Below are 115,343 nucleotides of genomic sequence, written 5' to 3'. Positions count from 1 at the left end.
ATGCCGGATGGCTCGTTGCAGTACGTGTCGCAGTACCTCGCGCCACGTACCTACGGCGTGCAGCTCGGCGTCTGGTTCTGATGAGCAGGGCGGCTCCCCATGATGTTCATGCCGCCCATGATTTGCCGTTCTGCAGGCGACGCTTCGGAAGGCGTCGTCGTCCCTCCCTTTGAATGGCATTTTGGCCGGGTCCACGTGGGGTGGCCCGGCGTTTCTTTCACGCCTTCGTTTGCGACAAAGCGCGGGGAGACTTCATGGCTCGTCTGAAGAAAGTGTTGATCGTCGGCGGCGGCACGGCGGGCTGGCTCGCCGCATGCTATCTCGCCAAGGCGGTGAATGCGGTCGATCCGCAAAGTGTGCAGGTGCATCTGGTGGAGTCGCCGGACATCGGCCTGCTGGGGGTGGGGGAGGCAACCTTTCCATCGATCCGCGGCACGCTCGCTGCCATCGGCCTCGACGAACGTCGCTTCCTGGTCGGCGCGACGGCGACTTACAAGCAGGGTATCCACTACCGTCATTGGGTTCGCCCGCCAGGCGCACCGGGTGCCGATCATTTCTTCCACCCCTTCAATGCACCGAGCCAGCGCCCCGGTGGGCCGGAACTGCTGCCGTACTGGCTGCTGGGCGCGGCGCCGGAAGGCATGCCATTCGCCGACGCGGTGTCGATGCAGACCGCGCTGGTCGATCGTTCGCGTGCACCTAAGCGATTCAATGACCCGGATTATCAGGGGCCGATGAACCACGCGTTCCATTTCGATGCGGCGTGCTTCGCTCGCCTACTCGCCGAACACGGACAGGAAACCCTGGGTGTGAAACGCCACGTAGCGACGGTGGAGCGCACCGAGTTGGACGAGCACGGCGCCATCGCGCGTGTGGTGACCAAGGAACTGGGCGAGCTTACCGCCGACCTGTACGTGGACTGCACTGGCTTGCGCGGCATGTTGATCGGCAACGTCATGCAATCACCGTTCCGCGGCCGCGCCGACGTGCTATTTGCCGACCGGGCCGTGGCCATGCAGGTGCCTTATGAGAAGGCCGATACGCCGATCCCGTCCTACACCATTTCCACCGCGCAGGAAGCGGGTTGGATCTGGGATATTGGGCTGCAAAAGCGCCGCGGTGTGGGTTATGTCTACTCGTCGCGACATACGTCCGATGAGCGTGCGGAAGAAGTCTTCCGGGGCTACCTTGGTGCTGCCGCCGAAGGCCTCAAGGCCATGCACATCAAGTTCGAAACGGGTTATCGACCCGAGCATTGGCGCAAGAACTGCGTGGCCGTGGGGCTCGCGGGTGGTTTCGTCGAACCGCTGGAATCCACCGGCATAGCACTGATCGAGTTGGCGACGTATCTGCTTACGCACTTGCTTCCCAACGATACGGACGAAATGGAGCGTGCCGCGCGGCATTTCAACGAGATGATGGTGGCGCGCTATGACCGCATCATCGACTTCATCAAAATGCACTACTGCCTGAGCCAGCGTCGCGACTCGTCCTTCTGGATCGACAATGCCGAGGCCACAAGCATCCCGCTCACCCTTCAGGACAAACTGGCGCAGTGGAAACATCGTCCACCGCATCGGCTCGATTTCGTCAGCGACCTCGAAATGTTCCTGGTGTCGAGCTGGCAATACGTGTTGTACGGCATGGAATTCAAGACGGACTTCAGTGCCATGCGCAGCGCGTATCCACGTGTGGATGAAGCGCGGCAGGAGTTTCGCAACATCCAGCTTGCCGCGTCGCAAGCGCTGCATGATCTACCCGATCATCGGTCATTGGTCGAGCGGATGTGCCGTGAGTATCGGGAGCGCGCAGGGATGGATAGCGCCTTGGCTTGAACCTCCGATTTGCACGGCGTGCCAACGCTGAAGCATCTAGCCGCCGCGCCCGCGGACACGGGGTGTCCGCGCAGTGACCGCCTTCACGACGGGCGGCGTTTGAACACCGCGCGGTGCTCGAACACCATGCTGAGCACAGCCCAGAGGCCGCCGAACAGAATTCCGCCGAGGATCGTCGACACAAGCATGGAGTCGTAGAAGAACCGGTGCGCGGTCACGGCAACCCAGATCGACGGTAGAAGCGCGGCCGCGGTCCACGGCCATGGTGGGCCATATCCGATCTCCGCATGGCAGCTGTGGCAGGCCTTATGGCCCCTGCGCACTTCGAGGGTGCAGTGAGGGCAGATGATGTAGTCAGGGGACAAGAAGGCCACCGTGGGGCGAAAAGGCCACCACCGTATGCGTGGAACAGTATTCGTTCCATCGGATCAATCTGAAATGGCGGCCGTTCGGGCTAACCACGTCACCGAGTGGCGCTCGTCTTACTCTCGTCCATCCGATGCCTTCTGAATCACCTGAGCGACCGCTTTGGCGACCGTCGCAGGCTGATCGAGTTGAATGTCGTGCGACGTATTGGCAACGGTCACGCGACTGCTTCGCGTCGATGTGGCTGCGATGGCGGACTGGGTCTTCTCTTTGGCCAGCTCCAGCGATGGGCGAACGTCGGCGGGCGCTTCTGCATAAGTGCCTGAGGCCGACAACACGATCATGGGCAGCGTACCGAGCGATGGCGTGGAGGTTACCTGCTGACTGAATACGGTGAGGTTGTCGTGCAACTCCGACGACAACGTTTGCCAGAACGCCGGCTTGCGTTTGTAGGCCGCGATGGCCGCGTTCACTTCCGCGCTGGCTTGGGCGTTGCCCGCGGCAACGCAGCTTTTCAACGCGGGCGGTGGCGATGCCAATTCATTCTTTTCGGCAGCGTCCCTGCACTGGTCGATGAACGCAAAGCGATGTGTGGTCATGGCGTCTTCTTCCTTTGCCCATGCCGGCGCGTACGCTGCCACGTTTTGCGCGGGAGGATCGATCAGCACGACACCGGCTACATCGCCGGCGTAAGTGGCGGCATAGCGCCGTACGATGTTGGTGCCCAGCGAATGCCCAACCAGGACCAACGGTGTCTTGAGCCCGGCTTTATGGATCAGGGCGTGCAGGTCGGAGATGTCGGCGGCCAGGTCACGTGGCATGGGGCCAAGGTCACTGAAGCCGTAACCGGCGCGGTCATATGAGCAGACCCGATAGTGCGCGGCGAGCAATGGCTGCAGGCGAAACCATGTGGTGGTGTCGGCATGCGAACCCGACTCCAGCAGCACGGTGGGCGAACCATCGCCCTCGCAACGAAGGTTGAGCCTGCGATGGGGCGCGATCTCCACCGGTGTTCCCGCGTGGGCATAACTGTCGGGAATGCTCTGCGGGAGGGGGACGTCAGCGCCTTCCGCGTGGGCAACGAACCCCCCTACGGATAGCGGCAGCAAAAAGGCGAACAGGCGACGGCTTGCTTTCACGACCTTCCCCTTGAGGCGCCGCAGCCCGGCGAGCTGCATGGCGTGCCTGGAAGTGGACTACCTGGGGGCGCGAAAGTTCGATGATACGTAGGGCGAGACGGCTACGCCGCCGATCATCAGGACCGGCGGCGCACCGAAACGAACGTCAATGCTCAGCGATAGTTGCGCACGTCGTTGATCGCATGGTCGACGGCGGCTTCTGCCTGGTCGACGTGCATCAGCGAGCGGTGCTTCAGCTCGCGAGTCATCGGATCATCTTCCTCGCGATTGAGGTCGTTATGCACCTTGGCCAGCAGATCCGCGGCCTGGTGCAGTCGACCCGGCTGGTCCATCGGCAAGTCCACCTGCGGATGGTCGTTGAGATCCTTGCCGTCGTCGTAGGCAGCGTGCTTGATCTCGCCGATAGCGCGGTCGATCTCGGTGATCGCGATGTCTTCCTGGCTGCTTACGGCGGCGTCGCCGGGACGATGCGAAATCATCCAGCGCGCTGTGCGTAGGTCGGACAGCGCATGCAAGTACGCCGGATGCCGTCCGGGCATATCGGCGTGGGCGGACAACGGCAACAGCACGGCGATACCGGCAGTCAGGATCATGCGTTTAAACAGCAACTTCATGCGGCCCCCTTGGGTGTGAAAGTGGCCGCATTATTCAGTGCTGTTGCTTGCGCATGCCTTGCATGGAAATCGTGTATTTAGCGGGCAGTCGGCGACGGCGGGAGCGGCTCATGGTGTCACTGCGACGCCGGCTGAACCGAAGGTGCGGATGGTTTCCTCAATAGCGAAGTCCGCCGCATTGGTTGACGTATTTGCATGGTAGCTATCCCAGTCGCGCTCCATGGCGCGAAGTAGTTCTCGCCGCGGCGTGTCACCTTCGTCATGGGCAGGTACGGCGCTTGCGGCGCCATAGCTTGTGGCAAGCTTGGATGCGATGAGCAGGCACAGCGCCTCCTCGATGTCGTACGCGGTGCCGCCGCGTGTAGAAATCAGCGCGATGGCGTGGTTCGCGTCCTTGCGCGTCTTCCAGTCGTTACCGTGTCCACTCATCATCATGTGCGTGCCTTCATAGCCGACCACGGCAGGAAGGCTGGCGTCCTTTGTTGTCGCAAACATGATCGGCGGGTTCTGCATGTTCGTTCCAAGTGGGCCTAGCGCGATCAGGGCGACTTTCACCGAAGGGTATGGAAAGCGCATGCGGGTAAGTGTTTCAAGTCGCGCGACAGGACGGCTGCTGGCTTCCTCCGCCCTCCATGTGGCGATGGTGGCTTGCTCCTTCGGTTCCACATGCTGTTGCCAGTAAGCCATGAAAGCCGGGAAATGCCGCTCGCCCTGCTTCAGCGCGTCGATCAGCACGGCACTGTCATCGTAGGTGTACGCGAGCTTGTACAGGTCGGCGTAGCTGCGTACATCCGACGCCATCGCATAGGCCGGCAGGAACGCTCCCGTATTGAGTTCCTTGACGTCGTCCATTGGCACCGAGGCGCGCAGGTCGGGAAAGGCGGCGCTGTCCCGATGCAACAGGTAGGTCAGGAAGTCGGCGTAGGGCGATGCCTCTAATTCCAGTTTGCCGCCGCTATCACCGGCGTGCGGCGCCGGCGACATCGCCATGGATGTGCACGACAGCAGGCATGCAGCCATGAGCATTCCACGCAGCAATACCTCTTTGCTCGTTTCCATGTCGCCCTCCCAGGTTGTGCAGACCTAACGGCAATCCCTATAGCCAAACACTCACCGTCGATCGGACCGACGAGTCTGGCCGAGCCATACGCGAGCGCGAGAGGCGCTGCGCAGCAGACGTGTTTGATTGCAGGCGACGTGATGACAGGGGACGTCGTCGCCATGCCAGCGCATCAAAACGCACCGGTCGGGCGATGGCAAGGGGGAGAAATCGGCCAGCCACGGGCCTTTGATTAGCCGCGCGTAAGCGCCCCTTGCTCGGGGCGCTTGCCACAGGTCAAGCGTAGCGGTCTGCCAACGCGTCCGTTGCATTCACCAACACGTCCACGATGGCCGGATCGGGGGCGCTATGTCCGGCCAGCACGATGTGGAACGCCGCTTCCGGCCACGCCGTGGCTAGGTCGTAGGCGTTCTTCACCGGGCAGATGACGTCGTAGCGGCCGTGCACAATGGTTGCCGGAATGCGCCGGATGCGGTCCACGTCGCGCAGCAGTTGATCAGGCTCCAGGAACACCTGATGGCGGAAGTAGTGTGCTTCGGTACGTGCGACGCTCACTGCTGCGTGTGGATTCTCGAAGATGCCCGGTTCATTCGGATCGTGGACCAGCGTCGTGCTGCCACCTTCCCAGTTGCTCCACGCCATCGCGGCGGCCACACGCACGGACTCGTCGTCGCTGTCGAGACGGCGCCAATAGGCTTCGACCATGTCGTCGCGTTCGTTCTCGGGAATGTGGGCGACGTAGTGCGACCAACGCTCAGGGAAGATCCAGCGCGCACCGCCATCGAGCTCGTTGAACCAGCGCAGCTCGCCGGGGCGGCCAAGGAAGATGCCGCGCAGCACGAGCCCGAGCACGCGCTCTGGGTGCGCCTGCGCGTAGGCCAGCGCGAGCGTAGAGCCCCACGAGCCGCCGAAGACCACCCAGCGCTCAATGCCCAGGTGCTCGCGGATCGTTTCGATGTCCCCGACGAGATGCCCGGTGGTGTTATTGCGCAGCTCCGCATGCGGCGTCGAGCGACCCGCGCCGCGCTGATCGAACAGCACGATGCGATAGCGTGCGGGATCGAAGAAGCGGCGGTGATACGGGGACACGCCCGAACCGGGGCCGCCGTGCAGAAACACCACCGGTAGGCCATGCGGGTTGCCGCATTCCTCGATGTGCAGCTCGTGGATGTCATCCACGCGCAGGCGCTGGGTGCGATAGGGCTCGATCTCGGGGTATAGCTCGCGCATGGTGCTGCTCCGTCGGCGTACCGTCGAAGCATAGCCACCCCGTAGTGCTTGAGGAAACCGTGACCTACGGGGGAGTGGGCATGGCAGCTTGTCCGGCGACGCCGGCCATCCCGTTCAGGAGGGCCGGCGCTCCGTGCGGCAAACCACGCCCATGCCGCGGGCGTCAGAGTTTGTAGTTGACGCCGAACATCACCGTACGTCCCCAGGTGTTGTAGTCGAGCGGTCGGCCGATCTGCGTGTTGTCGGGCAGGTTGGAGATCTGCTCGGTCTTGTACGGCGAGTTGGTGAGGTTGTAGATCTGCAGCAGCACCGACAGGCCGTTCCATTGGCCCTGGGTGAAGGCGTAGCCGGCCTGGAAATCGGTCTGCTTGTCGGCCAGCACCTTGTTGTAGCCCAACTGGTCGAACAGCGCGACGGCCTCGCCGGTGAACGAGGAACGGTAGCGCTCCGTGATGCGGAACGACCAGCCGTACTTCTCGTAGTACAGCGTGAGGTTGGCGATCTTGCGCGACAAGCCGGGCAGGGTGGACGGCGCGCCCGGAATCGACGACACCGCGCTCACCGGAACGGTGCTGTTGATCAGCGTGAAGTTGCCCTGCATGCCGAAGCCGTCCAGCGCGCGCGCAACCATGCCGCCCTCCAGTGCGCCGGACAGTTCCAGACCCTGCATCTTGCCGCCGGTGCCGTTCTCCGGTGTGGTGAACGAGCCGTAGTTGCTGGTGGGCTTCAGCGTGGGCGTGTCGTTGGTGTAGTTGGAGAAGTCGTAATCAAGGACGGTCTTGTTATAGATGTAGTTCAACAGGTTCTTGTTGAACACCGCGGCAGCCACATAGCTGGACTTGCCGAAGTACTTCTCCCACGACAGGTCGGTGCCCACAGCCACGTACGGCTTGAGGTTCGGGTTGCCGCCGCTGCCCGACCACAGCACCTGTCCCGCGCCAGGGCCGCTGCTGACTTCGCCCACGCTGGCGGAAGAGGCCACCTTCTCATCGTCGATGCGTCCGCGCGCCATGGTCTTGGCCAGGCCGAAGCGCAGGTACTGGCGGTCGCCGATCTGCGCGATCAGATTCAGGCTGGGCAGCACATTGTTGTAGGTTGTGCCGCCCGTGAGCGTACCTACCAGCGCGTCGCCGTTGGTCTGGTACGCCTGCGACGACTGGTCGGTGTGCACAAACTGCACGCCCATGTTGCCGGTGATCGGCACATTGCCCGCCATCGTGTCGAGGTTGAACTTCACGTAGCCGACCGGGACTTTCTCCTCGACCGTATAGTTGCGGCTCCAGTCGGACTGCCCATTGCGCTCGGTGAGATAGAACTGGCTGGCCAGCGCGCCGAGCACGTTGTAGTTGAGGATGGGGCCGATGCCGCCGTAGTCGATGGACGTGGGGCTGTACAGGAATCCCGAGTCGACTGGCACGCCCATGCCAGGGTGATAGTTGCCCGAATCCGAGCCGTTGCCGTTGCCGTTGAGCCAAGCGTAGTAGACATTGGCCGACTTGGTCTTCGTGCGGTCCGAATAGTTCACGCCCACATCGACGGTGCTGAAGATCCAGCCCACCGGATGGGACACTTGCAGACGTATCGCCTTGATCTTGTCGTCCTGGTGATCGAACTCCTCACGGCCGTTGTAGCCATAGCTGTCCGGATCGGTGAACACGATGGCGGAGGGATCAGCGAGATTCACGCCGGTACGGAAGTTCGGGAAGCCGTAGTTGGCTGGAGTGGCGAACTGCACGTTGGTGGTGCCATGGTGTTCGATGCCAGAGAACAGATAGGCATCGCGCAGATCTTTCTTCGCGCTGGAATAGGACAGGTCAGCCATAGCCTCCCAGCCGTTGCCGAAGCTGAACTGGTTGTTCCAGCCCACCGAGAACAGCTTGTCCTTTTCCTTGGTGTATTCGTTCTGCAGAATCGGCCGGATATTGTCGATGGTGCCGGTGGTGACGATGGGATACGGCGAAGCGGGCACTGTGCCCACGTTGCTGTACACAGCCGGGCCTGCACTGTCGTAAGGTCCGCTCGCCCACTGTACGCCGTTGGTGTACTTCTTCTCGTCGAAGGTGGAGTAGTACATGTCGAGCGTGGAGTGGTAGACATCATTCGGTGCCCATTCCACGACGGCCATCAGGCCGTTGCGCAACTGGTTTTCGGATTGCGCGCGCAGCTGCATGCCTTGCTGTGAAAGCACACCATTCGGCATGCCTAGCGTATGTGGCCCGCCCCATGCGCCTTCGATGCTGCCGGGGCCGTTATCCGGGCTCCACCACCACGCTTGGTACTGCTTCTCCTGGATGGGCGAATCGAGCTGGGCAAAACCCACCGCCACGCCCAGCGTGTGGTCGAGGAACTGATCCACGTACGAGAAACTGGCGCGGTGGCCTAGCGTACCCGTGTCTGTGCCAGGGTTCTGCTTGCCGTTGGTGGTGTATTCGCCGCGCAGGTTCGCGACGATGGCGCGGTTGGGCAGATCCAGCGGCTTGAGCGTGTGCAGATCCATCGTGCCGGAAAGGCCCTGGCCGATCAGGCTGGCATCGGGCGTCTTGTAGACGACGGCGCCGCTGATGAGTTCGGCGGGGTACTGGTCGAACTCGACGCCGCGGTTCTCGCCGATGGTGGCCTGTTCGCGTCCATTGAGCGTGGTGCCGCCGAAATCGGGCGAAAGACCGCGAATGGAAATCTGGTCTGCGCGACCATCGACGCGTTGCGTCGCCAGGCCGGGCAGGCGGGCAAGGCTCTCGGCGATGCTTGCGTCCGGCAGTTTGCCGATGTCTTCAGCAGAGATGGCCTCGACGATATTGGTCGCCTTTTCCTTGGTCTTGATCGAATTCTCGATGCTGCCCGCGATGCCGGTCACGACAATCGCATCGAGATTGGCCGCCCGGTCTTCGGATTTCGGCGCGGGCTTCTCCTCCGGCGTTGTCTGCTTGGTGTTCGCGGGCGCGGCCTGTGTTTTCGGCGGCGTGGCGGTTGTCTGGTCCTGTGTTTGCTGAGCCTGCACTTGTTGGGCGTGGGCCGGCTGGAAGCCGGTCGTTGCGAGTAGTGCGGCAGTGCAGGCTATGGCGAGCGGGCGCTTGGCCCAGGCGGTGGAACGTACGACAAGATCCCTTGAGCGGCGACAATCCATTCTCTTCCCCGAGTCGTTGTATGTCCTGGCTGTGTCCCCCGACACAGTGCGACGCGGATCCCACGGCACGGCTTCAATCTCTTGCGAAAAAAAAGGCCGCACAGCAGGTTTCTGCGTGCGGCCAGAGCATGGTCGAGAGAACTTGCCGCGTCATCATGCGACGCAGCAACTTGCCGATATCGTTTAAAGAGGCGGCGGTTTCCGTTCAGCGTGATGAGGAAAACGTCATTTTTAATGTGACGCTGACGTGCATCCCCCGATGATTGGCGCGGCATTCGGGCCGGCCGTCATGTCGTAGAGATCGCCGTTGTTGCCCTTGGTCCACCACACATAAGGGCCGGCGACGTACCGGACGCCCGACGCGGCGAGCGTATCGACGAACAGCATCGCGTTGCCCTTCACTGTGAGCATGGCGAAGCTCTGTCCGCCCCTGGCGGTTGTAGTAGGTGACCTTGAGCGATTGGCCGCCGTGGCACTGGTAATCGCGCACCAGGGTGTTGTCGACGGGGATGGGCGGTAGATGTGTCGTGTCGGCCATCGCCACTGTGCCAGCCAGCAAAGCCATGGCTGTGCATGCGATGCGCCCGCTGTAGTGGATGGCGTTCATGGCTCACTTCACCTCGTCGTAGACGTATTCGTGCTGGTCGTCGCGCAACACCAGCTTGCGGTTGTCCCCGCTGCCCGACACCACGAACTCAAAACCATCCGAACCCGGTGAAATGGTGACAAACGAGACGGAGCCGTCGTCGTTCTTGCGCGAAGCGACCTCGCTATGCCACGCGCCGAAATTGAATTCCAGGTTCTTGCCGCTGCGGTCCACCTGGATGCTGCCCACGGCGGGGTTGCGATAGTTGTCGGCCAGCTTTGCCACCTCGGCGGGATCGGCAGGCACGGTGAGGCGTTTTCGCTCGGCGGCGATCTGCGCCTTCAGGCGTTTCACGCCGGCATCGATATCACCCTGTGCCAGCGGCTTGCCGTCAAACAGCACTTCGAGCAGACGACGCTGGAACGGGCCGCGGATGAAGACGCCAGCGTCGGCGTTGGTCAGGATCACGGCGCCCACACCCTGCTCGGGCAACCACATCATGTCGGAATGGAAGCCGGTCAGGTCACCGCCGTGATGCACCACCGGCACGCCCCAGGTGTGATCCACCATCAAGCCCATGCCATAGGTGGCCGTGGTGCCTAGCGCGACGTTGGCCTTGCGTCGTTCAAGTAGCGATTGCCTGGACACGTAACGTTGGCCGTCGGGCAGCAGGCCGTCGTCCAGTTCCATCTGTACATAGCGCAGCATGTCGCTCACTGCGCTCCATGCTGCGCCAGCGGGGCGTGCCGCACGAACAGAATCGTTGATGCCCATGCCGGCAATCGCGGTATGGCCGTCCACATCCAGGCCGTGAGGCGTGGCGTGGTTGCCAAGCAATGCGCGGTCGTAGTCGAACGTGGTGATCTTCATGCCCAACGGATCGAACACCTGCTTCTGCATGGCGAGGTCGTAGGCCGCGCCGAGCTCCATATTCGGATACAGCGCGTGGGCGCCGATATAGCCGGCCGCCGCCGCCATCAGGTTCGAGTACTGGAACAGTTCGCCGAACTTGCTGGTGGGTTGCATGCCCGACAGCGCCTTCATCACCGTCTCTGGCGTGGCATCGCGGCTGTTAAGCAGCCACTCCATGTCCTGCCTCGGCATGCCGGTGCAGGCGCAGATCAGGTGACGCATCAACACTTGCTTGGTGGTCGCGGCGTCGCCCAGCCGGAACGACGGCATCACGTCCACGACCGGCGTGTTCCAGGTGAACTTCTTCTGGTCCACCTCGCGCGCCAGCATCAACGTGGTCAGCGCCTTGGTGTTCGACGCGATCATGAACAGCGTATCGGCATCGACCGGCGTGGGCTTGTTGATCTCCCGCACACCGAGACCGCCGGCAAACACCACCTTGCCATGATCGATCAGGCCGATGGCCACGCCCGGTACGTCGTACGCCTTGCGAGCACCATCCACGAAGGCCTTGAGCGTCTCCACGCGCGCGGCATCGAGCGGATGCGCTTTCTTGCCGGCGAAACTCTCGCGTTTGTAACCCTTGGGCAGCAGGCGGTCGGAGATGGCACGTAGCTGCGAGGCGCGCTTCTCGGCCACCGCATTGGCCATGTCGTAGATCAGCACCGTGTACTGATCGCCATGTCGATAGGCAATGACGGTGACGCCGCGCTTATCGTTAGCGGAGGTCTCGTAGTTGTAGACGCGGACCTGGTCCCAGTCGTCACGCGGTGCGACGTCGGTGGCGACTTGCAGCGGCCAGGTCTTGGCCGGTGCGTAGGCTTTCCATGCCTGGGTGACGGCGTCATCGGGCGTGGTGGCCTTTACATCGACCAGCACGGCTTGCGAGCCGGCTTCAGGCGGAGCCAACGTGACCTTGTTGCCAGCAGCGTGCATGGTCCAGTCGGCGGGTTGCACGAACTGCGTACCCGCGGATGTCGTTCTGGGCGTATCCGCCTTGGTGGCCGTATCGGCGGCTGGTGCGGCGGGAATGGTCAGCGACGTGGAGGCCAGCGCAAACATCCCGACAAATGCAACGCAACGCATCAACATGGAGGTACCTCGCCGTAAGGGAGACGCTCTGTTGTCACGCGGAAACATAGCCCCGCGTGACGGGGTCGATGACACGGGTGGTGGCGGAAGTCTACACAGGTTGCCCGGCGACGCCAGTGCGCTTGGGCGGCGGGGCAAGCGAACGCTGACATAGGTCACGGCTATGACCATGGCGTCCATACATTCGGTTTCGTGCAGTGCATCCCGCTCATGTGCTTGACGGTGGTCGGCGGTTGTTTTTCCATGCACGGTACCGTTTGGCTATCTTCGCTTGTTCGCGGAAAATTCAACCATGAACACGACTGCTTCCTTACCCATACCCGACTTCCTCGGCCAATTGGCGGCATCCGTTACCCGGGCGCGCACCCTGGAGGAACTGGTGCGTCCCTTGCTTGAGCTGTTGCAGACCGTGACCGGGCTGGAGTCCACCTACCTCACCACCATCGACACCGATGGCGGCTACCAGTACATCCTGTTCTCGCGCAACACCAGTCGCCTGCAGATTCCCGAGGGCCTAGCGGTGCCGTGGGAAGGCACGCTGTGCAAGCGGGCGTTGGAAGAGGGACGCCCCTATACCGACGATGTCGCCAACTGCTGGCCGGATTCTGGTCCCGCGCGGGAGTTGGGCATTGCGACCTATGCGAGTACGCCGGTGCGACTGGACGACGGCACCCTCTACGGCACCCTTTGTGCTGCCAGCGGCGAGCGCAAGCCGCTGGAGGATGGCGCTGATCAGGTGCTGCAGATGTTTTCGCGGCTGATCGGCCAGCAGATCGAGCGTGAACGCATGTTGCAGGCGTTGCAGCATGCCAACGACACGCTGGCGGTGAGTGCGTTGACGGATGCCACCACCGGTTTGCCCAACCGGCGCGCCTTGATGGAAGAGTTGCGGCGCCGTCTCGTGGCGCATGGCCCGGCGGGACGCGCGCTAGTCGTGGCCTTTGTCGATCTGGATCAGTTCAAGGCCATCAACGACATCTACGGGCACGACGCCGGTGATCGATTCCTTTCGGCCATCGGTGGACGCATGCAGGGTACGGTGCGCTCTGGCGACTTCGTCGCGCGCTTGGGCGGCGACGAGTTTGTGGTGCTTTCCAGTCCTGCACATGACGAAGCGCTTGCCGTCGCTGATGCCTTGCGCAAACGCTTGCAGGAGGCGACCACGGGGCGCTTCCATCTTGGTGCGCTGTCGTTGGACTACGCGGGGCCAAGCATTGGCAGCATCGTGTCGCTGTCGGGCGACGCGGAACCCGAAGCGCTGATCGCGCAGGCCGACGCCGCCATGTACGAGGTCAAACGCGAGCGCAAGCAGTCGCAACCGCCGCGCTGAGTCGCGCTCAGTTCAGCGCTGCAGCGCGTAGCCCTTCACCGCGCACCCGGCCCGGGCACATGCCGCTCACGCGTTTGTACAGGCGACGGAACGCCGCCTCGCTGCTATAGCCCAACTGTTGCGCAATGCCGGCCACGGATTGTTGCCGATCGCGCAGCATCTGCTCCGCCACGCTGACCCGCCATTGCGTGAGGTACTGCACAGGCGGCAGCTTCATCAATTGCGTGAAGCGCTCGGCAAAGGCAGAGCGCGACATGCAGGCCAGTGCAGCCATGGATTGCATCGTCCAAGCTTTGCCCGGGTGATCGTGCACCGCCTGCAACACGCGTGCGATACGCGGATCGGCGAGCGAGGCGAACAGGCCTTGACGCTCGCCGTTGGTGCGTGAGTAATCGCAGATGGCGAGCGTGAACAGCGCGTCGGCCAATTTATTGAGGAGCACGTGGCGACCAGCGCAATCGGCGTGCACTACCTCCGCCATGGTCGCGGCCAGTTGGCGGAAGGGTGCGCTGGCGTGTGACGCGTGAATCACCATGCACGACGGCAATGCGTGATTCAGAGGGTGCTGGGAGGCGCCAGTGAAGCGAAACTCGCCGCAGATAAGGCTGGTATGCGGAATATCCTGTCCGCGCGCCTCCGCCAGGCGATGCGGTGTGCCATGCGGAAAGATCACCAGATCGCCCGCTTCCAGTGCCACGGTTTCATCGAGTTCATCGCACTCCACCGTGCAGGCGCCGGTGCCCACCAGATGGAATAACCCGCAGTCGATCCGGGGCGCGTCGGCAAACCAGGTGCCGCAGCGGTGAAGTTCGGCCACTACCTGCACCTGCAGCATCGACCGGTTGAGCAGCGATTCCAGCGCGGGTTCGACAAGCCTCGGGCGTGGCCCCGGCGGTAATGACAGGTTCGGTTCGATGTACATGGGCTTCCCTCCGGCGAATGTCTCCCTAGACACTTCGCTGTGGGACGAGCCACGGTTACACCGTTGCCGTCAGGTCGTGTGGATACGCCCAATGAGGCCCTCGTCCAGCCAGCGTCCGAGCACGGTGGCCATGCGGGGCAGCGCGGCACTTGGGCCGTGGCGCTCGGCCTCACGCTCACATAGTTGCCCGAAGCACTCGCCATTCAGGGCGCCTTGGAGGGCGGGGAGTTCATCGGCTGCCACCACTCGGTAACGTACGTCCAGCGTCGGACGCCAGATGAGCAAGTGGCGTGTCCGCGTGAGCCGCCGCCGAGCGGGGCGCGACGATCCCCGATCGGCCGCGCGGCGGAACGCATCGACGTTGCACGTTGTGTGCAGCAACTGCGCGTGCGGCAGTAGTTGCAGCCGCATGGTCGCCCACGCGTCGGGGGATACGTTCGCGAGCTCCGTCGCGTCAACGGTAGCGTGGTCTGTCGCGTCGAATGCTACGGAGATAGCCCAGTCCAACCGGGCGGCCTCCGCCAGCGCGGGATGGTCGCGCCAGGGCTGCGTGGCAGCAAGGAAGGTCGCCAGTCCTTCTCCATGCCAGCGGATGTTGAAGTGCTTGGAGGGCTGCGCGGCGACGTAGTCGTCCAGCAAAGTCGCAAAGCGGTGGCCCGCGAGCAGCGACAAGCCTGGAAACTCCGTCGCCAGTGCCTCGCGCAGGCGAATGCAATAGCCGTGTTGGTAAATAGCCAGCCGGCTGGCCTCATCAGCCATTGCATCGCCGCGCAACAGGGCCAGATTCGGCGTCGCCGGCGAACGCAAGGCTTCGGCGAGCTGCAACTGCATGGCGCGAAGGTCGCTCACGCGGCCTCCTGCAGCAGCGCATTGGCGAGGGCGCGGGCGTGGTCCAGTTCCGCGCGCAGTTCAGCAAGCGGGGGAATATGGTCGTCACGCTCGATCATGGTGGATACATGGCCGAAGCGGCGAACGGCTTCCACATAGAGATCCCACACGGCATCGACGACGGGAGCGTCGTGCGTATCGATCAGCAGGTTGCCGCCCTGTTCGTGACCGGCGAGATGGAACTGCTGCACGCGCGCGGCCGGCAGGCCATCGAGGTAATCCAGCGGGGAAAAGCCATGATTGTGTGCGCTCACGTGCACATTGTTGATATCGAGCAGGATCAGGCAGTCAGCCCGTTCGGCGACCGCTGCCAGGAACTCCCATTCGGTTAGCTGCGACTGCGCGAAGCGGATATAGCTCGATACGTTTTCCAGCAGGATGCGGCGACCGAGCCGATCCTGCACGCGTCGCACGCGATCCACCACGTGGACCAGTGCTTCCTCGGTATATGGCAGCGGCATCAGGTCGTGCAGGTTCACGCCGTTCACGCCGGTCCAGCACAGATGATCGGAGATCCATGCGGGTTGTACGTGGCGAGCTAGTGCAGCGAGCTGGTCGAGATACGCCATGTCGAGCGGATCGGTGCCGCCGATGGACAGCGACACGCCATGCATCACCAGTGGAAAACGCTCACGAAAACGTTCCAGCCAGCGCAGCGGACGGCCGCCCGGTACCAGGTAGTTCTCGGAGACGATCTCCAGCCATTCCACATGGCCCGGTTCGTCGAGCAGCGCTTCATAGTGATCGACGCGCAGACCCAGGCCGAAGCCGAGATACGGTAAATCGCGAGAGGGTTGCTTGATGGTTTTCATGGCAAGGGATGGCGGGGCTTCCACACGGCGCGAAAGCCCCGCCTGCGGGTCTTACGCCTGCTTGACCGCAGCCTGGGCCGCGTCGCAATCGGACTGGCTCTTCTGCATGGTGAAGCCCTGGCCCTTGCACGCGTTCTGGCCCTTGCAGGCATTGGTGGCTTGCTTGCAGGCACCGTGGCCCTTACAGGACGACGAGTTCACGCACTTCACGCTGGCGGTGTCAGCAGCATTGCTGCCGGCGGTCTTCTCGGCTGCGGAGGCGGACATCGTGGAGGCGGCGAACAGGCCGGCAACCATCATCGCCATGGCGGCACCGTTGAGCTTGTTGGTCTTCATGGAAAACTCCTGTCAGGTGGTGATGGCCGCCACGTGGCGGCACAGGTAACGAACGTCGGGACAGACACGGGGGTGCGGCCGGTATCGACGTGTCCATTCTCGGCAGGCAAAGGCAGCACGGCTGTCCCCGTGCGTCCCCGATTTGTGCCCGATCGTCCGGCGATGCCGCACCTCGCTACAGACCGGACGGCGGGCAAGAAAGGGCGGACGAACAGACATGGCGGTGGGAGGACGGGGCTTACATCATCCCTGCACCTTTCCTCCACGGACATGCCGTCATGCGTCAGTTCATTGCCGACAAGGCATCGCGATTGCTCGACCAACTCCATCGTGTCGAGTGGGTCGGGCCGCTGGTGGTACGCCTAGTGTTTGGCTATTTCTGGCTGGAGACCGGCATCGCCAAGGTGCACAACCTCGACGGCTTTACCCAGCGCTTCGTCGGCTGGGGCGTTCCGTTCCCCGCGTTCAGCGCCGGGTTGTCGGCATGGACGGAACTGGTCGGCGGCCTGCTGATCATGCTCGGCCTGTTCACGCGGCTGGTGTGCATTCCCATGCTGATCAACATGGCGGTGGCGGTGACTCTGGTCGTGTCGGCCAACCTCATGAGTTTCGACGATTACGTGGAAGCGGACGAGATCGTCTACAGCCTGATCTTCTTCTGGCTACTCATCAGCGGCCCGGGTAAGGCCAGTCTCGACACATGGGTGGCGCGGGTGCTGGGCATCCGCACGGCGTCGGGAAACGCCTCGATACCTCGCCTCTCCCTGTACACCGCAGCCGATTGATCGTCATACGCAGGAGTCGCCTTGTCATGAAAACAAACACGCTACGTTTGAGCTTTGCTGCACTTGGGTGGTTGCTGGTGGGTTCTGCCGCCGCTGCAGAAGTGCCGTTCAATCAGGCGCAATATGCGCAGGCCGTGGCCACCGGCAAGCCGGTGGTCGTCTATCTGCATGCCGACTGGTGCCCCACCTGCCGTGCGCAGCAGCCCATCGTCGATCGCCTCTCGAAAGAGGCAAGCCTGAAGGACGTGACCATCTTCGTCGCTGATTTCGACAAGGAAACGGCGCTGGAGAAATCCCTCAAGGTGTCGCAGCAATCCACCTTTGTGGTGTTCAAGCAGGGTCGCGAAGTGGCCCGCTCAACCGGCCAGACCTCGGAAACCGCCATTCGCGCCGTGCTGGAGCAAGCCCTCTGATGGACTTCGGTGTCGGCACCTATGCGCTGGGTTTCCTCGCTGGCATGGCTACGTTGCTCTCGCCGTGCGTGTTGCCCATTCTTCCCATCCTGATTGCGTCGGCGTTGTCGCGGCACTGGTGGGGCGGGGCCATGCTCGCGCTGGGGTTGGCGCTGTCGTTCGCATTCACGGGCACGTTCATTGCCACGGTGGGCGCCTCCATCGGGCTCGATGCCGGCACCCTGCGCATCGTCGCTGCATCACTGATGCTGTTGTTCGGCGCGGTGATGTTGTTGCCGCCGTTGCAGCGCGCTTTTGCGCGTTTCACGGCGCAGTTGGGCAACAAGGGTCAGCAGGCGCTGGGTTCGGTACGTGGCGAAGGTGGCTTCAGTCAGTTCCTGATCGGCCTGTTGCTGGGACTGGTTTGGAGCCCTTGCGTGGGGCCGACGCTGGGCGCCGCGACCACGCTGGCGGCTCAAGGCCGGAATCTGACGCAGATCGCCCTGCTGATGCTCGTGTTCGGCCTGGGCGCAGGGCTGCCGTTATTGGTGCTGAGCACCGTGTCTGGTGCGGCCGTGACGCGCATGCGCGGTGCGTTGATGTCGATCGGCGGTGTGGCCAAGTCGGTGTTGGGCGCGTGCTTCGTGCTGATCGGCGTGATGGTGCTTACCGGCCTCGACCGCCGCTTTGAAGCCTTGGTGCTCTCCATCAGCCCGGACTGGCTGACACGGTTGACGACGTCGCTGTAAGAGTCTCTGGGTAGAGCCAGCTTCGTGCTTATTTGATCGAGCTGAGTAGCGCGGAAAGCCCAAGCCACAACAATTGCATGCCGATGCAGAACGTGACGAGCGCAAACAAGCGCATCACGATCTTGGTGCCGGCCGTGCCCAACCAGCGTTCCAGCGATCCGGCAAAACGCATGCACACGTAGATGCTGGCGCTAAGCACCATGAGTGCCGCGACTACGCCCAGGAAATGTCCCGATGCAAGGCCTGTGCTTGGCGAACTGGTGCCCAGTGCAATCGCCACCGAAATGGAGCCGGGGCCCACCATCAGCGGCAGCGTCAACGGATAGAACGCCTTGGCGTCCAGTGATGCACCCGGGCTGGGCTTCTTGATGTCCTGCGTTTTTTCGTTGCTGTCGTCGTCGTCGGGCTTCTGCAACAGGTTCCAACCCGCCACCGCGATGATCAAGCCGCCGGCGACCCGCAGCACCGGAATGGAGATGCCGAAGAAGGTCAGCACGTAGGCGCCCATCAGCAGCGACACGAGCAGGATGGCGAAGCTATTGACGGTGATACGCCACGCGAGGTTCGTGCGTTCTGCGGGCGTGCTGTGGGGAATCATGCTCAGCACGATAAAGGCCGAGCCGATGGGATTGATGATGGGGAACAGGCCCGTGATGAGCAGCAGGGCGGTCTGGATGAAGTCCTTCAGCATGGTTCGCTGCTCCCGGGTATCTGGCGGCGATGGATGGGTGGTGCGCGTACATCGCAGCACGGACGGCTTGCCCGGGCAAGGTTATACCGGGCGGCAGCAACGTAGCACGGAGTGTGCGAGGTGACGCTGGTTCAAACGGCCGTCGGGGCGTCATCCTCCACCGCGAAATGGTGAAGGATGCCACCAAGGCTGCGTAGGTCCTGGCTATTGTGGCGCGCTACGCGATGCAGCGGCCCTGCCGAGCCGCCACGCAGGAAGCCCAGCCAGGCGGCCGGCGCTTCGGAACCTGGCAGGTCGTCTTCCCGCACCACCTGTAACAGTTGCCGTTCGGCGGTGGCGAGGCGGCAGTTTTCCCAGGCAGCACGCCAGCGCCGCCGTACCGGGTGCAACAGATCGATATGCGCCAGGCCCTCCAGCGGGCAGGCGCGCTGAAGCAACCGGAAACGTGTCTTGAGCAGCGGCGTGTCGTACGACTTGCCGTTGTAACTGACTAGTACCGCATCCGGGTGCAGCCATGATGCGAAGCAGTCGAGCATGGCCGCTTCGCCGGCCAGCGTGGTGATCAGTAGCTGGCGTTCGCGAAAAGCGCCTTCGTGCCAGTCGCCCACGCCGATCATGAAAGCACGCGTGCCCGTGCCGCCGGCCAGGCCGGTGGTTTCGGTGTCGAACAGGAACAGGCGTTCGGGCGCAATCACGTCATCGACTCGGGCGAAGCCGGCATGGAACGTGGGTGGCGTCGGCGGCCATGCACTACGCGTTTCGCATAGCTGCAAGCCGGGTGCGATCGTTTCGCCCGGCAGCGACGCCGGATCCGTAACCACGCTGCGCCGTGGTTTGCCTTGCGCCCGCTGGCGAATGCCGAGCAACTGGCGGATGTTGTCGGGCAGCGCGGGTCGCGGCTGTGCCGGTACCGGTGTGGGCGCGGGTGGCGTTACACCTGCCTGGCGGCGCAGCCCGCGCAGTTTGTCGGCCAGCGCGCTCATAGCGCGACGACCAGGTCGAGCACACGCGTGGCTAGCGATTTCAACGAGCGTTCGTTCTGCTCGTCCACGGCTAGCACCGGTCCGACGCAGGCGGGGCAGCCGGCGCGGCAGTCGCAGCGATGCACCAGCTCGCGCGCAAGGCGTACGAGATCTTCGCGTCGCTCGAACAGCGGTGCGCTCAGGCCGACGCCGCCGGGGAAGGCATCGTAGAGATAGAGCGTGGGGATGAAGGGCCCCAGCGTCGACGGCTCGCCTTCACCAAAGCCGGAGCGGATCTGCGCACGGCCATTCGCATCGGGCGTGGCGAACTAGGCACCGTCGCCACTGCCCACGGCCTTCTGCAGGTCGCGTGCCTCGGCCATCACCGCGACCGTCGCCACAATGTGCAGCGCATGCGCTGCCGCGAGGAAACCGTCCAGCGCCTCCTGCCGGTGGTCGAAGGCCTGTTCCAGCGCACGTTGCGGTAACTGCCACCACACGGCGGTGGTGTGCAATTCCAGATCGGGAAGATTCACCGGGCCGTAGCCGATGTTCTCGTGCGTGTAGTAACGGATCTTCTTGTAGCCCGCCACACGACGCGCGACGTGCACCTCGCCATGGTGCGCGCTGCCTGCGCCCGCCGGCGAACCGTCGAAGGCTTCCAGTACTTTGAGCTTGGTGTAGTCGATGGCGTCGGTGTAGTAGTCGACGTGGGTGCGCGTGACGAAGGCCTTGCGGCCGCTCCAGTCAAGCCGATCCACCTGATACGGCACGGACTGGATCATGTGGATGGCACCCTCATACAGCGTCAGCGAGGCCGCGCTGAAATCCACCTCCGCCACGATGGTCTGGCGGCCGTTGGTGCGATCCACCACGACGAAGTTGCCATCCGCCACCGAGCGCAGCGACACGGCGTTAGCGGGGTAGCTGTCGGCGATCCACTCGAAGCGTTCGCCTTCCTGATGCAGCACGCCTTCTTCCGTGAGCACCTGTAGCCATGGCGTAGCGTCCTGCGGGCCAAACAGTTCGCCGTCCTTGAAGGGCAGCTCAAAGGCGGCGCAGCGGATATGGTCCAGCAGGATCAGCGGCTGGTCGGCCGCGATGCGCGCATGTTCCGGCGTCGCACCCTGAAAGAATTCCGGGTGGCGCACCAGGTACTGGTCCAGCGGATCGCTGCTGGCGACCAGCACGCCCAGCGATGCCTGCTGGCGGCGGCCCGCGCGGCCAAAGCGTTGCCAGGTTGCCGCCACGCTGCCGGGATAGCCGTTGAGCACCACCACGTCGAGTGCGCCGATATCCACGCCCAGTTCCAAAGCGGATGTGCTGACGATGCCGTCCACCTGTCCCGCGCGCATCTCACGTTCCGCCGCGCGCCGCTCGGTCGGCAGGTAGCCGCCGCGATACGCGCGGATGCGCGGCGGCTTGCGTGGATCGTTGTCGAATACGTCTTTCAGGTACTTGGTGAGCACTTCCACCATCAGGCGCGACTGCGCGAATACCAGGGTCTTCAGCCCTGCGCGGATCGCAGTGCGCGCGATGCGGTTGGACTGTGAGCGCGCCGATGCGCGTAGCCCCAAGTCCGGGTTCACCACCGGCGGATTCCACAGCAGCACGTGCTTCTCGCCCACCGGCGCGCCACTTTCGGTAATCGCGGTGACCGGCTGTTCGATCAGGGCGCTCGCATGTTCCGCAGGATTGCCAATGGTGGCCGAGCACAGGATGAACTGCGGCGACACGCCATAGAACGCACAAACGCGCTGCAAGCGGCGCAGCACATTGGCCACGTGCGAGCCGAACACGCCGCGATAGGTGTGTACCTCGTCGATCACCACATAACGCAGGTTTTCGAAGAACTGCGCCCACTTGGTGTGGTGCGGCAGGATGGCCTGATGCAGCATGTCCGGATTGCTCACCACGATATCGCCGTGCAGGCGGATCGCCTGCCGCGCATCGCCGGGCGTGTCGCCGTCAAAGGTGAACGCCTTCACGCCCAGCTCGCCGGCCTGATTGAGTTCCAGCAGCTCCGCCACCTGGTCCTGCGCCAACGCCTTGGTCGGAAACAGAAACAATGCCTTGGCGCGCTGACGTATCGCCGCGCTGATCACCGGCAGGGTGTAGCACAGCGATTTGCCCGAGGCCGTAGGTGTAGCAATCACCACGTGCTCGCCGGCAGCGGCGGCATCCCACGCCTGCGCCTGGTGTGCGTAAAGCTGGCTGATGCCACGCGAACGCAGCGCTTGCGCCAAGGCCGGGGGCATATCACCGGGCAGGGCAGCGAATTGCCCTTCGCGCCCGGGCAACACGAACGAGCCGGTGATGCGGTCGCCATAACGCTTCACCAGCCGCCGCGCCAGTTGATCACCGCCCGATACAGGCGCCGCCAGCGCGCCATCACCGCGCACCGCGCGTTGGGCCAAGGGGTTGGGCAAGGCGTTCATCGGTGCGCTCCGTCCGGGGACGGCATTGCACCTGTGGCGCGTCTCAATCCTTGAGACTTCAGGGATCGAGCGTCTCCCGTTGGGCTCTTGGGTACCAGCCGGCAACGGTGAGGCAACCCTATCCGATAAGCATTGCCACGAAGACAGTCAGGAAGGTAGCGCCGATCGCTCCGCAAATACCGGTGGTCGCCACTACGAATACCTTATGGTGAGCCCATCGGTGATACGCGGAGCGGGCGAGCAGCATCAGCACGATATAGCAGAGCGGCATCTGCAGAAGTTGTGCGTAACCGGACTGACCCTCGAAATCGGAGACGCCTTCGATATGCTTGGTGAGAACGAAGGACGCTACAGCGGATAACGGTATGCCGCTGATGAAACAGCAAATGGTGTACGCGGTTCTCCACGGGTTCTTCTTCGTACTGGGTTCATTGGTCATGGTGTTTCGGTGTCTCTATGAGCGCCTCGCGGGCGGGTAGGTCGGCCCCATGCGCAGGGTGCCGGTGGGCGCGTTGGTTTGTCCGGCTGGTGCATAGACCTGGTTGGCTGTGCCCTGGATCATACCCATGGCGGCTGGGAGCAGCAGCCAGACGAACAGCCAACCTGTGGAGGCTATGGGACAGGCCTCAAACGCGCCTTGAGTGGCTATGCTCCATGCGTGGGGCGGGGCTCATTGGGGCACTGGCGAAGGCCCGCACCCGGAGGCACTTAAGTGTTTTCTAAGCTCGGTGCCGGATAATCCCAGCGTATCCGCCGTAGGGTGGAAGGAGTGTCGGGCGAGTGCATATTCTTCTGGTCGAAGACGACGCGCAGCTGGGATCAGCGATCCAGCGCGCACTGGAACGGCTGAGCTACACGGTGTCGTGGCTGCGCGATGGCCGTTCGGCGCTGGTTGCCATGCGTGATCGCACCGCCGATCTGGTGTTGCTGGATCTGGGGCTGCCTGGGCGTGATGGCATCGAGGTGCTGGTGGAGGCGCGACGCGCCCACGTGGAAACGCCGGTGCTGGTGATGACGGCGCGTGACGACTTGTCCGCTCGCGTGGATGGGCTCGACGCGGGTGCGGACGATTACCTGACCAAGCCGTTTCACGTCGAAGAACTCGCGGCGCGCATCCGCTCGCTGACGCGGCGCATGCGCGGCCTGTCGGTCAACCGCATCGACGTGGGTGCGCTGAGCCTGGATGTGGGCACGTCGGAAGTGAGTTTTCGTGGCGACGTGGTGGAGCTCACGCGCCGCGAGTTTGCGCTGTTGCAGGCTTTGATGGAAAACGCCGGCAAGCTGGTGCGCCGCGAAAGCCTGGAGAACTCGCTCTACGGGCTGGATCACGTGGTGGGCAACAATGCGCTGGAAGTGCTGGTGCATTCGCTGCGCCGCAAGCTGAGCTTCGAGACGATCCGCAACGTGCGCGGCTTTGGCTACATGATTCCGCAGGACCCCAAGTGAGTCGATCCAGTCTGCGTTCCCGGCTTCGCTGGCTGATCCTTGGCGTCATCGCGCTGGTCTTTGTGCCGCTGGGTATCTACAGCATGCGGCGCACCATCAACGAGGTGAACGAGCTGTCGGACGGACGGCTCGCGCAATCGGCGCGCACGCTGCAGACGCTGGTCGACGACATCGGCCTGCCCGCTTTGCAGCGGCATACCGTCGAGTCGGGCGTAGTGGTGCCGATCACGGCCAAGTCCACGCAGGAACTGGTGTTGCACGGCCATACCTACGAATCGGAAGTCGGCTTTCAGATGTTCGACCACAGTGGGCGAACGCTGATGGCCACCGGGAATCTCACCATGTTGCCGCCGCCGGATGCGGCGCACCCCGGCTTCCAGAATGTGCGCCTGGGCCGTTATCGCTGGCGGCTATTCACGCTGCCACCCACACGGGATGGCGTGGTCGTGCGCGCAGCCGAGCGTTACGACAGCCGTCGCGACATCTCCATGGCCTTGTGGGTCGAACATGCGTTGGCGCCGCTGATCGCGCTGCCGGTGCTGGCGCTGTTGGTGGGCTGGGCGGTGCGGCGTGGTCTACGGCCGCTGGATGCGCTGGCGGAGAAGTTGTCTGCACGCAAACCCGGCAGCCGCGACACGCTCGATGTGGTCGAGGCGCCTCGCGAACTGGAGCCGGTGCTGGATGCGCTCAACAGCCAGTTCACCCTGCTGGAGGAGGCATTGGAGCGCGAGCGCCGCTTCAGTGCGGACGTGGCGCATGAACTGCGTACGCCGATCGCCTCCACCATGATCAACCTGGAGAACGCCGAGGCCAGCCGCGATACGCGGGAGGCGGATGTGGCCCTGTCGGGTGCGCGCCAAAGCCTTGCCGCATTGGCGCGTCGTGTCGAACAACTGTTGTCGCTGGCGCGGTTGGAAGCCAGCTCGCGTACGGACCAGCACGTGGATGTCGACCTGCTGGCGGTATCGCGCACGGTCATCGAGGAACTGGCGCCGCTCATTGGCGACACGGACGTGGAGCTGGATGTGGCGCTGGCGGATGGGTCGCTGATGGTGCGCGGGAACGAAGTGGCGCTGGCCGCCATGCTGCGCAACCTGCTGGACAACGCGCTGCGCCACGTGCCGGCCGGCGGATTGGTCAAGCTGACCGTCCAGCGTGAGCAGGGCGAGGCGGTGATCGATGTGATCGACAACGGCGAGGGCATCCCGCCCGAGCGCCGCGCGGCGGTATTCGCACGCTTCCATCGCGAGGCCAGCAGCCGTGGTGACGGCTACGGCCTGGGCCTTTCCATCGTCCAGCGCGCCGCGCAGATGCATGACGCCTCCATCGAGCTGCTGGATTCGCCGTTTGGGCGTGGCCTGCGCGTGTCCGTACGCCTTCCGCTGAGCCGGATCTGAAACCCGTAACGGCTGACACGTTTCTTTACAAAGAGAACGCTAAGAGATTTTCGGTAGGGTATGGCATCCCCATACCTTGTACGGACCGTCGGTGTTCCTTTCGTTTGCCAAGCCTCATGTCGATGGGTTCTTGCGGCCGTGCAAGGCCGCAGCCGTGCTGTTGGCCGCGTGCATCGCCGGCTGCGCCACCTATCAGGCCAAGCCACTGCCGGAACAGGCCTCGTCCGCCGCCTCGCTGTCACAACTGCAGGGCTATGACCCGGCCGTGTCGCCGCTGGATATGGCGGCGGTCGAGCGCCTGGTGCTGTTGAACAATCCGGATCTGCGCAGCCAGCATGCGCGTCGGCAGGCGGCGCAAGAACAGCGTAAGCAAGACGGCGTGCTGCCCAACCCCGTGGTGGGCGGCAATGTGGGTTATCTGCTCTCCGGTGTGGGCGATGCCACCGCGTGGACGGCATCGATCAGCCAGGACATCACCTCGCTCATTACCTTGCGCCCCCGCCGCGAAGCAGCCCAGGCGGCCGCCGACGAAGTGGATGCCGGCCTGCTGTGGGAACAGTGGCAGGTCGTGGGCAAGGCGCGCCTGCTGGTGATCGATCTGGTTGAAGGCGAACGGCAGATCGCTCTGCAGCAGCAAGCGCTGGATGCGCTGGCGCAACGTGAGTCGCGCATCGTCAGCGCAGTGAGCGCGGGCAACATGGAGCGCGTGGCGGTGGCGTCCGATCTCGCCGCCGCGGCCGATGCACGCACCGCGCTGAACGATCTGCAGCGGCGCCAGTTGGATCTGCATCAGCAGCTCAACGCGCTGTTGGGGCTCAAGCCCGACGTGGTCGTGCCGCTGGCGCAGACCTTGCCGCCGCCCAGCGTCGATGCCGGCTCCATCCACGAGCAGTTTGCCGATGTGAGCCGACGCCGGCCGGATCTGGTGGCGCTGCAACTGGGCTATCGCGCGCAGGAGGCGACCTTGCGTGCCGCCGTGCTCGCGCAGTTTCCTGCATTGGCCATCGGCTACGACGCCTCGCAGGACAACAGCAAGGTACGCAACGGCGGCCCGGCGGTGAGCTTCACGCTACCGTTGTTCGACCACAACCAGCACAACGTGGCCATCGCCAAGGCCACGCGCGAGCAACTGCAGGTGGAATACACCGTGCGCCTCGCCACCTCGCGTGACGAAGTGGATGCGCTGCTGGCGCACTACGCGCAACTCGATGTGCAGCGGCAGGCACTGGTGCCCGCCACCGACGATGCCGTGCGCGCTTCCGCGCAGGCAGGTCATGCCGCGCAGGCAGGCCTGTTGGACCTGCGCAACGTGACCGATCTCCATGTTGCTGCGCTCAATCGGCAGCTGGCGCAACTGTCGACCGAGCAAGCCATGCTCGAACAGCAGACTGCGCTGGAACTGTTGGTGGGACGCGGTATGCCGACTGCTCTTGAACAGGATGTAATGGCTCCATGACCCATCGACTGCCATGGATCGCTTCAGCGCTGGCCGCCAGCGTTTTGATGACGTGTTCGCTGACCGCCTGCTCCGGCGCGGAAGCCCCCGACGATGCGGCCGTGAGTGCCGCTGTCGTCACCGTGCCACTGAAGCAGGGCAGCGTGCCCGATACCGTACCCGCCTACGGTACGGCAGGCCCCGCCGCGGACGCGGCGCAAGTGGTAAGTGTGCAGGCGGCCGGTCGCGTGCTGCGTTGGAACGTCACTGCCGGTACATCGGTGAAGCATGGCCAAGCGCTGGCCACGTTCGCGTTGGCGCCGGCATCGGTGGCGGCCTATCAGCAAGCGGTCACGGCGCAGCAACTGGCCGAGACGCAGCGTGCACACACCGCGCAACTGTTCGCGCAACAACTGGCCACGCGCGACCAGCTCGATCAGGCGGAGAAAGCGCTGCACGATGCGCAGTCCGCGCTGGATGCGCTGGTGCAGCAGCAGGGTCGCAACCCGACCGTGGATGTGACGGCGCCCTTCGATGGCACGGTAGCGACCGTCGACGCGCAGCAAGGCGACAACCTGCAGCCGGGCGCGCCGCTGCTCACGGTGCAACGCGGCGATGGCCTGGTGGTCACGGCAGGCGTCGAGCGTAATGCGATGGGGCGCGTGCAGATCGGCGCCAAGGCCGAGCTGGTGCCCATCGATGGTGGTGAGTCGATGCACGGCACCGTGCGTCGCGTGGCAAGCACGCTCAATCCGCATACACACCAGTTGGATGTGGAGATCGTGCCCGACGGCGCACTGATCAGTGGCGAAGGGTTCCGCGCCGACATCGTGGTGGGCCAGTGGCAGGGCTGGCTGTTGCCGCGCGATGCGGTGCAGGGTGATGAAGAGGATCGCCACGTATTCCAGGTGGCGAATGGCAAGGCCAAGAGCGTGCCGGTGAAGGTGCTGGGCGATGCAGGCGACGTGACGGTGGCCAGCGGCGCGCTCGACGCACACCTGCCACTGGTGACGGAAGGCGCCACGCAACTCGATGACGGCATGGTGGTGCACGCGCCGTCGGAGAAAGCGAAGCCATGAGCCTGCCGACGTTGCTGGCGCGGCACGCGCGTGCCATCGTCATCGTGGCTTTCGCGCTGGCCATCGCGGGCTTGGCGAGTTCGTTCACGCTGCCGGTGGGCTTGTTTCCGCAGGTGTCGTTTCCGCGGGTGGTGGTGGATCTCGACGCGGGCGATCGCCCGGCCGACCAGACCGCGCTGTTACTGACGCGACCGGTCGAGGAAGCGATTCGTACCGTGCCCGGCGTTGCGGGCCTGCGTTCGGAAACCACGCGCGGGTCGGCGCAAATCTCGGTGGACTTCGGCTGGGGCCGCGACATGATCGCGTCCACGTTGCAGGTCGATTCGGCCATCGCGCGTGTGCTGCCAAGCCTGCCGGCCGGCGCGACGTACAACGTGCGCCGGATGGACCCGACGGTCTATCCGATCATTTCGTATGCGCTGCAGTCCGACACGCTGTCGCCGGTGGCGCTGCGCGATCTGGCGCAGTATCAGATCGTGCCGTTGCTGGCCTCGGTGCTTGGCCTTGCGCGCGTCGACGTGCAGGGCGGCGAAACCGCCGAAGTGGAAGTGGAGGCCGATCCGCGCAAGCTGGCGCAGTACGGCCTGAGCCTGGACGACCTCGCCACGGCGGTGAATGGTGCGAACCAGCTCGAAGCGGTCGGACGCCTACAGGACCGCAACCAGCTCTATCTCGTGGTAGCCGACCATTCGCTGCAGCGGCTCGACGCCATTCGCAACATCATCGTGAAGAACGATGCGCATGGCTGGGTGCGCTTGTCGGACGTGGCTACCATCCGCGATGGCTACGTGCCGCAGTGGGTGAAGGTGAGCGAAGACGGCAAGCCCGCCGTGCTGTTCAACGTCTACGAACAGCCGGACGGCAACGCCGTGCAGATCGCAGGGCAGGTGCGCGACAAGCTCGCGGCTTTCCGCTTACCCAAGGGCGTGAAGCTCACGCCGTGGTACGACCAGAGCGAGCTGGTGGTGGAGTCCGCGCACAGTGTGCGTGACGCGGTGCTGATCGGCCTGTTGCTCGCGGCGGCAGTGTTGCTGCTGTTCCTGCGCAACCTGCGCGTTACGCTGATTGCAATGCTGGTGGTGCCGGTGACGCTAGCGGTCACCGCGTTGCTGCTGCAGATATTCGGCATGAGCTTCAACATCATGACGCTGGGCGGCATCGCGGCGGCGGTGGGGCTGGTGATCGACGACGTGATCGTGATGGTGGAGCACGTCGCTCGTCGCGCCGGTGCGGCCGATGGCGGTGGCGAGGCGGCGGTGCTGCCTGCGGCGCGTGAGTTCCTTGCACCGCTGACCGGTTCGAGTCTCGCTACGCTGATCGTGTTCGTGCCACTGGGCCTGCTCAGTGGCGTCACGGGTGCGTTCTCCAAGGCGTTGTCGGTCACCATGGCGTGTGCGCTGGTGGTGTCGTGGCTGGTCAGCGCTTTCGTGGTGCCGCCGTTGCTGCGGCGCTGGGTGGATTTTCGCCGATGGCACGATCCGGGGCTGGCTCACGAGAGTTGGCTGGCACGTTCGCATGCGCGCTTGTATGACGCCTTCGCGCGTCGTCCCGCATGGTTGTTGGCGATGGTTATTCCGCTGCTGGTGCTGGGCGGTGTGGCGTACACGCACGTGGCCACCGGCTTTATGCCGTCGGTGGACGAAAGCGGCTTCGTGATGGACTACTACACCAAGCCGGGCACGTCGCTGCCGGAAACGGCGCGACAGGTGGGGCAGGTGGAGTCGATCCTGCGTTCCATGCCGGAGGTGGATACGTTCTCCCGTCGTCTAGGCACCGGCCTGGGCGGCGACCTTGGCCAGTCCTATCACGGCGATTTCTTTGTGCGCCTGAAGCCGGGACACAAGCGCGCCACCGAGGAAGTGATGAGCGACGTGCGCGAGCACGTCGAGCACGAAGTGCCGGGTGTCGAGGTGGAATTGGCCCAGTTGATGGAAGACCTTATCGGCGACCTCACGGCGGTGCCGCAGCCTATCGAGATCAAGCTGTATTCGGCGGATCCGAAGACGCTGGTGCCGCAGGCGCAGCGTGTCGCCAAGGCCATCGCTGATATTCCGGGCGTGGTAGAGATCAAGGACGGTGTGCAGTTGGCCGGTGATGCGCTGAATGTGCAGATCGATCCGGATAAGGCGACGCTCGAAGGCATGACCGTGGCGACCGTGACACTGGCGATCAACAATGCGCTGACCGGCGTGGTGGCGACGCAGTTGCCTCAGGAGACCAAGAGCGTGGGCGTGCGCATTCGCATGCCCGATGCGATGCAATGGCGCTTGCCGCAACTGCTCGCGCTGCCGGTGCGCGCTCCGGATGGGCACGTGTTTCCGCTGAGCCGCGTGGCGAGCATCGTGACCGAGAACGGTCAGCCGCAGATCTCGCGAGAGAACCTGCAGCAAATGGTCGCGGTGACCGCGCGCATCGACGGACGTGGCATGGGTGCGGCCGTGGCGGACGTGAAGAAGCTGCTGGCGCAGCCGGGTGTGCTCGACGCCGACACGCGCTACGAACTCGGCGGCCTTTACCAGCAACAGCAGATCGCCTTCCTCGGCTTGGGCAAGGTGTTCCTGATGGCGCTGGTGGCTGAGTTTGTGCTGCTTTTGTTTCTGTATGGCCGGCCCGGTCTGGCGCTGGTGGTGATGGGCTGCTCGCTGTTCTCCGCCACGGCGGTGTTCATTGCACTGTGGCTGTGCGGTGTGGACCTCAACATCACCGCGATGATGGGCATGACCATGATCATCGGCATGGGCACGGAGATGGCGATCTTCTATGTGTCCGAGTACGTCACGCTGGCGCAAGGCATGCCGCCGTTGCAGGCCTTGCGCATGGCCAGCCGCGACCGCCTGCGCCCCATCACCATGACCACGCTGGCGGCCATTCTTACGCTGTTGCCGCTGGCGCTCGCCTGGGGACAGGGCTCGGGTATCCAGCAGCCGTTGGCTATCGCGATCATTGCCGGACTGACCTTGCAGTATCCGTTGGTGCTGCTGGTGATGCCCACGCTGATTGGCCTGGCGATGGGCCACGGGCGACACGGTGATGACGGTACGGCTGTAGCAACGTGACACCCGTCGCGGGGCTATTTTGACCCGGCGCAAATTTGAGGAGGCTCTAAGACAACTGTAAGCAAGCGTTGCGCAAGATGCCGCCATGGATTCACTTGCTCATGGCTTGCGGCGGCTGCCTCCCGCCTTCTGGTTGCTGTTGCTGCTGCCGTTACTGGCAGTGCTGCCGCCTGTTCCGATCGATGAAACGCGTTACCTGAGCATCGCGTGGGAAATGCGGCAGACCGGGCAATGGGTCACGTTGCATCTCAATGGCGTGCCGTACTTCGACAAGCCGCCGCTGCTGTTCTGGCTTTTGAACGCGATCTGGAGTGTGCTGGTTCCGACGCTTTGGTCCGCGCGGGTTCTGCTGTTGGTTTGTGGCATGGGCTGCGTGGTGCTGTGTGGGCGCGTGGAGCGGCAGCTCGCGCCGGAGGCTTCCGGCGTGGCGAGCTGGCTGATGCTCGGCTTGATGTTCTTCGTCCTGTACACGGGCGTGGTGATGTTCGACGTGCTGCTGTGCCTGTGCGTGCTGCTGGGCTTCGTGGCGATTGCACGCTATGTCCGTACGGGAGACCGCAAGGCGCTGTTGCTGCTGTTCGTGGCCAGTGTGCTTGGCGTGCTGACCAAAGGGCCGGTCATGCTCCTGCATCTGGCCGGTCCCATGCTGTTGGCGCCGTGGTGGTCCGAGCGCCGGCCGCGCGTATCCTGGCGCTCCGTGGTGGTCATGCTGCTGGTGGCCGTGCTGGGTGGCATGCCTGCGCTGGCGTGGGCATGGGCGGCGGTGCACCACCTGAACCCTGCGGACGCGCAGGAACTGTTGCTACATCAGACTGCGGGACGCGTGGTGCAGAGCTTTGCGCACAACCGGCCGTTCTGGTGGTATCTGCCATGGGCCCCCGTACTGTTGCTGCCGTGGCCGCTGCTGTTGCGATGGCGCCGTGTTCCTGCGGTAGCGCGCGCATGGCGCGAATCGCAAACGGCCCGCCTCGGCTTGTGCGCGACGGTGCCCGCACTGGTGGCGTTCTGCCTGGTGAGCGGCAAGCAACTGCATTATCTGCTGCCGGTGCTGCCCGGCGCGGCGATCCTGCTGAGCGCGTGGCTACGCCATGACGCTGCGCTGCTGGCGGTGAAGCGACTGTGGTGGCTGGTGGCGGTGATCGTGGTGGTGTTCGTGTGGGCTGTGCTCAGACCGGCGCCGCTCGACGACGCGTCGCTAAGTCACGGTAGGGCGATCTGGCTGTATGCCTTGTCGGCGGGTCTGCTGGTGATCGCCATGGTGTGGCTGTGGTTGGGACGTAATGTCGACTCAGCGGCACGCGCTGCACAGGCGACGCTGTTCCTTGCCTTGGCGATGCTGCCGCTGGTGCGTTTGCAGTTACTCGACGCGCTCGACGTGCGCCCACTGGCGGCACTTGAGCACGAGCTGCGCACGCAGGGCGTGCCCATGGTGCGCACGACCAACGAACCGGGCTTGCTGACGTTCCTCGCGCGTATGCCGGCACCGTTGCCCGTGGCTGACGATCCGGTAGCCTGGTGTGTGGAGCATCCGAATGGCGTGGTGTTGGCTTATTCCGGGCGAGGCAGGCCTCCGGAGGAGGCGCTCACGAGCGCCAGGCTTGCCAATGGTTGGGTGGCATTGGTGTCGGCGCGTGCCGTGATCAACCGGCCGAAGTCGATCGATCGGTTTGGTGATCCGTCCAGCGAGTAAGAGCTACTAACAAAACAGCTTCAGGGCCGATGGGCGCCATAGGCGTGATTCGCCACATCGCCGATCGCGTCAGGCGCCTCGGTCGGATCGGCCGACGTCGCCGGCACGATAAAGTCGCCGAGTTGCCCATACACCACGCGATTACGGCCATCGCGCTTCGCCTCGAACAGTGCGCTTTCTGCGTCGATCATTAGCTGGCGAAGTTCGTAGCCACTCCGTTCGGTCGACGCCACGCCGAAGCTTGCGGTGATGATCACGTGGCGGGTTTCACCCCACAGCGGTGTGGCGGCGATGGCCTGGCGGATACGCTCCGCGCGTTCGCGGGCCTGTGAGGCGCTGCAGCCGGGCATGTAGATGGCGAACTCCTCGCCGCCAAGGCGTCCGAAGATATCGTGGCGGCGCAGATGGTGCTGGCATGCAGCGACGGCGCGCTTGAGCACCAGGTCGCCAATGACGTGGCCGTGCGTGTCGTTCACGTCCTTGAAGTGGTCCAGATCCAGCAGGACCAGGCAGGCGTCGCGGGTGGATTTGGCGGCGACGCGCAGGGCGATCTCCGCTTCGTCGACAAAATGTTGGCGGCTGTGCACGCCCGTAAGGCTGTCGCGCGTGGCCAAACGCTTGAAACGCAGTTGCGAGCGCTTGGTGCGCCATAGCCAGAAAGCGATGGAGGCCACGACGGTCAGCAGCAGGGCGATGTACAGCCGGCTGGTTTCCATGTCCTTGCGGTCGAGTCGGCGCTGAAGCTGCAGGATCTGGTTCTGCTTGTTGAGCGCGTCGACTTGCATCTTGTTCGCCAGCAGTTGTTGCCTGACTGTTTGATAGGCGATGGCGCGGGCCGAGACGTCGTTGAGGTAGCCCTTGTCGGCTTCCATGTACTTCTCGTGGTACTCCAGCGCACCCTGCGGGTTACCCTGCCGGTTCTCCACGTTGTAGAGCACTTTGTACGCCGTGCTGCGCGTCTCGGCGAACTCGTTGGGAACGGCGTCGGCAAGTGCGGCGTTGGCATACTTGCGTGCTTGCGTCACGTCCCCTTGCTCCCAGTAGGCCTGGGCGAGCAAGGTGTCGAAGTCCGCGAGCAGCGCAGGATAGTGGTACGACTTCACTTCGCCGTAGTGGGCAAGGAGCAGCGTGACGGCATCGTCGGCATGGCCCTGCTTGATCGCATAGTCGGCGCGCTCGCTACGCAGGCCATCGGCGAAAAGCTCCTGCTTGCTGTCGTGGCAAACGTCGATGGCGCGGTCGAAATCGGCGTCGGTGCCTTTGATCTTGCCGCTGTGATACAGCGCCTTGATCTTGAAGACGAGGCCCTGGCATGTGTGCCCGGCCAAAGCCGTGTCGTCGAGGATCTGCTGCGCGTAACCGATGGCCAGATCGTACTGGCCCGCGAAGGTCAGGAACTGCGCGGCTTCGCCCAGGGCCTGATAGCGGGCCTCGGGGTCTTTTACGGTTGGCAACTGGTCAATCAGCACGCTCAGTCGCGTGAAGGCATCCTCATAGTGCCGGCCGATGCCGAGGATATTGACCAGCGTGGCCGTGGCGCGTACCTGCAGGGTCGGGTCGCCCGACAGGTTGACGATTTCGGTGAGCTGCGGCCGGGCTTGGTCGTAGCGGCCCTGGAAAGCTACCTGCCAGGCATCCAGATAGCGCAGCCGCCATTGCTCGGATGACGACAATTCGGCGCTGCGCTGGTCGAGTTCGCTCAGCAGCTTGAGAAAGGCATCGTGGTCGGAAGTCTTGATGCGATCGGCCCGGTCCAGCATGGGCGCCGGGTCTTCTGCGGTGGCAGGCACGGCCGCGCGGGCCGCACCCACGGATGATCCCAGCAACAGGCATGCCGCCAGGAAAAGGTTCCGGCCAAGGGCGCCGGTACGAGGCATCGTCAGGTCAGCGCGAGGTCGTGGGGAGCGATAGCAGAGGGAGGTTTGGCGTTTTTGCTCGGCGTCTTCTTTTCTTCGCCGCCCTCATCCTCTTCCTTCTCTTCCTCTTCTTCTTCCTCGCCCTCCTTGCGTGGCACGGTCTGTAAGCAGAACAGCGGTGCCTTATCCAGCAACGCGTACAGATCCTCGACATTCCTGGCCAGAATCGCTTCGCAGGCCGATGCCTCGACCCGGGCATCGGCCAGGGCAATGCTCAATTCGTCACGGCTCGCTTGGCGCAGATGCGCGTCGGTGCCCAGTTTTTCCAGAAATTCGATGATGTTCGACATGTGCGTCCCCCCCGGGTGGTGATAGTACGGTGACAGCGTGTAGGTGTCTCTCCCCGGAATTAGGCGTCTCTCACGAGGCCTCCCGCTACATCGCGAAGAAGATGCTAGCGCGCTCCCTCGACGAGGGCCGGCGGGACGGCAGGATCCGCGAAGGATGTCGGCGATCCTGAGATGGATGCGACAACGCTCGGATATCCGGATGAAAGGTCCCCCTGTGTCGCTGCGACAAGGCCGCCGCTGGATTTCCGATCATAGCCTTGTTTTTTGCGTCATATGTGCACGCCGGAGTTCTGATGAAAGGCACTGCGGAGAACGGCCAACGGCGCGTGGAAAGCTCAGTTGGCATGGTCGGCGGCACCGAGGAAAGGGAGCACCTCAGCGAGAAAGGCCTCCGTGTGTTCGCTATGCAGTCGGTGTCCAACCCCCAATGATCGGGCGGTTGCCTGGGGTAGCCGGGCGGCCAGTAGCGGCAGGCGTTTCGTGACGAGGCCATCGTCGTGGCCCGCCAGCAGCAGGCAAGGCGTTTGCAAAGTGGCGAGACGACTCCACCAATCGGGCATAGGTACACGCAGTTCCGGCAGCACAGAGCGTGTCGCACGCAGATCGAAGCGTCGCAAGAAAACGAGGCGCAGCAGGCGACCCAGGCCCACGAGCTGCAGCGAGCGTCGCCATGCTGGCCCCGGTTGTGCCGAGGCAATGGCGGCCGCATCGGCGGCATCCTGCGGTGGCACGGGCGTTGCCTCCACTACCACTCGCCGGATGCGCTCCGGCTGGTGTGTCGCCAGCTTGAGCGCGAGATGGCCTCCCAGCGAATGGCCGACCAGGCTCAGCTGTGACAGGTTCAGCGCGTCGAGCAAGGCGATCAGGTCCTGCTCGAAATCCATGAGCGCATAGGTGGACGTCCGCTCACTGCGCCCATGGCCGCGCAGGTCGGGTGCGATGACCCGGAAGCCTGCGTGGGCCAGCGCAGAGGCCGTGTCCTTCCAACTATCGGACTGGCTGGCAAAAGCATGGATCAGCATGATCGGCGCGCCATCCTCGCGACCGCAGGTGCGGTAAGCGATGCGATGGCCGCGCACTTTCAGGAATCGATACGTGGACAGGCGGCTTTCCATAGCATCACATCGGGCAGAGCGAATGCGGCCATGGTGCATGGCCTTCACGGTGTGAAACAGCGGGAAAGACGTCACTGGTTTGCACAGCAGGCGAATAGCTATGATCGGGCGATTGCCACCGAATCGGCACGATGACGTCGGCCGTGCCATAGAAAAATCCAGACGCGATGGGAGCTGGACATGCGATTCATGCGCTTTGAGCAGCACGATCGGGTTGGCCTGGCCGTCGATGCGGGTGATGGCTGGCGTGGGCGTTTCATTGATGAGGATGGCATCCCGGCCGATGTCAGCGCCATCGCAGCGAGCGAAGAGCGTGCGCGGCTGGCGCTGGTCGAACGCCTGCGTGAAGGCTTTGCCGTCGATACGAACCAGGTGCGTTACCTGCCGCCGAGCGCGAACCCGGGCAAGATCATCTGCCTGGGGCTCAACTATCGCGATCATGCGCGGGAATTCGACTCACCGCCGCCCGCCTACCCCACGTTGTTCGCTCGCTTTGTATCGAGCCTTATCGGGCATGGCCAGCCGCTAGTCCGTCCGCGTGTGTCGGACAAATTCGATTACGAGGGCGAGCTGGTGCTGATCCTCGGTCGTGGCGGCAAGCACATTGCCCAGGAAGACGCGCTCGATCACGTATTCGGTTACAGCGTCTTCAACGACGGATCGATCCGCGACTACCAACTGCGTACGTCGCAATGGACCGTCGGCAAGAACTTCGACGGCACCGGCGCGTTCGGCCCGTGGGTAGTGACGGCCGACGAACTGCCGCCCGGCGCCACCGGCCTGACACTGGAAACGCGCCTCAATGGCGAAGTGATGCAGCACGCGTCCACCAGCGACATGATCTTTGGCGTTGCACAGACCATTGCCATCATCAGCGAAGGCATGACGCTTGATGCCGGCGATGTGATCGTCATGGGGACGCCATCGGGCGTGGGCTACGGGCGCAAGCCGCCGGTCTACATGAAGCCCGGCGACGTTTGTGAGGTGTCCATCGAGCGCATCGCCACCTTACGTAACGCAGTAGTGCAAGAGGCGTGAGAAAGGCGGGCGCGTCCGCGCCCACCGGTGATGGTCACTTCTTCGTAGGCTTCTTGGTGGGCTTGCCATGCTTGGGGGGCGTAGTGGGCGAGCTGCCGCCACCCGTGGTCTTCAGTTGGGTCAGCGCATCGAGCAGCGTCTGGCCCTTGGGAGTGCCCAGGCCCGTGCATGCGTCCCAGCCCTTGGCGGCTGCGAACTTGCCGTTGTTGCCCTGCGTGATGTCGCGGAAAGCCGCGGTACCGATGGCGTAGAACGCTTCATGCGGATCGCCTACGTTCTGCCCCAGTTGCTGGTTGAAGCGCGCAATCAGCGCGGCCCACAACGGTGCGACGGCACTGGTGCCACCAATCACCTGGCTCTGTCCATCCACCAGTACCTGGTAGCCGGTGTTCGGATCGGCATCACCGGCGACATCGGGCACACCACGGCCCACGAAGCCGTTGGCGCCTGCAGGCACGTTGGACGATTGTTGCCATGTGGGCAACGCGAAACTCGCGCTGACGCCGCCGCCCGTGGCGCCTTCGTTGCTGGCCAGATCGTTCCACACCGTTTCGCTGGTGATGCTGGTGCCACTGGCGGCCAGCGAGGTGCCGCCGCAAGCCAGCGCGTAAGGGCTGGACGCAGGGAAATCCACGTGCGGCTGGTTATCGCTCTCGCCATCAGTGAAGCCACTGTCACCGCACGCCACCGTGATGGTGACACCGAGCGCAGCGGCATCCTGCAGTGCGCTCTGCATCGCGCTCAGCGATGAAGCGGACCAGCCGTCTTCCGGGCCGCCCCAGCTGATCGACATGACTGACGGGTGATTGGTGGTGTCGTGCGCCGCCTGCGAGATGGCTTCGTAGAAACCCTGGTCGGTATTCGGTGCGAAATACACTGCGATGTTGGCGCCCGGTGCGAGCGCGCCGATCACTTCCACGTCGAGCATCACTTCACCATCGGCATCACCACCGGGCTGGCTGGTGCCGCCCTGCACGGATACCACCGTCACCGTGGGCGCCTTCACGCCCAGCGATTGCATGTACTGCGTGAAGTCGCTCTGCGTAAAACCGCCGCCGAGTTCGATCACTGCCACCGTTTGGCCCGTGCCATCGACGCTCGCCGGAAACTGGTAGAGCGAGCCCAGTTGCGGTGGCGTATACGTCGTGGCCGGCTTGGCGGAGGGGCGGCGAAAATGCGGGCGTGCGATCGGCCGCGCGTCCAGGCCGAGCACGGCGATGACGGATGACGAGATCGTGCCGGGGAGAGACGGCGGAAGATGGCAACCGATCAATTCGGGGCCGCCGTCCGGCATCTGGTAACGGCCCAGTTGCACGCCAAACGCCTGCTGCAATTGCTGTGGCGTACCACGCAGATGCATCACGCGGCGATTGAGTGCGGAGCTTGTCTCGGTCAGGCCATGTTCGCTTGCGAACTTACGGATGATTTCCGCGTCCGCCGGGTCCGCGCCCCATTGGGTGCCGAAATCCTCACGGCGCAGCGCAGGCTTATGCGGCCACGCCGCGGGCGAAGGGTGTTGACCACCGCGGTGCCGCATGACGATGGTGACGTCCATGGGTTCCGTTCCTTCGTGCGGTCCCAGGTACGTGGCCTCGTTGGCGAGCGGCCAGTGATGACGGCGGGCGGTGGTCGTGCTCATGGTCGAACTCCTTGGTGACAGGCTGGCTGAGACTGCACTTTCAAATGTTGCAGCGGGGTGTTCGTGGCGCGGGGCATTCATGCATGGTGCGGTTTTGCCGTCTCACCGTCCGCGTCAACCTGCCTCCACGGCGTGCTGTCGCGAAAGCGCTAAAATGGGCAAATGTCTTGCCCGAGAGTTCGCCCATGAGCTACCCCGCCGTTCGCATGCGCCGCATGCGCCGCGATGCTTTCTCCCGCGCGCTGATGCGCGAGAACACCTTGCTTCCCACCGACCTGATCATGGTCGCCTTCATCATCGAAGGCGAAGGCCAGCGCGAGCCGGTGCCGTCCATGCCGGGCGTGGATCGCGTGTCCATCGATGAGTTGCTAAAGCTGGCGGGCGAGTGCGTGCGTCTGGGCATTCCCGCGCTGGCGCTGTTCCCTTCGCCGGGTGCATCGGTGAAGAGCGAGGATGCACGTGAGGCGTGGAATCCTGACGCCCTGATGCAGCGCGCGACGCGCGCGCTCAAGGCGAAGTACCCGGATCTCGGCCTAATCGGTGACGTAGCGCTGGACCCGTACACCACCCACGGGCAGGACGGCCTGATCGACGAGCACGGCTACGTGATGAACGAGCCCACCATCGAAGCGCTGATCAAGATGTCGCTGGCGCAGGCGGAAGCGGGCATGGATTTCGTGGCCCCGTCCGACATGATGGACGGACGCATTGGCGCCATCCGCGATGCGCTGGAAGACGCCGGTTACATCCATACACGCATCCTTGCCTATTCGGCCAAGTACGCCTCGGCGTTCTATGGCCCGTTCCGCGACGCCGTGGGTTCCGCTGGCAACCTGGGCAAGGGCAACAAGCACACCTACCAGATGGATGTGGGCAACAGCGACGAAGCGCTGCGCGAGATCGAGCTGGACATCCACGAAGGCGCTGATGCGGTGATGGTGAAGCCGGGTATGCCTTATCTCGATGTGCTGCGTCGGGTGAAGGACGCGTTTGGCATGCCGACGTTTGTGTATCAGGTGAGTGGCGAGTACGCGATGTTGAAGGCGGCTGCGCAGAATGGCTGGCTGGACGAGAAGGCGGTGGTGTTGGAGTCGCTGACGGCGTTCAAGCGGGCGGGGGCGGATGCGATTTTGACGTATTTTGCGGTGGATGCGGCGCGGTGGTTGCGGGGCGAGTGATGCCGCTTTTTGCTTTTTTCTCCCTCTCTCCTTCGGGGGAGAGGGTTGGGGTGAGGGGTCAATCTAGCCTCATCGTTTCGATGGAACCGTCATAGCGGCGTGCGCAGCTTCTGTATCGCTTGGTTGTCGCGTTATGGCGATCTGGCTCGCCTGCCGCGGGCTTCCGAACCGCTGCCGCGGTCCGGGTCACTTTCTCTTGCTTGCCCAAGAGAAAGTAACCAAAGAGAAGGGCACCCCCACTTGGCGCTGGCCGGTGAAGCCGGCCAGTTCGTGAGGGGCGGCCGGGCTTTTCGACAGGGCTTCCTGCCCTGGCGAAAAGGGATCGGCATCCATGCCGATCCCCCTGCGGGCCTGATCGTCCACCCCTCACCGCCGCACAAGGGGGCCCGGTAGATCAAGAGCAGCGAGCTCACGGCTCGTGCAGCAATGCTGCACGTCGCGTCGATGCGGAGAGGAATTAAAAGGGGCTTCGCTACGCTTCCGCACCGGCAAGAAAAACTCGATGCGTAACGGCATGGCTTTTCTCTTCTGCTTTGGCCTTGTGCCTTAGAGCAGGAGCAACGCACCTGTCGCGATGCGATGTGCCGCGAAGCGGCACGAGCCATCAGCTTTGTGCTTTTGATTTACCGGGTCCCCGTATGAGACGGCGGGCGGGTGGAGAGAAGGCCCGTAGGGGAATCGGCATGGATGCCGATTCCTTTTCGCCGGGGCAGGAGCCCCGTCGAAAAGCCCGGAACCCGACCGCGTACCTGGAGGGCGAAGCCCGGAAGGCGCCTCATCCGGGGGGCCCTTTCTTTGGGTTACTTTTCTTTGGGCAAGCAAAGAAAAGTGACTCGGCCTCCGGTAGGAGGTCGAAAGCCCGCGGCAGGCGAGCCAGGTCGCCGTAGCGCGACAACCGAGCGATACAGAAACTGGATGACCAGCCATTCGGCTGTTGAAAAGCGCTTCCGGCCCTTGCCCCTTTTGTGGGGTGCGCCGGGATGACGGCAAAGATGAAACGTCGAGCCGAGCACCCACCCCTCACCCCAACCCTCTCCCCAAAGGGGCGAGGGAGCAGAACGGAAGCCTCCTGCGCCCCGACACGAAAAAAGACAGCCCCCTCATGCACTCCGATAAACCCCCAAATCCGCCTGTACCCCCAACCCGTGCATAAACACCGCCGGATCAAACCGCTCCTTCGCATAGCGCGCGTGCATCACCGCCTTCGCCGCTGACATATGCGACTCGTCGATCCACTCCACCACCGTCATCACATTGAACTCGCCACCAAGGTCCGGTTGAGTAAGCACCAGGTTCTGGCGGCAGCCCGGCAATTGGTCGAGCGCGCGTTGGGTCAGGTGGAGGCGTTCGAGGAAGGCGTTCCATGCGGCGACGGGGACGTTGAAACGGTCGATGCGGTAGACCGGCCTGCGATCGAAGGCGAGGGCGTGGCTCATGAGTGCTCATTCCGAGTGAAGTGCGTGTCACTCTAAGACCTCAACCAAAGTTGAGGTCAAGAGGTATCGGATGAGTCAGGTTCCCCAGCATGGCCTGCCAATGACGCTGAGCGTGGGCGAGGTGGCGCGTCGCAGTGGTGTGGCGGTGTCGACGCTGCATTTCTACGAGACGAAGGGGCTGATCCGCAGCGAGCGGACGGTAGGCAATCAGCGGCGCTATGCGCGTGCCGTGCTGCGTCGAGTCTCGTTTATTCGCGTGGCGCAGCGTGTCGGGATCTCGCTGGCGGATATCGCCTCGGCCCTCGCCACGTTGCCGGTCACAGCGGCGCCGGGGAGGGAAGATTGGGCGCGGCTCTCCGCTGCGTGGCGGGCGGAGCTGGACGAGCGCATCGCGCAGTTGAAGAAACTGCGCGACACGCTGGATGACTGCATCGGTTGCGGATGTCTGTCGATCGACCGCTGTCGTTTGCGCAATCCGAACGACAAGCTTGGTGATGATGGTGCCGGCCCGCAGCGACTGCTGGTGAAGAAATAGCGCGGCAGGCGCGAGTTACATCATTTCAGGCGTACTGCGCGACACCATTGCCGAACGACCAGTTTTCTTTGCCGGTTTCCAGCAGATTGATGAACACGTCCTGGGGCCTCAGTCCTGGCTCTTTGCTGAGCAATTCAGCCGTGCGCTGGTAGAAGGCTTTTTTCTGTTCGATGGTGCGCGTGTTGTTGCAGGCGATCTGGATGATTACCAGGTCGTCAGTGCGTGGCACGTCCAGATAGTTCGGGTCGTAGTCGAACTCTTCCGTGTCATGCTGATGCACCAGGATGAAGCGGTCGTTCTGAGGCACGTTGAATGCCTCGACCATGGCGCGATAGACGCTGTTGCGGATGGCGGCGATGTGTTGCGCGCTTTTGCCGCGGCGAAGTGAGATGCGTACGAGGGGCATGGGGACTCTCCAGCGAAGGCTCAGGGTTGGGAGACGTGGCCGACCTCGTACCACTGGCCGGCGGATAAGGCGGGGCGCGGTTCGTCCCACAGGCGGAAGCTCACGCGCGTCCACGTAGTGGGTTCGAAGGCGCTGACGGCGCCGAGTGCGCCGCGCTCGATGTCGCGTTGAAGCTGTGCGCGATGTTCCTCGCGTAAGACGTCGAGCGCGCTGTGCGGCGCTATGGCATGTATCTCGCGTGACGCAAAGCGCGCATGCCGCGCTTCGGGTGACAGATAGGCGTCCCACACCGGCCACACGCGAATGGAGGGCCAGCCGAAGGCTTTCACCATATTGGCAAAGCCGTCACTGCCCAGGAAGCGCTGCATGGCGGCGCTGTCCTTCCATACGTAGAACGGCGCATACAGGTTTTCGCTGGACGACGGCCCGCGCTCCGCATACAGGTAGCTCTTCAAGAGCAGGCCGTCGAAGTGATCCAGCATGTGGCCTTTGTCGGCGATGCGCTGGCGGATGATGGCCATGTCGTAGTCGGCTGGCAGGGTGAAGCTGTACTGCATGGCGATCATGCGCGTGCCTCCTCATCCTTCAGTTCTCGCAGCCGTGCCACCGCCGATGCGGCGACGGGCCAGCCGGCATAGAAGGCCAGATGGGTCGTGAGCGCGACGAGTTCGTCATGGCGGATGCCGTTGTCGCGCGCACGCCGCAAGTGGAACGGCAACTGTTCGGTGCGACCCAGTGCGATCAGCGCGGCGACGGTGGCAAGGCTGCGGTCGCGCGACGCCAGCGAGGGATCGCTCCATACCTCGCCGAACAGCACGCGATCGGTGAGGTCGGCAAAAGCCGGCGAGACATCGCCAAAACTTCGCTGGCCGTAGTCGGGCTGGGTGTCCATGGAAAGCCTCCTCATGCTTGACGAGGACTAGCCTAAGGCGGAGAGTATTATCCCGAAAATCGGAAAATATTGGATTGATAGTCCATTAAAGCAGGACGATTGCCATGCGGCGCATCACCTTCGATCTCGACGTACTGCGTACCTTTGTCACCGGTGTGGAAGCGGGCAGCTTCGCCAAAGCGGCGGAGCGCCTGAATCGCTCTACCTCGGCAGTGAGCGCGCAGCTGAAGAAGCTGGAGGAGCAGGCCGGCATGCCGGTGCTGCGCAAGTCCGGCCGTGGCATGGCGTTGACCGAGGCCGGTGAAACCATGCTGGCTTACGCCCGCCGGCTGCTGGAGCTCAACGACGAGGCCGCCGCGGCGCTGCATGGGGCGGATCTCGAAGGTTGGGTACGGCTCGGCCTGCCGGAGGACTTCGGCGAAAGCCTGCTCACCGAGGTGCTGGGCCGCTTCGCGCGCTCGCATCCGCGCGTGCGGGTGGAGGTGCGTATCGCGCGCAACACCGAATTGCTCGATCGTGTCGGTTCCGGTCGCCTTGATCTGGCACTGGCCTGGGATGGTGGCGTGTCGACGCCGCATGAGGAACATATGGGCAGCATGCCGCTGCGCTGGATCGGTGGTGCGGACGGCGCACCCGCATGGCCTCGCGATGACGACGAACCACTCCCGCTGGTGATGCTCGAGGCGCCGTGCATCATGCGCACCGCCGCAACCACCGCCTTGGACCGGGCCAATATTCCCTGGCGTATTGCCTTCACCAGCGCCAGCCTCGCGGGAACCTGGGCCGCAGTGGCCGCAGGACTTGGTGTGTCGTTGCGAACATCCTACGGATTGCCACCAAGCGTGCGCGCGCTGTTGCCGCGTGAGACCGCGTTGCCGCCGTTGGGCGAACTGGGACTGCGCCTGCATCGTGCGGATGCCGAGTCGTCACCGGCGGTGGACCGTCTCGCGGCGATCCTCACTCAGCAATGGCAGGAACTGCCTCTGGCAGCCTGATTCGCGACATGCATCGCTGATATCGCTGATCGGGGGCGGTTTACACAGTAGCGCCGTGGAATAATGCGAATCCCCCGAATGGAGCGTGCGAGTGGATAGCCACCATTTCCTGGAAACGGCGCTGGTTTTCCTGGTGGCCACGGTCATCGCGGTGCCGTTGACCAAGCGCTTCCGGTTGGGCTCCGTGCTCGGCTATCTGCTGGCGGGCATCGTGATCGGCCCGCAGGAGCTGGGGCTGATATCCGATACCTCGGGTGTGGCGACGATCTCTGAGTTCGGCGTGGTGCTGATGCTGTTCGTGATCGGCCTGGAGTTGTCGCCGCAACGCCTGTGGGTCATGCGTCGGCAAGTATTCGGCACGGGCCTCTTGCAGGTGCTGGCGACTAGCCTGGTTATTGGTGCGGCCGCCTACTACCTGTTCGGCTTCACGGTGAACGCAGCAGCGATCGTCGGCGGCAGCCTGGCGTTGTCATCGACGGCGTTCGGTTTGCAGATCCTCGCCGAGCGCAAAGAGGCTGGCACGGCCTATGGACGCCAGGCCTTCGCCATCCTGCTGTTCCAGGATCTCGCCGCCATTCCGTTGATCGCCGCGGTGCCCTTGCTGGCGAGTGCATCGAGCAAGCATGGCTTCGATCCGTACGCGGTACTGCGCACCGCCGCGGGCATTGTGGCGGTGATGGTCGGCGGCCGCTATCTGTTGCGCCCGGTGTTCCGTTTCGTGGCCAGAGCGGACAGCGTGGAAGTGTCCACGGCGACCGCACTGCTGGTGGTGATGGGCACGGCGTGGCTGATGGAGCAAGTCGGCGTGTCCGCGACGCTGGGTGCGTTTCTCGCTGGCGTGCTGCTGGCGGACTCGGAGTACCGGCACGAGCTGGAATCGCACCTCGAGCCGTTCAAGGGTCTGCTGCTCGGTCTGTTCTTCATCAGCGTGGGCATGTCGATGGACCTGACCCTGCTGATCGAGCGGCCGGGGCTGATTGCTTTGCTGGTGGTGGGGCTATTGCTGCTCAAGGGCGCCTTGTTGTGGCCATTGGGTCGCATCGTTGGCGGGTTGGGCAATCGCGATGCAATGCGCCTCGCCGTGCTGCTTGCCTGTGGTGGCGAATTCGCGTTCGTGGTGCTCAAGCTTGCGCGTGAGCAGAGCCTCATTACCGACAGGCAGCATGGCCTTCAGGTGCTTGCCATCACCTTGTCGATGGCGCTCACGCCGTTGATGGTGGCGGGGCTTGGGCGCGTGCTGAAGAAGTCCGAGACCAAGAAGCAAAAGCGCGAGTTCGACACCATCGTGACCGATTCGCCGCGCGTGATCATCGCCGGCTACGGCCGTATGGGGCAGATCGTGGCGCGCATGCTGCGCGCGCAGGGCATCCCATTCGTGGCGCTCGATCATTCGGTGGAGCAGATCGATCTGGTGCAGCGCTTCGGCAAGTGGAGCGAGCTTTTTTATGGCGACCCAGCACGTCCGGAACTGCTGCGTGCGGCACAGGCGGACAAGGCCGATGTGTTTGTGCTGGCCGTGGATGATCCGGAAGCCAGCCTGCGTACGGCACGTGTGGTGCGGCGCATGTACCCCGGTCTGAAGATCATTGCCCGCGCACGCAATCGCCAGCACGTGTGGCGTCTGATGGATCTCGGTGTGGAAATGCCGGTGCGCGAGACGCTGTACTCCAGCCTCAAGATGACACGCCAGACGCTGGAAGCGCTGGGCATATCACCGGAAACGGCGGCCGATCAGGTCGAGCGCTTCCGCCGCCAGGACGCCGAACTGCTCAAGCGCCAATACCTGGTTTACGACGACGATGCGCGCATCGTGCAGACCACCCGCGATGCGCTGACCGACCTGGAGCAGTTGTTCCAGGCCGACGCCTCACCCGAGGCCAAGCGCGAGCGTGAAGAGCCCACGGACGCGAAGCCCAACGACGAAGACGTAACGCGCTGAGTTCTTGCGGGTACCGGCGAGCGCGATTTCCTGCGCCCCGGAACGGCATAGGCGGCGTGGCAACTTACGTTCATCCGCAACTCATTTCGCCGCGAATGAGGAAAGATGGCGCCGCCAGAGGGTCGTGCCGCCGGGGGGCGGGCCACCTGACGGATCGGGTTTTCCCGACGTCTATTCGACTTTGCATGAGCCAGCGCGCGGCACGCCATCCCGTCGTTATCCGTTTTGGACGATTGGGCGACACCATCTTGTTGCAACCGCTGTTGCACAAGCTCAGGCATCGCTATGGCGGTGCCTGCCGCCTGGTGTCGCTGGGCGACTGTTCGCGCGTGCTGTACGAGGGCAACGAGGACGTTGCCGAAGTGCGCCATTTCGATAGCCAGTACGGCGCCCTGTGGCTCAATCCGCAGCGCCTGCGTACGGCGCTGTCGCTGCGCGAGCTACGTGAGTCGCCGTTCTACATTTGCGAACCTGATGTGCGCACGCGCACCAAGGTGCGCCCCATGCTGGCGCTGGCGGGCATTCCGGCCGAGCACTGCGTGTTTATCGAAGACACGCCGCTGTACGAGGCCGAGCACTGGGTGGATTGGTTGATGCGTTTCGCCGACGAAACGCCGCTGGCGTTCCGCGATGCGCTCTGTCCGGACCGCGCATGGCCTTGCGCGCCGCACCTGGAGCCGACCGCTGCGGAGTTGGACGAGGCAGGGCAATGGCTCGCCCATCACGATATGTATGGGCGCCCGCTGGTGCTGCTGCAGCCGTCGAACAAGCGCACCATGCGCTGGAATGGCGTGCGCAAGCGCGAGGACGACGACAAGTCTTGGCCGGTGGAGCGTTGGGCCGCGCTTTGCACGGCGATCCTCGACCATATGCCTGAGGCGCGCGTGGTGTTGTGCGGCTCGGCGGCGGAGGCGGCCTATCTCGCCACCATCGGCAAGGCGGCGGGACACGCCAACGTCATCACGCCGCGCGAGGGCCTGCCCTTGGGCCAGTTGCGCGCGCTGCTGCATATTGCCCACAGCATGGTGTCGGTCGACACGGGGCCGGCGCATTTGGCGGCCGCCGTGGGTTGTCCGTTGGTCGTGCTGTTCGGCAATCGCTGGCCGTCGATGTGGACGCCGCGTAGCGCTACCGGCAGCGCAGTGCATGCCATCGGTGGCCTGCCGGACGTGCCGCGTATCGATCACATCGGGCTGGATGAAGTGGCGCAGGCGTGGCGCCAGTTGCCGCCCCGTCCCGCTCCCATGGCTCGTCGCCCACCGCAGCAAGCGCTGCGGGCTTAGAGCCCTGGGACGTTAGTCCGAGGGCTGAGCGGGCTGTCGCAACATCTGCCGTACGCTGGGAATGCTTCCCGTGCTTCGCGCGGCCAGTTCGTGGGCGATGTCGATATAGCCGATCGCGCGTGCCACATCTGCGGCGGTGCGTCCGAAGGCATCTTCGGCTTGGCGATCCGCGCCGCGTGCCAGCAACACGCGAGCCGGTGCGAGCAGCGCGTGCATCGCGCACGCATGCAATGCGGTGACGCCGCGCTGGTCGGCGTGTTCGAGCACTGCGCCGGCATCCAGCAGCACCGGCACCAGCGCACCGATGTGGGTGGGGTCGCATTCACTACCCGGGCGCAGGTGCGCACCCAGCAGGAGCAGCAGCGGTGTCTTGCCTTCCTTGTCGGCGAGGCTGACGTTGGCGTCGCGCTTGAGCAGGGCATCGAACAGGCGTCGTGCACGCAGGCTGTCGTTGTGATCGAAGCCGTACTGCGCGGCGGCATGCAGCGCACCGTGTCCGCGCGCATCGACCGCATTCACGTCGGCACCGCCGTCGAGCAGTTGCTCGGCGATTTCGGGATAACCCATGGCGGCGGCGATCATCAGTGCGGTGGCGTCGCCGGGCAGGCGCTGGTCGATGGCGGCGTTGTTCTGCAGCAACAGGGCGACGAGCGATTCGCGGCGTGCGCTCACGGCGGCGGCCAGCGGCGTCATGCCATTGGTGGCGGCGAGCGCGGCATCGGCGCCCTTGTCCAGCAACAGCGCAGCGACCTCGCGCTGGCCCGCACCGCAGGCATGCAGCAGTGCGGTGGCGCCCTGGCGATCCTGCGTGTCGACGGCAAAGCCGAGCTCCAGCATGCGTTCCACCGCGGCGAGCGCGCCGGTTTTGGCGGCAGACGGCAAGTCTTCGGCGCGCAGCGGACGTGAGGGCCGTGCCCAGTCGCCCCAGTTCAGCCAGCGCTCGACGGCTTCATGCTCCAGCGAGAGGCCGAGCGGCGTCTCGCCATTGACGTCAATAGCTTCCGGGTCAGCGCCATGCGCAACCAATGAACGCACCAGCGGCAGTGCGCGTTCGCCATGTTCCAGGGCAGCGAACAACGGCGTGCGGCCGCTGATGTCGCGCGTGTTCGGGTCGCAGCCGCGAGTCAGCAGCGCTTGCAGCAGCGTTGCGTGACCGTACGTGGCGGCCAGGTGTACCGGCGTGCGCTCGCGTGCATCGGCGCCGAACGGGTCGGCACCACGATCGAGCATCACCAGCGGCAGCGCCGCACCTTGTGCGCTGTCTTCCAGCTTCAGCAAGGCCTGCGCCAGAAGACCGGTGCCGGCTGGCGTTGCGCCGGCGTGTAGCAGGTCATCGACGGCTTCGGTGGCGGCCGGCAGTAGCTGCAGCAGAGCGTCGAACAGGCGGCGACCCAGCGGCGGCAGGGATGGCTCCACGCCTTCTACGGTTTCGGCGTCGTCGACCAACTGGGGCTGCAGTCGCGCTTCGGGATCGAGCGCGTGGTCCAGCAGCCAGCGGCGTCCGGCGCTCTGTCCCGGTCCGGCCAGATCCAGGTATAGCTGGGCCAGATGCGATTGCGGCCAGTCGCGCACACGATGGGTAAAGGTGGACACCACAGCCCAGTGGCCGAAGCGCAGCGCATCGAGCAGATGGGCGGGTGTGTCCGCGCCTTCAGGCATGGCATCCATGCTGAGGCTGGCGGGCAGCGGGGTTTCCGGATCGAGCAGCGCGACCAGATCCCAACGACCAGCGGCGGCAGCGTAGTCGAGCGCGCTGCGGCCATTGCTGCCGGGGGTCTTGGGCTCTGCACCGAGCGAGAGCAGGGCGCGCACCACTTCCGCGTGGGCCTGCGGCGACTGGCAGGCCAGGGTGAGCGCATCGCGGCCATGGCTGTCGCGCGCACGGGCATCCGGTTGTGCTTCGGCCAGCAGCTTCACGATGCCGACGGCACCGGCGCGAGCGGCTTCCATCAGTGCTGTGCTGCCGTGGCGATCGGTGAGATTCACGTCTGCACCGGCCGCACGCAGCGCGCGGGCAATCTGTTCATGGCCTTCGGCCGCGGCGGCCATCAGCGCGCTACGGTGACGTGCATCCACGGCGTTGATAGCGGCGCGATGCTTGAGCAACAACTTCACGCCTTCCACGTCGTCGTCCGGCACGCCGGCGGCGGCGACCAGGGCGGGTTCGCCGTCGGCAGGCGTGGGTTTGGCGCTGCGCTCAAGCAGGAATTTCGCCACCGACCAGTTGGCCGCGCGGCAGGCAACGGCCAATGGGCTCAGGCCAGTCTTGTTGAGCGCGTTGATCGATGCACCTGCATCCAGCAGCATCGCCGCCACGATGGGTTCACCACTGAGCACCGCGCCGTGCAGCGGGGTATTGCCCTCGGCATCGGTGGCGAGGGCGCTGGCGCCGTTAGCCAACAGGGTCATCACCGCTTCGGCGCGGCCGTGCCAGCTGTCGCGGGTGGCGGCGAGTAGCGGCGAGAGACCACCGCTGGCGCGATTCACGTCCGCGCCCTTGGCGATCAGCGCGCGTAGCAGGCGCGTGTCGGGCAGCAGGGCAGCGAGCATCAGCACCGGACGCTGGTCGCGGTCACCTTGCACAGGCGAGGTGTTCGGATCGGCGCCGGCTTCTACCAGCGCGAGCGCGCGCTCGATGTCGCCATCGCGCGTGGCGGCCAGCAGGGCGTGTGCTTGCTCAGGCGTGCCGGCGGTGCGCTCCTGTTCGCTGAGCTGGGGTGCCGGCTTGGGTGCGGGGGCCGCTGCGGGCGCATCGACCAGGCCGCCAGCGGGCTGCCGCAGTGGGCGGCGGCTCTCACACAACAGTGCACGCAGTGTGCGGTTAGCGATGATCAGACAGCCCAGTGGCATCAGTACCACGCCGTAGAGCACCAAGGCCGCCGTGCGCAGTTCGGAAGGCAGCACGCCATAGAGGCCAGTCAGTGCAATGGCGACGAAGGCCAGCACCAGCAGCGACAGCGCGGCGGGCAGAAAGTGAGTGAAGAAGCGCTCTTCGCGCGACAGGTGGCGTCCGAACGCGAGGCTGCGTGCGGTGGCGGTGAAGATCCACGAGCCATCACTCTGCGCCGGATAGGCGTCATCCCACACGTAAACCAGGCCGAAGGCCGGCCATACGCGCCACAACGCGCCCAGCGCGATCACCAGCGCACCAGCCAGCAGCAGCGCCGCGCTTAGGCTGGGCGACTGGTTGAGCTTGAGCATCGGCCACGCCACCAGCAGGAACACCAGCACCACGTAACTGGTGAACATCACCAGATGGGCGGCGCCTCGGCGTAGCACGGTGCGGCCAAAACGCGGTTCCGGATCAAAGCCGATCGCATGGCACACCGCCGCCATGGTCAGCGCATTGGCGGCCAGCAGCGGTATCAGCGCGAGCGGATGGGCGCCCAGCGCCGCGATGGCGGTGACGACCAGTCCGGGAATGAACCAGGCAAGGGCTTGTAGAAACGGAGGCGAGCGACGCGTTTTTGAATAGGCCATGGGCGCGGAGTATAGGAATCGTGACAGTGCCAGACGGTAATCCCGTGTTAACGGCGCCAGATGCGATCAACTTCAGTGATCGTGTTCAGTGATCGCGCTGCGGATCGTGCGGCGCACTCTTGTAAGCGAGATGGTTGGCCGTCGCCAGCGCTTCGTTGGGTGGTAGCTGCAGATGCCAGCCCTGCTCCTGGATGTGCTGGAGCACTTCCCTGGCATCCTGCTGAGGCAGCTTGCGCTCGCCGGACAGTTCAACCTCAAGCACAAAGCGCAGGTCGCCGAGCATCAGGGACAGCGACTCGGGGATGCATTCGAAGTCGTCGCGGCGACCAAGCCATAAATAGGTATCGGGCTTGCGCTGGCTGGCGTAGACAAAACAGTGCATGGCGGCACCCGTCGGCAATAGATGAAGAGGGGCGCACCCGCAGGCGCGGTCTGTAAGCCTAACAGCCCCGTCTAGCCACGTCCCCTCCTTTCACTGTTACATCCAGTTTCCACCATACGTTTGCGTTTGCGAGACAGGGGATGGCGGCATCTTCGTTAATCGCCCACGAACGGTGGATATGAAGCGCCAATTCGTCGGGAACTTTGCTGCGACCGCACTTGCAAGCCCTGCGATGAGCCGGCAAAGTTCCGGCCAGGGGTCTCAAACGCGCGTATGAAAATCAGGCGACGACGTCAAGCCCCCGCTACTACCCGAAGCCAGATCAACGATAAGCAGGAGCATTGCTGATGCAGATGTCATTCCGTCAACTTTCACGTGCGGGCCGTCCGCTTACGCTCGCTGCGCTGAGCCTGGCGATCCTTGGGTCGCTTGCTGCGCCGCAGCGCGCCCACGCCAGTGCGTTCCAGCTGCACGAAGACAGCGCGGCCGCCATGGGCCGTGCCTACGCCGGTTCCGCTACCGCGGGTGGCGACGCCTCGGTCGTGGCCAACAACCCGGCTGCGATGAGCGACCTGAAGGGCACCTACTTCCAGGCCGACGTTACCGCCATCAACTTTGGCACCTCTTTCAGCGGCACCGCGCACGACGCGCTGGGTCGCCCGATCAACGGCAACGGTGGCGGCGATGCCGGCACCACCATGCCGGTCCCGGCCTTCTTCTTCGCCACCCAGCTTGGCGACAAGTGGCACGTGGGTGCGGCCTTTACGGTGCCGTTCGGCTTCCAGACCGAGTACGACAACAACTGGATCGGCCGCTACAACGCCATCAAGTCCAAGTTCGAATCGCTCGACGGCACCCTGTCGGTGTCCTATGACGTGAGCGACAACTTCGCCATCGGCGTGAGCGGCATCGCGCAGAAGACCTCGGCAGAGCTGACCTCGGCCATCAACTACAACGCCGTTGGCCTGGGCCTGGTGAATCAGGCAGTGCAGGGCGGCGCGATTCCGCCGGCCACCGGTGCTGCGCTTGCTCAGCAGGTCAACACCATCGTGCCGCCGGGTTCGGACGGCATCGCCCGCATCAAGGGTGACGACTGGGCCTACGGCTACCAGATCGGCATGCTGTGGAAGATCACGCCGAACGACAAGTTCGCGCTCGACTACCGCTCCAAGATCTCGCATCGCCTGGAAGGCACCGCCAATTTCACCGTGCCCTCCAACGTGCAGGCACTGCTGAGCAACCCGACCGTGGCAGCTCTGCTGGCCGGTGCGGGCGGCACGCCGTTCACCCACACCGAAGGCACCGCGCCGTTCACCACGCCGGCCGTGGCGACCGCCAGCTATTGGCACCAGGAAGAGAAGTTCGGCCTGGGCGCCGACGTGGCCTGGACCAAGTGGGATTCCTTCAAGGACCTCAACGTGTACTACGCCAACCCGGCGCAGCCCACCACGTCTGAAGCGTTCAACTGGAAGAACAGCTGGTACATCGCGATCGGTGGCGAGTACTACGCCAACGACAAGCTGACCCTGCGCGCCGGTCTCGCCCTCGACACCACGCCGACCCAGACGTCCACTCGCGATCCGCGCGTGCCCGATGGTACCCGTCAGCTCGTGTCCTTCGGCGCCGGCTACAAGATCAACGAGAAGTTCGTGATCAACGCGTCGTATGCGCATATCTTCGTCAACAGCGCGCGTATCAATGCCGCCAGCTCCACCGGCGACGTGATCACTGGCAGCTCGGACGACTACGGCAACCTGCTCAGCCTGTCGGCTCAGTACAAGTTCTAATCGCGGACTCTCGCGAAACGAACCGATACAAAAAAACCTCCCCGCGTGAGCGGGGAGGTTTTTTTATGGGTTAGCCCTGTGATGCGATGACAGCGTTCTTTGCACGGAGCGCGTCGGGCCGTGCTTAGCCCACGCGCATCAGCAGCTTCAGCATCCGCTTGAACTGCGCACCATACGGTGGATTGAGCATGCCGGTGCCATTGAGCCGCGCTTGGCGGAACACGGGCTTCATGTGCGAGAACGTGCGAAAGCCCGCTTCGCCATGATAACCGCCGATACCCGAGGGGCCGACGCCGCCGAAGGGTAGGCCGTGTTGGGCGATGTGATACAGCGTGTCGTTCACGGTGACACCACCGGCGTGCGTGCGCGCAAGCACATGGTCGATGGTCGAGCGGCTTTCCTCGAACAGATACAGCGCAAGCGGTTGCGGATGAGCAGCGACGTAGCTGACCGCATCATCCACCGAGTCGTACGGCATCACGGGCAGTAACGGGCCGAAGATCTCGTCCTGCATGACGGCCATGGTGTCGTTCACCTCGGTCAACATGACCGGCGCGAACAAGCGCTTGGCAGAGATGTCGTGGGCATCACTCATCGGTTCGATGCGCGCGCCGGCCTTGACGGCACCGTCGCGCAAGGTGCTGAGCCGCTCGTACTGCCGATCGGAAACGATGGAGGCGTATTGCTGTTGCAGCCCGAGGTTGGGATAGAGCTTGCCGACCGTTTTACGCACGGCGGCCACGAAATCGCCCATGCGTTCGCGCGGCACCAGCACGTAGTCGGGGGCGATGCAGGTCTGTCCTGCGTTCACCAGCTTGCCGAACACAATGCGTTCCACCGCATGCTCAAAGCGTGCGCCGGGGCCGATGATGGCTGGCGACTTGCCGCCCAATTCGAGCGTCACCGGAGTGAGGTTGCTGGCTGCCGCGCGCATCACGTGATGGCCGACGGCGGTGGAACCGGTGAACAGCAGATGGTCAAACGGAAGCGCGGAGAAGGCCTGGGCGACATCGGCGTCACCCGTGACCACGACCACTTCATCCGCCCCGAAATAGCGAGCAACCTGCTCGGCGAAGAGCGCCGAGAAGCGTGGCGTGTACTCGCTCATCTTCAGCATCACGCGGTTACCCGCGGTGAGTGCGTCGATCAACGGGCCCACGGCAAGGAAGATCGGGTAGTTCCACGGCACGATGATGCCTACGATGCCGCGTGGTTGCGGCATCAACGTGGTGCGCGCCGGCAGGAACACCAGGTTGGCGAGCTTGCCCCGCGCGCGCATCCAGCGCCGGCCGTTCTTCAGCGAATGACGGAGATTGGAGAGGCTGGGGTAGAGCTCCAGCAGCTCGGTCTCTTCCTTCGGCCGGTGGCCGAAGTCATCGTTGATGGCTTGCGCGAACGCATCCCGCTGCTCGTTGAGCATTCGCTCCAGCGTGCGCAGGCGCGTTGCGCGGACGTCCCACGGCGGCATGGGGTCGCGCGCCTGGGCTTCACGCAGGCGCAGGAGGATCGAGTGCAACGAGGGCTGGGGTTTTTCCATGGTCAGAACTTCGCGCGTAGTTCCAGGCCCCACATGCGGGGCGGAGTGATGGTGGCGAACGGCGTGCCGAACACGGATGCACTGATGTTGTTCACGCCGGTCACGTAACGCTTGTTGAAGACATTGGTGCCGTACAACGCCACGCCCCAGCGGTCACCCGGCGCGTGCCAATCAATGCGGGCATCCGTGCGCTGTTCGCTGCTGCCGATCTTGAAGTTCGGGCTCACGTTGCACTGGCCCTGAAACTGCGAGTCGGCATTGCAGCGCGTCGCACCACGATAGGCCTGTGACAGGTCGAATTCCAGGTCGCCATTGGCAATGCCGTGCACAGTGTAGGACAGCGAGAGCGCGCCGGAGAAGTATGGAGCACCCGTCGGTTGGCCGGTGAGATCCGTGCCATCCGGCGCGACGGCCTTGCGATAGGTGGAGTCGATGTAGGCACCCATGAAATTGGCGCGGAAGCCGTCGATGGGTTGCCACTGCGCTTCAAGCTCCAGGCCCTTCGCCTCTTGGTCGCTGCTGTTCACCACGTAGATCGGCAGGCCGGTAGCGGGGCTGTTCGGGTCCAGCGCCAGCGACTGCATGTTGTTGTAGCGGTAGTAGTACACCGAGGCGTTGAGCAGCAGGTTCTGGTCCGGGAACAGGCTCTTGATGCCGCCCTCGTAGTTGATCACCTTCTCCGGCTGGAACGTCGAGCCTACCTGCACGCTGTTGTAGCCGCCGGCCTTGTAGCCCTTGGTAATGGAGAAGTAGCCCATCACGTCCGGCGTGAACTTGTAGCTGGCGACCACGCGTGGGCTCCAGTTGTTCCAGGTGTTGCTGGCGTAGACGGGCATGCCGACCGCGCTGGTGAAGATCACATTGTTGCTGAAAGCGGCCAACGCAGCCTGCGCTTGCGGCGGCAGCATCTGCACGATGCCCAGCCCTTCCAGGCCGGCGATGGTGGCGTCGAGCTGCGGCGCGCTACGCGGCATGTTGTACCAGCTGAATTCCTTCTCATCGCGCGTGTAGCGCAAGCCGGTGGTGACGTCGAACTTGTCGCTGACGTGCCAGATCACGTCGCCGAACGCGGCGTACGCCTTGAAGTTGCCGTCGTTGCTGATGGATTCCTTCCACGGGTCGCCCAGTAGCGTGAACGGCAAGCCGAACGAGGCCAGTGCGTTGCTGATGTCGGTGAGCGGCGTGCCCACGCCCAGCACGTTCTGCGCGAGTGTGTCGAGGCTGTTGGTGTTGATATCGGTTTCGCTGGTCTGGCGTGCCTGTTCCTGGTAGTAGCTCGCGCCAGCGACCCAGTCCATCAGGTCGTTGTTGCCCGACAGCTTGAACTCCTGATACCAGCTGTTGTTGTGCTCGATGTTGGCGGTGGCGAGATAGGTGACGACATGATTGGTGCCGTCATAGTCACCCTTGTTGTAGGTGTCGAAGCCGCGCCACGCCGTGGTGGAGACGAAATCACCCCAGCTGAAGGAGTGGTCGATCTGCAGTGTCCCGCCGTCGAAGCGACGTGACTCGCGCGCGCCGATGGTGTCGTTGTAGAGAGGCGCGTGCAGCGGGTTGAGATAGGTGCTGGGATCGGGCGGGAACGGCGCGCGTTCGTTGGTGTCGTTGGAAAGCGGTATCAGGCCGATCGCGGGTGCGGGCGGCTGGTCGAGCTTCTCATGGTCCCACGACAGCAGTACGCGCGTGTTGTCGGTGACGTTCCAGCGGAACACCGCGCGCGTGCCCCACTCGTTGTCCTCGCCATAGCGCTTACCGGTGGCGGCGTCCTTGATCCAGCCGTCGCTCTGGTTGTCCAGCACGCTCAGGCGCAGCGCCATGTCCTTGTTGATGGGTATGTTCACCAACGCATCGGCGTACTTGCGGCCATTGTTGCCGAAGCGCACACGTGCGCTGCCCTCGAACTTGTCGGTGGGCTCGTTGGTGACGATGGAGATCGCGCCCGCCGCTGCATTGCGGCCGAACAACGTGCCCTGTGGCCCCTTCAATACTTCGATACGCGCGATGTCGTTGAAGGCGAGCAGCGAGCCACCGGAGCGCGCGGCATATACGCCGTTGATGTAGATGCCGACGGCCGACTCGGTGCCGATGCCGAAGTTGCTGGTCGAGATGCCGCGTAGCTCATAGGTGGGCTGCGTCGGCTGGCTGGCATCGATCACCAGGCCGGGTACGAAGATGTCCATCTTGCTGAGATCCGTCGCCGCCAGCGTGTCGATCTGCTTGGCGGTGACGATCTGCACCGGAATCGGCACCGACTGCACTTCCTGCGTACGGCTCTGCGCGGTCACGGTGACGTTGCCGAGCAGCTTGGCCTTCTCGGGGTCTGCGGCGGTGCTACCGCCCTGCTGCGAACTGCTGGTGCCTTGCTGTGGCGCAGGCGAGGCATCGTCACTGGCCCAGCCGTCGGCGGGCAGTGCACCGAGCACTAGAGTGCTGCCGAGCAGCAGGCGATGCAGGCAGGCGGACAACGGACGCGGACGGGTATTCATCAGCAGTTTCTCCCCTCGAATGAAAAGGCCGCGGCCCGAGGGCCGCGGCGTGCTGCTCCATTAATGAATCGCGACGCAGCCCCCCGACTGCGCCGCAATCCATGCCTTGATCAGTGCCACGCCTTCGCGGTGCACCGTGCTTCGGCCCAGTTCCGGCATCATCGTGCCCGGGTCGGTCGAGCCCATCCGGAACGGCAGGATGGAATCGTCCGGCAAGCCGGGCACGATATCGAACAAGTGATCGCCCGTACCGCGTCCCGCGGCGACCGGCGGCTTGCAGATGCCGAGATGGCGGTCCTCGAGCACGCTCACGTCCAAGGTCAGGCCAGTGGTGTTAGCTGCGCCCTTGGGGTTGTGGCAGTGCCCGCAGTTGATGTCGAGATAAGCGCGTGCGCGTGCATCGAGCGAGGCGTGTTCGTCCGCCCAGTTCGCATTGCGCGGCGCGTCGGCTGGTGCCGGCGCGCCGGTGAGGTAACCCACTTTCATCAGGTGAGCCAGTTCGTTTTCGTCACCCGTCGCGTAGCGATAGTCGCGGTTGAGGTGGCGTGCCTTCGGTCCGATTGGGTGGATCTTGCGCGTGACCCAGTCTTGCGCATGGCAGCTTGAGCACTGGCTTTCGTCGGGCACCACGTAGTTGAAGTCTTCGCGAGCCGCCTTGTCGTCCACCAGGGTCAGTGGAATCACTGCGCCGGTGCGTGCAAGCAGGGCGTCGCTCTGGTCGTCCTTCCATACATAGGGAATCGCCGCCCAGCCTGCTTCGCGACGCACCAGGATGCGCGTCTCGATCAAGTGCACATGGGCCAGGTCGAGTCCTTCCCCGGCGAAATCCTTTGACGCGTCATACGTGCGAGCCACATCGCTGAACTTGCCGTCCGCCGTGCGCGGGTAATAGAAGGTCTTGCTGATGACGGTGCCGACGGGGAAATCGAAGGTGTCGGTCGGGTCATACTTGGCCGACACGCCCGAGGGCATCCAGATCGTGCGCAACTTGTGCGCGTAATCGGTGAACAGCGGCGTGTTGAGATCGTAGGGCACCACGCCCTGATTGAGCACGAGCTTGCCATCGCGTACTTCCACGACATGCCAGTCGCTGAGCCTCGGCGGGCGACCATCCGCTTGGAAGGCCACCGGGTCCAGCCCCCGGTGGCAGGCAGCCACGAGCATCAATGCCAGCGCCAGGCCGGCACGCACGAACCACTTCGTCATCGTTGACTACCTCAGGCCTTCGGTTCCGGATCAAGAACGACCGGCGGCAGCTTGGGTAGCGTGCACTGGTAGGGCTTGGTGTCGGTGCTGGGATTCTTGTAGTCGTGCGGGCCGTCGGCGTTGATCACGCCGATGTCGCCGTTCTGGATGCAGAAGCGATCCGACGCGGGCGGCATGCCGTCGACGAGAGTCTTCTCGTCCACATAGCCGTCCCAAAGGATGTCGGGGAACTTGCCGTTGATGCCGAACACCGCTGTCTTGAGCGTCTTCAGCTTGAGGCCGTCCGGCGAATCGCCGCCGCCCTTGAAGCGGTTGTCGTAGATGAAGATGCCCTTGGGGTACGGGTTGTAGTCGGCCGCGACACCCTTGGTGTTGTAGTAGTTGGTGGAGAAGTAGCTGGAGATGATGACGTTCGTCGTCTGGTTGTCGGCGATGTCGTTATCGAAGATCTCCACCTTGTCGTTGGAGTTCACCACCACACCCGCACCGCGCGGCACGCTGGCCACGGCCGCGCCCTTGGCGGCGAAGTTATCGGTGTTGTTGGCGTACACCTTGTTCTTGAACACGCGCGTGCTGTGGCCCGCCTGCGAGAGGTTGGGCATGTTGAACACCAGGATGCCGCCGGTATTGTTGGTGGCGATGTTGTCGTACACGTCGGCGTTCACCGAGTTCTCGATCTCGATGCCGGCTACGTTGTATTCGGCTCGGTTGCGGCGCACCACGATGGTGTTGGACTGGCCGACGTAGATACCGGCGTCGGAGGCGCCGATTACGACGGAATCTTCCACCAGCACGTTCTGCGTCTTCACCGGATACAGGCCGTAGGCGCCGTTGGTGGTCTTGGGGCCACCCGTCCACTCCACGCGTACGCCGCGGATGGTGATGTTCTTGCCCTGGTTGATCTTGAGCGCGTCGCCCTTGGTGTCTTCCAGCGCGAGGTTCTCAATGGTGAAGTCGTTCGCATTCACCAGCAGGCCTTCGGGGCCGACCACCTGACCCTTGAACGACAGCACGGTTTTGTCCATGCCGGCGCCCTTGATGGTGACGCCATCGGTACGCAGGCTCAGGCCACGCGTGAGGTGATAGTGGCCGGCAGGAATATCGATGACGCTGCCAGGCTTGGCGTCCAGCAACTGTTCCTGCAGCTTGGACTCGAACGAGGCGTCGGTGCTGCTCTGTGCCGCCTGTTCTTCGTGATGGCAGGCCGACAGGGCCAACGGCAGGGCGAGAAACAATAGGATCTTGCGCATGGTCGCTTTCCTCCCCAGGAGCGGCTGGCTGCGTGACGTGACACTGTCCCGGAAACTGCAGTGCACAAGGGAGGGCAGAACGGACGGCTAAGGGGGGCAAAGCGGCCAGTGTGACGATCGTTTAAATAACGTGACAGGTACTGAGTGCACGGAATCGGGGATATATCCGTTGATGGAACAAATCGCGTGTAGTCTGCGAAACCTAGTCGCAAGAAAACCTAAACGTAAAAACCGTGTAATTGCTGCGCATAAGTTTCACGAAAGTGAGTGGCGCAGATACTAAGCCTTGTATCAGGGAAGATTTCAGGTCGGGTGTGTCACCCGGCGTAGCACCGGACGCGTTGACCTCGTTCCATGTTTTTCCATCTTGGTGTTGCGTGAATATATCCAGCGTCAGTGCTGCACAAACGTCCCTGTCGCGCAGGGGTATTTACCGGATCCTGGTGTGTCGGCCGAACCATCGGCTCGGCAACACCATCTTGTTGACGCCGCTCATCCAGGAATTGGAACGGCTGTATGTCGGCGCGGAAATAGACATCCTTTCGGAAGGCGGCCTCGCAGAAGAGGTGTTCTCCACCTTCTTCAGCGTCAAGAACGTCTACTGCTTGCCCAAGCGCGGGTTTAAGCATCCGTTCGCGTTTCTGGCGATGTTGTTCGGCATCCGCAAGACGCAGTACGACCTGATCATCGATCCTTGCCTGGGCTCAGGCTTCAGCCGTGCGATGACACGCTACCTGCGCGGTCGCTACACGCTCGGTTTTAGCGATGACGCGAAGGGTTCGGGCCTGTCGCATCCCGTGCCGACTGCCGTGGCCGGCGACCATATGGCCCAGCGCCCCATCAACCTGCTGCGTTGGGCGCGGGCGCATTACTCGGGCGTGGTGGACGACACCAGTCACTATCCCTCGCTCGATATCCGGCTGACGGACGACGAGCGTGCGCTTGGCCGTTCGGTGGTGAACCAGTTGCTGCACGAAGCGCAGCAGGACGCCTCCCGTCCGGTCATCGGCATCTTCGCCAATGCCACGGGTGCCAAGCGCTACTCCGAATCCTGGTGGGCCGAATTCATCACGGCGTTCAAGGAGATGAACCCGCAGGCGAACTTGCTCGAGCTGATTCCGATGCATGGGCACTCCATGCTTGGGGAGGCCTGGACGGGCTATTACTCCTCCGACATCCGTCGCATGGGCGCGGTGATGGCCAACATGGACCTGATGATCACTGCAGACTGCGGCGTGATGCACCTTGCCGTGGCGTCCAAAGTGCCCACCGTCGGCATGTTCTGCGTGACCGATGCCTCGGTGTACGCGCCTTACGGCATGGGTAGCTGCCCTCTGCTGACGCACGGTATGTCCGCCCGTGAGGCGGCAGTGCAGGTGGTACGTGCTTTTCCGACGCTGCTGAAGGAAGGCGGCGTTTCTGGCGGTGCAACTGCCAGTCTTTCGTTGAACTGGGACGACGTGGGCGGGCATCAAGGTAATCTAGGCCACCTTAGCCTGTCCCATTGATGGGGTTTTACCGTGGATGATGCTGCGCGACGCTCCGGGTCGGTGACCCGGTGGCGTGACGAATTGCACGAGCCGATGGAGCGGTGGTTTCTGATGCTCGCGGCGTTGGTATTGCTGGCGGCGGGCATCGGTATGCGTACCCCCACGCCCTCCGACGAGCCGCGCTTCGCGCTGGTCGCCCATCAGATGGCGGCATCCGGCAACTGGCTGATTCCCCATCGCGGTGCGGATTGGTACTCGGATAAGCCACCCCTGTTCATGGCGGCGCAGGCCGCATCGCATGCACTGACGGGGGATTGGCGCATCGCCTTCCTGTTGCCGTCGCTGCTGGCCTCGCTGGGCACCTTGTGGCTGATCTACGACCTCGGGCGGCGGCTATGGGGGCATCGGGCCGGGCTGTGGGCGGCGCTGGCGCTGCTGTGCACCGTGCAGTTCGTCTTCCAGGCGAAACGCGGCCAGATCGACCCCACCGTCACGTTCTTTGTCACTGCGGCGAACGTCGGCATCCTGCGGCATGCGCTGTTAGGGCCGGATCGCCGTGCGCTGTGGCTTGGCTGTTTCGCAGCAGGGTTGGGCGTCATCACCAAGGGCGTGGGCGTGCTGGCCTTCCTGATGGTGGTGCCGTGGTGGTTCGCACGGAAATACCGCTGGCAAGGGTTGGCTCCCGCCGACGGCGGTATCGCGGTATGGCTCGGTGGTGCGCTGGCCTTCGTCGCCGCGCTGGCGCTTTGGCTGGTGCCACTGGCGATCTACGTGCATACGCATGACAGCGCCGCCGCGCGTGCCTACGTCAACGACATCTTCGTGAACCAGACGGTGCACCGTTACGTGCATCCGTGGAACAGCTTCCAGCCACCGTGGTTCTATATCGAAGTGATCTTCACCTCGTGGTTGCCCCTGAGTCTTGCCTTGCCGGGACTATTGCCAGCATGGCGACAGGCGCTGCGCGAGCGCGACGCTCGCGTGCTGCTGCCGCTGGCTTGGGCGGTGCTGGTGATCGTCTTTTTCAGTCTCACGCGCGCCAAGCGTGATGTGTACATCATGCCGGCGCTGCCGCTGCTCGCACTTTGCGCGGGGCCGTGGCTGAGCAGCATTCTGGAAAAGCGCTGGGCGCAATGGCTGGCCATCGGCTTTGTGCTCCTGCTGGCGTTGCCGCTGGTGGTGCTGGGCGCGCAGGCGCTGGTGCATCCCTCGGCGTGGATGCAGCGCTTCGCTGCGGGGCGTCAGCTCGGGGCGAATGCATCGTCGTTGTGGCTTGCGTTCCTGGTGATGGGTGTGTGGATGCTGGCGTGCGCGGCGTTGTTCCGGCTGCGTCGTGCCGGCATCGCCGTGCTGGCCGGCATGGCGGGCGTCTGGATGGTCTGGGGGCTGTGGGTCGCGCCGCTGTTGGCGCGCGCCAGTTCGCAGGAGCCGCTGGTGCGACGCGTGGAGCAGGTGGTCGGGCCGAACGCGAAGCTGGCGTTGGTGGCATGGAAAGAAGAACTGCCACTGGCCTTCCATCGCAAGGTGGCCGATTTCGGCTTCGTCACGCCGTGGCATGAGCAGTTGGCAGATTCGATCCGCTGGCAGGAGCAGTCGCCTTCCGACCGCTGGGTGCTTGTCCTATCGGACATCATGGCGCCTTGTGTCGACCCGGCGAAGACGCTGGACATGGGTGTGACCAGCGGCCGCGACTGGCGGCTATACCGGCTGGATGCGGTCGCGCCGGCTTGTCGCGGCGGCGTGGTGCCTGCGGGCGATGTGGATGATTGGGGCGGCATCGACCGGGGCCGCTGACCATCGCCGTCATCCAGCGGCTCGCTTTTCCGTTCTCCGTAACCAGTGCACCTTGCGTCCTTTCGAGTTTCCAGTGTGACGACATCGACCTCCAGCTCTGTTTCGCCATCCACGCCGCTCCGTCGCCTGCAGGCTTCGGTGATGGCTATGCCGTGGCTATGGTGCTGGCTGGTGGCCGCGCTTATCGCCATCTTTCAGCACGGCCCGATGCCGATGTATTCCACACGCACGTTGTCGGTGGCGTGGGAAATGTGGCTGCGGCAGAGCTTCCTGGTGCCTTACCTCAACGGTTTGCCGTACAGCGACAAGCCGCCGTTGCTGCTGTGGCTGATCCATCTCGGCTGGGCCGTTGGTGGTGTGGGCGATGTATGGCCGCGCCTATTGGAAGTTTTGCTCGGCGCGGTGCAACTGGTGCTGGTGCATCGGTTGGCGCAGCGTCTGTTTCCCGATCGCCCCATCGTGGCGCGCACCGCACCGTGGATACTCGCGGCTTATAGTTTTGGTTTCCTGTTCGGCCTGCAGGTGATGTACGAGGTGCTGCTCGCCGACTGCGTGCTGGCGGCGCTGTTGTGCCTGGTACCGACGGAAAAGCGGGAGTCTCCACGCTTCGGTTGGTTCGCACTTGCCGTGGGCCTGGGCTTGCTCAGCAAGGGCCCGGTGATGCTGCTCCACGTGGCACTCCCGTGGCTGCTGGGGCCGTGGTGGAACCGTTGGGCGAAACAGGAGCGTCGTCGCTGGTATATCGGTGGCGCAGTTGCGCTCGTGGCTGGCCTGCTGCTGCTGTTGGTCTGGGTTCTTCTAGCCACCACCACCGGCGGCGAAACCTATCGGCAGAAGCTGGTCGTCCATCAGACCGCGGGTCGCGTGGTAGATGCGTTCGCGCACCGCGAGCCGTTCTGGTGGTATCTGACGGTGCTGCCGGTTCTGCTGTTTCCCTTTGTACTCTGGCCGCGCGTGTGGGTTGCGCTGGCATCGTTGCGCCGTCCGCTGGAAGTCGGTCTGCGATTCCTCGCGGCATGGCTGGTGCCGGTGTTCATTGGCTTCTCGCTGGTCAGCGGCAAGCAGCCTTATTACTTACTGCCGGAGTTCGGCGGATTCGCCTTGCTCATGGCGGCGTCTCTCGCCTTGCTGCAAGAGCGACGCCCCGTCGCATCACGCTGGCTTGGCCCGTGGCCGCTGGCGCTGGCGTGCGCGGTGGCGGGCGTGGCGTTGCTTTCCATGGAGTCACTGGTGCGCAGTGGGCACATCAGCGATCACCTGTTGATAGGTCTGACCCGGTACAGCATGCCGTTCGGCATCGCTTTCCTGCTGCTTTCCGTACCTCTGCTCGTGCTTCGCAAGGGCGAGTTGTATCGCGTCGCCATCGTCGGCCTCATCGCCGTCGTCACCGCGAATGGCCTGTTCACGCTCACGTTGTGGCCTGCCTACGACTTCACCCCAGTGGCGCGCATGCTGGCCCACGCGGAAGCGGGTGGCCGCCCGGTTGCCAACCTGGAATCGAACGACGGCCAGTACACCTTCCTGGGACGCCTTACCGAGCCGGTGACGCAGCTTCACAGCGTCAACGAAGTGAGGCAGTGGGCGCAGGCGCATCCGCAGGGGCTGGTGATCACCTATCCGCGCAGGCTATCCGCCGCGGCCCGCGCCAATGCCGTCTACATCCAGCCGTTCCGCGGCATCTGGCTCGCGGTGTGGCCGGTGTCTGCTTTCGTCGATGCGCAATCGCGCGGGCAGCTGGACGAATAGGCTCTTAGGCGGCGCGCTGTCGCGCACTGCGCGGCGGCATGCCGGTCCAGCGCTTGAACGCGCGACGGAATTCGCGTGGGTCGCTGAAGCCGATCTCCAGACCGATCTCGGCCACGCTGAGGGTGCCGCCGTGGAGTAGTTCCAGTGCACGCTCGGCGCGCACGCGGTCGTGGATCTCGCGGAACACACGACCGCCTTCGGCGAGTCGGCGGCGCAGCGAGCGTTCGCTCATATTGAGCATGCGCGCCACGTCAGGCAGGCGTGGTTGATTGCGCAGATGGCTGCGTAGCAGGCGTTCCACGGAGGCGACAACTTCCTGCTGGGGCCCATCGACATCGTGTTGTTGCGTGCACAGGGACAACGCCTGCTGCGCGGTCAGCGGGTTGTGCGTGGGCAGCGGGTGTTCCAGCCACCGCGCGTCAACCACGATGCGGTTGTGGCGTGCGCCGAACACCAGTTCGCACTGGAAGAACTCGGCATAGTCTTTCGCGCAAGCGGGTCGTGCGTAGGTCAGCTCCAGGCGCATCGGTTGAAAGCCGGGGCCGGCCAGTTCCCGTGCAATGGCCAGCGAGCTGGCGAACAGCTCTTCACACAGGAAAGGTAATAGCGGTGCATCGTTGAAGCGCGGCCATACGGCCAGCGCCACCTCGCGCGGGCTCAGCACTTCAAAACTCACGTCGACCAGGCTGCCACTCACGCGATGATGGGCAATGCCCACCTGCATGGCGTCGCCGAAGGTGGCGGAGGTCATCATGGCAAGGCCCAGCAGGCCAAAGCTGCCAAGTGTCTCCCCGCGCCCCACGGCCAAGCCCAGGCCCGGTTCCCCGGTGGCCTGTAGTGCCCGCCGGATCACCGAATGCGCTTGCCGATAGGAAATGCGCAGGGTCGGGTCGTTGAGCTGCTCACGCGTCAATCCTGAGCCGGCGAACCAGCCGTCGCAGCGCAACCCGCGTGACAGCGCCAGCTGGGTCAGGTGCACCAGAATGTTCGGCGGCGTTTCGGCCACGGTATAACGCGCGTCAGCGCCCGGCGGCGCAACGGCGTCATCAATGGCATGGCTGACGGCAACAGACGTCATGACTCAGCTCCCACCCCCTGAGCACGCCGGGCGACCCGGCGACACCCCTTGATCTATATCATGGTGTCAGGCCCATCGCCTTGCGCAATGCACAAGGCCGGGGCGCCGTTGTCCCTCGGGAGAGCGCTGACGAGTACCATCCTGGCCCATTTTCGCCGTGCCGCCTGGCTTGGCCTGTTATCCCTGGCTGCCTGCGCCCCTGTGCACGCGCCGGCATTGAATGTGCCCTCGGACGATGCAAGATCCGCCGTCGCCTCGTTGCGGACGGCCGAATTGCTACCGGCCGCGCCCACGGCGGGTACGGCCCGTTACCAGGCCGACCGTCAGGTGTTTCTCGCCACACGCAAGCTACAGGGCACGCCGCGCTGGACCCTGGCCCAGCAGGATGTGGACTACGCCACGCCCAAGCTTATGGGCGATTTCAGCTGTGCCATGGGTGTGTCGCTGGACGCCGCGAAGCTGCCGAAGCTGGCGGCCCTGGTGGATGCCACCAGCAGCGCGGCGGATGCCTCCACCGCGCCTGCGAAGAAGGCCAACCAGCGGCAGCGTCCCTTCCTGATCGACGAGGGCGCGACCTGTCAGTCCACCGCGCAGCTCGCCAAGAGCTTCGACTATCCCTCCGGCCACGCCACGCGCGGCTGGGCGGTAGGCCTGGTGCTGTCGGAGCTCGCACCCGATCGGGCCAGCGATCTGCTACTGCGTTCCCGCGCCTTCGCCGACAGTCGCGTGGTGTGTGGCGTGCACAACCTCAGCGCGATCGAAGCAGGGGCGATGAATGGCGCGTCGGTGGTGGCGGTGCTGCATGCGTCGGAAGCGTTCCAGACGCAGCTGGCGGCGGCACGCGTGGAGTTGGCGGACTATCGCAAGACAGCGCCGTCGAATGCAGGAGCACAGTGCAGCGCGGAGCATGCATTGATCGAAGCCACACCTTACTGACCACCAAGCATCGGCCATTGCTTCAGTTGATCGTCAAGGGTGCGGCTTGTCACTCTCGGGGTGTGCTCCTGCGGAAGAGGCGGCCGTCGCTTTCTTCCACTGCTGCACCCAGCCGGTCAGATCGGCGAGCTGCTTGTCCTGGCCATCGCGCATCGTCATACCGACTGCCGCGCCGGCTACATGGCCAGACGGATCGATCAGCACGAGTGTGGGATAGACGCTCACGCCAAGCGTATCGATCAGGGCCTGACCATTAAGCAGCACCGGCCAACGCAGGCCACGATCATTGACGAACTGCCGGGCGGTATCCGCGTCCTGGTAGGTGATCGCGACAAAGCCCATGTCGCCGTTCGCCTTGGCGAAGGCATTGAGCACGGGTACTTCGGCAATGCATGGCCCACATTCGGCGAAAAAGAAACTCACCAGCGTGTAGCGGCCGCGCAGATCACTGGCGTGTTGCGTGCCGCCTTGCAACGCAGGTAGTTCGAACGGCGGAAACGCGCTGCCACGCCCGAAGGAGAAGCGCCCCGTGCCGGTAGTGGTGCCGGGTGGGCGCAGGCGCAGCATAGCGGTGTTCGCCTTGCTGTCGCTGGTGCTGCTGTAGTCGCGGCCCGCCCCGAGCTGCTGCGCAAACGCGGCGTAACTGACCGGTTTGCCGTTGGTGTCGAGGTAATGGACGTCGGGCGCAGGGCCCAATTGCAGTGTGGCGACGAAACGTTGTTCGTCATCCTGTGCGGGCGTGGCGTGGAGCGATGAGGCGAGCAGTGTCATCGCCAGCATCGATGCGAGTCGTGCCGCGTACCGCATGCGGATCTCCCGTCGAAAGAAAGAGGCCGGCGAAGATACGCCGGCCTCGTGTCGCGCTTACTCGCCGATGGTGAGCAGCGAAGCGTTGCCGCCAGCGGCGGTGGTGTTGATGGTGAGCGTGCGCTCGCCGGCAAAACGCAGCAGGTAGTGCGGGCCACCGGCCTTCGGGCCGGTGCCCGACAGGCCTTCGCCACCGAACGGCTGCACGCCGACCACGGCGCCGATCTGGTTGCGGTTGACGTAGCAGTTGCCCACGCGTGCACGGGTCTGGATGAACTCCACCGTGTCGTCGATGCGGCTGTGGATGCCCAGCGTCAGGCCGTAACCGGTGGCATTGATCTGGTCGACCACCTTCGGCAGGTCATCGGCCTTCCAGCGGATCACGTGCAGCACCGGGCCGAAGATTTCGCGGGTCAGCGTGGCGAGGCCCGGGATCTCATACGCGCGCGGCGCGAAGAACGTGCCGTTGCCGGTGGTCGCCGGATCCAGCGTCACTTCGCCGATCTTCTTCGCTTCCTTGTCCATGCGCGCGGCGTGGTCCACGAGGATCTTCTTCGCGTCCTCGTCGATCACCGGGCCCACGTCGGTGGATAGCTGGCCCGGATCGCCGACCTTCAACTCGGCCATCGCACCGGCAAGCATCGCATTGACCTTGTCGGCGATGTCTTCCTGCACGAACAGCACGCGCGCAGCGGAGCAACGCTGGCCGGCGGACTGGAATGCGGAGGAGATCACGTCCTTGACGATCTGTTCTGGCAGCGCGGAGGAGTCGGCAATCATCGCGTTCTGGCCGCCGGTTTCGGCGATCAACGCAGCGATGGGCGCGTTGCGCGCGGCGAGTGCGCGGTTGATCGCCCATGCTGTTTCGGTGGAACCCGTGAATGCGACACCCGACACACGCGGGTCACGCGTCAGTGCGGCACCGACGGTGGCGCCGTCACCCGGCAGATACTGCAGCACATCGGCGGGAACGCCGGCATCGTGCAGCAGCTTCACGGCGACGTAGCCGATCAGGCTGGTCTGTTCGGCGGGCTTGGCGAGCACGCTGTTGCCAGCGGCAAGCGCGGCGCTCACCTGGCCCAGGAAGATGGCCAGCGGGAAGTTCCACGGGCTGATGCAGACGAACACGCCGCGGCCGTTGAGGAACAACTGGTTGCTCTCGCCGGTCGGACCCGGCAACTGTTCCGGATGGCCAAACAAGCGGCGCGCCATGGTGGCGTAATAGCGCAGGAAGTCGGCAGCCTCGCGGATCTCGGCGATGGCGTCCGGCAGGCTCTTGCCTGCTTCGCGCACGCACAGCGCAATGAACTCGCCACGACGCGCTTCGAGCTGCTCAGCGGCGTGCTCAAGAATCGCAGCGCGGCTGGCGGCCGGCAGTCGATCCCACGCGTGATGCGCGGCAACGGCGTTGGCCAGCGCCTTGTCGACGGTGGCGCTGTCGGCGGTGACGTAGCTGCCCACGACCTGACGACGATCGGCGGGATTGGTCACCTGCACGGTAGCGCCGGTGCTCTTGGCACCCGGCACCAGCGGTTCGGCGTTCCACGGACCGTTGTTGCTATGGATTGCCTCGGCGAGGGCCTTCAGTTCGTTGTCGTTGGAGAAGTTGACGCCCATGGAGTTCTTCCGAAGTTCACCGTAGAGATTCACCGGCAGGGGGATGCGCGGGTGAGGGATGGAGGCAAAGGAGCGCACGGTCTCGCACGGATCGGCGACCAGTTCGCGCACCGGCAGCGATTCGTCAACGACGCGGTTGACGAAGCTGGTGTTGGCGCCATTTTCCAGCAGGCGGCGCACGAGGTAAGGCAGCAGGTCTTCATGCGTGCCCACCGGTGCGTACACGCGGCACGGCACGTTGAGCCCGCCCTTATTAGCATCGGGCTTGCCGATCACTTCGGCGTAAAGGTCCGTGCCCATGCCGTGCAGGCGCTGGTACTCGTACGGACGACCCTGCGCGATGTGATGCACGGCGGCGATGGTATGCGCGTTGTGCGTGGCGAACTGCGGGTAGATCAGTGCCACGCCCGCGTCCAACAGCTTGCGCGCACACGCGAGGTACGACACGTCAGTGTTCGGCTTGCGCGTATACACCGGGTAACCGGAAAGGCCGTTTTCCTGCGCGCGTTTTACTTCCGCGTCCCAGTACGCGCCCTTCACCAGGCGCACGTACCAGCGGCGGCCGGAGGCACGCGCGGTTTCGATCAGCCAATCGATGACGAAGGGCGTGCGCTTGGCATAGGCCTGCACCACGATGCCAAGGCCGTTCCAGCCTTCCAACGAGGGATGCGCGAACACGTCGCCAATGATGTCGAGGGAAAGCTCCAGGCGATCCGCTTCTTCCGCATCGACGGAAAGCGCGATGCCCTGCTTCATCGCCAGCTGCGACAGCTCAAGCAACTTGGCAGTGAGATCACGGCGCGCAATCTCACGCTTGGCCACTTCGTAGCGCGGGTGCAGTGCGGAGAGTTTCACCGAGATCGACGGTGCATCGGTGTGATTGGCGAACGGACCACGCGACCCGATCGACGCGATCGCGTTGCGGTAATCCTGCTGGTAGCGCTCAGCAGTTTCGCCGGTGAGCGCCGATTCGCCCAGCATGTCGTAGGAATAGCGATACATCGCATATTCCTTCTGCGCGCAACGATCCAGTGCGTCGCCGATGGTCTGCCCCATCACAAACTGGTGACCCATGATGCGCATGGCCTGACGCACGGCCAGACGAATCGCTGGCTCACCTGCGCGGCCCACCAAGCGACGCAGCGCGCCGGTGAAATCGTGGCGGGTTTCTTCCGACAGCGTCACCAGCTTGCCGGTGAGCATGAGGCCCCAGGTCGACATGTTGACGAACACCGACTCGCTCTGGCCCAGATGCTTCTTCCAGTTCGCATCACCCAGCTTGTCGCGGATCAGCTTGTCCGCGGTGGTTTTGTCGGGGATGCGCAGCAGTGCTTCGGCCACGCACATGAGCAGCACGCCTTCTTCCGAAGAAAGGTCGTACTGGCGCATGAAGGATTCGACCGCGCTCTGGTCCTTGGCGCGGGCCCGCACGCGGGTCACCAGCTCAGCGGCCAGGTCGATCACCTTTTCGCGCTCGACAGCGGGCAGGGTGGCTTGGGCAAGCAGGTCGTTGACCGCTTCGGTTTCGTCGCGCAGCCAGTTGGCGGTAATGCGCGCACGCGCCGGCTCCACGCCGGTCGGCAGTTCGGGACTGAGAATGAGCTGTGTCACTAGAGTTTTAGCCGAGACGTTGGTGGGGCGGGGAATCGCGGGATTGTACTTGTGGGGGAATACGCACGCACCCGTACGTGGTGCTGCGGTGCGGCAGGGGCATGCCGCCGACCTACATATATATGTGGGCGGGGCAGGAGAACCGGTAGAGAGGTGCCCGGGCCGGATGTTCTGTCGCCCTGCGGCATGAGAACGGGGGCGGCAGATTGACATGTGGCAAACCGTCGCACCCCTCGCGCGACCCACGGAGGCTGACCCGGGCATGTCGGAAGCCCATCGCCCAAGCCCATGACAATCCACACAATCGCACGGAGACACACGTCGTGCGCATGCCGACAGATACCGCGGCGTGCGTTCATCCTTGCTTCAAATCAAGCACATGCGGCGTTGTTGCTCCCCGACGCGCTCGCGGCCTATCATGCCTGCGTTCCAGGCACGCCGGGTTCTCATGATCGTGCTTCGACCAGCAGTGGCCGGCTTGCCGTGCGCGACGATGTGGCTCAAGCCCAATCGCGCCCTCAGCCGCCGCGACCTGCGTCGACTGATCGGAGGCCTGGCAGCGCTGGCGCTGACGACGGCCGTGTTGGGAGCATGGCAGGGGAATGTCTTTGCTCCTCTATTCGCACTGGTCGAGTCCACCGCGGTGGCTTTCGCCTTGGGCGTGGCTTGGCGGGCGGGCGACCGCAGCGAACGCATCACCCTCGACGAGTCGTCGCTGGAGGTGCAATCCCTGCCAGGTCGGCGAAGTGCGCGCTTTCAGACGTACTGGGTGCGTGTACAACTGGTGTCTGGCCAAGGGAGAGGCCGTCTGTTGCTGACGTCGCACGGACGGGAGCTGGAAATCGGGGCTTTCCTCGGGGAAGAGGAGCGTGCCGAGCTGTCAAGGAAACTCATGGTGCTGCTGGCGGAGTTGACTCAAAAGCAGCGCAGGTAGGTTCAACAAAGGTGCATCACGACATGACATCTGGCGGCATCAGGCCTAGTGGTATCAAGCGAGCGGTCACGGCAGCACTCTTCGCACTCACGATGTTCGGCGGCGTGGCGCTCGCCAATCCGCAGCCCGGGCAGTTGAACATGACCCGCGGCGTATCCACCTGGTCACCTGAGGCTTACTTCCTCAACAACGTTGCCTTCGGCGTTTGCGTCGTTATCGGCATCCTCGTGTTCGGCGCGATGTTCATCGCCATGTTCCGCTTCCGCAAATCGCGCGGCGCAGTGGCCGAAAAGTGGTCCCACAACACGACGCTGGAAATCGTGTGGACCACCATCCCCGTCATTATCCTGATCGTGCTGGCTTATCTCGCCACGGGCGGTCTGCGCACGTTCGCCGACACCACGGGCTCGGAAATGACCGTCAAGGTCACCGGCTACCAGTGGAAGTGGCGCTATGACTACATCGACTACAAGGGCAAGGCGATCGACAAGGTCGGCTTCATGTCCAAGCTCGACAAAGAAAGCGACGAGACGCGCCAGCTGAACTCGGGTCTCGACCCGAACGCAGTGAAGGTCGACGGTTACAACACCTACCTGATCAACGTGGACAAGCCGCTGGTGGTACCGGTCGGCACCAAGATCCGCTTTGTCATCACCGCTGGCGACGTGATCCACTCGTGGTGGGTGCCGGCGCTGGGCTGGAAGATGGATGCCATCCCGGGCATCGTCAACGCGGCCTGGACCAACATCACCGAGCCGGGTGTGTACCGCGGTCAGTGCGCCGAGTTGTGCGGCCAGGATCACGGCTTTATGCCGATCGTGGTGAAGGCGCTGCCGAAGGCCGAGTTCGAGAAGTGGCTGGCCCATCAGGAAGCCGAGGCCAACAAGCCCGCGCAGCCTGCTGCTCCGGCGGCGGCTTCCACCGCTGCCGTACCCGCTACGGCGCAGGCGACCGACGCACCTGTTTCGCAGGGCCATCAAGGCTGAGCAATCAGCCCATCAACAGCATTCGCATTTAGGTAGAGGTGTAAGGCATGGCCCACGCAGCTACACACGATCATCACGATGATCACCACGGCGCGCCCAAGAATTTCTTTGTGCGTTGGTGCATGTCCACCAACCACAAGGACATCGGCACGCTCTACCTGGTGTTCTCGCTGTTGATGTTCTTCATTGGCGGCAGCTTCGCGATGGTGATCCGCGCGGAGTTGTTCAAGCCCGGCTTGCAGCTGGTGCAGCCGTACTTCTTCAACGAAATGACCACGATGCATGCGCTGGTCATGATCTTCGGCGCGGTGATGCCGGCCTTCGTGGGCCTGGGCAACTGGATGATCCCGCTGATGATCGGTGCGCCGGACATGGCGTTGCCGCGCATGAACAACCTGTCGTTCTGGATCTTGCCGTTCGCCTTCGCGCTGCTGCTGTCCACGCTGTTCCTTCCGGGCGGTGGCCCGGCCGGCGGTTGGACGATGTATCCGCCGCTGTCGCTGCAGGGTGACTCGGTGGCGTACCTGGTGTTCGCGGTGCACTTGATGGGTATCAGCTCCATCATGGGCGCGATCAACATCATCGCGACCATCCTCAACATGCGTGCGCCGGGCATGGATCTGCTGAAGATGCCGGTGTTCGTGTGGAGCTGGTTGATCACGGCGTTCCTGCTGATCGCGGTGATGCCGGTGCTGGCGGGTGCGGTGACCATGCTGCTCACCGACAAGTACTTCGGCACCAGCTTCTTCAATGCCGCGGGCGGTGGCGACCCGATACTGTTCCAGCACATCTTCTGGTTCTTCGGTCACCCCGAGGTCTACATCATGATCTTGCCGGCCTTTGGCCTGGTGTCCGAGATCATCCCGACCTTCGCGCGCAAGCCGATCTTTGGTTACAAGGCGATGGTGTTCGCCATCGCGTCGATCGCCTTCCTGTCGTTCATTGTGTGGGCGCACCACATGTTTGCGGTGGGTCTGCCGCTGGGCGGCGAAATCTTCTTCATGTACGCCACCATGCTGATTGCGGTGCCGACGGGCGTGAAGGTGTTCAACTGGGTCAGCACCATGTGGGGCGGCTCGATGACGTTCGAAACGCCCATGCTATTTGCCGTGGCGTTCGTCATCCTATTCACCATCGGCGGCTTCTCCGGTCTGATGCTGGCCCTGGCCCCGGCGGACTTCCAGTACCATGACTCGTACTTCGTGGTGGCGCACTTCCACTACGTGCTGGTGACCGGCGCGATCTTCGCCATCATCGCCGCCACGTACTACTGGCTGCCCAAGTGGACCGGCCACATGTACTCGGAGACCTGGGGCAAGATCCATTTCTGGAACAGCGTGATCTGGGTGAACGTGTTGTTCTTCCCTCAGCACTTCCTGGGCCTGGCCGGCATGCCGCGCCGCATCCCCGACTACAACGTGGCATTCGCCAACTTCAACATGATCAGCTCGATCGGCGGCTTCCTGTTTGGCGCTTCGCAGCTGATCTTCGTGGGCGTGATCATCCACGCGGTGTGGTTCTCCAAGAAGAAGGCTCTCGACCGCGTGTGGGAAGGTGCCAGGGGCCTGGAGTGGACGCTGCCGTCGCCGGCGCCGTACCACACGTTCGAAGTGCCGCCGGTGATTCACGACGAAGAACTGGCCCATGGCCACACCGACGATTGATACCAAGCATGATCGCTCCGGCCTTGTGCCGGGGCGACGGGAAGCGAACGGATGAACCAGTCATCGACAACAACGATCGAGCAGGCCCGCAAGAAGGGCGTCCGACTCACCGTCACGGTGTTCGGTGGCATTGCCTTCGCGATCTTCGTGCTCTCGTTGTTGCAGGGGCTGAAGTACTCCTGACGCGACCGCTGTCGCATTTCCATGTCGTACCGTTGACGTAGACAGAGCGTTCCACAGGGATCTCACATGGCTCAGCAAGAAGGCGTTTATTTCGTTCCATCCAAGAGCCAGTGGCCGATCGTGGCTGCGGTGGTCATGTTCGTGACCGTGCTCGGTGCCGCCCATTGGCTGAATGCGCCGCCGGGTGAAGCGAGCTTCGGCAAGACGATGCTTACCATCGGCTTCGTTGGCATCCTGCTGATGTTCTTTGGCTGGTTCCGTTCGGTGATCCGCGAATCGCTGGCGGGCAACTACAACAGCCAGGTGGATCGCTCGTTCCGCATGGGCATGATGTGGTTCATCTTCTCCGAGGTGATGTTCTTCGGCGCTTTCTTCGGTGCGCTGTTCTACGCCCGCATGTTCGCGGTGCCGTGGCTCGGCGGCGAAGGTCACGGCGTGCTGACGCACCAGTTCCTGTGGGACAACTACGCCGCCTCGTGGGGTGCTAGCGGCGGTGGCGGTCCGGGGCGCATCGGTGGCTCGTTCCAGACCGTGGCGCCGTGGGGCCTGCCGCTGCTGAATACGCTGATCCTGCTTTCCTCCAGCGTCACCGTGACCATCGCGCACCATGCGCTGAAGGCCGGTCATCGCGGCAAGATCCTCGTGTTCCTCGGCCTCACCGTGCTGCTGGGCGCCACCTTCCTGTGGTTCCAGGCGCACGAGTACATCGAGGCCTACAAGGAGCTCAACCTCACGCTCCAGAGCGGCGTGTACGGCTCGACCTTCTTCATGCTCACCGGCTTCCACGGCATGCACGTGACGCTGGGCACGATCATGCTGGCGGTGATCTGGCTGCGCGTGGCCAAGGGTCATTTCACCAAGGAGCACCATTTCGCGTTCGAGGCGGTGGCCTGGTACTGGCACTTCGTCGACGTGGTGTGGCTGGGCCTCTTCATGTTCGTCTACATTCTCTGAGGCGCTGACGCGTCGCAACAAAAAGCCCGCCGAATGGCGGGCTTTTTGTTGGATCCGCCACCGCCCTTCGGACGCGCTCCGGGATGGAAAAACGAAGGCCCGCCAGTGGCGGGCCTTCGGGGAACCAGATGTCGCAAGCGAGGCGCCAGCGACGGCGGGAAGCTACAATTACTGGCCCACGCCATGCGGATGGAGCCAGCCCATCCAGATGCCAAGCACGACCATCAGGATGAGCAGCACCGACAACCCGATGCGGCGCGTCAGCGCCCACACCGTGCGCTTGCTGCCTTCCTTATCGGTCATCATGAAGTACAAGGCCTGACCAAGATTGAACAACACCACCAGCAGCAGAATCACCAGCGCATATTTGTAGATGGTTTCCACGTGATAGGTCCGAACGTTTTTGACATCCGCAGTATAGCGGTCGTGCACGGTGCCACTGCGTGAAGTGGCTGCGCCGTCCGTCGTGGTTTGCGCTGCTGCTCACGGTGGCTGGCGCCTTGCTTTTCATACGTTTGGGCGTGTGGCAGCTGCATCGCGCGGACGAAAAAGAGCAAATTCTGCGGCGGTATGCCACAGCGGAAACAGCTGCCCCGCGCGACTTTGCCGCAGTGGCCTCGAATCCCCCCGTCGATGCGTTTCCGCGCATTCGCGTGGAGGGTGAGTACCGCACCGATCGTCTCTACCTGCTGGACAACCCGAAACACGATCAGCGCGGCGGCGTGGAAGTCTATGCGCCTTTCCGTCTGCACAGCGGCGACCACCTGCTGCTGGTGGACCTCGGCTTTCTACCCGGTAACGGCACCGATCAGGTGCCACAATTGCCGCCGTTGCCCACGGGTGTGCAAACGCTGCAGGGTCTCTATGTGCCGGCCCCTGGGGTAGGCTTCGAAATGGGTGGCAATGCACTGGCGCGCCAGACGCAGTGGCCCAAGACCACGGTCTACCTGGAGCTGCCGCAAGTGGCCGCCGACCTTGGCACCGCGTTATATCCGCAGGTGCTCATCCTTGATGCGGACCCTTCCTCCATCTACGTGCGCGAGCACACCATCGACTTCTCGGCGATGCCACCGGCGCGCCATCGCGCCTATGCTTTCCAGTGGTTTACCTTCGCCGTCGCGGCGGTAGTGATCTTGCTGGTACTGCATCGTCGTCGACCTTCCCGATCGGACAAACCATGAACTCACCTGATTCCACCGCGTTGCGTAAAAGTCGCCTGAAGCTGCTGCTGATCGCGCTGGTGTTCGCTGCGCCGATCGTTGGGGCGATGTTGCTGACGCTCTCGGGTTGGCAGCCCAGTGGGAAGGCCAACGGCCAGCCGGTCACGCCACAGCGCAACTTCGCCGCGGAGCAAGTGCCGGTATCCCTGACCAATGGCGATACCTGGGCGTGGCGCGCCAGTGAGCCGCAGCTCACGCTGGTAGCGCTGGTCGGGCCTGATTGCGCGAAACAATGCATGGATGTGCTCACCAAGATCGCCGCGGCGCGCATCACACTCAATCAAAACGCATCGCGCTTGCGCCTGCTGTACGTGGGCAAGCCGCCAGCCGATGCTGCCGCCAGCGGCATGACGAGCTATTGGAAGCTGGGCCAGGATTCGATGGGGGCCTTGGCGCCGTTCACGCCGACTACGCCCGATACGGTCAATGCGCTGTTGGTCGAATCCGACGGTACCGCGCTGTCGTTCTATCCTGCGGGCTTCGATCCCACCGGCTTGCGCAAGGACCTTCAGAAGGTGATCCGCTGATGACCGCCCGTTCCATCAGAGTGCTGCGCGGCCTTGCGTTGCTCGCGGCCGTGTTCGCCTTTGGCGTGGTGATGTTCGGCGCATTCGTGCGCTTGTCCAACGCAGGGCTTTCCTGTCCGGACTGGCCGACTTGCTATGGCCGCGCCGCGTGGCCGGAGCAGCAGCACGAGATCGCGCAGGCCAATCAGGCTTTCCCGGATCGCCCGTACGAAACGCACAAAGCGTGGCGCGAGCAGGTGCACCGCTTCCTTGCAGGCACGCTGGGTACGCTGGTGCTGGCGCTTGCGTTGGTGGCCAGCTGGCGCCGGCCATGGGCGCGCTACGCGGTGATCGTCGGTGCGATCTGCGCCGCGGTAGGCGTCGGGATGTACATCAAGGGCGAGCACCACTGGTCGTTATGGGTGTCACTCGCGGCCATCGGATTGCCACTTATCGCGGCCATGGGACTCGACCGGCCGGGTGCATGGCGCATCAGCGTGCTGGCCTTCGCCGTGGTTGTGTTCCAGGCGATGCTCGGCATGTGGACGGTGACCTTGCTGCTTAAGCCCATCGTGGTCATGGGCCACTTGATGGGCGGTATTACGACGTTCGCCTTGCTGGCCTATGCCGCGTTGCGTTTCGCGGGCGTTAGTGCGCCCAACGACAGCTATGCCGGTCTGCGCGCGGCGGTGGTAGTCGGTATCGTGCTGTTGCTGGCGCAGATCGCACTGGGCGGTTGGACCTCGTCCAACTACGCGGCGCTCGCCTGCGGTACGGGCTTCCCCAAATGCCTGGGCCAGTGGGCTCCGCCCACTGATTTCCATGAAGCCTTCGTATTGTGGCGCGGCATTGGCGTGAACTACGAAGGTGGCGTGCTCGATATGGCCGCGCGTAGCGCTATCCAGATCACGCATCGCATCGGTGCGTTGGTGGTGTTCTGCTATCTGGCCTGGCTGTCGCACCGCGTATCGCGCCGAGGCCTGCGCGCGCAGGGGCTGGCGATTGCCGTGGTGTTGGTGGCGCAAGTACTGCTGGGCATCAGCAATGTGCATTTTGGGCTGCCGTTGCCGGTGGCAACGCTGCACAATGGCGTGGCTGCGCTGCTGTTATTCACGCTACTGGCTACGCTGGCGCGCACACAGAAGCGTCATGGCGACGCGATGTTTCTTTCCTACGGACACCGTTGACGATGAGCAGACGTTTCCATGAGTACCTGGAACTGACCAAGCCGCGCGTCGTCGCGCTGCTGGTGTTCTGCGCCGTCATCGGTATGTTCCTCGCCGTACCTGGCATGCCGCCGTGGCGTGCGCTGGTGTTCGGCACGCTAGGTATCTGGATGGCGTCGGGCTCAGCTGCCGCGTTCAATCACCTGATCGACCAGCGCATCGACAAAGTGATGGCGCGCACCGCGCATCGCCCGCTCGCCACCGGGCAGCTCACGCCACGCCAGGTGTTTACGTTTGCGCTTGTTCTGGGCGCGCTGTCGATGGTGGAGCTGGTAGTGCTGGTCAATCCGCTGACCGCGCTGCTCACCTTCGGTGGCTTGATCGGTTATGCCGTGGTCTATACGGCTTACCTCAAGCGGGCGACGCCGCAGAACATTGTGATCGGTGGGCTGGCTGGCGCGATTCCGCCGGTGCTCGGCTGGACAGCGGTGACAGGTGCGTTGCATCCGTTCGCACTGCAGCTTTGCCTGATTATTTTCGTGTGGACGCCGCCGCATTTCTGGGCGTTGGCGATTTTCCGCCGCGACGATTATTCGCGTGCGCAGGTGCCGATGTTGCCGGTGACGCATGGCGTGGTGTTTACGCGCTGGCACGTGTTGTTCTACACGATCCTGCTGGTGCTGGTGACGTTGCTGCCGGCGCTGACGGGTTATAGCGGGATGGTGTATCTGGGCGGCGCGGTGGTGTTGGGTGCTGGTTTTCTGTATTACGCGGTGCGGTTACTTAATCCGCCGGATGAGTTTTTCGCGATGAAGGTGTTTAACTATTCCATCGTGTACTTGATGGCGTTGTTTGCGTTTTTGTTGGTGGATCATTGGTTGATGGAGCCGTTGGTGCAGCATCAGGGTGTGGTGCTCGAGCGCACGATTTGACGTTGTTTTCTCCCTCTCCCCTGCGGGGAGAGGGTTGGGGTGAGGGGTGGGTGCTCGCCTTATCGTTTCAACGAAATCGTCATCCCGGCGCAGGCCGGGAACCAGTTTCTGTATTCTTAGTTGTCGCGTGGCGGCGACCTGGCTCGCCTGCGGCGGGCTTTCGACCTCCTGCCGGAGGCCGAGTCACTTTTCTTTGCGTGCCCACGCACGCGCAGGAGCGCGTGCGAACGGCGGAGCCGGCCCGAAGGGCGAAGGGCAGGATGCCCGGAGTAAAGAAAAGTAACCCAAAGAGCGGGCCCCCCGGATGAGGCGCCTATCGGGCTGAAGCCCGGAACCCGGCCAGCCACCCCTGCGGGGCCTTCTCTCCACCCGCCCGCCGCCTCATACGGGGACCCGGTAGATCAAAAGCCGGGGCGAAGAGCAAAAGCCAAAAGCCAAAAGCCAAAAGCCAAAAGCCAAAAGCCAAAAGCCAAACCAGTAAAGCGAATGCCCATCTGTGGGGCGCCTTGTGCGCGACTTCAGTGCGGCGTTGTCACTGAACCCTGCGAGCTTCCGTTACGGCCGCCCTCACATCCCACCCCAACCCCTGAACGCAGCAACTTTCGCCACCCCAAACCCTTGTCATAGGGTTGACACTTCTGCACCGCAGCAAGACAATGCGCGCGCCACCGGGCGCAACCTGCCCTCAGTGGCCTCTGTCCTATCAACCCAAGGCATATGGACGTTTACCCTAGTCGCAACGTCGACATCCGCGAGCATCGGGTGCCGGCATTGCATTACAAGCTGATCTGCTGCGGCGACCGCCTGCGGTCGGCTGGCGCTTTCCTGGACTAGGGAAGACCGGCCCTCCCCTGACGGCGCCACAGCGCCGTTAACGAGGAGAAAGGGCCATGAAGCTCCTTCGCGATTTCTTTCGTCTGCGTGTTGCCCGCTCGGGCAGCCGTGTGGATTCCCGTTCCTGGACGATCACCGTGCCGGCTCCGTTGAGCCAGGTGCAGGATGTTCCGTCGTCCGAAGCTCACCGCCTTTCCGACGCTCCCCGTGGCCATCAGGTCGCGCGCCGGAAGGAACATGCCGTTTCGCAAGCGCATCGTCATCTGCAGCTGGTATCCAGTCACTGATGAAGACCTCGTCGCGCCTTGTGCTGCCGCGTAAGGGCTGGCCTCCGCCAGTTCCGTGGTGCCGAGGGCGGCGAAGTCCGTAATGCAGGTCTTGGCGTCACTCGCGGGGTAAGCCCCGCCGGCTCGCTGGTCCGGCCCAGATGTCCCGATTTCACGGAAGCGAGTCATGTTGAAGCACTCCACCCAGACGGTCCCCAACAAGGCGGCCGGCTCGAGCGCCGCCGCGCCGGTGCGCGTGGTCGTCGCCCAGGAGGCGTTCCGCCATAACGAGGCGCTGTACGCGGCCCTCGATACCAGTGCCGCCGGGCTCAATGAAGAGCAGATCAGCGAGCGCCTGGATCGTGACGGCCTCAACGAGGTCTCGCACGAGAAGCCGCCGCACTGGTCGGTGCAACTGCTCAAGGCGTTCAAGAACCCGTTCATCATCGTGCTGCTGGTGCTGGCGGTGGTGCAGGTGGCCACGGACAGCAGCGATCTCACTGGCCCGATCATCATCGCGGTGATGGTGGGCATCAGCGTGCTGCTGAGCTTTACGCAGGAATACCGTTCCTCGAAGGCAGCGGAAAAGCTCAAGGCGATGGTGCGCAACACCGCCACGGTGACGCGTCGCGCCTCGGATGGTCACAGCGAGCGCATCGAAGTGCCGGTGGGCGAGCTGGTCGCGGGTGACATCGTGCATCTGGCCGCGGGCGACATGGTGCCGGCTGACCTGCGCCTGGTTTCGGCGAAGGACCTGTTCATCAGCCAGGCCATCCTCACGGGTGAGTCGCTGCCGGTGGAGAAGTCGGCACCCGCGCACGTGCACAGCGGTGAGGAGCTGGAAGGCAGCGCGCACAGCGACAACCCGCTGGATCTGCCCACCATCTGCTACATGGGCACCAATGTCGTGAGCGGCACTGCCACGGCGGTGGTGGTGGCGACGGGTGCGCGCACGTACCTGGGCTCGATTGCGCGGACCATCGTCGGTCAGCGCGTGCAGACCAGCTTCGACAAGGGCGTGAACAGCGTCAGCTGGCTACTGATCCGCTTCATGGCGGTGATGGTGCCGATCGTTTTCCTGATCAACGGTCTGGACAAACACGACTGGCTGCAGGCGTTTCTGTTTGCGCTGTCGGTGGCGGTGGGCCTGACGCCTGAGATGCTGCCGTTGATCGTGACGGCGAACCTCGCCAAAGGCGCTTTGGCCATGTCCAAGCGCAAGGTGGTGGTGAAGCGCCTCAACGCGATCCAGAACTTCGGTGCGATGGACGTGTTGTGTACCGACAAGACCGGCACCCTCACGCTCGACAAGATCGTGCTGGAGCGCCACCTGGATCTGTACGGTGAGGAATCGGACGAGGCGCTGGAATACGGCTACCTCAACAGCCGTTTCCAAACCGGCCTGAAGAACCTGATGGACAAGGCGGTGCTGACGCATCGTGACCTGGAAGAGGTCGCGCAGCACTACCGCATCGTTGACGAGATCCCGTTCGACTTCCAGCGTCGCCGTATGTCGGTGGTGCTGGGCAACGGTGATGGTCACGAGCTACTCGTGTGCAAGGGTGCGGTCGAGGAGATGCTGGCGATCTGCTCGTCGGCGATGGCCGGCGACGAAGTCTTGCCGATGACCGACGAGATGCGCGCGGACATCAAGGCGATGACGCGCGGCCTTAATGAGGACGGTCTGCGCGTGCTTGTGGTCGCTATCAAGCGCCAGCCGCCGGCCAGCCGGGCCTACGGCGTGGCCGACGAAAGCAACCTTATCGCGGTCGGCTGCTTGGCCTTCCTCGATCCGCCGAAGGACAGTGCAGCCACCGCCATCGCGGCGCTGCATCACCACGGCGTCGAAGTGAAGGTGATCACCGGCGACAACGAGGCGGTGACGCGCAAGATCTGCCGCGAAGTGGGGCTGGATGTCGAGCACTCGGCGCAGGGCAAGCACATCGAGCCGTTGAACGACGACGAGCTGGATGTGCTGGTGAAGCGCACGACGGTGTTCGCCAAGATGTCGCCGCTGCAGAAGGCGCGCGTGGTGAAGTCGCTGCAGCGTCAGGGCCACACCGTGGGCTTCCTGGGCGACGGCATCAACGATGCGCCGGCGTTGCGTGAAGCCGATGTGGGTATCTCGGTGGATACCGCCACCGACATCGCCAAGGAATCGGCGGACATCATCCTGCTCGAAAAGAACCTGATGGTGCTGGAAGAGGGTGTTATCGAGGGTCGCATCACCTTCGGCAACATCATCAAGTACATCAAGATGACCGCCAGCTCGAACTTCGGCAACATGTTCTCGGTGCTGATCGCGAGTGCGTTCCTGCCGTTCCTGCCGATGTTGCCGTTGCAGATTCTGGTGCTGAACCTGCTGTACGACATCTCCCAGCTGTCCATTCCGTTCGACCGCATGGACGACGAGTACCTGCGCAAGCCGCGCAAATGGGACGCCAGCGACATCGGCCGTTTCATGGTGTGGATCGGTCCGGTGAGCTCGATCTTCGACATCACCACGTTCCTGCTGCTGTGGTACCTGTTCGGCGCAAATTCGCCGGAACACCAGTCGTTCTTCCAGTCCGGTTGGTTCATCGAGAGCTTGCTCACGCAGACCTTGATCGTGCACATGATCCGCACGCGCAAGATCCCGTTCCTGCAGAGCATTGCCTCGGCACCAGTGCTGGCGCTGACCACGGCCATCATCATCATTGGCATGTACGTGCCATACACGGACCTTGGCGCGAAGATCGGCATGATGCCGATGCCGGGCGTGTACTTCGGCTGGCTTGCCGCGACGGTGCTCACGTACTGCGTGCTGACCCAGCTGATGAAGTTGGTCTATATCCGGCGGTACGGGCGCTGGCTGTAAGCTGAGGTCACGGCGGCCGTGGCCGCTGTGACCATCCGGTTGGTCGTTCCGTTGCGAGCGGAACGACGACGATGCGGGCTGGCGGTTTGCCGTGGGCAGTCGTCGCCGGTTGGCCATTCCATAAGGACGCCGCCAAGGCGTTTCGTCTGATCACAGACTCCCGCAAGGGAGTGCGTGGATGCTCTTGCGTCACGCTTCAACAAGGGAGGTCATGCCATGAAAGGCACCTTCGCTCTTCTCGACATTGCGGGTTACGTTGCCCTGCTGCTGTGGGGCACCCACATGGTCACCAGTGGCGTGCTCCGTGGCTATGGCAGCATGCTGCGCCGCTGGATGGGTCGCTATCTCGGCCATCGCCCGGCTGCGCTTGGCTTCGGCGTATGCGTCACGGCACTGCTCCAGAGCAGTACCGCGACCGGCCTGATGGCTACTTCATTCGCTGCCAGCGGTTTTCTTGGCCTGGCTCCCGGGCTGGCCGTCATGCTTGGCGCCAATGTGGGTACCACGCTGATCGTGCAGGTGATGTCGTTCGACATCTCCATCGTGGCACCTGTGCTGATCCTGATCGGCTTCACCATTCATCGCCGCACGGACGATGTGAGCTACGAGAACCTCGGTCGCGTCGCCATCGGCCTGGGCCTGATGCTGCTCGCCCTGCATCTGCTGGTTGGCGCGATGGCGCCGGTGGAGAATGCCGCGGTACTGCACGCCATCCTGCAGAGCCTGGCCAGCGAGCCGGTGCTCGCGATGCTGGTGGCCGCGGTGCTGACCTGGGCCTGCCATTCCAGCGTCGCGGTGGTGCTGTTGATCGTGTCGCTGGCGACCGCGGGCGTGGTTGACGCGCCGGGGGCGCTCGCACTCGTGCTGGGCGCCAACCTCGGCAGCACTATTCCCGCGTTGATGGAGGCGCATACGCCGTTCGCCCGCCGCTTGCCGATGGGCAACCTGATGGTGCGTGCGTTTGGCTGTGTGGTGTGCCTACCGTTGCTGCCGTTGATCGCGCACTGGTTGGCTCCGCTCGGCGCATCGCCGGCGCGCATCGTGGTGAACTTCCACACCGCGTTCAACTTGGCACTCGCGTTTATCTTCATCGTGCCGGTGGAAAGCCTGGCACGCCTGCTTGTGCGCCTGCTGCCCGAGCCCCCCAAGCCCAATGATCCGGGTGTGCCGCAGTATCTGGATGAGGGCGCGCTGGATTCAGCCAACGTCGCGCTGGCGAACGCAGCGCGTGAATCCATGCGCATGGCCGATATGGTGGAGAGCATGCTCAAGGGCCTGGTCGAGGTGTTCGGCAAGGACGATCGCACGCGCGCCGCTGCCGTTAGCCGAATGGACCCTTCACTGGACAAGCTGGGCATGGCCATCCGCGAGTACCTGGCGGATCTTGGTGGTCAGGCGTTGAACGAGGAAGACGGCGAACGCAGCCAGGAGATCCTCGCGTTCGTCATCAATATCGAGCACATCGGCGACATCACCGCCAACAACCTGATGGAGTTCGCCGCCAAAAAGGCAGCCAGCGGACAGGATTTCTCTGCAGACGACATCCAGGACCTGGCTGCCATGCACACGCTGGTGATGGAAAGCCTGCGTTTGGGCCTGACCGTGTTCCTGCGTGGCGATCTGCGCGCGGCGCAGCAGCTCATTGCCCGCAAAGAGGCACTGTGGCGGCTGGAGAACGAAGCGTCGGAGCGGCACATCAAGGCGTTGCGCGAGCGTCGTGACGGCGGTGGTGGCGGGGACGTCTATCTGCGCATCCTGCGCGATCTCAAGCGCATCCATTCGCACCTGGCGGCGCTGGCCTACCTGCCGTTGGAGCGCGCCGGCCTGTTGCAGGATCGCCTTGTGCGCGAGCCGGCGACGACCTGACGTAAGCCTCGCTGGCTATCGTATTAACCCTGTAAAGGAGCAACGGCACATTGGACCCGGACCCATCGACTGAGATCGAATTTTCTTGCTGACGACGCCGTCCTCGTTCCTGCGCGTACTCCTTCCGGAGTGATTCCCGCGAGCGGTGGCTGACGTCGGTCACACCGCGAGCGGGGCATGCGTTTCAGCTCCAGGCGATCTGAAACGCCATCCCCTTCGCAAATACTTCTCCGCTGCCGGTACGGTGGTGGAGAGCAGCCGCATGCCAAATATTTGCAGGGGAATCCCCATGTTTTACCGCCTGTCCCGCACTTTCATTGCCCTGTCCATCGTTTCGTTGCTCGCCGGCTGCGGCCACCGTGCCGGCGACCAGGCCGTCGCACCGGCTTTCGTGGACGACCATGGGGTGCTGCGCGTGCCGGATGGTTCGCCGCTGCGCAAGGAACTGGTCATCGCCCCGGTCCAGATGCAGGCCGCGCCGCACGCCATGCAGTTCCCCGCGACGGTGGAGGCCGACCCTGCGCGGACGGCGAATGTGCTGGCGCCGCTCACAGGCCGCATCAGCGATCTGAAGGTTGGGTTGGGCGACCACGTGACCCGCGGCCAGCTGCTCGCAGTGATCGATTCGGGCGATATGGCGCAGGCCAATGCGGACGTGGTCAAGGCCACCGATGCGCTCGCCCTGGCCAAGAAGGCGCTGGACCGCGCGCGGGGTGTGCAGCAGGCGGGCGGCAACGCGGTGAAGGATCTGGAAACCGCGCAGAGCAACGACAACCAGGCCCAGGCCGAGATGGACCGCGCGCAAACGCGTCTACGCTCCTTGAGCGCCGAAGGTCAGCAGGGGACGTCGCGCAGCATCCGCATCACGGCACCCATGAGCGGCTACATCACGGCGCTGAGCGCCGCTCCCGGCACCTACGCTAACGATGCCAACGCCGTGCTGATGACCATTTCCGACCTCGATTCAGTCTGGATCACTGCCAACGTGCCGGAAGCCGACGTCGGCCACATTGCCAAGGGGCAGGCGATGGACGCGACGTTGTCTGCCTACCCGGATCAGGCCTTCCATGGTCAGGTGAGTTTCGTCAGCCAGGTGCTGCAGTCCGATACGCGTCGCGACATGGTGCGCGCAGTGTTCTCCAACTCGGATGGACGCCTGAAGCCGAACATGTTCGCCCAGGCCAGCATCGCCGTGCCGCAGCCTGCACAGGTGCTCGTGCCCCAATCCGCATTGCTGATGAACAACGACAACACTACCGTGTTCGTGGAAGTGTCGCCGTGGACGTTCGAGCGCCACACCGTGGAGCTGAGCTACGACGAAACGGCCGGTGCCCGCGTACTGAAGGGCCTCAAGGCCGGCGATCGCGTGGTGGTGAAGGGCGGGGTTCTGCTCAATGATTAACGCGATCTTCCACTTCTGCTTCCAGAAGCGCGTGCTCTTCATCGTCGTTTCGGCGCTGGTGTTGTGCTTCGGCTATTACTCGTGGACGCAGTTGGCCATTGAGGCCTATCCGGAGCTGAGCGACGTCACCGCCCAGGTGACCACGCAGGTGCCGGGTCTCGCCGCGGAGGAAATCGAACAGCAGATCACCATTCCGTTGGAGCGTGGCCTGTCGGGAACGCCGGGCCTGGTGAGCATGCGTTCGAGCAGCACGTTTGGCCTGTCGCTGATCACCCTGGTGTTCAAGGATGGCGCCGAGGATTACTGGTCACGCCAACGCGTGATGGAGCGCATCAGCCAGGTGACGTTGCCGCCGGGCATCACGCCCGGGCTTGATCCTGTGTCCGGCCCGGCAGGTGAGATCTATCGCTACACGCTTGAATCGACCAGCAAGAATCTGATGGAGCTGTCGGAGCTTCAGCGTTGGGTGGTGGTGCCCGCACTGGAGCGCGTTTCCGGCGTTGCCAACGTGGACATCTTTGGCGGCTTCACCAAGGAGTTCCGGTTGGAACTCGACCCGAACAAGCTGCTGAAATATGGCGTCAGCATCAGTCAGGTCAGCAGCGCGATTTCTGCCAACACCGCCAATGCAGGCGGCGGGCGCATCACCCGCGGTGAGCAGTCGTACATCGTGCGTGGCATCGGCATGGTGCATACGCTGAAGGATCTGGGTGATGTCGTGGTGACCCAGAGCAATGGCGTGCCCGTACTCGTGCGCGATCTCGGCAAGCTGGAGTACGGCCATCAGGTTCGCGAGGGCATTCTCGGCAAGGACAACAACCCCGATACCATCGAGGGCATTGTCGATCTTCTCAAGTATGAAAATCCTTCTCGTGTGTTGGAGGGTATCCACTCCACAGTCGCTGAGCTGAACAAGCAGCTCGCGGCGCAGGATGTGCGCATCGTGCCGTATATCGACCGCGATGACTTGGTCGAGGCCACCAAGGAAAAGGTCTTCCACACCGTGATGGAAGGCGTGGGCCTGGTGTGCATTGTGCTGATCCTGTTCCTGGGCAGCCCGCGCTCGGCCATGGTGGCGGCGGTGGCCATTCCCATGTCGCTGGTGACGGTGTTCATCCTGATGCAGTTCACGCATATGCCGGCGAACTTGTTCTCGCTGGGTGCTATCGACTTCGGTGTGATCGTGGACGGCACCATCGTGGTGACGGAAGCCATCTTGCGTCGCCGCGAGGAGAAGCCCGAGGCCGTACTCACCGAAGACGACGTGATGACGGTGACCAAGCATGTAGGTCGCTCGATCTTCTTCGCCACCTTGATCATCGTCACGGCTTACTTGCCGTTGTTCGCGTTCGAGCATGCTGAGGGCAAGCTGTTCCGCCCTATGGCATTCACCGTGGGCTACGCGCTATTGGCGGCCTTGCTTTGCACGGTCACGCTCACGCCGGGATTGGCGTATATCGCGCTGCGCAAGCCGCGGAAGATCTTCCACAACAAGCCGCTGGAGCGTCTGCAGCGCGCGTATACAAACTCATTGGGCCGCCTGCTGGGCAAGTTGCCGATTGTGTACTCGGTGGCCGGCGTCGCTTTTGCCGGCGTGCTGATACTGGGTATGACCATTGGCCGCGAATTCTTGCCCGAGCTGGACGAAGGCTCGCTGTGGCTGCAGGTGCAGATGCCCACCGGTCTGTCGCTGGACAAGGCCAGTGCCATGACAGCGGATCTGCGTCGCGCAGTGCGCGAATTTCCCGAAGTGTCCTTCATCGTCACCCAGTTGGGTCGCAATGACACGGGTACCGACCCGTGGACACCGTCACACGTCGAGTCTGGCGTGGGATTGAAGCCGTACGACAAATGGCCGGATCATGAGAGCAAGGCGGAGTTTCTGCGTCGCTTCAATGCCCGCATGCAACAGATCCCCGGCATCTCGGTCGGCATCAGCCAGCCTATCGTTGACGGCGAGAACGACATGATCGGTGGTGCGCACAGCCCATTGGTGTTGCGCATCTATGGCGACGACCTCAGCGAACTGCGCCGCATCGGCGGCGAGATCGTGGACGTGCTGCATGGGGTGCGTGGCACGGCGGATGCATCGATCTTTCAGGAGCCGCCGATCCCGCAGCTGGCGATCACTGCCGATCGCGATGCGGCGGCACGCTACGGCATCAATGTCGGCGATATAAGCAATCTCATTCAGACGGCCATTGGTGGATCACCGATCACGCAAGTATATGTGGGGGACCGCACCTACAATGTGACGGCACGCCTCTCCAACGAGACTGCAAACAGCCTGGAAGCCATCGGCCAGTTGCCTTTGACCTCTGCCAGCGGGGCGCAAGTACCGTTGAAGCAAGTGGCGGATATCCGCTACAAGACGGGCGAAAGCACCATCGCACACGAGCAGACCAAACGGCAGATCACCATTCGCGTGGACAACCGTGATCGCGCGCTTTCCGAGTACCTTGCTGATGCGCAAGCCCAGATCGATGCCAAGGTGCATTTCGACAAGCAGGCCTATCAGCTGCAATGGGCTGGAACATTCGAGAATCAACAGCGAGCGCAGGCCCGTCTCGTGGTGGTGATGAGCTTGGTGCTGGCGATTATGCTGGTGTTCCTGTTCTTCGAATTCGGCAAGCTGCATCAGGCGGTGATGGTATTGGCGGTCGTTCCGCTGGCGACCGTCGGTGGCCTGATTTCACTGCACGTGCGCGGGGAGACGCTCAATATCGCTACTGCTGTGGGCTTCATCGCGTTGTTCGGTGTCGCGGTACAGAACGGCATCATCATGGTGGCCAACATCAATCGCGTGCGTAAGGAAGGCCTGCACCTGCGTGATGCCGTGCTGGAAGGCGCTACCGAGCGTTTCCGCCCCGTGTTGATGACGGCCACCGTGGCCAGCGTAGGCATGTTGCCGGCAGCGCTCGCCACCGGCATTGGCACTGACGTGCAGCGCGGACTCGCCACCGTGGTGGTGGGCGGTCTACCTATCGCGACACTGCTGACGCTGTTCATCCTTCCGGGCTTCTATTTCGCCATCGAGCGATTCATTGAGCGCCGTCGTCGCCAACATCGTCCGCACCCGTCGAAGGTGCTGTGATCATGAAAAAGACCACGTTCCGTCATTCGATTCGTCCGCTGCTCGCATGGAGCATCGCCGTTGCTCTTGCCGGTTGTGCCGTCGGGCCGAACTACAAGCGGCCCCAGGCGCCCGAAGCCACAGAGTACGCACCCGCACCGATCGCGCACGACACCGCGTCGGGGATTGGCCCGGGTGGCGAGTCGCAGCATCTGCTGCAGTCCATGGATATTCCTGGCCAGTGGTGGACGCTGTTCCACTCCGAACCGCTCAATGCGTTGATTGATGATGCGCTCAAGCACAACCCGGACGTGGAAGCCGCGCACGCCTCGCTCAAAGTGGCGTGGGAGGCCGTGTATGCACAGCGCGGAGCGTATTTCCCCCAGGTCAATGCCAACGCGAACTCCACGCGGACGGATACCGCTAACGACGTGGCCAGCGGTGCGGCGTCCAACGCGAGCCTTTACAACCTGACCACGGCGCAGGTCAGCGTGTCGTACGTGCTCGACCTGTGGGGCGGCAACCGTCGCCAGGTGGAATCGCTGGTGGCGCAAGCCAATCAGCAGCGCTATCAGTTGGAAGCCACCTACCTCACGTTGACCAGCAATGTGGCGAATGCGGCCATCGAGGAAGCCTCGTTGCGCGCGCAGATCCAGACGACGCACGAGATCATCGAAGCGCAGACTCGCATTCTCGACACCTTGCAGAGACAGCGCACGCTGGGCGACGTATCCGATGCGATCGTGGCTGCCCAGGTCACTGCGCTGGAGCAGAGCAGGGCCACGCTGCCGCCGCTGGACAAGCAACTGGCGCAGCAGCGCGATCTGCTGGCCACTCTGACCGGACGCACGCCGGATCAGCGCATCGATGCGCAGTTCACGCTGGACAGCCTGCAGCTTCCCTCCGACCTGCCGCTCAGCCTGCCGGCGCAACTGGTGGAACAGCGGCCCGACGTACGCATGGCGGAGGAACAGTTGCATTCGGCCAGTGCGCAGGTGGGCGTTGCGATCGCCAATCGGCTGCCCAACGTGCAGATCAACGGTTCGTTTGGCGGGACCTCGGAAAAGGCCAGCCAGGTATTCAGCGCGGGCAGCGGTTTCTGGAGCCTCGGGGCGTCAGTGACGCAGCCTTTGTTCGATGGCGGCACACTCAAGCACAAGCAGCGTGGTGCGGAAGCAGCCTATACGCAGGCTGCCGCGCAGTACCGCAGCACGGTACTTCAGGCGGTGCAGAACATGGCCGACACGCTGCACGCCATCGATGCGGATGCTCAGGCGCTGGCGGCCAACGAACGCGCCGAACGCGCAGCGGCGCATAGCCTCGATGTGGCGAAACGGCAGCTGGCACTGGGTGATCTGAGCGAAAGCGCCATGCTTAGTACCGAGCTGGCGTGGCAGCAGACGGCGCTGGCGCTGGTGCAGGCACGAGCTGCGCGTTATGCCGATACCGTTGCCTTGTTCCAGGCGTTGGGTGGCGGTTGGTGGCATCGCAAGGATGTGGAAGACGTCGCTACGGGGCGTACAGAAGGCTCGCACTGAACCGTAGGGTTGGCGCTGCCGTGATGCAGTGTCAGCCTTCGAGCTCGATGCCCAGGCTGTCCAGCAGGGCAACCGCTTCCGGTAGCGAGAAGCGTGCGTGCTTGATGTCGTTATGGAATACGTCGATGCGATAGTTTTGCGCATCTATGAAATTGGCCCGTCCGAGCCGAGTGCGCGCAAATACGCTGTCGCGCAAGTCGGTGCCGTGGAAATCGGCGTCCTCGCAATTCGCGTCAGTGAAATCCACATCCAGCGCGCGGCATTCGATCAGCGCGAACTCGCGCAGGTCCAGGCCGAAGAACGAAGAGTCATTGATCACGCAGCGTTCGAAAGCGAGGGCTTTGGCCATGCGTACGCGCGGCCAGTGGGCGCGAGTCCAATCGATGCCCACCATCTTGCAGTCGATGAAACGGGCCGCATCGAAGCCGCTGCCGGTGAGCTTTGCCAGGCTCAGATTGCACTCGCGGAACTCGCAGTCGCTGAAACGGCAGCGCGCCAGCGTGGCCTCGCTGAACTGGCAGCGGACGAAGCTGCAGTCGTGGAAGCGGATGCCATCGAGGGTGGCGCCGTTGGCTTGCACGTCCTCGAACGTCGCGTCGTCGTAGGCCTTATCGGTCCAGGGCAGGGCAGTCATGCGTGGATCAGCGCGAGCCCGGTTCGCACGTCACGCGCCGCTTATGGCGCCACCACAGCACCAGTGCCACCAGCAGCACTGCGCCGCCGACCAGCCACAGGCCGTTCTGGCCACGATGGATCCATTTGGCTAGCCACTCGTGATTGTCGGCGCCGAAGTAGCCCAGATACACCCAGATCGGCACGCTGATCAGCGCGGCCAGTCCGTCGAGCAGGAAGAAGCGCAGGAAGGTCACACGGTGCGTAGAGCCTGCGGTGATGAACACCGCTGTGCGCATGCCGGGCAGGAAGCGTGCGATGAACATCAGGCGGTTGCCATAACGCTCGAACTTTTCCTGCACCTTGGCGTAGCGCTCGGGCGTGAGCACGCGCGCTACGAAACGCAGCTTGAGGATGCGTGCACCGAAGTGATGGCCAAGCAGGAACATGCCCGCGTCGCCCACCAGTACGCCGGCCATACCGACACCGAACATGGTGTGCACGTTGGCGTAGCCGAGGCCGGCGATGACACCACCGGCGACGAGGGTGATGTCCTCGGGCAAAGGCACGCCGGCGCCGCACAGCAACAACGCGAGGAATACCGCGAGGTAGCCGTTCTCAGCGAACACCGTGATCAGTCGTTCAAGCAGTTCCATCTACATCCATGCCTTGGCGGACTACCCAATGCTTCACAAGAGGATTCGATGATCCCATACGAAGACGTCCATACGCTTGTCGCAGCGCAGGATGTCCCATGTTCCCTCTTTCAAAGGGCATCGCTGGGGCGAGGCGGGCATCTTGCCGGGTGGTTGGTTAGAACCCTGTTGTGTCGTGCCGGGGGCGCCCGTGGGGCGTCGTGTCAAGCGGAAGGCCTGGTCACCCTTGCGGCGAGCAGCTCGCGCAGTTCCGCTTTTTCCGCGCTGTCCAGTGTGCTTTCGCGGCTCTTGGCGGTGAGCCAGTCGCGGCGCTGGATCACCGCTTGCTGTTCCATGCGCCGCAATGCGTCGAAGAACTCGGCGCGCTGCGCTTCCGGTTCCCCCACCACCATGGCCGCCATCAGCTTCTGTAGGGCGGGGTACTCGGGGCGCTCGGCGAAGTGTTCCACCAGCATGGCCGGGTTGATGCCCGGCCGCGATCGCGCTATGTCGATCAGCTCGGCCAGCAGTTCCACGCCGGGCTTGTCCATGCGCAGGAAGCCGTACGGTCGTTCCACCTGATCGGCAGCGCCGGGTTGCGCCAGCAGCAGGGCGATGGCGCTGCGCACCAGCGAGCGTTGCACCACGGTGGGACGATTCACCGATGTGCGCGGTGCGGGTGCGGTGTCGAGAGTCGCGCGCGCGCCGGTACGTTTTTCCAGCTCCTGCGCCATCAGGTCGCGGAACGCGCCGTCAGGCAGGCGGGCGATCAGGGGGCGTGCACGTTCGGCCAGACGCGCGCGGCCGTCCAGGCTGCCGGTGTCGACGTCGTGTGCCAGCTCGCCGAAGAAATACTCGGAGAGCGGCGTCGCGGCTTTCAGGCGTTTCTCGAAACCGTCTTTGCCTTCCTTGCGGATCAGCGTGTCCGGGTCCTCGCCATCAGGCAGGAAAAGGAAGTACGCCTGCCGACCGTCGCGAAGGCGTGGTAGTGCCGATTCCAAGGCCTTCCACGCGGCGGCTCGGCCCGCGCGGTCGCCGTCGAAGCAGAACACCACGTCGGGCGCGGCGCGGAATAGCACTTCGGTGTGCTCCGGCGTGGTCGCGGTGCCCAGCGTGGCCACCGCGATGGGCAGGCCGGCCTGGTGCATGGCAATCACGTCCATGTAGCCCTCGACCACCACGATGCGCGCAAGACTGGGATTGGCCTGCTTTACCTGCCACATCGCAAACAGTTCGCGGCCTTTGTGGAACAGCGGCGTTTCTGGCGAGTTGAGGTACTTGGGGCCAGGCTCTTTTTGAGGAGTGCGGGCAGGGGTGCCCGCTTCTTGACCTTCGCGCGCAGGAGGCGCGCTGGAAATAATGCGGCCGCCGAACGCGATCACACGGCCGCGTCGATCGAGAATGGGGAACATCAGGCGTTCGCGGAACCGGTCGTAACGGTTGCCACGCTCGTTGCTGGCTACCATGCCGGCTTCGTTGAGCAGCTTCATGCGGCGATCGTTGCCGCCGAGCGCCTTGATCACGCCGTCGAAACCGGCGGGCGCCCAACCGATACGGAAGCGCTGGATGGTCTGTGCATCCAGTCCGCGCTTCTTGCAGTAAGCCTGCGCTTCGGCGCTGTGCGGCAGCTCCTTTTCGTACCAGCCGGCCGCAGAGTCGAGCAGCGAGTAGAGATCGGTCTTGTCCTCGCGAGGACGATCGTCGCCGCCTTCGCGGGGCACGGTAAGGCCGACCGATTGCGCCAGTTCTTCCACCGCATCGGGGAATTCCAGGCGCTCGTAGTCCATCAGGAACTTCACCGCGCTGCCGTGCGCGCCGCAGCCGAAGCAATGGTAGAACTGCTTGGCGGGACTCACGTAGAACGATGGCGAGCGTTCGTTGTGGAACGGGCAGCAGGCGGTCCATTCGCGGCCGGCTTTCTTCAGCGGCACGCGCCGCTCGATCACGTCAACGATGTCGACGCGGGCAAGCAGTTCATCGATGAAGCTGTCTGGGATACGTCCGCGCATAAGGCGCTTAGTTTATCGGCTGTGGCGTGCTGGCGGGCGCGTTTCTGGCCGCGTGTCCCCCGATTCGGGCCGCACGGCCCACTGTGCCTGTCATCGGGCTGCCCTATGCTGTGGTTGGGGAAGCCGTCATGGCTTGGGGGTGACATGGGGAATGTATTGGGGATGGCCCGTTCGGGCCTGCAGGTGCGTTTTCGTCCTGCCGCGCCGGAGGACGTCGAAGTGGCGGTGCCGCTGATCTATAGCTCTGGCCCGACAGCGTTTGATTACGTGTTTGCCACCCGCGATGGCGATGATGCACAGGCCTTTCTGCGGCACTGCTTCGTCGATGGTGCAGGTGAGTTCGGTTGGCGCAACCACTGTGTGGGCATGGTGGACGGCCGGGTGGTGGCGGTGGGGGCCGGATATGGCGCCGACACCAAATGGTCCTTCACTCTTGCGGCAGCCCGCCAGATCCTGGGGCACTACGGGACGCGTCGCGCACTGGGCGCTATAGGGCGTGGGTTGCGGGTGGAGTCAGTGATACGGCCGCCCGACGGCGACATGCATTACCTAGCGCATCTTGCGGTGGTGCCGGAGTTGCGCGGCCGTGGCATCGGCCGCGCCTTGATCGATCAATTGGTCGGTATGGCGCGCGATGCGGGTCGGAGTCGCATCACCCTGGATGTCGCCGTCAGCAATCCCCGCGCCGAGGCCATGTATCGGCGGACCCGCTTCAAAGTCATTGGCGAGCGCAAATCGCGGCTCGCCAACGAGCAGGGGCGTGTGCCCGACCATCGGCGCATGGAACGCATCATCGACTGAGCTACGCCAGGTGGATCAGGCCGATCACGGCCAGCAGGGCGAGCAGGAACAGGATGATGAAGATCGCGAACAGGATCTTGGCGATCCCTCCGGTTACGCCGGATAGCGTGCCGAAACCCAGCCAGCCGGTCACGAGGGAAACGATGGCGAGGATGATGGCCCATTTCAGCATGTGGCACTCCCGTGGGGAAACGATGCCGCCGGCTGGACCGGTGACCATGCCGTTCTAGGTTTCACCACGTGAAGGCCATGCAGCAGACATGTGGATGGCGGCCTGGTTCGTTCATGCATGCGTAGACCGCGTGAACAAAAGCGACAGGCTTCGACCGTGCCGAGTCACGGGGCCGAGCAGGGCCTGCGCCGCAAGCGACGCAGGCAGGGCTTTCCGTTTAGCCGGCCAAGCGTGCCTTGATGCGGCCCGACACCACGCCCATGTCGGCGCGGCCAGCAGCCTTTTCCTTCACGGCGGCCACTACCTTACCCATGTCGCGGGCGGAGCTGGCGCCGGTCTCGGTGATGGCGGCGGTGATCAGGGCGTCGATTTCCTCGTCGCCGAGCTTGGCCGGCAGGTAGGTGTCGATCACCTTCATCTCAGCGTGCTCTATGTCAGCTAGGTCCTGGCGATTGGCCGCCTCGAACTGGCTGATGGAGTCCTTGCGCTGCTTGACCATCTTCTCCAGCACGGCCAGCGTCTGCACGTCGTCGAGCTCGATGCGCTCGTCTACTTCGCGCTGCTTGATCGCGGCCAGGATCAGGCGGATCACGCCGAGGCGATCCTTCTCGCCGCTGCGCATGGCGGCCTTCATGTCGTCAGTGAGCTGCTGCTTAAGGGTCATGATCTTTTCCTTGGGAAACACAAAAGCCGGCGTTGCTGAGGCAACGCCGGCTAGTGTAGGTCTACTGACTTAGCGGCAGCGGATGGACGCGCCAGCTGCCAGGCTACCTGTCATGGCGCCTAATGGAACAAGGCGCCAGAAGCCACAAACCGTCCGCAGGGCGGACGAAGGGCTCAGTACAGGCGCGTACGACGCGACGTGTCGCGCGAGAGACGACGCAGGTGACGCTTCACGGCTGCAGCGCGCTTGCGCTTACGCTCCTGGGTCGGCTTCTCATAGAACTCGCGCTTGCGGGTCTCGGCCAGGACGCCGGCCTTTTCGCAGGTGCGCTTGAAGCGACGGAGGGCAAGCTCGAACGGCTCGTTCTCGCGGACTTTTACGCTGGGCATGGAAACTCCAAGTGGTAGACTGGCTCGCCTGAACGGGCCGTTTGAATACGGTGAGCCGCGAAGTATAACGTGGAAACGACAGCAATTTCAAAGCCCCAGTACAACCCAGTGGTGAACAAGCCAGTGCTGGGCATCGAGACCTCCTGCGACGAGACCGGCGTAGCCCTGCTGCGCTGGGAACCGGCCGCGCCCGGTACCGGTCTCCTTTCACATACCCTTTACAGCCAGATCAAGCTGCACGCTGAGTACGGCGGGGTGGTGCCGGAGCTGGCCAGCCGCGATCACGTGCGCAAGCTGCTGCCGCTGGTGCGCGAGGCGCTGGCGCAGGCGGGGCTTACCCCGGCTGACCTCGGCGGCGTTGCCTACACCGCCGGTCCTGGCTTGGTCGGCGCCCTGCTGGTGGGGGCCTCTGCTGCCCGGGCCATGGCCTGGGCGCTGGGCGTGCCGGCCATCGGCGTGCACCACATGGAAGGCCACCTGCTGGCTCCACTGCTGGAGGAAGACCCGCCGGAGCCGCCATTTGTGGCGCTGCTGGTCTCGGGCGGCCACTCCATGCTGGTGGAAGTGAAGGGCATCGGCGAATACAAAATCCTGGGCGACACGCTGGACGATGCCGCCGGCGAGGCCTTCGACAAGACGGCCAAGATGATGGGCCTGCCGTATCCAGGCGGTCCCGCCCTTGCCAAGCTGGCGGAGCAAGGCAGACCGGGCGTGTTCCGTTTCTCGCGCCCCATGACCGACCGCCCCGGCCTCGATTTCAGTTTCTCGGGCCTGAAGACCCAGGTGCTGCTGGCCTGGCAGCAGTCGGATCAGAGTGAGCAGACCCGTGCCGACATCGCTCGCGCATTTGAGGAAGCCATTGTCGACACGATGATCATCAAGTGCCGGCGCGCGCTGCAGGCGGCCGGCGCGAAGCGCCTGGTGATTGCCGGCGGCGTGGGCGCCAACAAGCGGTTGCGTGCCGAGTTGGCTGCGGCGGGCGCGAAGGATGGCTTCAAGGCGTACTTCCCGCGCTTGGCCTTCTGCACGGACAACGGCGCGATGATCGCCCTGGCCGGCGCGATCCGCCTGGCACATGGCCAGTATCAGGACGAATCGGTGCAGGTGTTCCCACGCTGGGACCTGGAAACGTTGCCGCCGGCGGTGTGAGCTCGCTTTTCCTGCAGACAGATCGGTAACCTATCCGGATGGATATCGTTTTCATCGAAGACCTGCGCATCGATACCGTCATCGGCATCTACGACTGGGAGCGCCGCGTGCGCCAGACGTTGTCGTTCGACATCGAGATGGCGTTCGACAACACCGTTCCCGCCGCGAGCGACGACATCACGCTCACGCTCAATTACAAGGACGTGTCCAAACGTCTGATCGACTATGTCAGCGACTCCAGCTTCGGGCTGGTAGAAACGCTGGCGGAGCGTTGTGCCGCGATCATCCGCGAGGAATTCGGGGTGTCGTGGGTGCGGCTGAAGCTGTCCAAGCCCGGCGCCGTGCGTGGCGCAAAATCGGTGGGTGTGCGCATTGAGCGCGGCACGCGCCCGCAGTGAAGCGTTGAGCCGATGGCACGCGTTTACCTGAGTCTGGGTTCTAACCTCGAACCCGTGCACCACCTCAACGCCGCGCTGGATGAATTGCGAGCGCATTTCGGCGCGATGTCCGTGTCGCCGGCCTACCGCAGCAAGTCAGTAGGCTTCGACGGGGCGGATTTCGTCAACCTCGCGGTCGGGTTGGATACCGACCTTTCTCCCGAAGCGCTCAACGATTGGCTGCACGCACTGGAAGATCGCCACGGCCGCCGCCGCGACGTGCCGCGTTATTCCGACCGCACGCTGGACGTGGACATCGTGCTCTATGACGACCTGGTACGGCGGGGCAAAGGGCACCTGGACATTCCGCGCAAGGAGCTGAAGCACGCCTTTGTGCTCAAGCCCATCGCAGACATCGCGCCCCAGCTTAGGCACCCGGTGAGCGGGCAGACGATGCAGGCCTTGTGGCAGGCATTTCCCGCAGAGAGCGAGCCGCTGGAGCCAGAACCGCTCTGACCGCGGCTGCACTGTCGCGGGAGCGCCGCAGCTGCTAGAAATCGCGCATCCATCACGGGACGGGGAGAAAGGGGTATGGCAGGTCGTTTCGCACGCAGTTGGAGCCTGATGAAGGCCAGCGCCGACGTATTGCGCTCGGACAAATCTCTTTTGATGTTTCCGTTGGCCTCCAGCATCTGCTGTCTGCTGGTCGCCGCGAGTTTCCTGATCCCGGTGATCGCCGCCATGGTGGCTGCCGGTGACGTGGCGGAGCAGGGGCATCGCATGACCGCGGGCGGTTATGTGTTGATGTTCCTGTTCTACCTAGCGCAGTACCTTGTGATCATCTTCTTCAATACCGCACTTGCCGCTGCTGCGCTTGCACGCCTGCGCGGGGAAGAAACCAGCTTTGGCGAAGGTATGGCGGTTGCCCGTTCGCGCATCGTCAGCATCGTCGGCTATGCATTGATCGCCGCTACGGTGGGCCTGGTGCTGCGCGCACTGCAGGAGCGCTTGGGCTTGATCGGGCGCCTCGTGGTCGGTTTCCTTGGCCTCGCGTGGACCGTGGCGACCTTCCTCGTCGTGCCGGTACTGGCCAGCCAGGACGTGGGGCCGACGGAAGCGATCTCGCGCAGCGTCGAACTGCTCAAGCGCACCTGGGGCGAGAACATCATCGGCAATGCCGGCATCGGCGTGGTGTTCGGCCTGCTGATGTTCCTCGCGGTCGTGGTCGCGGCCCTGCTGGTCGGTGGCGCGTTCGCTACGCAATCGATGGCTGCGATCATTGTTGCCATCGTGATTGTGGTGGTGGGACTCACCATGCTCGGCCTGATTCAGGCGTCGCTGCAGGGCATTTATGCCGCTGCGTTGTATCGCTATGCCGAGGACGGCGAAGTGGGTTACGGCTTCGATCAGGCCATGCTGGAACAGGCGTTCAAGCCGAAGAAATAAATAGGTGCGCCATCGGGAACGTCGTGTGGCCGCGCATCGTCGCGGCCACATGCGTTTATACGGACAGCGTTCGGCCGCCATCCACGCGAATGATCTGCCCGGTGACGAATGGAGCATCGCGCAACAGCCACAGCACCGCACCGGCGACGTCTTCCGGCGAGCCTGCGCGACGTAACGGAGTGCGCGCGAGCATGGCCTGCTGATCGTCATAAGGTTTGCCGTCGCTGGGCCACATGACGGCGCCGGGCGCTACGCCGTTGACACGCACGTCGGGGCCCAGGTCCAGCGCGAGCGAGCGTGTCATCGCTTCGAGCGCGGCCTTCGCCATGCAGTAGACCGGGTGGTTGGCGAGCGGTCGTTCCGCATAGATGTCCACCATGTTGACGATGGCGCCACGTGCTTCACGAAGTGCTGGCGTCGCGGCCTGCGCGATGAAGAACGGTGCCTGCGCATTCGATGCGAATAATTCGTTCCATTGCGCTGGCGTGGCTGTGCCGACCGGTGTGGGATAAAACGCCGAGGCGTTGTTGACGAGTGCATCGAGGCGGCCAAAGCGATCGACTACGCGCTGCACCATTGCTGGCAACACGTCGAGATCGGCCAGTTCGGCCTGCACGGTGAAGGTGCTGTCGCTGCGCTGGCGCTCCAGTGAGGCGGAGAGCAGTTCGGCCTCCGCCGCGGAGTGGCGGTAATGCAAGGCAAGGTCATAGCCTGCGGCATGCAGGGTGCGCGCTATGACGGCGCCGACACGCTTACCCGCGCCGGTGATCAGGGCGACGGGGCGCTCGTGGCGTGGACTCATGCGGTGCTCCTGTATAGCGCGATCAGGCGGAGAGCTTGCCGCAAAGCGTTAGTGGCGTCATCACGCGGGCGTAGCCGTTTCTGCGTCGGGTTCGTCGGCCGGCGGTGTTTCGGTGGCGAATGGCTGGCCGAACATGGCGATGGCGGTACGCGCCACCTGCGCGGTGTCGTAATACGCGTAGCCGCCCACGCCCATGGCACCGACCAGCGGCAGCCAGCGCGAGATACCGCTACCGATGGCGCGCTGGGTGACCTTGATGCCCACGGTCTTGGCCACGCGTTCGATCACGGAGTAAGTGATGCGCCGGAACAACAGGCGATCGCCTACGCGTACCACCAGGTCGCGGAACGCCTGCGCGGCGGTATGGCGAAACAGGCACCACAGCATCTGCTCACGCCCCAGTTCCTGATGCTGGCCGTAGGCGGCGGCGATGTCGCTGACCATCTGGGCTTGGATCTTCCAGATGGCGATGACTTCGGGCAGCACCGTCAGCCAGCCGAGCGGCCCCGGGGGCAGGGCTAGCGAGCCGGCGGTCAGGCCTGCCCGCTGCTGGGCCCGTGCGGCAAGGCGACGGGCTTCCTTCTCGGGATCTGTGGCCCCGGGCACGTTGCTGCCGGGGATCTGGCTCACGAAGTCCAGGATGGCCTGGGTCACGCGGCTGTGGTCCTGGATCACGGCTGGAAGCTGGGAGGACGACTTGGGCATGGTGCGGCTCGGGTGGGGCGGCACAAGCCGCATAGCGCCCAGTCTAGGCCGCCCGGGTGAAATCCCGCTGAGCCCGGGCCCGCCGGGGCTGAACGAGGGAACTTGTCCGGGCAGGCATGACTTCTGGGGCAGGCGCGCCCCAGGGTAGAATGGCAATGTTATAACGTATCGAAAATAACAACTTCACCGCCCCTTTCCGGAAAACCGATGAAACGTACCTTGCTTGCCTTGAGTCTTGCCGTTGCGCTGGGCGCCGCCCCGGCCGTTTTTGCCCAGACGACTGCGACCCCGGACACCAGTACTGTCGCCCCCAGTTCCAATGGCGGCGGCAGCGATACGGACAGCACCAGCGTCAGCGCCACCCGCAACAAGCCGGCCAAGGTGAAGGAGCTGGGTGCAGTGGACGTGACCGCCGCGCTCGATCAGGCCCGCAATTCGCTGTCACCGGACACCGGCAGCAGCCAATACGTGATCGACAAGAAGGCCATCCAGGCAATGCCACTGGGTGATTCCACCCCGTTGAACCAGGTGATCCTGCAGGCGCCGGGTGTAGTGCAGGATTCCTACGGCGGCTTGCACGTGCGCGGTGACCACGCGAACCTGCAGTACCGCATCAATGGCGTAATCATTCCCGAGGCGATTTCCGGCTTCGGCCAATCGCTGGACGCGCGCACCATCCAGAGCGTGACGCTGCTCGACGGTGCGCTGCCGGCACAGTACGGCCTGCGTACGGCGGCAGTGGTAGACATCGATACCAAGAGCGGCCATGACCTGGGCAATGGCGGCAGCGTCGGCATCATGGGCGGCTCGTTTGGCACCATCAACCCGAATGCCTCGCTTTGGGGCAGCAGTGATCGCTGGAGCTGGTTCGTCACCGCCAACTATCTGGAGAACGACGTCGGCATCGAAAACCCGACCTCCAGCCGCAAGCCGATCCACGACCACACCAATCAGGTGAAGGGCTTTGGTGATGTGTCGTACCTGATCGACGACGATACGCGTCTGAGCTTCATGTTCGGTGCGACCAACAATCGCTTCCAGATTCCCAACAACCCGAACCAGACGCCGCAGTTCGGCTACCTGGACACGGTGGACTTCAACTCCGCCAACCTCAATGAGCGCCAGAAGGAAAAGCTGACCTTCGGTGTGTTGTCGCTGCAGGGCAAGCTGGGCAAGACGGATTACCAGGTGTCGCTCGGCGCGCGCTATACCCACGTGGGTTACACGCCGGACGATATCGGCGATCTGATGTTCAACGGCGTCGCTTCCACCATTAACCGCACCAACAAAGCTGGCACGCTGCAAGCGGATTTCTCCACTCCGCTGGGTGAAAGCCATACGCTGCGTTACGGCCTGTACGGCGAATTCGAGCGCGGTAACATCAGCAACAACTCGCTGGTGTTCCCGGCCAACCCGGACGGCTCGCAGGCCAGCACGACGCCCATCGGCATCTACGACGCCACCAGGTTGCTGGCCCGTACCTGGTCGGCCTATCTGCAGGACGAGTGGAGCATCAGCGACAAGTGGACCGTGAACTACGGCGTGCGCGGTGACCGCTACGAGCTGTTCCGCACTGAGAGCCAGTTGAGTCCGCGCGTGGGCGTGGTCTACCAAGCCACCGACAGCACTACCATCCATGCCGGCTACTCGCGCTACTTCACGCCGCCGGCGACGGAAGTGATCGACGACACCAACATCGCCCGTTTCAACGGCACCACCAACCAACTGCCGAGCGGCGGCAACAATCTGCCGCTGTCCGAGCGCTCTAACTATTACGACCTGGGCATCCAGCAGCAGGTCGGTTCCACGCTTACGCTCGGCCTGGATGCGTACTACCGCGAGGTTGACCGCCTGCAGGACGAGGGCCAGTTCGGCACGGCGCTGATCTACTCCAACTTCAACTACAACCAGGGCCGCATCCGCGGCGTGGAGTTCACTGCCAACTACGACAACGGCCCGGTCACCGCGTACTTCAATGCGTCGTACAATCGGGCCATGGGCAAGCAGGTGCTCACCGGCCAGTACAACTTCAGCCCGGAAGAGCTGGCGTACATCGCCGACAACTGGATCCACCTGGACCACGACCAGAAGCTGACCTCATCGGGCGGCATCAGCTATGCGTTCGACAAGACCACGCGCGTGGGCGCTGATTACCTCTTCGGCAGCGGCCTGCGCAAGGGCGCGCCGGGCGTACCGAACGGCGCCTCGCTGCCGTACTACTTCCAGCTCAACCTCAACGTGGGTCATGACTTCACCTTTGGCAGCTTCGGCACCGTGAAGACACAGCTGGCAGTGATCAACGTGCTCGACCGCACCTACGAGCTGCGCGACGGCACCGGCGTTGGCGTGGGTGCGCCGCAGTTCGGTCCGCGGCGTGGCGTGTACCTGAGCCTGCAGAAGGATTTTAGTTTCTAACGGTCGCCAATCAGCGTAGCGAACGGCCGCATTCTGCAGCCGTTTCGTCGCCTTGTGTGCACTTGCCGATCAGCTGGGCCGATGCCCCCGCCATAGCCTTCCTCCCCCTCACGAGGCTATGGCGGGGCATGGGTTAAACTTGTCGCGTTCTCCTGCAGGCAACGCGCATGTCTTCCCGACTTCCTGATCCAGGCGCCGACGAACGCGCCCACTCCGACCGATTGTTGACGCGCCTGCGCGAGGAAATCGCCGCGCATGGTCCCATGCCGTTCTCGCAGTACATGGAGCGTTGCCTGTACGCGCCTGGTCTGGGCTACTACAGCGCGGGCAAAACCAAGTTCGGTGAAGCGGGTGATTTCATCACGGCGCCGGAGTTGGGCGATTTGTTCGCGCGCTGCGTGGTCAATGCCACGTATCCGGTCATCCAGATGCTGGGTGACGACGCTGATTTCCTCGAGCTGGGCGGTGGCAGTGGTGCCTTTGCCGAAGCCGCGCTCAAGGCGTTCGCCGCCCAGGGTACGGTGCCGCGCCGCTACTACATCCTCGAACCCAGCGCTGACCTGCGCGAACGCCAGCGTGAGCGTCTGGCCACCGCTTTGCCATCCGAACTCTTTGCGCATGTGCTGTGGCTGGACCGTCCGCCGGAACAGGATTGGCAAGGCGTGCTGTTCGCCAACGAGGTGATCGATGCCTTGCCGACCACGCGCTTCGCCATGCGCGCGGGTGAGGTTTATGAGGAATACGTCGCGCTGGATGGAGAAGGCCGCCTGATGCGCGTGGATCGCCCCGCCGACGCGCTGGTGTCGGGTGCCGTGCGTCATGTCGAGCGCGATCTCGAAACGGAGTTTCCTGACGGGTATCGCTCGGAAGTCCTGCCGCAACTGCCTTACTGGATCCAGGCCGTCGCGGGTTCCCTCACTGCCGGCATGATGGTGTTGGTGGACTACGGCTACGTGCGCAGCGAGTACTACCTGCCCGAGCGCAACGACGGCACTTTGCGCGCGTTTTATCGCCATCGCTCGCACAACGATCCGCTGCACCTGCCTGGCCTCAACGACCTGACGGCATCGGTCGACTTCACTGCGCTGGCCGAAGCTGGCAACAGCGCCAGCTTTGGGGTGGCCGGCTATATGCCGCAGGCGCAGTTTCTGATTGGCAGCGGATTGCAGGACGTTTTTGGCGCTGCTTACGAAGCGGCACCCGACGAAGCGGCGCAGTACAGCCTCGCCCAGCAGGTGAAGAAGCTCACGCTACCCGACCAAATGGGCGAGCGCTTTCAGGTCATGCTGTTCGCGCGCGGCATGGACGTGTTGCCGCTGCCGGCGGAGCTGTTGGAAGCGGATCAGGGCGACCGGCTCTAAGCATTACCGCCACGGGTAAGCCCATGGCGGAAGGTTATGCATGAACGTTGAGGGCCGATCCATCAGGTTTCTGCGTAGCTCGCGATGACCGGCGAACATGGGCGGGGCATGGCACCCCTATAACCTGCAGGACGACTGTGATCCTGCAGGTGCAGACAGATACGTCGCTGCCGTGATCAGGGCTGGGCCGGTGTACTGCCACTGGTGGAGGACGACGCCGGCAACACCGGCTTGCTGTCATCCGGACGCTTGCCTAGCTGGCCGTGTTTAAACAGGTACGCAGCGATCTGATAGTAGGCCGTGGCGTCGTCGACCTGGCCCTGATCCACCGGAACGTTTGGTACTGCGTCGCCGTTGTCGAAGTTCGGCTTTACCTGCTCCAGCTTACGCTGCGGCTCGAGCACGGTGAGCACGTCGCCGTGCAGGTAGCCGAGTTTTTCGTAGGTGGCCGGGAAGGCGCGTTCGCGGCCGGGCTCGAGCTGGAAGAGGTCGGCGCCGAAGAAGCGGCTGCGATAGCTGAAGTTCAACAAACCCATCAGCGTCGGGATGATGTCGACCTGCCCCATTTGCCGCGTGACACGCTGCGGTGGGATGTTCTTGGGCGAATAGATCCACAGCGGGATGTGATAACGGTTGATCGGCACACTGGTACGGCCCGCGCTGGAGGCGCAGTGATCGGCGGTGATCACGAAGACCGTGTCGTCAAAGTACGGCTTGCCCTGGGCACGCTTGAGGAAGTCGGCGATCGACCAGTCGGTGTACGCCACGGCGGCTTCGCGCGTGCCGTTCTTCTCCGGTACGCGGTTGGCTGGCACGGTGAACGGACGGTGGTTCGACGTCGTCATGATGTGCAGGAAGAACGGCTTGCCCTGTGCATGGGCCTCGTCCATCTGCTTGAGCGCCAGCGTGTAGAGATCTTCGTCGGCGACGCCCCACACGTTTTCGTGGTGGATGGTTTCGCCCTTGGCGATATCGTTGCGATCCACCGCGCGATAGCCGTTGTGCGCGAAGAAGTAGTTCATGTTGTCGAAGTAGCCGTAGCCACCGTAGACGAAATCGGACTGATAACCGCGGTCATTGAAGACATTCGCGGCAGAGAACAGATTCTCGTTGTTGTGCGCCTTCACGATGGAGTCGCCCGGCGTTGGCGGCACCGAGAGCGACAGTGCCTCCAGGCCGCGCACCGTACGGGTGCCGTTGGCGTAGAGGTTGTCGAAGAACATGCTCTTGTCGATCAGTGCGTCGAGATTGGGCGTGATGTCGCGCTTGTCGCCGAACTCCTTGAGGTAGTCGGCCGACAGGCTTTCCACGCTGATCAACACCACGTTGAGGTGCTTCTCCGGGCCCGTATGGCGGATCTCGCGGGTCAAATCGTGCGGATCGTCGCTGACGTAGGTGGCTTCGGGTGTCTTCACCAGTTCGCGCACGCGCTTGAATGCCTCGTCGTCAGGCAACGTGCGGTAGAAGCGCGAGTAGTCGAGGTGGCTGCTGCGGAAGGCGGCGACGAACTCGTAGACGCCATTGCCGGCCAACTCGTTCACGTAGGCGTTGTCGGAGTGGTCCTTGAAGGTACCCTTGATGCCCACGGCCGTAACGACCGTGATCAGCAGCCACACCAGCACTACCTTACCGCGCTGGAGGAAGGTGCTGCCGCCGTTGCGTGCCTTGAGGCCGCTACGGCTGAGCCACACGACCACCAGCGTGGCCAGCGCCAGCAGGCTGATCCAGGTGCCCAGCGGATAGGACTCGCGGATGTTGCCGATCACTTCGGTGGTGTAGACGAGATAGTCCACCGCAATGAAGTTAAAGCGGGTGCCGAACTCACCCCAGAACACCAGCTCCGACGCGGCCACGAACAGCAGGCCGAACAGCAGCACCGCGGCGCCGATGTAAAGCAGCCATTGCCCCAGGCGCGAGACATAGATGCGTTCGGGCACCAGCCACAGGTACAGCACCAACGGCCAGGCGAGGTAGATGAAGGCGATCAGGTCGTAGCTCAGACCCACGCCGAACGCGTAGGCCCAGTACAGCGGGTTATGCGGTACCCCGCCCCCGACCATGAAGAGCAGCACGATGCGGGTGAGCGCACCAATCAGCACGTAGCTGATGGCCAGCCACCACAGCGGGCGAAACCGCTGACGCAGCGGCGAGATCGGTTGGGGCGCAGTCGGCACGGAGAACTCCGGAAAAGCGGAAAACAGAGGTCAGGCCAAGAAACGGCCGGGCGGCATGATTGGGTGACCGCGGTTATATTTGGAGCCGGTTTAGCGGCGCCAAGTCAGCGAACAGTTAACTTTCTACCCTATTCCGGGTTGTCTTTCATCTGGCTTTGTCTGCGGGAGACTTCTGCACCGCAGCAATGGCGGTGGCGCGAGCGCCTGCCATGGCCTCGCCGATGGCCGGCCCCTGAAGGCCTTCGGCCACGAAAGGCTCGGAGCGCACGGCGGCCGCGGCATCGCGAGCGCGCTGCAGATAGTCCGCCTGCGGGTAGGCGTCCTCTTCGTGGCCCAGGCGGCCCCGCTTGTCGGCCTCGCAGGCGGCGAGGAACAGCGAGAGCCTCTCGGGACGCCGCAATGCGTCCAGCGACGTGAGCAGACGCAGCACGGTCGACGGCTTCAGCTCGAAGGCGCGATGCGTGTTGAGGTGTTCCCGGCATACCAGCTCGGCCAGCGCGGCGTGTTCCGTGGGCACCTTCAGGCGTTCCGCCAGTTGCCGCAATGGTGCGACGCCAGCGTGTTCGTGACCCAGATGACGCGGCAGCACGTCGGCGGGTGTCAGTGCCTTGCCGAGGTCATGGGTGAGCGCGCAGAAACCCACCACGTCGTTGCCGGGCGCAATGCGGGCTGCCATGTCGAGCACCATCTCCACGTGTACACCCGTGTCGACCTCTGGATGAAATTCCGCGCGTTGTGGCACGCCGTAGAGCGCATCCACTTCGGGGAACAGTACGGCCAATGCGCCAGACTCTCGCAGCACGCGCAGGAATGCGGACGGCTGCGCTTCGGTCAATGCCTTGCGCGTTTCCTGCCACACGCGCTCCGGGACGAGATGATCGACCTCTCCATCCCGCACCATCTGCTGCATTAGCTGCATGGTCTCCGGGGCCACAGTGAAGCCCAGTGGCGCGAACCGCGCGGCGAAACGAGCCACGCGCAACAAGCGCACCGGGTCCTCGGCGAAGGCAGGCGACACGTGGCGCAGCAGGCGTTGTTCCAGGTCGCGCGCGCCGTGGAACGGATCGACCAGATGGCCGTCCTCACCTTGCGCCATGGCATTGATGGTGAGGTCGCGCCGTGCCAGATCTTCTTCTAGCGTTACCGACGGATCGGTGTGGAAGGCGAAGCCGTGATAACCCCGGCCCGTCTTGCGTTCCGTGCGCGCGAGTGCGTACTCCTCGCTGGTGCGGGGATGGAGGAATACCGGGAAATCCTTGCCCACTGGGCGGAAACCCTGTGCCAACATGTCGTCGGGCGTCGCACCGACCACAACATGGTCGTGATCGGTGACGGATCGGCCCAGCAGGTTGTCGCGGACGGCGCCGCCGACGAGATAGATGCGCATAGATGGATTCTGCCATGCGCGGCGCGATAAACCTGCCATTTACGCTTGCGAGCGTGCTTGCGCGCGACGCAGTGCGCTGCTGCGGAAAGTCACTTAACGTCCGGCGGAGCGCGCCACGGAAAGTCGCCGTTGCCGAGCTGGTTCCTTCAACAGCACAGGCAGCCACGGGGCCAGCGGCTGCGGCGTGATGCCCAGGGCCGCATAGCCGTCCACCTTGCCGATCGAATCGGTACGCAAGGAACGGAAATTATCGAGCGAGAACGGTTTGCCCGGCAGCCACTGGGCCACTTGCGCCTGCAGGCGGCCCAGGCCGTCCGGCAGCGAAATGATGGGCGTGTGCACGCCGATGGTGTCGCGGATCATGCGCACGATGTCACCCAGCGTCAGTACGTCCGGGCCGTACAGCTCGAAGCTCTGGTCCACGCCCACGTTGTCGTCGCCGATGCAGCGTGCCATCGCCTCGGCGACATCGCCCGCCCAGGTCGGCGCCATCCGCGAAGTGGCGCGGGCGAGTGGCAAGGCGGGCATCTGCCGCAACAGTGAGGCGAAACGGTCCACCAGGCCGCCACCCGCGCCGAACATCACGCTGGGCTGGTAGATGGTCCACTCCATGGACGAGCGCCGGACCAGTGCCTCCGCTTCGCCCTTGCTCTTGAGGTATTGCGACAGGCCCTGGCCCGCCTTGAGCGCGCTCATATGGTGCAGGTGCGTTACGTTGGCGGCCTGGCAAGCACCGAGGATGCGTTGCGTCAGCTCCACATGTGCGTGCTGAAAGGTCTGCTCACCGAAGGCGTTGAGGATGCCGACGAGGTTGATCACCGCGTCGGCGCCTTCGAACTGGCGACGCAGCGCGTTGGCGTCATAGACGTCCACACTGCGGGTGCGTACGCCGGGTAGCACACTCATCGCGCGTTGCCGCTCACGGTTGCGCGAGAGCAACAGGATGCTGTGACCGTCTTTCGCCAGTCGCGGCAACAGATGCGAACCGACGAAGCCGGTGCCGCCGAGTATGACTAGTTGTTTGGTTTTCACCGTCACGTGCTGTCTCCGGCTCATCGTGTGCCGCTGCTGCTGGCCGCGGCGGGCGGCAGCAAGCTGCTCGCAGGCGCGGCTGAGGCGGCTTCCGCCGGCGTGGGTGATGCTACCGCCGGGCACCCTGCCAGCTTACGCTCGCTATGGCTGTCCGGCAGCATGTAGGTCTGGCCGATAGGCGTCAGCCAACGCGTCAGGGTCACCGCATTGCCATGCTGGCGCCAGTCGTAGATCACCGCGAAGGACATCACACGCGCCACGTACTCACGCGTTTCCTTGTACGGAATGGTGGCGATGAACAAGTCTGGCGGCAGCGTGCCACGCGCTTCCAGCCACTGGTCGACCTTGCCGGGGCCGGCGTTGTAGGCGGCACTGGCCAACCATGGCGCGCCGTTGAAGCGATCTGCCATCTGCGCGAGGTAGCGCGTGCCCAGGATGATGTTGGTGATCGGGTCGTACAGCGAGTCGCCGCCGGTCCAGGTGACGCCGTTTCGCTTGGCGACCAGGGCTGCAGTCGAGGGCAGCAACTGCATGAGGCCGCGTGCGTCAGCGCCGGAGCGCGCGTCGGCCATCCACGCGCTTTCCGCGCGAAGAATGGCGTAGGCCCACGACGGATCGATGCCTGCTTCCTTCGCCTGCGGTACCAGGCCGTCCTGGCTGGCGAGCGGGAAACGCTGCTCGTAATAGCGCAAGGCGTCGCCGGTGTTGAAGGTGAACACGGCGCGGTCGTACCAGCCGCGGCGATTGGCAAGATCGACGGCGAGTTTCAGGGTGTCTGGATCGGCACCGTCGAGTGCCTGCGTCCATTCGCGGCGTGCCTGCTTGGGCAGACCGACAGCATAGAGTTCGAAGGCACGCACCAGCCCCTGGTTGGCGAGCAGGGTGCGTTCGCGTTGCGGGTTGCTCTTCAGATCCAGCTGGCAGATGCCATAAGGAGCGTTGACGCGGTCAGCAGCAAGGAAGCCGAAGAAAGTCGGCTCCGTTGCCAGACCGGCAAGCACCTGCTGCGCCTCGGCATCGCGTCCCATCTGCGTCAGCGCGCGCGCGCGGAACCAGCGCCATTCGCCATCCTGCTGTTGCGTGGCTGGCATGGCGTCGATGGCGGCGAGTACAGCGGTCCAGTCCTGCTGGGCCAGGGCAGCGCGCACACGCCATTCGCGGCTCGTATCGGTCTGCACCGAGGCCGGCAACGCGATCAGGCGTGACAGCGCACTCGCGTCGTAATCGGTGGCATGGAACAAAGCCAGCGCATACATCACGCGGTTACGCTGATCCGGCGTGAAGGCGAAATGGCTTTGCAGCTTCTGCCATGCAATGTCCGCCGTGACGGACTGGCGGCGTGCCAGGCGCTCCAGCGCCAGCATGGCGGCTTGCCGGTTGCGCGGTGAGTCGGGCCACTGGTTCGCTGCCACGGTGGCGGCGCCCGCGTCACTTAACGCCGACGCGATGCGGCGCGCGGATTCGGCATCGGCCGCAGGCAGCCATGCGGCGAGGCTATTGATGGTGCCCGGCTGCACGGCGTCGGCTGCACGGTCGATGCGGTCCCACAGACGCGGCGTGGTGAGCAGCCCCTGGTCATGCGCTGCGCTAAGCACCGGATCGCAGGCGCTTGGCAGTTTCGGCTTGGACCACAGCGCGGCAAGATCGCGATCGAAGTTGAGCTGCGTTCCCTTGCTCAACTGGGCCTGCAGGGCGTTGCAGCTGAGTGCGTCGCCGAGGCCGGGCTGGTACATCGCGAGAAAGCCGTCCCAGTCCTGCCGGCGTGCCAGCTCGGTGAGAAAGTCGCGGCGCAGGTCGCTCGTGGTGAGCTGGCCTGGATAACGCTTGATGTAGTCATCGACTTGCGGGCGCTGAATCTGGCGGATGTCATGCGTCAGCGAGGCCGCCTCAAGATACGGATACAGCGGGTAGTCCTGCAGGCTACCAGCGAGGCTGCGCCAGCCATCGCCGCCCTGCTGGGCGGCGGCGTAGGCCTGTTTGAAGGCAGCGCGCTGCGTCTCGGTCGGCTCGGCGGCTGCGGCCGCACCCGCCAGCCCCAGGCCAGCAACGATGATGAGCAGGCGTTGGGCGATTCGCCGCGGTGCTGCGTGCAGTGACATGACTACTCCTTCCTTGTGCCGATACCGGCGCAGTGTAGATCGCGGTTCCGCAGAAGGCGGCGCGCTGCGCTGGACGGGGCAGGATGGCTAATGCCCGCTGAGCGCGACGTGAAACAGGCTCTTGAGCCGAAGATGTGCATGGCGTGAGCGGGCCGCCTGTTAGAATCGACCTCCCGAGGCGCCGGGTCCGGCGCATACCAGGAAGTGCATGTCGCCCCCGTCCTCGCCGTCGTCCCGCGTTGCTCCGATCGCATGGCTGATCCTCATCCTGGCCATGCTGTGTGGCGCGGTCTGGTGGTGGCGGATCGGTCGCCCCGTGTCGTTGCCTGATGCACCGACGGCGCGCATCGCCTGCGTGTCCTATGCACCTTTCCGCAAGCCGGGCGAAACGCCGCTCGATCCGCATGCGTTCATCAGCCCCGAACGCATCGATGCGGACTTGAAGGCTCTTTCAGAGCGCTTTGATTGCGTGCGCACCTATTCGCAGGGCTTCGGCCTCAATGCCGTGCCGGCCATCGCGCAGAAGTACGGCATGAAGGTGCTGATGGGCATCTGGCTGGGTCGCGACAAGGCATTCAACGAGCGCGAAGTGACGAACGGCATCGCCACCGCCAAGGCGTACCCGGAAGTGATCCGCGGCGTGATCGTCGGTAATGAAGTGCTACTGCGTGGCGAGCAATCGCCGGAAGCGCTGACCGGCTACATCAAGCAAGTCCGCGATGCCTTGCATGACGAGCATGTCCCGGTGACGTATGCGGATGTGTGGGAGTTCTGGCTGCGTTATCCGCAGATCGCCGACTCGGTCGACTACATCACCATCCACATCCTTCCGTATTGGGAAGACGAACCCGTGCCGCCGCAAGATGCGCTTCAGCACGTCGCTGCCGTCTATGCACGCATGAAGGCGCGTTTCGCAGGCCGTGCCGTGATGATTGGCGAAACGGGTTGGCCCAGCCAAGGTCGCCCGCGTCGACAAGCGAGTGCGAGTTTGGTGAACGAGGCCCGTTACTTACGCGACTTCCTGCGCTATGCGGGTAGCGTGGACATGCCCTACAACGTGATCGAAGCCTTCGACCAACCCTGGAAGCGCGATCAGGAAGGTACGGTCGGTGGCTACTGGGGCATCTTCGACGTCAATGCAAAACCCAAGTTCGGCATGCAAGGGCCGGTGACCGAGGAGCCGAACTGGATCGTCGGTTGGTACGCGGGTGCCGCAGGTGCGGTGCTGTTCCTGCTGACCGGTTTCTGGCGTCGTGAACTGGGCAATACGCGTAGCCGTATCGCGCTGGCGATAGCAGGTTTCGCCACAGCCACGTCTATCGCCTGGCAGGGGCGTCGGATGATCTTCGATTGCCGCAATCAACTGGAGTGGGTGTTCTCCGGCCTGCTCTGCGCGCTGGCGCTGCTTTCGGCGATCTATCTCGCGCGCCGCATCGCTGCGCGACTGGCTGGTGCGTCGCTGCATCTGCCGGATCGACGCCTGCGCTTCCTGTGGATGTTCGGCCTGGCGTTCTACGATCTGCTGTTGGTCTTCGATGGCCGTTATCGCGACTTCCCGCTGGGCCTGTTCTGGCCATCGGCGGTCGGCTTCCTGATCGCCTCGCTGATGGAAACCCGCACGAATTGCGTGGTGCCCATGGTGGAGGAGCGCTTCATGAGCTGCGTGCTGCCGTTGCTCGCTGCTGTGGTGGTGGCGCAGGAGGTCGGACTCAATCCCTCGACCTGGCTATGGCTTGGCGTGAATCTCGCGACCGCCGGTGCGGTGATGATCGAGTGGCGTCGCGCCGTTCGACTGCAGGCGCACCAGGCGCAGGCAGCCTACCAATAGCGCAAACGCGCCCGGCGCGAAGCAGTACAGGATCACTGCTACCAGTCCCGTTGCCGCGGCAAGCCACGCGGCGAACGGCTTCTTCCACGACAAAGCCAGCACGGCGGCGGCCAACGCCGCCCAGCCGTAGATGCCCATCTGGTAGCTGTAGGTGGCGGACATGCGCAGCGGGGCAAGAATGAAGCCCATCACCGTTGCGTGCCGCGCGGTGCATTCGAGCGACTTCATCGTATCGCACAGGTGCGCGACGTCCGGCGATTCGACCAAGCCGTAGCGCAGCGCATAGGCGATCACGCCGATGATGATCAGCGACAGCCATGGCAAGGTCAGGCGTAGGGTTCGTTTCATCGGCGCGTTCGGTACATGCGGGGGGCGATATGGCCGGGCAGGCGGATTTCAGCCGCGATCGGCAAGTGATCGGAGAAAGCCTGCGGCAGCGCCCACACTTTGTCGAGATGGATCTTCTCGGATGTGAGAATGTGGTCCAACGCCCGCTTAGGTTTCCAACTGGGAAAGGTCGGCGTCGATTGGTCGGGTGGCACGAGGCTCGATGTGGCGAACAGATGCTTCATCTCCGCGCTGCGCACCTCGGTATTGAGGTCGCCCATCAGCACCGCATGCGGATAGTCCTGCAAGAGCTCCGCGATAAAGCCGAGCTGCTTGGCGCGGGCAGGTGCGCTCAGCGAGAGATGGGCAATCATCACCGCCAGTGCATCGGTACCTTCGCCAAAACGCGCCAGTAGCGCACCGCGCCCGGGAATGCGGCTAGGCAACGGATAGTCGAGCACGCTGGTGGGCTCAATGCGGCTGATCAGGCCGTTGGCGGAGTGGGCCAGACGGGCCATCGGGCGATTGGGCTGATGGCTCCAGAACGGCATGCCCGCCGCTTCGGCGAGATAGCGCGTCTGGTTGAGGAAGCCTGAGCGCAAACTACCGGCATCGGCTTCCTGCAGACCGATCACGTCAAACTGCGGCAGCACTTCAGCCAGCCGATCGAGGTTCTCCAGCTTGCTGCGACCCGGCAGCACCGCATTGATGCTGCGCGTGAGGTATTCGCTGTACCGCTGCACGCTGGCGCCGGCCAGGATATTGCAGCTCAGCAGGCGCAAACGTCGCTCTGGAGCGGGGGCGGTGGAGGTATCGGGGCGATTCATCAGGCGGGCAAGGTAGTCGCAAAAGGTTGACTGCCGCCATCGTGGCGGCGGTCAGACGCTGGAAACGTCAAGAATGCCCGTCCGGTTGTGAACGCGGGGAAAGCTCCTACGGGGCTTACTTGGCGTTGGCCAGCTCGCGCTTGGCCAGCCACTGGGTAACGGCCGACAGCTCATCCAGCGTCTTCACGTTGGCGGTGCGGTACTTGCCATCGACCACGATGGTCGGCGTGCCGTCCACCTGCCAGGCCTTCACCAGCTCCATATCCTTGCGGATCTGCTGGGTCACCTCGTCGGAGGCGGCGATGCGCATGAAGTCGTCGCGCTTCACGCCGTGGGCGGCGTAGAAGTCGGCCAGCTCATCCAGGGTGGAGATCGGGTAGTGCTCGTCGAACTTGGCCTTGAACAGCTCCAAATGCGTCTGTTCCGCCACGCCCAGCTTCCGCGCCGCGTAGTAGGCGCGGGCGTACGGCACCCATTCGTCACTGAAGGCGGCCGGAAGCAGCTTGAACGTCACGCCGGGCGGCAGTTGCTTGCGCATCTGGTCCGCGATGGGGGCGAAGTGGGCGCAGTGGACGCAGCCGTAGGAGAACACCTCGACCACTTCCACCTTGCCTTCGTTGCTAACGCGGTGGGCGGGGCCCGGCAGCGTCACGTACTCAGTGCCGTCGGTATACGGTGCGGCGTCATTGGTGCCGGTTGCCGTGCAGGCGCTGGCAAGCAGCAGGCCGGCAATAAGGCTCAGCGCGCGCAGGGGGGCAAAACGCTTGAACATGGGTCGTACTCTTTGAGTGTGGCTGAGGGGGAGACGTTATTCGGCGCGGCTTACTTGCCGGCCGCTTCCTTGGACACCAGCCACTTCACAAGTTCGATCGTCTGGTCGTAACCGCCGGCCGAGCCCGGTGTCAGGCGGTACTTGCCATCGACAATGATGGTCGGGGTGGAATCCACGCCGTAGGCCTTCATCAGGTCGTCCGAGCGCTTCACCTTGGTGTTGATGGCGAACGAGCTGGCTACCGCTACGAATTCCTTCGGATCGGCGCCGAACTTGGCATAGACCTTGGCGGCGTCGTCCAGCGTGGGCAGCGCGGAGGCTGGCTTGAGGCTGGTTTCGGTCTTCATGGCGCTCAGTTCTTTCGTCGTCCACACGGCGTCATACATGGCGTCGTTGGCCTTGTCGGCCACGCCCAGCGCCTGCGCGGTGAGGAACGCGCGCTGCAGCATCGGCCAGTTCTCCTGCGGCATGAACGACGCCGGCAGGTAGGCAATGGAGGCGTTGGCAGGCAGCTGCTTCACCAGTTCGTTCATGGTCGGGTGAAACGCGCTGCAGGCCGGGCAGCCGTACGAGAACACTTCGGCCACTTCGATCTTATTGGTGTCGCTGACCTTGGCCTGTGCCGGCTCGATGCGGAAGTAGTGCTTGCCCTCCACCCACTTGCCGTCATCCACAAACGGCGTGGCCGGGGCGGCGGGGCGGCCGGAGCCTGTGCCGTGGTGCTGGCAGCGGCCGGCGCGGCCG

96 protein-coding genes and 1 pseudogene (1 of these 97 running past the window's edge) are annotated in these 115,343 nt (G+C 63.9%); 46 read left to right on the top strand and 51 right to left on the bottom strand.

From position 1 onward, the window contains the following. Together DyAD56_RS12430 and DyAD56_RS12425 are read left to right on the top strand one after the other, a co-directional pair. Positions 1-81: the final stretch of a TonB-dependent receptor gene (locus DyAD56_RS12430; RefSeq protein WP_102303080.1), read on the top strand. Its footprint begins 2,352 nt before the window's first position; only the last 81 of its 2,433 coding nucleotides appear in the window; the start codon falls outside the window, past its left edge; it ends in the stop codon at positions 79-81. A gap of 173 nt (positions 82-254) precedes the next feature. Beyond that, positions 255-1,835: a tryptophan halogenase family protein gene (locus DyAD56_RS12425; RefSeq protein ID WP_102303079.1), complete on the top strand. Its 1,581-nt coding sequence runs from the start codon at positions 255-257 to the stop codon at positions 1,833-1,835. An 83-nt stretch (positions 1,836-1,918) separates the two neighbouring features. Here the strand turns inward: DyAD56_RS12425 and DyAD56_RS23585 are convergent, their stop codons facing one another. From DyAD56_RS23585 to DyAD56_RS12390, 8 genes are all read right to left on the bottom strand, one after another. After that, positions 1,919-2,200, bottom strand: a complete 282-nt coding sequence (locus DyAD56_RS23585; RefSeq protein WP_146010495.1) for a hypothetical protein — start codon at positions 2,198-2,200, stop codon at positions 1,919-1,921. 117 nt (positions 2,201-2,317) lie between these two features. Further along, positions 2,318-3,340, bottom strand: a complete 1,023-nt coding sequence (locus tag DyAD56_RS12420; protein WP_233202398.1) for an alpha/beta hydrolase — start codon at positions 3,338-3,340, stop codon at positions 2,318-2,320. A 152-nt stretch (positions 3,341-3,492) separates the two neighbouring features. Continuing rightward, positions 3,493-3,954: a hypothetical protein gene (locus DyAD56_RS12415; protein WP_199178953.1), complete on the bottom strand. Its 462-nt coding sequence runs from the start codon at positions 3,952-3,954 to the stop codon at positions 3,493-3,495. A 108-nt stretch (positions 3,955-4,062) separates the two neighbouring features. Continuing rightward, positions 4,063-5,013, bottom strand: coding sequence for a hypothetical protein (locus DyAD56_RS12410; RefSeq protein WP_102303077.1), 951 nt, complete (start codon positions 5,011-5,013; stop codon positions 4,063-4,065). Between the two features lie 277 nt (positions 5,014-5,290). Then, entirely contained in the window at positions 5,291-6,244 is a 954-nt protein-coding gene (pip, locus tag DyAD56_RS12405) for a prolyl aminopeptidase (RefSeq protein WP_102303076.1), read from the bottom strand. A 163-nt stretch (positions 6,245-6,407) separates the two neighbouring features. Beyond that, a complete protein-coding gene (locus tag DyAD56_RS12400; RefSeq protein ID WP_102303075.1) occupies positions 6,408-9,368 on the bottom strand; it encodes a TonB-dependent receptor in 2,961 nt (986 codons plus the stop codon). Positions 9,369-9,599: 231 nt separating this feature from the next. Next, entirely contained in the window at positions 9,600-9,851 is a 252-nt protein-coding gene (locus DyAD56_RS24090; RefSeq protein WP_255409217.1) for an MliC family protein, read from the bottom strand. 127 nt (positions 9,852-9,978) lie between these two features. Beyond that, positions 9,979-11,958, bottom strand: coding sequence for a serine hydrolase domain-containing protein (locus tag DyAD56_RS12390; protein ID WP_233202397.1), 1,980 nt, complete (start codon positions 11,956-11,958; stop codon positions 9,979-9,981). A gap of 292 nt (positions 11,959-12,250) precedes the next feature. Here DyAD56_RS12390 and DyAD56_RS12385 point away from each other — a divergent pair, with 292 nt between their 5' ends. Further along, positions 12,251-13,288 (top strand): sensor domain-containing diguanylate cyclase, encoded by a 1,038-nt coding sequence (locus DyAD56_RS12385; protein ID WP_102303074.1) that lies wholly within the window; start codon positions 12,251-12,253, stop codon positions 13,286-13,288. Between the two features lie 7 nt (positions 13,289-13,295). On the opposite strand, the gene DyAD56_RS12380 is transcribed toward DyAD56_RS12385, so the two are convergent. The 4 genes from DyAD56_RS12380 to DyAD56_RS12365 all read right to left on the bottom strand — a co-directional run bounded on the left by DyAD56_RS12380 (position 13,296) and on the right by DyAD56_RS12365 (position 16,246). Next, entirely contained in the window at positions 13,296-14,210 is a 915-nt protein-coding gene (locus DyAD56_RS12380; RefSeq protein WP_102303073.1) for an AraC family transcriptional regulator, read from the bottom strand. 69 nt (positions 14,211-14,279) lie between these two features. Then, positions 14,280-15,059 (bottom strand): DNA-binding domain-containing protein, encoded by a 780-nt coding sequence (locus tag DyAD56_RS12375; RefSeq protein WP_102303072.1) that lies wholly within the window; start codon positions 15,057-15,059, stop codon positions 14,280-14,282. Next, positions 15,056-15,910: a DUF692 domain-containing protein gene (locus DyAD56_RS12370; protein WP_102303071.1), complete on the bottom strand. Its 855-nt coding sequence runs from the start codon at positions 15,908-15,910 to the stop codon at positions 15,056-15,058. Before DyAD56_RS12370 ends, DyAD56_RS12375 begins: the two co-directional genes overlap by 4 nt. Before the next feature lie 51 nt (positions 15,911-15,961). Further along, positions 15,962-16,246 carry a hypothetical protein gene (locus DyAD56_RS12365; RefSeq protein ID WP_102303070.1) on the bottom strand — a complete coding sequence of 95 codons (285 nt, stop codon included), beginning with the start codon at positions 16,244-16,246 and terminating at the stop codon, positions 15,962-15,964. A 278-nt stretch (positions 16,247-16,524) separates the two neighbouring features. Between DyAD56_RS12365 and DyAD56_RS12360 the strand changes: the two genes are divergently transcribed. Genes DyAD56_RS12360 through DyAD56_RS12350 form a run of 3 tightly spaced genes read left to right on the top strand, consistent with a single transcriptional unit; the run spans position 16,525 to position 18,172 of the window. Further along, positions 16,525-17,031, top strand: a complete 507-nt coding sequence (locus DyAD56_RS12360) for a DoxX family protein (protein WP_102303069.1) — start codon at positions 16,525-16,527, stop codon at positions 17,029-17,031. A 26-nt stretch (positions 17,032-17,057) separates the two neighbouring features. Next, entirely contained in the window at positions 17,058-17,444 is a 387-nt protein-coding gene (locus DyAD56_RS12355) for a thioredoxin family protein (RefSeq protein WP_102303068.1), read from the top strand. Then, positions 17,444-18,172, top strand: coding sequence for a cytochrome c biogenesis CcdA family protein (locus DyAD56_RS12350; protein WP_102303067.1), 729 nt, complete (start codon positions 17,444-17,446; stop codon positions 18,170-18,172). Before DyAD56_RS12355 ends, DyAD56_RS12350 begins: the two co-directional genes overlap by 1 nt. A gap of 28 nt (positions 18,173-18,200) precedes the next feature. Here DyAD56_RS12350 and DyAD56_RS12345 read toward each other — a convergent pair whose 3' ends face one another. The 4 genes and pseudogenes from DyAD56_RS12345 to DyAD56_RS12330 all read right to left on the bottom strand — a co-directional run bounded on the left by DyAD56_RS12345 (position 18,201) and on the right by DyAD56_RS12330 (position 22,702). Next, positions 18,201-18,863, bottom strand: coding sequence for a MarC family protein (locus DyAD56_RS12345; RefSeq protein WP_102303066.1), 663 nt, complete (start codon positions 18,861-18,863; stop codon positions 18,201-18,203). Positions 18,864-18,994: 131 nt separating this feature from the next. Further along, positions 18,995-19,846, bottom strand: a complete 852-nt coding sequence (locus DyAD56_RS12340; protein ID WP_102303065.1) for a ribonuclease H-like domain-containing protein — start codon at positions 19,844-19,846, stop codon at positions 18,995-18,997. Further along, positions 19,843-22,263, bottom strand: a pseudogene (locus tag DyAD56_RS12335) (DEAD/DEAH box helicase). The gene DyAD56_RS12340 and the pseudogene DyAD56_RS12335 overlap by 4 nt, the downstream one beginning before the upstream one ends. Before the next feature lie 118 nt (positions 22,264-22,381). Then, on the bottom strand, positions 22,382-22,702 hold the full coding sequence (locus DyAD56_RS12330) for a hypothetical protein (RefSeq protein ID WP_102303064.1): 321 nt from the start codon (positions 22,700-22,702) through the stop codon (positions 22,382-22,384). Positions 22,703-23,043: 341 nt separating this feature from the next. Here DyAD56_RS12330 and DyAD56_RS12325 point away from each other — a divergent pair, with 341 nt between their 5' ends. The 6 genes from DyAD56_RS12325 (at position 23,044) to DyAD56_RS12300 (ending at position 32,366) form a co-directional block, all read left to right on the top strand. Then, complete coding sequence (locus DyAD56_RS12325) at positions 23,044-23,709, top strand: response regulator (protein ID WP_102303063.1); 666 nt, start codon at positions 23,044-23,046, stop codon at positions 23,707-23,709. Further along, on the top strand, positions 23,706-25,106 hold the full coding sequence (locus tag DyAD56_RS12320; RefSeq protein WP_102303062.1) for an ATP-binding protein: 1,401 nt from the start codon (positions 23,706-23,708) through the stop codon (positions 25,104-25,106). Before DyAD56_RS12325 ends, DyAD56_RS12320 begins: the two co-directional genes overlap by 4 nt. 91 nt (positions 25,107-25,197) lie before the next feature. Further along, entirely contained in the window at positions 25,198-26,562 is a 1,365-nt protein-coding gene (locus DyAD56_RS12315; RefSeq protein ID WP_146010494.1) for a TolC family protein, read from the top strand. Then, complete coding sequence (locus tag DyAD56_RS12310) at positions 26,559-27,620, top strand: efflux RND transporter periplasmic adaptor subunit (protein ID WP_102303060.1); 1,062 nt, start codon at positions 26,559-26,561, stop codon at positions 27,618-27,620. The genes DyAD56_RS12315 and DyAD56_RS12310 overlap by 4 nt, the downstream gene beginning before the upstream one ends. Then, positions 27,617-30,676: an efflux RND transporter permease subunit gene (locus DyAD56_RS12305; protein WP_102303059.1), complete on the top strand. Its 3,060-nt coding sequence runs from the start codon at positions 27,617-27,619 to the stop codon at positions 30,674-30,676. The genes DyAD56_RS12310 and DyAD56_RS12305 overlap by 4 nt, the downstream gene beginning before the upstream one ends. An 85-nt stretch (positions 30,677-30,761) precedes the next feature. Next, on the top strand, positions 30,762-32,366 hold the full coding sequence (locus tag DyAD56_RS12300; protein WP_102303058.1) for a glycosyltransferase family 39 protein: 1,605 nt from the start codon (positions 30,762-30,764) through the stop codon (positions 32,364-32,366). 20 nt (positions 32,367-32,386) lie between these two features. On the opposite strand, the gene DyAD56_RS12295 is transcribed toward DyAD56_RS12300, so the two are convergent. The 3 genes from DyAD56_RS12295 to DyAD56_RS12285 form a co-directional block, all read right to left on the bottom strand. Further along, on the bottom strand, positions 32,387-34,177 hold the full coding sequence (locus DyAD56_RS12295; RefSeq protein ID WP_158241325.1) for a GGDEF domain-containing protein: 1,791 nt from the start codon (positions 34,175-34,177) through the stop codon (positions 32,387-32,389). A gap of 68 nt (positions 34,178-34,245) precedes the next feature. Further along, the gene (locus tag DyAD56_RS12290; RefSeq protein WP_102303056.1) at positions 34,246-34,572 is read right to left on the bottom strand and encodes a hypothetical protein; all 327 of its coding nucleotides are present in this window, start codon (positions 34,570-34,572) and stop codon (positions 34,246-34,248) included. Between the two features lie 335 nt (positions 34,573-34,907). Continuing rightward, positions 34,908-35,687 (bottom strand): alpha/beta hydrolase, encoded by a 780-nt coding sequence (locus tag DyAD56_RS12285; protein WP_158241324.1) that lies wholly within the window; start codon positions 35,685-35,687, stop codon positions 34,908-34,910. Between the two features lie 180 nt (positions 35,688-35,867). Here DyAD56_RS12285 and DyAD56_RS12280 point away from each other — a divergent pair, with 180 nt between their 5' ends. Continuing rightward, a complete protein-coding gene (locus tag DyAD56_RS12280) occupies positions 35,868-36,725 on the top strand; it encodes a fumarylacetoacetate hydrolase family protein (protein ID WP_102303054.1) in 858 nt (285 codons plus the stop codon). Positions 36,726-36,759: 34 nt separating this feature from the next. Here DyAD56_RS12280 and DyAD56_RS12275 read toward each other — a convergent pair whose 3' ends face one another. Beyond that, entirely contained in the window at positions 36,760-38,364 is a 1,605-nt protein-coding gene (locus tag DyAD56_RS12275; RefSeq protein ID WP_102303053.1) for a S53 family peptidase, read from the bottom strand. A gap of 185 nt (positions 38,365-38,549) precedes the next feature. On the opposite strand from DyAD56_RS12275, the gene hemB reads away from it, so the two are divergent. Then, positions 38,550-39,542 carry a porphobilinogen synthase gene (gene hemB / locus DyAD56_RS12270; RefSeq protein WP_102303052.1) on the top strand — a complete coding sequence of 331 codons (993 nt, stop codon included), beginning with the start codon at positions 38,550-38,552 and terminating at the stop codon, positions 39,540-39,542. A gap of 186 nt (positions 39,543-39,728) precedes the next feature. On the opposite strand, the gene DyAD56_RS23900 is transcribed toward hemB, so the two are convergent. Continuing rightward, entirely contained in the window at positions 39,729-39,875 is a 147-nt protein-coding gene (locus tag DyAD56_RS23900) for a hypothetical protein (RefSeq protein WP_158241323.1), read from the bottom strand. A 767-nt stretch (positions 39,876-40,642) separates the two neighbouring features. Continuing rightward, on the bottom strand, positions 40,643-40,978 hold the full coding sequence (locus DyAD56_RS12265; RefSeq protein ID WP_102303051.1) for an antibiotic biosynthesis monooxygenase: 336 nt from the start codon (positions 40,976-40,978) through the stop codon (positions 40,643-40,645). A 70-nt stretch (positions 40,979-41,048) separates the two neighbouring features. Between DyAD56_RS12265 and soxR the strand changes: the two genes are divergently transcribed. Continuing rightward, a complete protein-coding gene (gene soxR / locus DyAD56_RS12260; protein WP_102303050.1) occupies positions 41,049-41,513 on the top strand; it encodes a redox-sensitive transcriptional activator SoxR in 465 nt (154 codons plus the stop codon). 25 nt (positions 41,514-41,538) lie between these two features. On the opposite strand, the gene DyAD56_RS12255 is transcribed toward soxR, so the two are convergent. From DyAD56_RS12255 to DyAD56_RS12245, 3 genes are read right to left on the bottom strand one after another with little or no spacing between them, the layout of a single operon-like run. Continuing rightward, entirely contained in the window at positions 41,539-41,919 is a 381-nt protein-coding gene (locus DyAD56_RS12255) for a tautomerase family protein (protein WP_102303049.1), read from the bottom strand. A 20-nt stretch (positions 41,920-41,939) separates the two neighbouring features. After that, a complete protein-coding gene (locus tag DyAD56_RS12250) occupies positions 41,940-42,485 on the bottom strand; it encodes a DUF4865 family protein (protein WP_102303048.1) in 546 nt (181 codons plus the stop codon). Further along, positions 42,482-42,811 (bottom strand): carboxymuconolactone decarboxylase family protein, encoded by a 330-nt coding sequence (locus DyAD56_RS12245; protein WP_102303047.1) that lies wholly within the window; start codon positions 42,809-42,811, stop codon positions 42,482-42,484. Before DyAD56_RS12245 ends, DyAD56_RS12250 begins: the two co-directional genes overlap by 4 nt. A gap of 104 nt (positions 42,812-42,915) precedes the next feature. Between DyAD56_RS12245 and DyAD56_RS12240 the strand changes: the two genes are divergently transcribed. The 3 genes from DyAD56_RS12240 to DyAD56_RS12230 all read left to right on the top strand — a co-directional run bounded on the left by DyAD56_RS12240 (position 42,916) and on the right by DyAD56_RS12230 (position 47,028). Beyond that, positions 42,916-43,806 (top strand): LysR substrate-binding domain-containing protein, encoded by an 891-nt coding sequence (locus tag DyAD56_RS12240; RefSeq protein ID WP_102303046.1) that lies wholly within the window; start codon positions 42,916-42,918, stop codon positions 43,804-43,806. Positions 43,807-43,897: 91 nt separating this feature from the next. Continuing rightward, the gene (locus tag DyAD56_RS12235) at positions 43,898-45,745 is read left to right on the top strand and encodes a monovalent cation:proton antiporter-2 (CPA2) family protein (protein ID WP_102303045.1); all 1,848 of its coding nucleotides are present in this window, start codon (positions 43,898-43,900) and stop codon (positions 45,743-45,745) included. A gap of 185 nt (positions 45,746-45,930) precedes the next feature. Continuing rightward, positions 45,931-47,028: a glycosyltransferase family 9 protein gene (locus DyAD56_RS12230; RefSeq protein WP_102303044.1), complete on the top strand. Its 1,098-nt coding sequence runs from the start codon at positions 45,931-45,933 to the stop codon at positions 47,026-47,028. 12 nt (positions 47,029-47,040) lie between these two features. On the opposite strand, the gene DyAD56_RS12225 is transcribed toward DyAD56_RS12230, so the two are convergent. Both DyAD56_RS12225 and DyAD56_RS12220 read right to left on the bottom strand, forming a co-directional pair. Beyond that, on the bottom strand, positions 47,041-50,508 hold the full coding sequence (locus DyAD56_RS12225; protein WP_102303043.1) for an ankyrin repeat domain-containing protein: 3,468 nt from the start codon (positions 50,506-50,508) through the stop codon (positions 47,041-47,043). A gap of 85 nt (positions 50,509-50,593) precedes the next feature. Beyond that, positions 50,594-50,890 (bottom strand): YcgL domain-containing protein, encoded by a 297-nt coding sequence (locus DyAD56_RS12220; RefSeq protein WP_102303042.1) that lies wholly within the window; start codon positions 50,888-50,890, stop codon positions 50,594-50,596. A gap of 347 nt (positions 50,891-51,237) precedes the next feature. On the opposite strand from DyAD56_RS12220, the gene DyAD56_RS12215 reads away from it, so the two are divergent. After that, positions 51,238-52,677, top strand: coding sequence for an outer membrane protein transport protein (locus tag DyAD56_RS12215; RefSeq protein WP_102303041.1), 1,440 nt, complete (start codon positions 51,238-51,240; stop codon positions 52,675-52,677). A gap of 124 nt (positions 52,678-52,801) precedes the next feature. On the opposite strand, the gene DyAD56_RS12210 is transcribed toward DyAD56_RS12215, so the two are convergent. From DyAD56_RS12210 to DyAD56_RS12195, 4 genes are read right to left on the bottom strand one after another with little or no spacing between them, the layout of a single operon-like run. Beyond that, positions 52,802-54,214: a coniferyl aldehyde dehydrogenase gene (locus DyAD56_RS12210; protein ID WP_102303040.1), complete on the bottom strand. Its 1,413-nt coding sequence runs from the start codon at positions 54,212-54,214 to the stop codon at positions 52,802-52,804. Positions 54,215-54,216: 2 nt separating this feature from the next. After that, positions 54,217-56,700, bottom strand: a complete 2,484-nt coding sequence (locus tag DyAD56_RS12205) for a TonB-dependent receptor (RefSeq protein WP_102303039.1) — start codon at positions 56,698-56,700, stop codon at positions 54,217-54,219. 60 nt (positions 56,701-56,760) lie between these two features. Next, on the bottom strand, positions 56,761-57,906 hold the full coding sequence (locus tag DyAD56_RS12200; RefSeq protein WP_102303038.1) for an SO2930 family diheme c-type cytochrome: 1,146 nt from the start codon (positions 57,904-57,906) through the stop codon (positions 56,761-56,763). An 11-nt stretch (positions 57,907-57,917) separates the two neighbouring features. After that, entirely contained in the window at positions 57,918-59,156 is a 1,239-nt protein-coding gene (locus DyAD56_RS12195) for a parallel beta-helix domain-containing protein (RefSeq protein ID WP_102303037.1), read from the bottom strand. 479 nt (positions 59,157-59,635) lie between these two features. Between DyAD56_RS12195 and DyAD56_RS12190 the strand changes: the two genes are divergently transcribed. The 3 genes from DyAD56_RS12190 (at position 59,636) to DyAD56_RS12180 (ending at position 64,186) form a co-directional block, all read left to right on the top strand. Beyond that, positions 59,636-60,664: a glycosyltransferase family 9 protein gene (locus DyAD56_RS12190; RefSeq protein WP_146010493.1), complete on the top strand. Its 1,029-nt coding sequence runs from the start codon at positions 59,636-59,638 to the stop codon at positions 60,662-60,664. 12 nt (positions 60,665-60,676) lie between these two features. After that, positions 60,677-62,440, top strand: a complete 1,764-nt coding sequence (locus tag DyAD56_RS12185; protein ID WP_233202396.1) for a glycosyltransferase family 39 protein — start codon at positions 60,677-60,679, stop codon at positions 62,438-62,440. A 75-nt stretch (positions 62,441-62,515) separates the two neighbouring features. Further along, positions 62,516-64,186, top strand: a complete 1,671-nt coding sequence (locus DyAD56_RS12180) for a glycosyltransferase family 39 protein (RefSeq protein WP_233202395.1) — start codon at positions 62,516-62,518, stop codon at positions 64,184-64,186. Between the two features lie 4 nt (positions 64,187-64,190). Here DyAD56_RS12180 and DyAD56_RS12175 read toward each other — a convergent pair whose 3' ends face one another. Further along, positions 64,191-65,264, bottom strand: coding sequence for an AraC family transcriptional regulator (locus tag DyAD56_RS12175; RefSeq protein WP_102303035.1), 1,074 nt, complete (start codon positions 65,262-65,264; stop codon positions 64,191-64,193). A 222-nt stretch (positions 65,265-65,486) separates the two neighbouring features. Here DyAD56_RS12175 and DyAD56_RS12170 point away from each other — a divergent pair, with 222 nt between their 5' ends. Beyond that, complete coding sequence (locus DyAD56_RS12170) at positions 65,487-66,200, top strand: phosphatase PAP2 family protein (protein WP_233202403.1); 714 nt, start codon at positions 65,487-65,489, stop codon at positions 66,198-66,200. 33 nt (positions 66,201-66,233) lie between these two features. On the opposite strand, the gene DyAD56_RS12165 is transcribed toward DyAD56_RS12170, so the two are convergent. Together DyAD56_RS12165 and putA are read right to left on the bottom strand one after the other, a co-directional pair. Then, positions 66,234-67,007 (bottom strand): TlpA disulfide reductase family protein, encoded by a 774-nt coding sequence (locus DyAD56_RS12165; RefSeq protein ID WP_102303033.1) that lies wholly within the window; start codon positions 67,005-67,007, stop codon positions 66,234-66,236. Between the two features lie 57 nt (positions 67,008-67,064). Next, positions 67,065-70,235 carry a bifunctional proline dehydrogenase/L-glutamate gamma-semialdehyde dehydrogenase PutA gene (gene putA, locus DyAD56_RS12160; protein ID WP_102303032.1) on the bottom strand — a complete coding sequence of 1,057 codons (3,171 nt, stop codon included), beginning with the start codon at positions 70,233-70,235 and terminating at the stop codon, positions 67,065-67,067. A 448-nt stretch (positions 70,236-70,683) separates the two neighbouring features. Between putA and DyAD56_RS12155 the strand changes: the two genes are divergently transcribed. The 5 genes from DyAD56_RS12155 (at position 70,684) to DyAD56_RS12140 (ending at position 74,956) form a co-directional block, all read left to right on the top strand. After that, positions 70,684-71,169 (top strand): DUF2244 domain-containing protein, encoded by a 486-nt coding sequence (locus DyAD56_RS12155; RefSeq protein ID WP_309445427.1) that lies wholly within the window; start codon positions 70,684-70,686, stop codon positions 71,167-71,169. Positions 71,170-71,192: 23 nt separating this feature from the next. Further along, positions 71,193-72,155 carry a cytochrome c oxidase subunit II gene (gene coxB, locus DyAD56_RS12150; RefSeq protein ID WP_102303031.1) on the top strand — a complete coding sequence of 321 codons (963 nt, stop codon included), beginning with the start codon at positions 71,193-71,195 and terminating at the stop codon, positions 72,153-72,155. A gap of 47 nt (positions 72,156-72,202) precedes the next feature. Beyond that, a complete protein-coding gene (gene ctaD, locus DyAD56_RS12145; protein ID WP_102303030.1) occupies positions 72,203-73,819 on the top strand; it encodes a cytochrome c oxidase subunit I in 1,617 nt (538 codons plus the stop codon). Between the two features lie 51 nt (positions 73,820-73,870). Continuing rightward, on the top strand, positions 73,871-74,002 hold the full coding sequence (locus DyAD56_RS24445) for a hypothetical protein (protein WP_255409216.1): 132 nt from the start codon (positions 73,871-73,873) through the stop codon (positions 74,000-74,002). A 66-nt stretch (positions 74,003-74,068) separates the two neighbouring features. Continuing rightward, positions 74,069-74,956 (top strand): cytochrome c oxidase subunit 3, encoded by an 888-nt coding sequence (locus DyAD56_RS12140; protein WP_102303029.1) that lies wholly within the window; start codon positions 74,069-74,071, stop codon positions 74,954-74,956. Between the two features lie 168 nt (positions 74,957-75,124). Here the strand turns inward: DyAD56_RS12140 and DyAD56_RS12135 are convergent, their stop codons facing one another. After that, positions 75,125-75,340 carry a twin transmembrane helix small protein gene (locus DyAD56_RS12135; RefSeq protein WP_019464088.1) on the bottom strand — a complete coding sequence of 72 codons (216 nt, stop codon included), beginning with the start codon at positions 75,338-75,340 and terminating at the stop codon, positions 75,125-75,127. A gap of 59 nt (positions 75,341-75,399) precedes the next feature. Between DyAD56_RS12135 and DyAD56_RS12130 the strand changes: the two genes are divergently transcribed. The 10 genes from DyAD56_RS12130 (at position 75,400) to DyAD56_RS12085 (ending at position 90,616) form a co-directional block, all read left to right on the top strand. Beyond that, on the top strand, positions 75,400-76,137 hold the full coding sequence (locus DyAD56_RS12130; RefSeq protein WP_102303028.1) for an SURF1 family protein: 738 nt from the start codon (positions 75,400-75,402) through the stop codon (positions 76,135-76,137). Beyond that, on the top strand, positions 76,134-76,703 hold the full coding sequence (locus DyAD56_RS12125) for a hypothetical protein (protein WP_102303027.1): 570 nt from the start codon (positions 76,134-76,136) through the stop codon (positions 76,701-76,703). The genes DyAD56_RS12130 and DyAD56_RS12125 overlap by 4 nt, the downstream gene beginning before the upstream one ends. After that, positions 76,703-77,869, top strand: a complete 1,167-nt coding sequence (locus DyAD56_RS12120; RefSeq protein ID WP_102303026.1) for a COX15/CtaA family protein — start codon at positions 76,703-76,705, stop codon at positions 77,867-77,869. The genes DyAD56_RS12125 and DyAD56_RS12120 overlap by 1 nt, the downstream gene beginning before the upstream one ends. 2 nt (positions 77,870-77,871) lie before the next feature. Next, positions 77,872-78,780, top strand: a complete 909-nt coding sequence (gene cyoE / locus DyAD56_RS12115) for a heme o synthase (RefSeq protein WP_102303025.1) — start codon at positions 77,872-77,874, stop codon at positions 78,778-78,780. Positions 78,781-79,670: 890 nt separating this feature from the next. After that, a complete protein-coding gene (locus DyAD56_RS23580; protein ID WP_146010491.1) occupies positions 79,671-79,901 on the top strand; it encodes a hypothetical protein in 231 nt (76 codons plus the stop codon). Between the two features lie 166 nt (positions 79,902-80,067). After that, entirely contained in the window at positions 80,068-82,737 is a 2,670-nt protein-coding gene (gene mgtA, locus DyAD56_RS12105; protein ID WP_102303023.1) for a magnesium-translocating P-type ATPase, read from the top strand. Positions 82,738-82,953: 216 nt separating this feature from the next. Then, positions 82,954-84,603 carry a Na/Pi cotransporter family protein gene (locus tag DyAD56_RS12100; RefSeq protein ID WP_102303022.1) on the top strand — a complete coding sequence of 550 codons (1,650 nt, stop codon included), beginning with the start codon at positions 82,954-82,956 and terminating at the stop codon, positions 84,601-84,603. Between the two features lie 289 nt (positions 84,604-84,892). Beyond that, on the top strand, positions 84,893-86,005 hold the full coding sequence (locus tag DyAD56_RS12095) for an efflux RND transporter periplasmic adaptor subunit (RefSeq protein ID WP_102303021.1): 1,113 nt from the start codon (positions 84,893-84,895) through the stop codon (positions 86,003-86,005). Next, the gene (locus tag DyAD56_RS12090; protein WP_102303020.1) at positions 85,998-89,099 is read left to right on the top strand and encodes a CusA/CzcA family heavy metal efflux RND transporter; all 3,102 of its coding nucleotides are present in this window, start codon (positions 85,998-86,000) and stop codon (positions 89,097-89,099) included. Before DyAD56_RS12095 ends, DyAD56_RS12090 begins: the two co-directional genes overlap by 8 nt. Positions 89,100-89,101: 2 nt before the next feature. Beyond that, positions 89,102-90,616 carry an efflux transporter outer membrane subunit gene (locus DyAD56_RS12085; protein WP_102303128.1) on the top strand — a complete coding sequence of 505 codons (1,515 nt, stop codon included), beginning with the start codon at positions 89,102-89,104 and terminating at the stop codon, positions 90,614-90,616. A 31-nt stretch (positions 90,617-90,647) separates the two neighbouring features. On the opposite strand, the gene DyAD56_RS12080 is transcribed toward DyAD56_RS12085, so the two are convergent. From DyAD56_RS12080 to dnaG, 3 genes are all read right to left on the bottom strand, one after another. Next, positions 90,648-91,250: a pentapeptide repeat-containing protein gene (locus DyAD56_RS12080; RefSeq protein ID WP_102303019.1), complete on the bottom strand. Its 603-nt coding sequence runs from the start codon at positions 91,248-91,250 to the stop codon at positions 90,648-90,650. A gap of 7 nt (positions 91,251-91,257) precedes the next feature. Beyond that, the gene (locus DyAD56_RS12075; protein ID WP_102303018.1) at positions 91,258-91,884 is read right to left on the bottom strand and encodes a DedA family protein; all 627 of its coding nucleotides are present in this window, start codon (positions 91,882-91,884) and stop codon (positions 91,258-91,260) included. Positions 91,885-92,087: 203 nt separating this feature from the next. After that, complete coding sequence (dnaG, locus tag DyAD56_RS12070) at positions 92,088-93,872, bottom strand: DNA primase (RefSeq protein ID WP_102303017.1); 1,785 nt, start codon at positions 93,870-93,872, stop codon at positions 92,088-92,090. A 162-nt stretch (positions 93,873-94,034) separates the two neighbouring features. Here dnaG and DyAD56_RS12065 point away from each other — a divergent pair, with 162 nt between their 5' ends. Continuing rightward, positions 94,035-94,673 carry a GNAT family N-acetyltransferase gene (locus DyAD56_RS12065; RefSeq protein WP_102303016.1) on the top strand — a complete coding sequence of 213 codons (639 nt, stop codon included), beginning with the start codon at positions 94,035-94,037 and terminating at the stop codon, positions 94,671-94,673. Position 94,674: 1 nt separating this feature from the next. Here the strand turns inward: DyAD56_RS12065 and DyAD56_RS12060 are convergent, their stop codons facing one another. The 3 genes from DyAD56_RS12060 to rpsU form a co-directional block, all read right to left on the bottom strand. Next, on the bottom strand, positions 94,675-94,845 hold the full coding sequence (locus DyAD56_RS12060; RefSeq protein ID WP_102303015.1) for a DUF1328 family protein: 171 nt from the start codon (positions 94,843-94,845) through the stop codon (positions 94,675-94,677). A 217-nt stretch (positions 94,846-95,062) separates the two neighbouring features. Next, positions 95,063-95,509, bottom strand: a complete 447-nt coding sequence (locus tag DyAD56_RS12055) for a GatB/YqeY domain-containing protein (RefSeq protein WP_102303014.1) — start codon at positions 95,507-95,509, stop codon at positions 95,063-95,065. Between the two features lie 173 nt (positions 95,510-95,682). Then, the gene (gene rpsU, locus DyAD56_RS12050; protein ID WP_014404075.1) at positions 95,683-95,898 is read right to left on the bottom strand and encodes a 30S ribosomal protein S21; all 216 of its coding nucleotides are present in this window, start codon (positions 95,896-95,898) and stop codon (positions 95,683-95,685) included. A 123-nt stretch (positions 95,899-96,021) separates the two neighbouring features. On the opposite strand from rpsU, the gene tsaD reads away from it, so the two are divergent. The 4 genes from tsaD to DyAD56_RS12030 all read left to right on the top strand — a co-directional run bounded on the left by tsaD (position 96,022) and on the right by DyAD56_RS12030 (position 98,870). Then, entirely contained in the window at positions 96,022-97,047 is a 1,026-nt protein-coding gene (tsaD, locus tag DyAD56_RS12045) for a tRNA (adenosine(37)-N6)-threonylcarbamoyltransferase complex transferase subunit TsaD (protein WP_102303127.1), read from the top strand. A 38-nt stretch (positions 97,048-97,085) separates the two neighbouring features. After that, positions 97,086-97,445: a dihydroneopterin aldolase gene (gene folB, locus DyAD56_RS12040; RefSeq protein WP_102303013.1), complete on the top strand. Its 360-nt coding sequence runs from the start codon at positions 97,086-97,088 to the stop codon at positions 97,443-97,445. A 12-nt stretch (positions 97,446-97,457) separates the two neighbouring features. Next, positions 97,458-97,940 (top strand): 2-amino-4-hydroxy-6-hydroxymethyldihydropteridine diphosphokinase, encoded by a 483-nt coding sequence (folK, locus tag DyAD56_RS12035; RefSeq protein ID WP_102303012.1) that lies wholly within the window; start codon positions 97,458-97,460, stop codon positions 97,938-97,940. A 75-nt stretch (positions 97,941-98,015) separates the two neighbouring features. After that, on the top strand, positions 98,016-98,870 hold the full coding sequence (locus DyAD56_RS12030; protein WP_102303011.1) for a DUF6159 family protein: 855 nt from the start codon (positions 98,016-98,018) through the stop codon (positions 98,868-98,870). Positions 98,871-98,925: 55 nt separating this feature from the next. Here DyAD56_RS12030 and DyAD56_RS12025 read toward each other — a convergent pair whose 3' ends face one another. Both DyAD56_RS12025 and DyAD56_RS12020 read right to left on the bottom strand, forming a co-directional pair. Continuing rightward, a complete protein-coding gene (locus tag DyAD56_RS12025) occupies positions 98,926-99,672 on the bottom strand; it encodes a pteridine reductase (RefSeq protein WP_102303010.1) in 747 nt (248 codons plus the stop codon). A gap of 60 nt (positions 99,673-99,732) precedes the next feature. Continuing rightward, the gene (locus tag DyAD56_RS12020; protein WP_102303009.1) at positions 99,733-100,377 is read right to left on the bottom strand and encodes a hypothetical protein; all 645 of its coding nucleotides are present in this window, start codon (positions 100,375-100,377) and stop codon (positions 99,733-99,735) included. A gap of 207 nt (positions 100,378-100,584) precedes the next feature. Here DyAD56_RS12020 and DyAD56_RS12015 point away from each other — a divergent pair, with 207 nt between their 5' ends. Both DyAD56_RS12015 and DyAD56_RS12010 read left to right on the top strand, forming a co-directional pair. Beyond that, positions 100,585-102,792 carry a TonB-dependent receptor gene (locus DyAD56_RS12015; RefSeq protein ID WP_102303008.1) on the top strand — a complete coding sequence of 736 codons (2,208 nt, stop codon included), beginning with the start codon at positions 100,585-100,587 and terminating at the stop codon, positions 102,790-102,792. Positions 102,793-102,959: 167 nt separating this feature from the next. Beyond that, positions 102,960-104,153 carry an SAM-dependent methyltransferase gene (locus DyAD56_RS12010; protein WP_102303007.1) on the top strand — a complete coding sequence of 398 codons (1,194 nt, stop codon included), beginning with the start codon at positions 102,960-102,962 and terminating at the stop codon, positions 104,151-104,153. A gap of 176 nt (positions 104,154-104,329) precedes the next feature. On the opposite strand, the gene DyAD56_RS12005 is transcribed toward DyAD56_RS12010, so the two are convergent. The 4 genes from DyAD56_RS12005 to DyAD56_RS11990 all read right to left on the bottom strand — a co-directional run bounded on the left by DyAD56_RS12005 (position 104,330) and on the right by DyAD56_RS11990 (position 110,845). Then, complete coding sequence (locus DyAD56_RS12005; RefSeq protein ID WP_102303006.1) at positions 104,330-106,327, bottom strand: sulfatase-like hydrolase/transferase; 1,998 nt, start codon at positions 106,325-106,327, stop codon at positions 104,330-104,332. Between the two features lie 145 nt (positions 106,328-106,472). After that, the gene (locus DyAD56_RS12000; protein WP_102303005.1) at positions 106,473-107,714 is read right to left on the bottom strand and encodes a multifunctional CCA addition/repair protein; all 1,242 of its coding nucleotides are present in this window, start codon (positions 107,712-107,714) and stop codon (positions 106,473-106,475) included. Between the two features lie 93 nt (positions 107,715-107,807). Then, positions 107,808-108,746 carry a complex I NDUFA9 subunit family protein gene (locus tag DyAD56_RS11995; RefSeq protein WP_102303126.1) on the bottom strand — a complete coding sequence of 313 codons (939 nt, stop codon included), beginning with the start codon at positions 108,744-108,746 and terminating at the stop codon, positions 107,808-107,810. A 20-nt stretch (positions 108,747-108,766) separates the two neighbouring features. Continuing rightward, entirely contained in the window at positions 108,767-110,845 is a 2,079-nt protein-coding gene (locus DyAD56_RS11990; protein WP_102303004.1) for a transglycosylase SLT domain-containing protein, read from the bottom strand. A gap of 208 nt (positions 110,846-111,053) precedes the next feature. Between DyAD56_RS11990 and DyAD56_RS11985 the strand changes: the two genes are divergently transcribed. Beyond that, positions 111,054-112,673 carry a glycoside hydrolase family 17 gene (locus tag DyAD56_RS11985; RefSeq protein ID WP_102303003.1) on the top strand — a complete coding sequence of 540 codons (1,620 nt, stop codon included), beginning with the start codon at positions 111,054-111,056 and terminating at the stop codon, positions 112,671-112,673. On the opposite strand, the gene DyAD56_RS11980 is transcribed toward DyAD56_RS11985, so the two are convergent. The 4 genes from DyAD56_RS11980 to DyAD56_RS11965 form a co-directional block, all read right to left on the bottom strand. After that, on the bottom strand, positions 112,572-113,021 hold the full coding sequence (locus tag DyAD56_RS11980) for a hypothetical protein (protein ID WP_102303002.1): 450 nt from the start codon (positions 113,019-113,021) through the stop codon (positions 112,572-112,574). The genes DyAD56_RS11985 and DyAD56_RS11980 overlap by 102 nt on opposite strands. Beyond that, the gene (locus tag DyAD56_RS11975; RefSeq protein ID WP_102303001.1) at positions 113,018-113,827 is read right to left on the bottom strand and encodes an endonuclease/exonuclease/phosphatase family protein; all 810 of its coding nucleotides are present in this window, start codon (positions 113,825-113,827) and stop codon (positions 113,018-113,020) included. The genes DyAD56_RS11980 and DyAD56_RS11975 overlap by 4 nt, the downstream gene beginning before the upstream one ends. A 115-nt stretch (positions 113,828-113,942) precedes the next feature. Next, a complete protein-coding gene (locus DyAD56_RS11970) occupies positions 113,943-114,599 on the bottom strand; it encodes a thiol:disulfide interchange protein DsbA/DsbL (protein ID WP_102303000.1) in 657 nt (218 codons plus the stop codon). A gap of 50 nt (positions 114,600-114,649) precedes the next feature. Continuing rightward, on the bottom strand, positions 114,650-115,343 hold a 694-nt coding region (locus DyAD56_RS11965; RefSeq protein ID WP_102302999.1), incomplete at its 5' end, for a thiol:disulfide interchange protein DsbA/DsbL.

The sequence above is a fragment of the Dyella sp. AD56 genome, assembly GCF_002878475.1.
GTDB lineage: Bacteria > Pseudomonadota > Gammaproteobacteria > Xanthomonadales > Rhodanobacteraceae > Dyella.
The sequence above is the reverse complement of the archived record's forward strand: the minus strand, read 5'-3'. Positions and strand labels throughout refer to the sequence as shown.

Coding starts and splice junctions, on each gene's coding strand:
- DyAD56_RS12425 (WP_102303079.1), top strand. CDS start 255: ATGGCTCGTCTGAAGAAAGTGTTGATCGTCGGCGGCGGCACGGCGGGC.
- DyAD56_RS12415 (WP_199178953.1), bottom strand. CDS start 3,954: ATGAAGTTGCTGTTTAAACGCATGATCCTGACTGCCGGTATCGCCGTG.
- DyAD56_RS12410 (WP_102303077.1), bottom strand. CDS start 5,013: ATGGAAACGAGCAAAGAGGTATTGCTGCGTGGAATGCTCATGGCTGCA.
- pip (WP_102303076.1), bottom strand. CDS start 6,244: ATGCGCGAGCTATACCCCGAGATCGAGCCCTATCGCACCCAGCGCCTG.
- DyAD56_RS12400 (WP_102303075.1), bottom strand. CDS start 9,368: ATGGATTGTCGCCGCTCAAGGGATCTTGTCGTACGTTCCACCGCCTGG.
- DyAD56_RS12390 (WP_233202397.1), bottom strand. CDS start 11,958: ATGTTGATGCGTTGCGTTGCATTTGTCGGGATGTTTGCGCTGGCCTCC.
- DyAD56_RS12385 (WP_102303074.1), top strand. CDS start 12,251: ATGAACACGACTGCTTCCTTACCCATACCCGACTTCCTCGGCCAATTG.
- DyAD56_RS12380 (WP_102303073.1), bottom strand. CDS start 14,210: ATGTACATCGAACCGAACCTGTCATTACCGCCGGGGCCACGCCCGAGG.
- DyAD56_RS12370 (WP_102303071.1), bottom strand. CDS start 15,910: ATGAAAACCATCAAGCAACCCTCTCGCGATTTACCGTATCTCGGCTTC.
- DyAD56_RS12365 (WP_102303070.1), bottom strand. CDS start 16,246: ATGAAGACCAACAAGCTCAACGGTGCCGCCATGGCGATGATGGTTGCC.
- DyAD56_RS12360 (WP_102303069.1), top strand. CDS start 16,525: ATGCGTCAGTTCATTGCCGACAAGGCATCGCGATTGCTCGACCAACTC.
- DyAD56_RS12355 (WP_102303068.1), top strand. CDS start 17,058: ATGAAAACAAACACGCTACGTTTGAGCTTTGCTGCACTTGGGTGGTTG.
- DyAD56_RS12350 (WP_102303067.1), top strand. CDS start 17,444: ATGGACTTCGGTGTCGGCACCTATGCGCTGGGTTTCCTCGCTGGCATG.
- DyAD56_RS12345 (WP_102303066.1), bottom strand. CDS start 18,863: ATGCTGAAGGACTTCATCCAGACCGCCCTGCTGCTCATCACGGGCCTG.
- DyAD56_RS12340 (WP_102303065.1), bottom strand. CDS start 19,846: ATGAGCGCGCTGGCCGACAAACTGCGCGGGCTGCGCCGCCAGGCAGGT.
- DyAD56_RS12330 (WP_102303064.1), bottom strand. CDS start 22,702: ATGACCAATGAACCCAGTACGAAGAAGAACCCGTGGAGAACCGCGTAC.
- DyAD56_RS12310 (WP_102303060.1), top strand. CDS start 26,559: ATGACCCATCGACTGCCATGGATCGCTTCAGCGCTGGCCGCCAGCGTT.
- DyAD56_RS12305 (WP_102303059.1), top strand. CDS start 27,617: ATGAGCCTGCCGACGTTGCTGGCGCGGCACGCGCGTGCCATCGTCATC.
- DyAD56_RS12300 (WP_102303058.1), top strand. CDS start 30,762: ATGGATTCACTTGCTCATGGCTTGCGGCGGCTGCCTCCCGCCTTCTGG.
- DyAD56_RS12290 (WP_102303056.1), bottom strand. CDS start 34,572: ATGTCGAACATCATCGAATTTCTGGAAAAACTGGGCACCGACGCGCAT.
- DyAD56_RS12285 (WP_158241324.1), bottom strand. CDS start 35,687: ATGGAAAGCCGCCTGTCCACGTATCGATTCCTGAAAGTGCGCGGCCAT.
- DyAD56_RS12280 (WP_102303054.1), top strand. CDS start 35,868: ATGCGATTCATGCGCTTTGAGCAGCACGATCGGGTTGGCCTGGCCGTC.
- DyAD56_RS12275 (WP_102303053.1), bottom strand. CDS start 38,364: ATGAGCACGACCACCGCCCGCCGTCATCACTGGCCGCTCGCCAACGAG.
- hemB (WP_102303052.1), top strand. CDS start 38,550: ATGAGCTACCCCGCCGTTCGCATGCGCCGCATGCGCCGCGATGCTTTC.
- DyAD56_RS23900 (WP_158241323.1), bottom strand. CDS start 39,875: ATGGATGCCGATCCCTTTTCGCCAGGGCAGGAAGCCCTGTCGAAAAGC.
- DyAD56_RS12265 (WP_102303051.1), bottom strand. CDS start 40,978: ATGAGCCACGCCCTCGCCTTCGATCGCAGGCCGGTCTACCGCATCGAC.
- soxR (WP_102303050.1), top strand. CDS start 41,049: ATGAGTCAGGTTCCCCAGCATGGCCTGCCAATGACGCTGAGCGTGGGC.
- DyAD56_RS12255 (WP_102303049.1), bottom strand. CDS start 41,919: ATGCCCCTCGTACGCATCTCACTTCGCCGCGGCAAAAGCGCGCAACAC.
- DyAD56_RS12250 (WP_102303048.1), bottom strand. CDS start 42,485: ATGATCGCCATGCAGTACAGCTTCACCCTGCCAGCCGACTACGACATG.
- DyAD56_RS12245 (WP_102303047.1), bottom strand. CDS start 42,811: ATGGACACCCAGCCCGACTACGGCCAGCGAAGTTTTGGCGATGTCTCG.
- DyAD56_RS12240 (WP_102303046.1), top strand. CDS start 42,916: ATGCGGCGCATCACCTTCGATCTCGACGTACTGCGTACCTTTGTCACC.
- DyAD56_RS12230 (WP_102303044.1), top strand. CDS start 45,931: ATGAGCCAGCGCGCGGCACGCCATCCCGTCGTTATCCGTTTTGGACGA.
- DyAD56_RS12225 (WP_102303043.1), bottom strand. CDS start 50,508: ATGGCCTATTCAAAAACGCGTCGCTCGCCTCCGTTTCTACAAGCCCTT.
- DyAD56_RS12220 (WP_102303042.1), bottom strand. CDS start 50,890: ATGCACTGTTTTGTCTACGCCAGCCAGCGCAAGCCCGATACCTATTTA.
- DyAD56_RS12215 (WP_102303041.1), top strand. CDS start 51,238: ATGCAGATGTCATTCCGTCAACTTTCACGTGCGGGCCGTCCGCTTACG.
- DyAD56_RS12210 (WP_102303040.1), bottom strand. CDS start 54,214: ATGGAAAAACCCCAGCCCTCGTTGCACTCGATCCTCCTGCGCCTGCGT.
- DyAD56_RS12205 (WP_102303039.1), bottom strand. CDS start 56,700: ATGAATACCCGTCCGCGTCCGTTGTCCGCCTGCCTGCATCGCCTGCTG.
- DyAD56_RS12200 (WP_102303038.1), bottom strand. CDS start 57,906: ATGACGAAGTGGTTCGTGCGTGCCGGCCTGGCGCTGGCATTGATGCTC.
- DyAD56_RS12195 (WP_102303037.1), bottom strand. CDS start 59,156: ATGCGCAAGATCCTATTGTTTCTCGCCCTGCCGTTGGCCCTGTCGGCC.
- DyAD56_RS12175 (WP_102303035.1), bottom strand. CDS start 65,264: ATGACGTCTGTTGCCGTCAGCCATGCCATTGATGACGCCGTTGCGCCG.
- DyAD56_RS12165 (WP_102303033.1), bottom strand. CDS start 67,007: ATGCGGTACGCGGCACGACTCGCATCGATGCTGGCGATGACACTGCTC.
- DyAD56_RS12155 (WP_309445427.1), top strand. CDS start 70,684: ATGATCGTGCTTCGACCAGCAGTGGCCGGCTTGCCGTGCGCGACGATG.
- coxB (WP_102303031.1), top strand. CDS start 71,193: ATGACATCTGGCGGCATCAGGCCTAGTGGTATCAAGCGAGCGGTCACG.
- ctaD (WP_102303030.1), top strand. CDS start 72,203: ATGGCCCACGCAGCTACACACGATCATCACGATGATCACCACGGCGCG.
- DyAD56_RS24445 (WP_255409216.1), top strand. CDS start 73,871: ATGAACCAGTCATCGACAACAACGATCGAGCAGGCCCGCAAGAAGGGC.
- DyAD56_RS12140 (WP_102303029.1), top strand. CDS start 74,069: ATGGCTCAGCAAGAAGGCGTTTATTTCGTTCCATCCAAGAGCCAGTGG.
- DyAD56_RS12125 (WP_102303027.1), top strand. CDS start 76,134: ATGAACTCACCTGATTCCACCGCGTTGCGTAAAAGTCGCCTGAAGCTG.
- DyAD56_RS12120 (WP_102303026.1), top strand. CDS start 76,703: ATGACCGCCCGTTCCATCAGAGTGCTGCGCGGCCTTGCGTTGCTCGCG.
- cyoE (WP_102303025.1), top strand. CDS start 77,872: ATGAGCAGACGTTTCCATGAGTACCTGGAACTGACCAAGCCGCGCGTC.
- DyAD56_RS23580 (WP_146010491.1), top strand. CDS start 79,671: ATGAAGCTCCTTCGCGATTTCTTTCGTCTGCGTGTTGCCCGCTCGGGC.
- mgtA (WP_102303023.1), top strand. CDS start 80,068: ATGTTGAAGCACTCCACCCAGACGGTCCCCAACAAGGCGGCCGGCTCG.
- DyAD56_RS12100 (WP_102303022.1), top strand. CDS start 82,954: ATGAAAGGCACCTTCGCTCTTCTCGACATTGCGGGTTACGTTGCCCTG.
- DyAD56_RS12095 (WP_102303021.1), top strand. CDS start 84,893: ATGTTTTACCGCCTGTCCCGCACTTTCATTGCCCTGTCCATCGTTTCG.
- DyAD56_RS12090 (WP_102303020.1), top strand. CDS start 85,998: ATGATTAACGCGATCTTCCACTTCTGCTTCCAGAAGCGCGTGCTCTTC.
- DyAD56_RS12085 (WP_102303128.1), top strand. CDS start 89,102: ATGAAAAAGACCACGTTCCGTCATTCGATTCGTCCGCTGCTCGCATGG.
- DyAD56_RS12080 (WP_102303019.1), bottom strand. CDS start 91,250: ATGACTGCCCTGCCCTGGACCGATAAGGCCTACGACGACGCGACGTTC.
- DyAD56_RS12075 (WP_102303018.1), bottom strand. CDS start 91,884: ATGGAACTGCTTGAACGACTGATCACGGTGTTCGCTGAGAACGGCTAC.
- dnaG (WP_102303017.1), bottom strand. CDS start 93,872: ATGCGCGGACGTATCCCAGACAGCTTCATCGATGAACTGCTTGCCCGC.
- DyAD56_RS12065 (WP_102303016.1), top strand. CDS start 94,035: ATGGCCCGTTCGGGCCTGCAGGTGCGTTTTCGTCCTGCCGCGCCGGAG.
- DyAD56_RS12060 (WP_102303015.1), bottom strand. CDS start 94,845: ATGCTGAAATGGGCCATCATCCTCGCCATCGTTTCCCTCGTGACCGGC.
- DyAD56_RS12055 (WP_102303014.1), bottom strand. CDS start 95,509: ATGACCCTTAAGCAGCAGCTCACTGACGACATGAAGGCCGCCATGCGC.
- rpsU (WP_014404075.1), bottom strand. CDS start 95,898: ATGCCCAGCGTAAAAGTCCGCGAGAACGAGCCGTTCGAGCTTGCCCTC.
- folB (WP_102303013.1), top strand. CDS start 97,086: ATGGATATCGTTTTCATCGAAGACCTGCGCATCGATACCGTCATCGGC.
- folK (WP_102303012.1), top strand. CDS start 97,458: ATGGCACGCGTTTACCTGAGTCTGGGTTCTAACCTCGAACCCGTGCAC.
- DyAD56_RS12030 (WP_102303011.1), top strand. CDS start 98,016: ATGGCAGGTCGTTTCGCACGCAGTTGGAGCCTGATGAAGGCCAGCGCC.
- DyAD56_RS12025 (WP_102303010.1), bottom strand. CDS start 99,672: ATGAGTCCACGCCACGAGCGCCCCGTCGCCCTGATCACCGGCGCGGGT.
- DyAD56_RS12020 (WP_102303009.1), bottom strand. CDS start 100,377: ATGCCCAAGTCGTCCTCCCAGCTTCCAGCCGTGATCCAGGACCACAGC.
- DyAD56_RS12015 (WP_102303008.1), top strand. CDS start 100,585: ATGAAACGTACCTTGCTTGCCTTGAGTCTTGCCGTTGCGCTGGGCGCC.
- DyAD56_RS12010 (WP_102303007.1), top strand. CDS start 102,960: ATGTCTTCCCGACTTCCTGATCCAGGCGCCGACGAACGCGCCCACTCC.
- DyAD56_RS12000 (WP_102303005.1), bottom strand. CDS start 107,714: ATGCGCATCTATCTCGTCGGCGGCGCCGTCCGCGACAACCTGCTGGGC.
- DyAD56_RS11990 (WP_102303004.1), bottom strand. CDS start 110,845: ATGTCACTGCACGCAGCACCGCGGCGAATCGCCCAACGCCTGCTCATC.
- DyAD56_RS11985 (WP_102303003.1), top strand. CDS start 111,054: ATGTCGCCCCCGTCCTCGCCGTCGTCCCGCGTTGCTCCGATCGCATGG.
- DyAD56_RS11980 (WP_102303002.1), bottom strand. CDS start 113,021: ATGAAACGAACCCTACGCCTGACCTTGCCATGGCTGTCGCTGATCATC.
- DyAD56_RS11975 (WP_102303001.1), bottom strand. CDS start 113,827: ATGAATCGCCCCGATACCTCCACCGCCCCCGCTCCAGAGCGACGTTTG.
- DyAD56_RS11970 (WP_102303000.1), bottom strand. CDS start 114,599: ATGTTCAAGCGTTTTGCCCCCCTGCGCGCGCTGAGCCTTATTGCCGGC.